General features: G+C 71.4%; 65 protein-coding genes and 1 pseudogene. 30 read left to right on the forward strand and 36 right to left on the reverse strand.

Translation table 11 applies throughout. From position 1 onward, the window contains the following. A partial coding sequence (locus tag VGD70_RS19020; protein WP_331083104.1) for an SDR family NAD(P)-dependent oxidoreductase occupies nucleotides 1-3,929 on the forward strand: 3,929 nt, incomplete at its 5' end. A 132-nt stretch (nucleotides 3,930-4,061) separates the two neighbouring features. Here VGD70_RS19020 and VGD70_RS19025 read toward each other — a convergent pair. Genes VGD70_RS19025 through VGD70_RS19035 form a run of 3 tightly spaced genes read right to left on the reverse strand, consistent with a single transcriptional unit; the run spans nucleotide 4,062 to nucleotide 7,284 of the window. Further along, nucleotides 4,062-5,630, reverse strand: a complete 1,569-nt coding sequence (locus VGD70_RS19025; RefSeq protein WP_331083106.1) for a fatty acid--CoA ligase — start codon at nucleotides 5,628-5,630, stop codon at nucleotides 4,062-4,064. A 32-nt stretch (nucleotides 5,631-5,662) separates the two neighbouring features. Next, a complete protein-coding gene (locus VGD70_RS19030) occupies nucleotides 5,663-6,226 on the reverse strand; it encodes an FcoT family thioesterase (RefSeq protein ID WP_331083108.1) in 564 nt (187 codons plus the stop codon). Nucleotides 6,227-6,279: 53 nt separating this feature from the next. Next, complete coding sequence (locus VGD70_RS19035; RefSeq protein WP_331083110.1) at nucleotides 6,280-7,284, reverse strand: AfsR/SARP family transcriptional regulator; 1,005 nt, start codon at nucleotides 7,282-7,284, stop codon at nucleotides 6,280-6,282. A 307-nt stretch (nucleotides 7,285-7,591) separates the two neighbouring features. Between VGD70_RS19035 and VGD70_RS19040 the strand changes: the two genes are divergently transcribed. The 3 genes from VGD70_RS19040 to VGD70_RS19050 all read left to right on the forward strand — a co-directional run bounded on the left by VGD70_RS19040 (nucleotide 7,592) and on the right by VGD70_RS19050 (nucleotide 12,159). Continuing rightward, nucleotides 7,592-9,946 carry a TOMM precursor leader peptide-binding protein gene (locus tag VGD70_RS19040; protein WP_331083112.1) on the forward strand — a complete coding sequence of 785 codons (2,355 nt, stop codon included), beginning with the start codon at nucleotides 7,592-7,594 and terminating at the stop codon, nucleotides 9,944-9,946. 48 nt (nucleotides 9,947-9,994) lie between these two features. Then, on the forward strand, nucleotides 9,995-11,437 hold the full coding sequence (locus VGD70_RS19045) for a SagB family peptide dehydrogenase (RefSeq protein ID WP_331083113.1): 1,443 nt from the start codon (nucleotides 9,995-9,997) through the stop codon (nucleotides 11,435-11,437). A gap of 116 nt (nucleotides 11,438-11,553) precedes the next feature. Then, the gene (locus VGD70_RS19050) at nucleotides 11,554-12,159 is read left to right on the forward strand and encodes a response regulator transcription factor (RefSeq protein ID WP_331083115.1); all 606 of its coding nucleotides are present in this window, start codon (nucleotides 11,554-11,556) and stop codon (nucleotides 12,157-12,159) included. Here the strand turns inward: VGD70_RS19050 and VGD70_RS19055 are convergent. After that, nucleotides 12,154-13,332, reverse strand: a complete 1,179-nt coding sequence (locus VGD70_RS19055; protein WP_331083117.1) for a sensor histidine kinase — start codon at nucleotides 13,330-13,332, stop codon at nucleotides 12,154-12,156. The two genes, VGD70_RS19050 and VGD70_RS19055, sit on opposite strands and share 6 nt — an antisense overlap. Before the next feature lie 515 nt (nucleotides 13,333-13,847). Beyond that, the gene (locus VGD70_RS19060) at nucleotides 13,848-14,420 is read right to left on the reverse strand and encodes a sigma-70 family RNA polymerase sigma factor (protein WP_331083119.1); all 573 of its coding nucleotides are present in this window, start codon (nucleotides 14,418-14,420) and stop codon (nucleotides 13,848-13,850) included. Nucleotides 14,421-14,525: 105 nt separating this feature from the next. Here VGD70_RS19060 and VGD70_RS19065 point away from each other — a divergent pair, with 105 nt between their 5' ends. Then, nucleotides 14,526-15,227, forward strand: coding sequence for a hypothetical protein (locus VGD70_RS19065; protein WP_331083121.1), 702 nt, complete (start codon nucleotides 14,526-14,528; stop codon nucleotides 15,225-15,227). Between the two features lie 218 nt (nucleotides 15,228-15,445). On the opposite strand, the gene VGD70_RS19070 is transcribed toward VGD70_RS19065, so the two are convergent. The 7 genes from VGD70_RS19070 to scoE form a co-directional block, all read right to left on the reverse strand. Next, complete coding sequence (locus tag VGD70_RS19070; protein WP_331083123.1) at nucleotides 15,446-16,204, reverse strand: ABC transporter ATP-binding protein; 759 nt, start codon at nucleotides 16,202-16,204, stop codon at nucleotides 15,446-15,448. A gap of 17 nt (nucleotides 16,205-16,221) precedes the next feature. Further along, nucleotides 16,222-17,241 carry an iron ABC transporter permease gene (locus VGD70_RS19075; RefSeq protein ID WP_331083125.1) on the reverse strand — a complete coding sequence of 340 codons (1,020 nt, stop codon included), beginning with the start codon at nucleotides 17,239-17,241 and terminating at the stop codon, nucleotides 16,222-16,224. A 104-nt stretch (nucleotides 17,242-17,345) separates the two neighbouring features. Then, complete coding sequence (locus tag VGD70_RS19080) at nucleotides 17,346-18,374, reverse strand: ABC transporter substrate-binding protein (protein WP_331083127.1); 1,029 nt, start codon at nucleotides 18,372-18,374, stop codon at nucleotides 17,346-17,348. Beyond that, nucleotides 18,371-19,861, reverse strand: a complete 1,491-nt coding sequence (locus VGD70_RS19085) for an MFS transporter (RefSeq protein WP_331083129.1) — start codon at nucleotides 19,859-19,861, stop codon at nucleotides 18,371-18,373. The genes VGD70_RS19080 and VGD70_RS19085 overlap by 4 nt, the downstream gene beginning before the upstream one ends. Continuing rightward, the gene (locus VGD70_RS19090) at nucleotides 19,858-23,700 is read right to left on the reverse strand and encodes an amino acid adenylation domain-containing protein (protein ID WP_331083132.1); all 3,843 of its coding nucleotides are present in this window, start codon (nucleotides 23,698-23,700) and stop codon (nucleotides 19,858-19,860) included. Before VGD70_RS19090 ends, VGD70_RS19085 begins: the two co-directional genes overlap by 4 nt. Then, nucleotides 23,693-23,944: a phosphopantetheine-binding protein gene (locus tag VGD70_RS19095; protein WP_331083134.1), complete on the reverse strand. Its 252-nt coding sequence runs from the start codon at nucleotides 23,942-23,944 to the stop codon at nucleotides 23,693-23,695. The genes VGD70_RS19090 and VGD70_RS19095 overlap by 8 nt, the downstream gene beginning before the upstream one ends. Nucleotides 23,945-24,081: 137 nt before the next feature. Then, nucleotides 24,082-24,960, reverse strand: a complete 879-nt coding sequence (scoE, locus tag VGD70_RS19100; RefSeq protein ID WP_331083137.1) for a (3R)-3-[(carboxymethyl)amino]fatty acid oxygenase/decarboxylase — start codon at nucleotides 24,958-24,960, stop codon at nucleotides 24,082-24,084. A 346-nt stretch (nucleotides 24,961-25,306) separates the two neighbouring features. On the opposite strand from scoE, the gene VGD70_RS19105 reads away from it, so the two are divergent. Next, a complete protein-coding gene (locus tag VGD70_RS19105; protein ID WP_331083139.1) occupies nucleotides 25,307-26,422 on the forward strand; it encodes an SDR family oxidoreductase in 1,116 nt (371 codons plus the stop codon). Nucleotides 26,423-26,581: 159 nt separating this feature from the next. Here VGD70_RS19105 and VGD70_RS19110 read toward each other — a convergent pair whose 3' ends face one another. The 3 genes from VGD70_RS19110 to VGD70_RS19120 form a co-directional block, all read right to left on the reverse strand. Next, nucleotides 26,582-29,110: a heavy metal translocating P-type ATPase gene (locus VGD70_RS19110; protein ID WP_331083141.1), complete on the reverse strand. Its 2,529-nt coding sequence runs from the start codon at nucleotides 29,108-29,110 to the stop codon at nucleotides 26,582-26,584. Next, nucleotides 29,094-30,080, reverse strand: a complete 987-nt coding sequence (locus tag VGD70_RS19115; RefSeq protein WP_331083143.1) for a hypothetical protein — start codon at nucleotides 30,078-30,080, stop codon at nucleotides 29,094-29,096. The genes VGD70_RS19110 and VGD70_RS19115 overlap by 17 nt, the downstream gene beginning before the upstream one ends. A 260-nt stretch (nucleotides 30,081-30,340) precedes the next feature. Then, entirely contained in the window at nucleotides 30,341-31,768 is a 1,428-nt protein-coding gene (locus tag VGD70_RS19120; protein WP_331083145.1) for a HAMP domain-containing sensor histidine kinase, read from the reverse strand. A 159-nt stretch (nucleotides 31,769-31,927) separates the two neighbouring features. Between VGD70_RS19120 and VGD70_RS19125 the strand changes: the two genes are divergently transcribed. From VGD70_RS19125 to VGD70_RS19180, 12 genes are all read left to right on the forward strand, one after another. After that, nucleotides 31,928-32,239 carry a hypothetical protein gene (locus VGD70_RS19125; RefSeq protein WP_331083147.1) on the forward strand — a complete coding sequence of 104 codons (312 nt, stop codon included), beginning with the start codon at nucleotides 31,928-31,930 and terminating at the stop codon, nucleotides 32,237-32,239. 135 nt (nucleotides 32,240-32,374) lie between these two features. Continuing rightward, on the forward strand, nucleotides 32,375-33,052 hold the full coding sequence (locus VGD70_RS19130) for a response regulator transcription factor (RefSeq protein WP_331083149.1): 678 nt from the start codon (nucleotides 32,375-32,377) through the stop codon (nucleotides 33,050-33,052). A gap of 212 nt (nucleotides 33,053-33,264) precedes the next feature. After that, nucleotides 33,265-33,549, forward strand: a complete 285-nt coding sequence (locus tag VGD70_RS19135; protein WP_331083150.1) for an MSMEG_0570 family nitrogen starvation response protein — start codon at nucleotides 33,265-33,267, stop codon at nucleotides 33,547-33,549. Beyond that, nucleotides 33,546-34,892 (forward strand): MSMEG_0569 family flavin-dependent oxidoreductase, encoded by a 1,347-nt coding sequence (locus VGD70_RS19140; protein ID WP_331083152.1) that lies wholly within the window; start codon nucleotides 33,546-33,548, stop codon nucleotides 34,890-34,892. The genes VGD70_RS19135 and VGD70_RS19140 overlap by 4 nt, the downstream gene beginning before the upstream one ends. 133 nt (nucleotides 34,893-35,025) lie before the next feature. Further along, nucleotides 35,026-35,808, forward strand: a complete 783-nt coding sequence (locus VGD70_RS19145; RefSeq protein WP_331083154.1) for an amidohydrolase family protein — start codon at nucleotides 35,026-35,028, stop codon at nucleotides 35,806-35,808. A 45-nt stretch (nucleotides 35,809-35,853) separates the two neighbouring features. Then, nucleotides 35,854-36,366, forward strand: coding sequence for an MSMEG_0572/Sll0783 family nitrogen starvation response protein (locus VGD70_RS19150; RefSeq protein WP_331083156.1), 513 nt, complete (start codon nucleotides 35,854-35,856; stop codon nucleotides 36,364-36,366). A 240-nt stretch (nucleotides 36,367-36,606) separates the two neighbouring features. Continuing rightward, a complete protein-coding gene (locus tag VGD70_RS19155) occupies nucleotides 36,607-37,131 on the forward strand; it encodes a hypothetical protein (protein ID WP_331083158.1) in 525 nt (174 codons plus the stop codon). A 166-nt stretch (nucleotides 37,132-37,297) separates the two neighbouring features. Then, a complete protein-coding gene (locus VGD70_RS19160) occupies nucleotides 37,298-38,380 on the forward strand; it encodes an MSMEG_0568 family radical SAM protein (protein ID WP_331083160.1) in 1,083 nt (360 codons plus the stop codon). Nucleotides 38,381-38,382: 2 nt separating this feature from the next. After that, the gene (locus VGD70_RS19165; protein WP_331083161.1) at nucleotides 38,383-39,753 is read left to right on the forward strand and encodes an MSMEG_0567/sll0787 family protein; all 1,371 of its coding nucleotides are present in this window, start codon (nucleotides 38,383-38,385) and stop codon (nucleotides 39,751-39,753) included. After that, a complete protein-coding gene (locus VGD70_RS19170) occupies nucleotides 39,750-40,610 on the forward strand; it encodes a carbon-nitrogen hydrolase family protein (protein ID WP_331083163.1) in 861 nt (286 codons plus the stop codon). Before VGD70_RS19165 ends, VGD70_RS19170 begins: the two co-directional genes overlap by 4 nt. 3 nt (nucleotides 40,611-40,613) lie before the next feature. Then, the gene (locus VGD70_RS19175; protein WP_331083165.1) at nucleotides 40,614-41,438 is read left to right on the forward strand and encodes a carbon-nitrogen hydrolase family protein; all 825 of its coding nucleotides are present in this window, start codon (nucleotides 40,614-40,616) and stop codon (nucleotides 41,436-41,438) included. Nucleotides 41,439-41,446: 8 nt separating this feature from the next. Then, nucleotides 41,447-42,562 carry an MSMEG_0565 family glycosyltransferase gene (locus VGD70_RS19180; RefSeq protein ID WP_331083167.1) on the forward strand — a complete coding sequence of 372 codons (1,116 nt, stop codon included), beginning with the start codon at nucleotides 41,447-41,449 and terminating at the stop codon, nucleotides 42,560-42,562. Here VGD70_RS19180 and VGD70_RS19185 read toward each other — a convergent pair. Both VGD70_RS19185 and VGD70_RS19190 read right to left on the reverse strand, forming a co-directional pair. Continuing rightward, a complete protein-coding gene (locus VGD70_RS19185) occupies nucleotides 42,559-44,232 on the reverse strand; it encodes an endonuclease/exonuclease/phosphatase family protein (RefSeq protein WP_331083170.1) in 1,674 nt (557 codons plus the stop codon). The two genes, VGD70_RS19180 and VGD70_RS19185, sit on opposite strands and share 4 nt — an antisense overlap. A 637-nt stretch (nucleotides 44,233-44,869) precedes the next feature. After that, nucleotides 44,870-45,823, reverse strand: a complete 954-nt coding sequence (locus VGD70_RS19190; RefSeq protein WP_331083172.1) for a trypsin-like serine peptidase — start codon at nucleotides 45,821-45,823, stop codon at nucleotides 44,870-44,872. A gap of 193 nt (nucleotides 45,824-46,016) precedes the next feature. On the opposite strand from VGD70_RS19190, the gene lanL reads away from it, so the two are divergent. The 3 genes from lanL to VGD70_RS19205 all read left to right on the forward strand — a co-directional run bounded on the left by lanL (nucleotide 46,017) and on the right by VGD70_RS19205 (nucleotide 51,325). After that, nucleotides 46,017-48,740: a class IV lanthionine synthetase LanL gene (gene lanL, locus VGD70_RS19195; RefSeq protein WP_331083174.1), complete on the forward strand. Its 2,724-nt coding sequence runs from the start codon at nucleotides 46,017-46,019 to the stop codon at nucleotides 48,738-48,740. 262 nt (nucleotides 48,741-49,002) lie between these two features. After that, nucleotides 49,003-50,511 (forward strand): MFS transporter, encoded by a 1,509-nt coding sequence (locus VGD70_RS19200; RefSeq protein WP_331083176.1) that lies wholly within the window; start codon nucleotides 49,003-49,005, stop codon nucleotides 50,509-50,511. Between the two features lie 124 nt (nucleotides 50,512-50,635). Next, nucleotides 50,636-51,325 (forward strand): hypothetical protein, encoded by a 690-nt coding sequence (locus VGD70_RS19205; RefSeq protein WP_331083178.1) that lies wholly within the window; start codon nucleotides 50,636-50,638, stop codon nucleotides 51,323-51,325. Here VGD70_RS19205 and VGD70_RS19210 read toward each other — a convergent pair. From VGD70_RS19210 to VGD70_RS19240, 7 genes are all read right to left on the reverse strand, one after another. Then, on the reverse strand, nucleotides 51,317-52,330 hold the full coding sequence (locus VGD70_RS19210; RefSeq protein ID WP_331083180.1) for a TIGR03617 family F420-dependent LLM class oxidoreductase: 1,014 nt from the start codon (nucleotides 52,328-52,330) through the stop codon (nucleotides 51,317-51,319). The genes VGD70_RS19205 and VGD70_RS19210 overlap by 9 nt on opposite strands. Then, a complete protein-coding gene (locus tag VGD70_RS19215; RefSeq protein WP_331083181.1) occupies nucleotides 52,327-60,231 on the reverse strand; it encodes an amino acid adenylation domain-containing protein in 7,905 nt (2,634 codons plus the stop codon). The genes VGD70_RS19210 and VGD70_RS19215 overlap by 4 nt, the downstream gene beginning before the upstream one ends. Further along, nucleotides 60,228-66,554 (reverse strand): SDR family NAD(P)-dependent oxidoreductase, encoded by a 6,327-nt coding sequence (locus tag VGD70_RS19220; protein WP_331083183.1) that lies wholly within the window; start codon nucleotides 66,552-66,554, stop codon nucleotides 60,228-60,230. Before VGD70_RS19220 ends, VGD70_RS19215 begins: the two co-directional genes overlap by 4 nt. Before the next feature lie 83 nt (nucleotides 66,555-66,637). Next, complete coding sequence (locus VGD70_RS19225; RefSeq protein ID WP_331083185.1) at nucleotides 66,638-69,544, reverse strand: AfsR/SARP family transcriptional regulator; 2,907 nt, start codon at nucleotides 69,542-69,544, stop codon at nucleotides 66,638-66,640. Between the two features lie 128 nt (nucleotides 69,545-69,672). Continuing rightward, nucleotides 69,673-70,887 (reverse strand): cytochrome P450, encoded by a 1,215-nt coding sequence (locus VGD70_RS19230; RefSeq protein ID WP_331083187.1) that lies wholly within the window; start codon nucleotides 70,885-70,887, stop codon nucleotides 69,673-69,675. Nucleotides 70,888-71,126: 239 nt separating this feature from the next. Then, nucleotides 71,127-72,254 carry a hypothetical protein gene (locus tag VGD70_RS19235; RefSeq protein ID WP_331083189.1) on the reverse strand — a complete coding sequence of 376 codons (1,128 nt, stop codon included), beginning with the start codon at nucleotides 72,252-72,254 and terminating at the stop codon, nucleotides 71,127-71,129. A 1-nt stretch (nucleotide 72,255) separates the two neighbouring features. Further along, nucleotides 72,256-74,085: a hypothetical protein gene (locus VGD70_RS19240; protein ID WP_331083191.1), complete on the reverse strand. Its 1,830-nt coding sequence runs from the start codon at nucleotides 74,083-74,085 to the stop codon at nucleotides 72,256-72,258. Between the two features lie 338 nt (nucleotides 74,086-74,423). Between VGD70_RS19240 and VGD70_RS19245 the strand changes: the two genes are divergently transcribed. The 3 genes from VGD70_RS19245 to VGD70_RS19255 all read left to right on the forward strand — a co-directional run bounded on the left by VGD70_RS19245 (nucleotide 74,424) and on the right by VGD70_RS19255 (nucleotide 77,820). Then, nucleotides 74,424-75,425, forward strand: coding sequence for an alpha/beta hydrolase (locus VGD70_RS19245; protein WP_331083193.1), 1,002 nt, complete (start codon nucleotides 74,424-74,426; stop codon nucleotides 75,423-75,425). A 70-nt stretch (nucleotides 75,426-75,495) separates the two neighbouring features. Further along, the gene (locus VGD70_RS19250) at nucleotides 75,496-76,701 is read left to right on the forward strand and encodes a serine hydrolase domain-containing protein (RefSeq protein WP_331083194.1); all 1,206 of its coding nucleotides are present in this window, start codon (nucleotides 75,496-75,498) and stop codon (nucleotides 76,699-76,701) included. Between the two features lie 54 nt (nucleotides 76,702-76,755). Beyond that, nucleotides 76,756-77,820, forward strand: a complete 1,065-nt coding sequence (locus tag VGD70_RS19255; protein WP_331083196.1) for a PucR family transcriptional regulator — start codon at nucleotides 76,756-76,758, stop codon at nucleotides 77,818-77,820. Between the two features lie 241 nt (nucleotides 77,821-78,061). On the opposite strand, the gene VGD70_RS19260 is transcribed toward VGD70_RS19255, so the two are convergent. The 8 genes from VGD70_RS19260 to VGD70_RS19295 all read right to left on the reverse strand — a co-directional run bounded on the left by VGD70_RS19260 (nucleotide 78,062) and on the right by VGD70_RS19295 (nucleotide 86,194). After that, nucleotides 78,062-79,426 (reverse strand): MFS transporter, encoded by a 1,365-nt coding sequence (locus tag VGD70_RS19260; protein ID WP_331083198.1) that lies wholly within the window; start codon nucleotides 79,424-79,426, stop codon nucleotides 78,062-78,064. Then, nucleotides 79,423-79,983 carry a 3-isopropylmalate dehydratase gene (locus VGD70_RS19265; RefSeq protein ID WP_331083200.1) on the reverse strand — a complete coding sequence of 187 codons (561 nt, stop codon included), beginning with the start codon at nucleotides 79,981-79,983 and terminating at the stop codon, nucleotides 79,423-79,425. The genes VGD70_RS19260 and VGD70_RS19265 overlap by 4 nt, the downstream gene beginning before the upstream one ends. Next, nucleotides 79,980-81,227, reverse strand: a complete 1,248-nt coding sequence (locus VGD70_RS19270; protein ID WP_331083202.1) for an aconitase/3-isopropylmalate dehydratase large subunit family protein — start codon at nucleotides 81,225-81,227, stop codon at nucleotides 79,980-79,982. Before VGD70_RS19270 ends, VGD70_RS19265 begins: the two co-directional genes overlap by 4 nt. Nucleotides 81,228-81,230: 3 nt before the next feature. Then, nucleotides 81,231-82,103, reverse strand: a complete 873-nt coding sequence (locus VGD70_RS19275; protein WP_331083204.1) for an isocitrate lyase/PEP mutase family protein — start codon at nucleotides 82,101-82,103, stop codon at nucleotides 81,231-81,233. Next, nucleotides 82,100-83,506, reverse strand: coding sequence for an MmgE/PrpD family protein (locus VGD70_RS19280; RefSeq protein ID WP_331083206.1), 1,407 nt, complete (start codon nucleotides 83,504-83,506; stop codon nucleotides 82,100-82,102). Before VGD70_RS19280 ends, VGD70_RS19275 begins: the two co-directional genes overlap by 4 nt. A 51-nt stretch (nucleotides 83,507-83,557) precedes the next feature. Further along, complete coding sequence (locus VGD70_RS19285) at nucleotides 83,558-84,634, reverse strand: Lrp/AsnC family transcriptional regulator (protein ID WP_331083208.1); 1,077 nt, start codon at nucleotides 84,632-84,634, stop codon at nucleotides 83,558-83,560. 83 nt (nucleotides 84,635-84,717) lie between these two features. Next, entirely contained in the window at nucleotides 84,718-85,527 is an 810-nt protein-coding gene (locus tag VGD70_RS19290; protein ID WP_331083210.1) for a phytanoyl-CoA dioxygenase family protein, read from the reverse strand. 106 nt (nucleotides 85,528-85,633) lie between these two features. Continuing rightward, nucleotides 85,634-86,194 (reverse strand): DinB family protein, encoded by a 561-nt coding sequence (locus VGD70_RS19295; protein ID WP_331083229.1) that lies wholly within the window; start codon nucleotides 86,192-86,194, stop codon nucleotides 85,634-85,636. 101 nt (nucleotides 86,195-86,295) lie between these two features. Here VGD70_RS19295 and VGD70_RS19300 point away from each other — a divergent pair, with 101 nt between their 5' ends. The 4 genes from VGD70_RS19300 to VGD70_RS19315 all read left to right on the forward strand — a co-directional run bounded on the left by VGD70_RS19300 (nucleotide 86,296) and on the right by VGD70_RS19315 (nucleotide 90,296). Next, nucleotides 86,296-87,258, forward strand: a complete 963-nt coding sequence (locus VGD70_RS19300; protein ID WP_331083212.1) for a helix-turn-helix transcriptional regulator — start codon at nucleotides 86,296-86,298, stop codon at nucleotides 87,256-87,258. Between the two features lie 219 nt (nucleotides 87,259-87,477). After that, nucleotides 87,478-88,311 (forward strand): TetR family transcriptional regulator, encoded by an 834-nt coding sequence (locus VGD70_RS19305; protein WP_331083214.1) that lies wholly within the window; start codon nucleotides 87,478-87,480, stop codon nucleotides 88,309-88,311. A gap of 121 nt (nucleotides 88,312-88,432) precedes the next feature. Further along, nucleotides 88,433-89,602: an acyl-CoA dehydrogenase family protein gene (locus VGD70_RS19310; protein WP_331083231.1), complete on the forward strand. Its 1,170-nt coding sequence runs from the start codon at nucleotides 88,433-88,435 to the stop codon at nucleotides 89,600-89,602. Nucleotides 89,603-89,876: 274 nt separating this feature from the next. Next, entirely contained in the window at nucleotides 89,877-90,296 is a 420-nt protein-coding gene (locus VGD70_RS19315; protein ID WP_331083216.1) for a ribonuclease domain-containing protein, read from the forward strand. A gap of 38 nt (nucleotides 90,297-90,334) precedes the next feature. Here the strand turns inward: VGD70_RS19315 and VGD70_RS19320 are convergent. The 3 genes and pseudogenes from VGD70_RS19320 to VGD70_RS19330 form a co-directional block, all read right to left on the reverse strand. Beyond that, nucleotides 90,335-90,553 (reverse strand): annotated as a pseudogene (locus VGD70_RS19320) (LLM class flavin-dependent oxidoreductase); the annotation flags it as partial. Beyond that, on the reverse strand, nucleotides 90,504-91,877 hold the full coding sequence (locus VGD70_RS19325) for an MFS transporter (protein WP_331083220.1): 1,374 nt from the start codon (nucleotides 91,875-91,877) through the stop codon (nucleotides 90,504-90,506). The pseudogene VGD70_RS19320 and the gene VGD70_RS19325, both read right to left, overlap by 50 nt. 283 nt (nucleotides 91,878-92,160) lie before the next feature. After that, complete coding sequence (locus VGD70_RS19330; RefSeq protein ID WP_331083222.1) at nucleotides 92,161-92,940, reverse strand: SDR family NAD(P)-dependent oxidoreductase; 780 nt, start codon at nucleotides 92,938-92,940, stop codon at nucleotides 92,161-92,163. Nucleotides 92,941-93,080: 140 nt separating this feature from the next. On the opposite strand from VGD70_RS19330, the gene VGD70_RS19335 reads away from it, so the two are divergent. Next, entirely contained in the window at nucleotides 93,081-93,401 is a 321-nt protein-coding gene (locus VGD70_RS19335; protein WP_331083223.1) for a metalloregulator ArsR/SmtB family transcription factor, read from the forward strand. A 53-nt stretch (nucleotides 93,402-93,454) separates the two neighbouring features. Here VGD70_RS19335 and VGD70_RS19340 read toward each other — a convergent pair whose 3' ends face one another. After that, entirely contained in the window at nucleotides 93,455-94,111 is a 657-nt protein-coding gene (locus VGD70_RS19340; protein WP_331083225.1) for a maleylpyruvate isomerase N-terminal domain-containing protein, read from the reverse strand. Nucleotides 94,112-94,473: 362 nt separating this feature from the next. Here VGD70_RS19340 and VGD70_RS19345 point away from each other — a divergent pair. After that, the coding region (locus tag VGD70_RS19345; RefSeq protein ID WP_331083227.1) for a UvrD-helicase domain-containing protein at nucleotides 94,474-95,249 on the forward strand (776 nt) is incomplete at its 3' end.

Consider the following 95,249-nt stretch of genomic DNA (forward strand, 5'->3'; position numbering starts at 1 on the left):
GGCTGCTGGCCTCGCCGGTGCCGTGGGAGGCCAACGGTCATCCACGCCGGGCCGGGGTGTCGTCGTTCGGGATCAGCGGCACGAACGCCCACGTCGTCATCGAGGAGCCGCCGGCGGAGGCCGAGCCGGAGCCCTCGGCCGACCTGCCTGTGGTGCCGTGGGTCCTGTCGGCCAGGACCGCGGCCGCGGTGCTCGCCCAAGCAGAACGGTTGCGGTCCCTTGTGGACCAGAACCCGGTGGACGTCGGCTACTCGCTGGCGACCACCAGGGCGACGTTCGACCACCGCGCTGTGCTGGTCGACGGCGAGGAGGTGGCTTCCGGCTCGGTGGTCGGCGGCAAGCTGGCGGTGTTGTTCACCGGTCAGGGTGCGCAGCGTGCCGGTATGGGGCAGGTGTTGTGCGAGGCGTTTCCGGTGTTCGCGGCGGCGTTCGACGAGGTGTGTGCGCACCTGGATCCGGGTTTGGGTGAGGTGATCGCCTCCGGCGACGGGCTGGACGAGACGGGGAACACCCAGCCCGCGTTGTTCGCGTTCGAGGTGGCGTTGTTCCGGCTGCTGCAGTCCTGGGGTATCCGACCGGACTATGTGGCGGGGCACTCGATCGGTGAGCTGGCGGCGGCGTATGTCGCTGGTGTGTGGTCGTTGGAGGACGCGTGCAGGGTGGTGTCCGCGCGGGGTCGGTTGATGCAGGCCCTGCCCACCGGCGGTGCCATGATCGCCGTCCAGGCCACCGAGGCCGAAGTCGCCCCGCTGCTCACCGACACGGTCGGGATCGCCGCCATCAACAGCCCCGACTCCGTGGTCATCTCCGGCGACGAACACGCCGCCCACACGGTCGCCGGGGTGTTCGCCGAACAAGGCCGCAAGACCAAACAGCTCACCGTGTCCCACGCCTTCCACTCACCACTGATGAACCCGATCCTCGACGAATTCCGGGACATCACCGCGAGCGTGACCTACCACGAGCCCACCATCCCCATCGTCTCCACCGTCACCGGACAGACCGCCGACCTCACCGACCCCGACTACTGGGTCAACCAGGTCCGCGCCACCGTCCGCTTCGCCGACACCATCACCACCCTCGACACCACCGGAGTACGCACCTTCCTCGAAGCCGGCCCCGACGCCACACTGACCGCACTCGGCAACGACAACTTCATCCCAACAGCACGCCGCAACCGCGACGAGGTCCTCACGGTGACCGAGGCGCTCGGCCGGCTGCACACCCGCGGGGTCCGGCTGGACCTGCCGGCGCTGTTCCCCGGCGCCGGCCGGGTGGACCTGCCGACGTACGCCTTCCAGCACCAGCGGTACTGGCTGATCACCCCGGAGTCGGGGGGCAGCGCGACCGGCCTCGGGCTCGGCGCGACCGATCACCCGCTGCTGGGCGCCGCGCTCGGGCTGGCCGACTCCGAGCGGGTCGTGCTCACCGGCCGGCTGTCCTTGCGGGATCACGCCTGGCTCGCCGACCACGCGGTGCTCGGCACGACCCTGCTGCCCGGGGCCGCGTTCGTCGAGCTGGCCCGGCGCGCCGCGGAGCACACCGAGCTGGACCTCGTCGACGAGCTGACCCTGCACGCTCCGCTGGTGCTCACCGAGCAGGACGCGGTGCACGTGCAGGTCGAGGTCGGCGAGCCGGACGACGCCGGCCGCCGCGCGCTGCGCGTCCACTCCCGCCGGGAGGGCGCCGAAAGCGACGAGCCCTGGGCGCACCACGCGAGCGGCCTGCTCAGCGCGGACCCCGACCCGGCGAGCGCCGACCGGCCCGCCGAGTGGCCGCCGGCCGGCGCGGACCCGGTGGCGATCGACGACCTCTACGACCGGATCGCGGACCTCGGCGTCGACTACGGCCCGGCGTTCCAGGGCCTGACCGCCGTGTGGCAACGGGACGGCGAGCTCTTCGCCGAGGTCGCGCTGCCCGAGGACGTGCGGGCGGGCGCCGAGCGGTACGGGATCCACCCGGCGCTGCTCGACGCGGCACTGCACGCGATGTTCGTGCCGGAGCGGGAGGACCGGCAGGTCGTGCTCCCGTTCAGCTGGAGCGGGGTCCGGGTGTTCGCGAACCAGGCGACGGCGCTGCGCGTGCGGATCGCCCCGACCGGCCAGGACGCGTACGCGCTGGAGCTGACCGACGGCACCGGCACGCCGGTCGCGTCGGTCGAGTCGCTGGTCGCGCGGCCGGTGTCCGCCGACGCGCTGAGCACGGGCCCGGAGTCGCTGTACCGGCTGGACTGGGTGCCGGCGACCACGGGTCCCGCCGAGCTGGCGGCCGACGTCGTGGAGCTGCGCATCGAGGCCGGCACCGACGCGGCGGCGGTCCGCGCGGCGGTCCACCAGGCGCTCGCCGCGGTGCAGGAGTCGCTCGCCGGGACCGGCCGGCTGGCAGTGGTCACCCAAGGCGCGACCACCGGCGAGGATCTCGCCGGCGCGGCCGTGTGGGGTCTGGTCCGCTCGGCGCAGACCGAGCACCCGGACCGGTTCACGCTCGTCGACGTCGACGGCGCCGACGAGTCCGAGCAGCTGTTGCCCGCCGCGCTCGCCACGGGTGAGCCGCAGCTCGCCATCCGCACCGGCGCCATCACGGTGCCACGGCTGGCGAAGGCGGTAGCGTCCACATCGGACACCCGGCTGTTCGACCCCGATGGGACCGTGCTGATCACCGGCGGCACCGGCACGCTCAGCGCCGCCCTCGCCCGCCACCTCGTCACCTCGCACGGCGCGCGACACCTGGTGCTCACCTCCCGCCGCGGCCCCGACGCCACCGGCGCCACCGAACTCCAGACGGCGCTGACCGAACTCGGTGCCCAGGTCGAGATCGCCGCCTGCGACGCGGCCGACCGCGAGGCGCTGGCCGCGCTGCTCGCGACGATCCCGGACCTGGCCGGCGTGATCCACGCGGCCGGCGTGGTGGACGACGCGACGGTCGAGTCGCTCACGCCCGAGCGGGTGGACCCGGTGCTGCGGCCCAAGGTCGACGCCGCGCTCAACCTCGACGAGCTGGCCGGCGACGTGGAGCTGTTCGTGCTGTTCTCGTCGGCCACGAGCATCCTCGGCACCGCGGGGCAGGCGAACTACGCCGCGGCCAACGGTTTCCTCGACGCGCTGGCGGCCCACCGGCACGCGGCCGGGCGCCGGGCGACGGCGCTGTCGTGGGGCCTGTGGGCCGAGGGCAGCGCGATGACCAGCCACCTCAGCGAGGCGGACCTGGCCCGCATCAACCGCGGCGGCGTGCACGCGCACACCGTCGAGGAGGGGCTGGCCCTGTTCGACCTCGCCTGCCGGGCGGACGAGCCGCACCTGGTGCCGATCAAGCTGGACCAGGCGGCCCTGCGCACCGCGACCGGGGTGGCCGCGCCGCTGCGGTCGTTCACCAGGAGCCGCCGCGCGGGCCAGCAGCGGGCCACGACGGTCGCGCTGGCGGAGCAGCTGGCCGGCCGCACCGAGGACGAGCAGCGGAAGGTGCTGCTGGAGCTGGTGCGGACCAGCGTGGCCACGGTGCTGGCGCACACCTCGCAGGAGACGATTCCGGCCGAGCAGCAGTTCAAGCAGCTCGGGTTCGACTCGCTGACCGCGGTGGAGCTACGCAACCGGCTCAACACCGCGACCGGCCTGCGCCTGCCGGCCACCCTGACGTTCGACTACCCGACGCCGGGGGCGCTCGTCGAGCACCTGCTCCCGGAGCTGGGCGGCAGCCAGGCGACGCTGCGGGTCCGCACGCTGGTGGACGGCATCGCGAAGCTCGAGGCGACGCTGGACCTGGTCGAGTCGGCCGACACGGGCGAGACCGACATCGCCGCGGCACTGCAACGCCTGCTGACGAAGTGGCGGGACAAGACCACCGCGCCGGCGGCGACGGAGGAGGCCGACCTGACCTCCGCGACGGCAGACGACCTGTTCGACATCCTCGACGACGAGCTCGGCGCCGCCTGACCCACCGCCGCCCCGGGGCACGTGCTCCCGGGGCGGCGCCCTTACCGGCCCGACTGGGTGCGGTGGCAGACACAAGTCGGCGCCCGCCGAGACATGCTCGGCGGGCGCCCTGGTCGACCGTCTCCTTGGGACTCAGCTCACCCGGCGCTCGTGGCCCTGCCAGAAGCGCTCGCGCAGCTCCCGCCGGAGGATCTTGCCGCTCGGGTTGCGCGGCACCTTGTCGATGAGCTCGTAGCGCAGCGGCTGCTTGAACGTGGCGAGCTTTCCCTTGAGGAACAGCGCGAGCTCCCGCTCGGTGAGCTCCTCGCCCTCGACCGGCACCACGAACGCGTGCACGATCTCGCCCCAGCGGTCGTCCGGCACGCCGACGACGGCCGACTCGGCCACCTTCGGGTGCCGGCCGATGACGTGCTCGATCTCGGCCGGGTACACGTTCTCCCCCGCGACGATGATCATGTCCTTGATCCGGTCGCGGATGAACAGGTAGCCGTCCTCGTCGAGCACACCCGCGTCGCCGGTCACGACCCAGCCGTCGACCAGCGTCTTCGCCGTCGCCTCCGGCAGGTTCCAGTACTCCAGCATCGCGGCCGGGGTGCGCAGCCAGACCTCGCCGATCTCCCCCGCCGGCAGCGGGTTGCCCGCGCTGTCGGCGACCTTGACCTGGAAGCCCGGGTACGGCCGGCCGGCCGCCTGCATCTTGCCGCTGTCCGGCGTGTGGTCGGCAGGCGGCAGGCACATCGCGGTGTTCCCGGTCTCGGTCAGCCCGTAGATCTGGGCGAACTCGCAGCCGAAGCCCTCGACGCACCGGGCGAGCAGCGCGGCCGAGATGGGCGCGCCGCCGTAGATGATCTTGCGGAGGGTGGTGAAGTCGTCCTGGGTGACGCCGGGCTCGGCGAGCAACAGCCGCAGCATCGCGGGCACCATGCACGCGGTGGTGACACCCAGCGTGCGGATCAGCTCGACCGCGCCCGCCGTGGTGAACTCGCGCATGACGACGTTGGTGACGCCCGACGCGAAGCCCTGCGTCGCCCACCAGATCCCGCCGATGTGGAAGCCGGCCATGCCGATCAGGCTGCGGTCGCCCTCGCGCCAGTCGATCCAGTCCTCGCCGGCCTTGGCGAGGGCGTTGCGCACCGCGAAGAAGCTGCGGTGGCCGAGCACCACGCCCTTGGGCAGGCCGGTGGTGCCGCTGGTGTACATCTGCACGAGCGGGGTGTCCGGGGTGACCCTGGACAGCAGGTTGACGTCCGGCTGCGCGCCCACCCACGACGCGAACCCCGCGCCCGGCGCGCCGGGCTCGTCCAGGCGCAGCACGGTGGTCAGGTTCGGCAGCTCCGGGGCGAGCCGCTCGGCGGTCGCCTCCGCGTCGGTGTCGACGAACAGCAGCGCGGTGCCGGAGTCACGCAGGATGTGCTCGACCTCGTCGGCGGCCAGCCGCCAGTTGATCGGCACCAGCACCGCACCGCTCTTCGCGGCGCCGAACAGCAGCTCGTAGTAGTGCTCGGACTCCTTGCCGAGGTAGGCGATGCGGTCGCCCGGGCGGACGCCGGCGGCCTGGATGCCGTGCGCGACCTGGTTGCTCACCCGGTGCAGCCCGGCGTAGTCGATCCGCCGGCCCTCGCAGATGATCGCGGTCGTGTCCGGCTGCCGGGCGGCGTGCTGGCGCACCACGTCGACGAGCGTGCGCAACTGAGGTGTCACCGTGTTCTCCTTGTCGACTCAGGTCCGGCGGGTCAGGCGGCGTCGGCGCGCACGCTCATGCCCGGCGGGTCGACCAGTGCCATCCGCACCTCGCCCTCGGCGAAGCCGCCGGCGGCGTCCCGGAACTGCCACGGCATGTCGACCACCTGGACCGGCCGGCTGCGGTTGGTCTGGCTGAACTCGGCGAAGGAGACCTCGCCGGTGAAGGCGGACGAGTCGATCGGGCGCTTGAACTTGCTCTCGAACCTGGCGATGAGGATGTCCGGCAGCTGCTTGGCCCAGTAGTCGTCCATGGTCCAGTCGTCGAACGCCGGCAGCGCCCGCTCCTGCACGCACTTGGCGATCAGGTAGTACATCAGCTGGTTGAAGCAGATGTTGACCTCGACCGAGTTGAGGTGGCCGGTGTCGTCGATGTAGCACGGGAAGGGGATGGAGAACTCCCCCTCCGCGCTCGCGAGCCCGTTGGCCACCGTCACCGTGGCGGACTTGAGGTATTCGGTCTTCGGGCGCGCGTACGGGCGCAGGACGTCCGAAAGCAGTTCCGGGTCGTTGGCGAAGTTCAGCTGTCCGGTATTCAGATTAATCTGCGATGTCATTGTTTCCTCCTCAGCGCGCCCACAGGAATTGATTTCACCGTAATCGGTCGGAGTCATCCACCGGTAACAGTGGACGAATTCTCCCGGCGGCGCGGCTGGCTCGGCCGGACCAGCCGGTCGAGCAGCATGTCCGAGGTGAGCGACCGGTCGGCGAGCACCGGGTCGGTCGAGAGCAGCGCCATGTGCAGGGCCCGGATCCGCTCGGACGGCTCGATGCCCAGCTCGTGGAGCATCCGCTGCCGGAACCGCATGTAGACCTCGAGTGCGGCGGAGGCGCGGCCGGCCCGGTACAGCGCGATCATCAGCATCGCGTGCGCGGACTCGTGCAACGCGTGCTCGACGACCAGGGAGGCGAGCTCGCTGATCATCTCGCGGTGCTGGCCCAGGCACAGGTCGGCGTCGATCCTGGTGGTGTGCGCGTAGAAGCGGCGCTCCTCCAGGCGGGCGACCTGGGCCCGCAGCAGGGTTCCCCACTGTCCGTGGTGGACGACGTTGCCACGCCACAGGGCCAGCGAGCGGCGCAGGTCGGTGGCGGCCTTCGCGTAGTCACCGGCGTGCATCGCGGCGGAGCCGGCGGTGACCAGCTGGTCGAACTCGGTGATGTCGAGCTGCTGGGGGTCCACGCGCAACACGTAGCCGCCCGAGCAGGTCTGCAGCACCTCGCGGGTGATGTGCTCCACCGACAGGCCGAGCACGTCGTGGAAGAGGCGGCGCAGCTTGAACATGTAGGTCTGCAGGGTCGAGTGCGCGGTGCGCGGCGCCCGGTCGCTCCACAGCTCCCTGACCAGCACGGACGCGCCGACCGGCTTGTTCGCGTTGAACAGCAGCGTGGACAGGATCAGCCGCAGCTTCGGCGCGCTCGGCGCCACGTCCAGGTCCTCGTGCCGGATGACCAGGGGGCCGAGCAGCTCGAACCGGAGGTCGGCGAGCGAGTTCTGCTCGGGTTCGCGGGGCCGCACCAGCACGGGCGAGTCCGGGCTCGGTTCGGGGTCCGACTCCGGGGGTGACGTCGTCTCCAGCAACGTGGCGAGGAGAGCAAGCTTCTCCTCCTGCGTCATTAATCCCAGCTCAGCTAATTTCGTGACCATTTCAGGACCTCGCTATCAGCCAGATCCACCGAACTCTGCCGCCGGGGGTAGTCCGGCGGGGTTGTCCCGGGAGGATGCGACGATCTATAAATCACGGGTATCAGGAGACTCCACGTTATTCCGGGCCGGCAGCCGGACGATAGTGACGGTGTCATAAATGGGCGATGAGTATTGAGGTGTGAGCACATGACCCCCGCACTTGTCCAGTACCTACGCGCGCAAGGACCCTTGGACTCGAGCCCCGCTCAAGCGGCGGTCAAGCGGTCGAGGAGGAGTCATGACCACCTCAAGCCAGGACGCAGGTCTACGAATCGGCTTCAAGCGGCACCTCCGAGCCCACGTGGTCCGCGGCGAGGCGGTGTACCTGCTCTCCGAGCGGGACGCCACCTCCGTCGCCGGCGCGCACGTCGAGGCGCTGGCCCCGCTCCTCGACGGCACCCGTGACCTGGCCGGACTGTGCCGGGACATCCCCGACGGCCTGCCGCTGGCCGAGGCCGGCTCGATCGTCATGCGGCTGGTCGACGCCGGGCTGGTGGCCCTGCGCGAGCCGCTGGAGACCGCACTCGACACCCAGGCCGACCAGCCGAGCCTCGCCTACTGGGAGGCGGCCGGGCTGGATCCCGGGAGCGCCGTACGCCGCCTGCGCGGCACCCGGGTCGAGGCCACCGTGCTCGGCGGCGTCGACGCCGGCGCCGCCCTGGGTGCCCTGCAGGCGGCCGGGCTCACCGTCGTCCCGGGCTCGGCCGACCGCATCGGCGACGCCGACCTGTCCGTCGTGTTCTGCGCCGACTACCTCGACGCCTCTCTCGCCCGGGTCGACACGCTGCACCGCGCGGCCGGCCGCCCGTGGCTGCTCGCGAAGCCCGGCGGCACCCAGGTGTGGATCGGCCCGGTCTTCGACCCGGCGCCCGGCCTCCCGGCCGACCCCGCCGGTCTCCCGGCCGACCCCGGCGCGCCGACCGCCTGTTGGCACTGCCTCGCCCACCGGCTGCGCGGCCACCGCCAGGCCGAGACCCACCTGCGGGCCCTGGTGGACCAGCGCTGCGCACTCACCCCGCCGGCGGTGTCGCTGCCCCCGCTCGGCGCGGCCGCCCTGCACCTGATCGCCCTCGAGGCCGTCAAGTGGGTGGCCGGCCTGCGCCAGGACGGGCAGCGTGCGGTGTGGACACTCGACAGCCTCGACCTGGCCGGGCGGCACCACGAGCTGCGCGCGCGCCCGCAGTGCCCGGCGTGCGGCGACGCCGAGCTCATGCGCCGGCAGGCCCGCCGGCCCGTCCACATCGGCCACCGCGCGAAGGCCAGCCGCAGCGGCGGCGGGCACCGGTCCATGCCACCGGAAGACGTGCTGAGCGCCTACGAGCACCTGATCAGCCCCGTCACCGGCGTGCTCAAGGAGATCACCCGCGACGAGCGCGGGCCCGCGTTCTTCAACTCCTTCCGCGCCGGGCCGAACCTCGCGCTCAACCCGCGCCGGCACTTCGACCACATGCGCTCGGCGCGCGCGGAGAACGGCGGCAAGGGCATCACCCCCTTGCACGGCAAGGTGAGCGCGCTGTGCGAGGCGATCGAGCGGCACAGCGGCTACTTCCACGGCGACGAGGAGCGCGTCGTCGCCAGCTACGCCGAGCTGGGCGGGGAAGCCGTGCACCCCAACGAGTGCCTGCGGTTCGATGAGCGCCAGTACGCCGACCGCGCGGCGTGGAACTCGACGCACTCGTCGTTCCAGTACGTGTGCGACCCCTTCGACGAGAACGCGGTGACCAGCTGGACCCCGGTGTGGTCGCTGACCGGGAACCGGCACCGCCTGCTGCCGACGGGCCTGCTGTACTTCGACGTTCCGGCCGAGCACGGCGGCGGCGGGTCGCTCTCGGCCGACTCCAACGGAAACGCCGCTGGAAGCAGCCTTGAAGACGCCTTGTTACAGGGTCTCCTCGAGGTGGTCGAGCGGGACTCGGTCGCGCTGTGGTGGTACAACCGAACACAGGCGCCTGGGGTAGACCTCGACAGCTTCGAGGTGCGCTGGATCGATGGGCTGCGTGACGTCTACGCGGCTCTACACCGGGACGTCTGGGTGCTGGACCTGTCGTCAGACGTAGGGATTCCGACCATGGCAGCGCTGTCGCGTCGCACCGACGGACCGCACGAGGACGTCATGTTCGGGTTCGGGGCACACCTCGATCCCCAGGTGGCGCTCGTCCGGGCGCTCACCGAGATGAACCAGCTGATGCCCGCCGTGGTGGCGGCGGGACAAGGCGGGGAGTACGACTGGTCCGACCCCGACGCCGTGCACTGGTGGCGCACCGCCACCTGGGACGGCATGCCGTACCTGCGGCCCGATCCCGCCGTGCGGCCCCGAACCCCCGCCGACTACCGACACGTCCCGACCAACGACCTCCATCAGGACATCACCTCGGTCCAGCAGCGACTGGAAGGCCTGGGCCTCGACGTCATGGTCCTCGACCAGACCCGCCCGGACGTCGGGCTCCCCGTGGTGAAGGCGATCGTGCCGGGCATGCGTGGCTTCTGGGCGCGGTTCGCGCCCGGGCGGCTGTTCGACGTCCCCGTCGGGCTGGGCCGGCTGACGGAGCCGACCGCCTACGAGAACCTCAACCCGATCCCCCTATTCGTGTGACGTGACGTGTACGCGGGCGGCGCGTGCGCGCACACCGAGGAGCGACAAGTGTCTGCCGACCCCGGCGCTACCCCCGACCTGAGCCTCCCGCTGTGGTCCTTCCGGGATGACGTCGTCATCGAACCGGCTGCCGACGGCAGCCTGGTCATCCTGACCCGGTGGGGCGACATCACGGTGGACTCGCCGGCGCCGGCGACCGAGGACAGCCTCTACCGGATGACCCTCGGGCCGGTCGCCCTCGCCAACGTCGCGGGCCTGGACCGCGACGACCTGGGCAAGGTGTTCCTGCGGCTGCCCGGCTGTGTCGTGCGCTCCCTCGGCCTGCGGGACTCCTCCACCCCGCTCCTGTCGGCCACCCCCGTCTCCCCGCTCGGGGTCCTCGAGCTGCCGAAGCTGGACGCCGCGCTGCCGATCCGGCTGTCCCAGTTCGCCTTCGTCCGGGAGAGCGACGGCGAGCTGCTGCTGGAGTCCCCGCTGTCGCACCACCGCGTCGTGCTGCACCTGCCGCTCGCCACGTGGGTGGTCGGCTCGCTGGGGCGGGCCACGACCAGCGCCGACATCGCGCAGGGCATCAACGTGGCGCAGTCGCTGGTGACCGAGATCGTCTCCTACCTCGCGGCCACGGGCATGGTCGTGAGCGGCGAGCCCGGCGTCGGCGACGCGCCGCCCCAGTTCCCCGAGGACGCCGACCGCGACCTGCTCACCTGGTCGCCGCACGACCTGCTGTTCCACTCGCGCAGCCGGCTCGGCCGCCACGACGACCCGGCCGGCGCGGTGTTCCGCAACGCACCCGACATGCCGCCGCTGCCCGCGGTGAAGCCCGTGCCCCCCGGCCGCCGGTTCCCGCTGTACCGGCCGGACGTGACCGCGTCGGCCGGCACCGAGATGTCGCTGACCGACGCCATCGAGACCCGCCACTCGGTGCGCGAGTTCGCCGACGAGGGGCCGTCCGTGCGCCAGCTCGGCGAGCTGCTGTTCCGGGCGGCCAGGGTCCGCTCGCAGACCGAGACCGTCGGCGCGGGCGGGGTGCGCTACACCGTCTCCGAGCGCCCGTACCCGAGCGTGGGGTCGCTCTACGAGCTCGACCTCTACCTCACCGTGGACCGCTGCGACGGCCTGCCGCGCGGGATCTACCACTACGACCCGCAGAGCCACGCGCTCACGCTCATCAACGAGGACGCGGCGGACGCGGGCGAGCTGCTCGACAGCGCGATGGTGCTCACGGGCTCGTACCGGCGGCCGCCGACGCTCATCACGATGACCGCCCGGATGGGCCGGCTGTCGTGGGTCTACGACGGCATCTGTTACGCCACCACGCTCAAGCACGTCGGTGTGCTGCAGCAGACGCTCTACCTCGTCGCCACGCGGCTTGGCCTCGCGCCGTGCGCCCTCGCGACGGGCGACAGCGAGGTGGCCACCGCCGCGTTCGGGCTCGACTGGCCGGCCGAGGTCAGCGTCGGCGAGTTCATCGTGGGCCTGCCCCTGCCGTAGCCACTGAAAGCGAGCCACTGAAAGCGCTAACAAGAGCCAACCATGGAAGGCTGTGCGGGCGCATGACGGCGTGATAGAACAGGTACGGATCGGGCAGCCCGAAGGGACAGCCGCGGATGATCAAGGTGATGCTGGCCGAGGACATGCACATGGTCCGGGGAGCTCTTGTCGCGCTGCTCAACCTCGAGCCGGACATCGAGGTGGTGGCCGAGGTCTCCAACGGCACCGACATCCTGGCCACGGCCCAGAAGTTCCGGCCCGACGTCGCGGTCGTCGACATCGACCTGCCCGGCAAGGACGGTCTCACGGCCGTCAGCGAGATCCACGAGCACCTGCCGGAGATCCGGACGCTGATCCTCACCGGCCTCGGCCGCCCGGGAAACCTGCGCCGCGCGTTATCGGCGAAGGTCACCGGCTTCCTGCTGAAGGACGCGCCACCCGCGCAGCTCGCCGACGCCATCCGCAGCGTCGCCGCAGGGCACCGGGTCGTCGACAGCCAGCTCGCCATGGCCGCCTGGGACAGCGCGGAGTGCCCGCTGACCGCACGCGAGACCGAGGTGCTGCGGCTCACCGCGGAGGGGATGCAGGCCGTCGACATCGCCTCCCGGCTCTTCCTCTCGGTCGGCACCGTGCGCAACTACCTGACGACGGTCATCGGCAAGCTCGCCGCCCGCAACCGCGTCGACGCCATCCGCATCGCCCGGGAGGCCGGCTGGCTATGACCGGCCGGCCGACCCGCGACGCTCGAACCGCAGCGGGACGTCCACCCGCAGCCGGAACATGTTCGGCTCCTGCTCGACGGTCACCGACCCACCGATCTCCGCGGCCCGCCCCGCCAGGTTGTGCAGCCCGCTGCGGCCGGTGTCCTTCGGCGTCTTCGGCGAGCGCGGCACGTCGTCGTTGACGATCTCGATCGAGGCGTGGTCCTGCGTCTGCCGGATGGTGATCTCGCAGTGCTTGGCCTTGCTGTGCCGCAACAGGTTCGTCACACCCTCCCGCAGCACGGTGGCCAGCACCGTGCTCACCCGGACCGGCAGGTCGGTGTGGTCGCTGTCGAGCTGGACGCTGATGTCGGCGGCCGAGAGCACCGAGACCGCCGAGCGGCACTCCTCCTCCAGCGAGAGCTCCCGGTACCCGGTGGCGACCGTGCGCGCGTCGGACAGCGCCAGCCGGGAGATCTCGAGGATCTCCAGCAGCTGGTCGCTCGCCTCCTGCGGCGACTTCTCCATCAGCCGGTGGGTGAGCTCGATCTTCAGCGTGATCGCCGAGAGGCTGTAGCCGAGGAGGTCGTGCAGGTCGCGGGCGAACCGCAGCCGCTCCCGCAGCACGGCCATGCGGGCGATCTCGGCGCGGGTCGACTGCACCTCCACGACGAGCGCGGTGAGCCGGGACAGGCCGTAGACCACCAGACCGGTCGTGACCGTGGAGATCGACGTGTAGAGGATGTCGATGGGCGCGCCGGTGAACATCAGCTGCGCGACGCCCATGCTGGCGACGATCGCGGCGAACGCGGTCCAGGCCGCGGCCGGGCGCAGCACGAGCAGCACACTGCCCGCGAGGAACCCCGGCATGCCGACCCAGGCCTGCCCGAAGATCATGATGGGCAGGTAGACCAGGCACGCCTGGGCGGCCAGGATGCCGTACCCGAACGGCGAGCGCAGCCGCGCCGCGGCACGGCCGTACCAGAGCAGCTGCATCAGCAGCAGGGCGACGATGCACGTGAACGACAGCGCGATCTCACCCGGGCCGACGTTCAGGAACAGCACGTGCAGGAAGCCGATCAGGCTGATGCTGACGAAGACCGCGGTGACCACCCCGACCGCGAGACGCGGGGCGGGGAACGGAGCGGTCTTGGTGTCGGGCGCTAAGTGCGCGGGTGCGGCGGAAGAGTCCACGACCTGACCCCCGATGCCGCTACGGTAACCGGAGCGCGAACGGGGGACGGACGACGCCACATCTCGGCTCGTCGGCCCTCGGATGGTGCTGATGCGCGGCAAGCGCTGGCGACTGCGGAACGTACACGGCCCTGACTCCTGTACCCCGACGAATCCCCGTACGGCGAGAGTCCCAAGTGGCCTGTAGGCCATGACCCGAAGCCTGACCCGAAGTCATGGTCGGCGACGTTCCCCGGCCGGCGCCATGGACCGGCCGCCGGCCGGCCCGCGCGACAGGTCCCCGGCGCGGTGAGCCGTCGCGTGGCTCACCGGCCGCCGACCCGGCGCCCGTACCGACCGTCATACCGTCCACGTCCGACCCTCGCCGCGCTCGCCCGCCACAAGAAACTCAGAGAAATGACTTGCTGCCAGGAGACATTACACGAACCGCGCTACACCCGGGTAAATTGGTTACGTCGAACAGCTGGAATCCATACGCAGGCCGCAACCACCGAAACGGCACTGCGCCATTCGCACTACCGGCCTCCGGCCGGAGTATGGCGAAGGCTTAGGCCCAATACCTCAACCAGGTCCCGGCGGGCCCGCGCGACCCGGGAGCGGATGGTGCCGACCGGGCAGCCGCACACCTGCGCCGCCTCCGCGTATCCCAGCCCGAGGACCTGGGTCAGCACGAAGGCGGCCCGCCGGTCGTTCGACAATGTCCGAACCGCGAGGTTGATCGATACCGTGTCTTCCACCCCGGGCAGATTGGGCGTTCCGCGCTGCTCGGCGGCGGTTTGCCAGTCCTGGTCGGCGATCTTGGGCCGCGTCGACGCGGCCCGGAAGTGATCGGCCGCCACCCGGCGGGCGATGGCCAGCAGCCACGTGCGCGCGTGGCTGCGCGCCGTGAACCGGTGCGCGCTACCCAGCGCGCGCACGAACGTCTCCTGCGTGAGGTCCTCGGCGTCCGACGGGCCCGCCAAGTAGACGAGAAACCGCCAGACATCACGCTGCGTGTTTCGAATAAGGGCATTCGCCGCATCACGGTCACCGCGTCCGGCAGCAAGGGCTAAATTCGTAATCGTGTCATCCGCAGCTACATCCGACATAATGTGGACTGTAGCTATTCACATCTCCCGGGAGAACGTGAGCGAGTGCGGGTCCAGCGAACTTCGTGCCGATAATTGAAGACCTGCTGGAACCGAGCACCCGGTGTGACCGACTACTACTACGTGGACTGCGAAGAATACCGAGAAGCCCTGTCCGCCCGCCTCGACGACGAGGAGGGACCGGAGGACGCGCGGCAGCCGAGCGACCTCGACCTCCACCTGGAGTGCTGCGTCGACTGCGCGCTCTGGTACAACGACGCCGCGCTGATCACCAGGCGGACCAGGACCACGGCCGCGGTCGCCTGGCCGGACGTGACGGACGCGGTTCTGGCGAGGGTGCCGGCCGGCACGTCGCTCGGGTCGACCGGGCCGCGGATGGCACTGGGCACGGTCGGCGCGGTGCAGGGCGTGTCCGCCTTGTTCGCGCTGGCCTTCCACAGCAGCGTCGAGCCCGTGGTCGGCTACGACACGGCCGCGTGGAACCTGGCGCTGGGCGTCGCCTTCAGCGCGGTGGCCGCCCGCCGCACGCAGCCGGCCGGGCTGGTGCCCCTGCTCGGCGCGTTCGTCGCCGTGCTGTCCTGGGGGCTCGTGTCCGGGCAGTCGAGCGGGGGCGGCCTGGGGTCCTACGTGCTGACCGCGCTCGGTTTCGTGCTCGTCGTGCTGCTCGGCCGCGTGCCGCCGGTGCGGCGCGGGCCGGCCCCGCCGGCCAGCTCCGCCGCCGGCGTCCGGCGCCGACCCGTATCGGACATATGGGACGACGGCGTGGCGATTTCAATTCGCCGAACCGAGCCGACAAAGGCCGCCTGACCCGAGCGAAATTCGGGTTCCGGAACCCTCGAAGATCGGCCGGGGGGCCACGCCACACGAGACGGGGTCCACCGGCCGGCATTCGTTCGGATGATGATCCGAATATCTCTCGTAAAGTGACGGCGCACACAGCGGGGCGCGCAGGGCGCCCGCCTGCCGAATGCCGCACACTCACCGGCGAGTGCGGCCATTCACCGTGACCCGGCGTGCCAGTACAGCTAGCTCGCCTTCGCGAGTGGGCGGGCGCCGTAGGTCACGCGGACGATCCCGTCGTCATGACGCTCGGTCACCGCGGTCACGCCGAACACCTCGGAGAGCACCGCGGGGCTGAGCGCCTCGAGGACCGGGCCCGCCGCGACGATCCGGCCGTGGTTCAGCACCACCAGCCGGTCACAGCTGCGGGCCGCCAGATCCAGGTCGTGCAGCACGGCCAGGGTGGTGACGCCGACCGTGTGCACCAGCTCCAGCAGCTCGAACCGGGCGCGGATGTCGAGGTGGTTGGTGGGCTCGTCGAGCACCAGTAGCTTCGGCTGCTGCGCGAGCGCGCGGGCGAGGAGCACCCGCTGGCGCTCGCCGCCGGACAGCGACCCGTAGATCCGGTCGGCGTGGTCGAGCATCCCGGTTCGCTCGAGCGCGTCGGCGACGATCTCGTGGTCCGCGCGGGTGGCGCGGTCGAACATGCCGTGGTGCGGGGTGCGGCCGAGCTCGGCCACCTCGCGCACGGTCAGCCCCGGCGGGGTCGGGCTGTTCTGCAGCACCGCGGCGGTGTGCTGGGCGGCCGCGCGGGCCGACATCGCCCACACGTCCGTCGCACCGAGCAGCACCACCCCGCCGCAGGGCCGTATCGACCGGTAGATCGTGCGCAGCAGCGTCGACTTTCCGCTGCCGTTGGGCCCGATCAGGCCGACGAACTCGCCGGGCGAGACGTCGAGGCTGACGTCGGTCAGGATCGGCGTGGCGCCGATCGTCACGCTCACCCGCTGCACCTGAAGTCTCATGAGTGGGCCAGGCTCCGATCCCGGCGCATCAGCCAGATGAACAACGGCGCGCCGAACAGGGCGGTCAGGATGTTGAGCGGGAGCTCGTTGGGCGGGTCGACGGTCCGCGACAGCAGGTCGACGACCACCAGGTAGATCGCGCCGACCACGGCGGCCAGCGGCAGCAGCCGGCGGTGGTCGACACCGAAGGCCAGCCGCACCAGGTGCGGCACCATCAGGCCCACGAAGCCGATCCCGCCCGCGACCCCGATGAGCACGCCGGCCACCAGCGAGGTCAGCACGATCAGGACCAGCCGCAGCCGTTTGACGTCGATGCCGAGCGCGGTCGCCGACTCGTCGCCGGTGACCAGCGCGTTGAGCTGGCGGCCGGACAGGCTCAGCAGCACCGTCGACGCGACCACCACGACCCCGGCGACCTGGAGCTGGTCCCAGTGCGCTCCCGCGACACTGCCGAGGAGCCAGAACATGATCTGGCGCATGTTGTTCGGCTCGGTCTGCAGCTGCAGGAAGCTCGTGATCGAGGTGAACACGTAGCTGACCGCGACCCCGGCGAGCACCAGGCGCACCGGGTTGAGCTTGCCGCGCTGCTGCCCGAGCAGGAACACCAGTGCCACCGCGAGCATGGCCCCAGCGAACGCCGCGGCGGACACGCCGAGGCCGCCGAGCGCACCCGCGCCCAGCGCCATCACCGCGACCGCGCCGACCGAGCCGCCCGCCGACACCCCGAGGATGAACGGGTCCGCCAGCGGGTTGCTCACCAGGGCCTGGAGCACCACCCCGGTCACCGCCAGCCCCGCCCCGCACAGTGCGGCCAGCAGCACCCGCGGGATCCGGAAGTTCCACACGATCTGGTCGTAGGCCGGGTCCACCGTGCCGCCGAACACGTGCGCCCGCACGACCTGCCAGCTGTCGCCGAGGGACACCGACACCGAGCCGATCGCGGCCGCCGCGAGGATCACGACCACCAGGACCGCGCCGAGCACGACCAGGCACAGCGGCAGCGGTACCGCGTGCAACGGCGCCGACCGCGCCCCCGACCGGGCCCCCGACCGGTCCGCTCGGGCGAGCGGACGCGGCCGGGACGCGGTTCGCGTGCCGGTCGGTGTTGGTGTGGTCGTCATCAGAACACGTCGGGGTGGAAGGCCTTGGCGATGTCCTCGACGGCGACGTGGTTGCTCGGGCCGAGGTAGATCGAGTCGGACAGCACGACGTAGCGGTTGTTCTTGGCCGCGTCCCACTGCGGGAACTCCTTGAACAACGCCTTCGCGTCGGCGTCGGAGTCCGGCGACTGGTAGTTCACCACGATCAGCGCCTCCACGTCGGCCTTGGCCACCTGCTCCTTGCTCAGGCTGGCGAACATGTCCTTGGTCGCGCCGGCGAACGTGTTGACCACACCGGCCTTCGCCATGATGTCGTTCCAGATCCCGTTGCCACCCACGGAGCTGAACTCCCCGCCCATCGCCATGCCGGGGATGATCAGCATCGCCTTCTGCTCCGGTGCGCCGGCGACCTTCTTCTCCACGGCGGCGATCCGGTCCTTCGAGGTGGCGATGATCTTCTCGGCCTTATCGCCGACCCCGAAGATCTTGCCGAGGTCACGCAGCATCGCGTAGCTGTCCTCGATGGTCGGCTTGTGGCTCACCGTGCCGACCTCGCCGCACGCGCTCTGCGGCGCGTAGGTGTTGGCGCCGATCTGGGCCAGGTCCTCGCGGGTGGCGAAGCCGGCCTCGGCGCGGAACCCGCCGTCGTAGGTGGAGATCACGAAGTCCGGGGCCAGGCCGATCATCGCCTCGCGCGGGATGTCCATCATGTCGTTGAGCTTGATGTCCCCGGTGGGCAGCTTCTTGATCGCGTCGACCCGGCCCGGCACCTCGGAGTCCCCGTAGGACTGCGCGTTGGCGACGATCTTGTCGCCCAGGCCCAGCTCGAGCAGGGCCGAGACCTCGGCGACCGAGCCGCCGTTCATCACGACCACCCGGCTCGGCGCCTTCGTGAACGTGTAGTCCTTGCCGCAGTTGGTGATCGTCACCGGGTAGCCGGTGCCCGCCCTGGCATCGGGCTCGGCGGCGGTGGTCGGCGTGGCGCACGCCGCCGTCGTGGCGAGACACAAGGCGCCTACAGCCACCAGGACAGTCCGCTTGATCTTCATCGGGGGCTCCTCCGGGGGGTCGGGGCGGCAGCCGACATGGACACCGCCATGGGTTTCGGTTCGGTCCTGGGAGCTGGGGCCGGCTCGGCCGGCAGCCGGTGCAGCCGGGCGCCCAGCAGGCTGGTGCCGGTGGCGAGCACGGCCAGCAGCACCGCCGCGGCCGCGAACGCCGTTCTGTGCTCGTCGAACGGCACGCCGGGATCGCCCGGCGTGGCGCCGAGCACCGTGCGGTACCAGCCGCCGGTGACCGCGACGCCGAGCGCGAGGCCGAGCTGGGTGACCGTCGCGGCCATGCCGGACGCGGCGCCCGCGTCGGCCGGCTCGACCCGGCTGAGGATCCCGGCCACCAGCGGCGGGACGACCATCCCCTGCCCGAGGCCGGCGAGGCCGATCATCACCGCGAGCAGGGCAGGCTGCGCGGACTCCGGCGCCCGCGTGATCGCCGCCCCCGCGAGCAGGACACCGGCGACCGTGGCGCAGCCGACGACGGGGATGGGCACGCGGACGCGGCTGGTGAGCCACCGGTTGGCCGCCGACGCGACGGAGAAGCCGAACCCGAGCGGCACGAACATCAGGCCGGCCAGCAGCGGCTCGATGCCGAGGCCCGTCTGCAGGTAGTAGGTGAACACCAGGAACAGCCCGGAGTTCGTGGCGAACAGCGACAGCACGGTCAGCAGGCTCAGCCGCATGCCACGCGCGGTCAGCACCCGCGGCGGGAACAGCGGGGCGCCGCCGCGGGCGAGCAGCCGGTGCTGCTGTGCCGCGAGCCCGGCGAACACCGCGAGCGCGACCGGCAGGCCGAGCCAGAGCCACCAGGCGCCGCCCGGGCCGAAGATGAGCGGGACCAGCAGGGCCGGCAGCCCGACCGTGGTGAGCGCGGCGCCGGCGAGGTCGAGCCGGCTCGCCGGGCTCGCCGCGCCGGCCGGCAGTAACCGGCCGAGCAGCAGGATCGCCAGCCCGATCGGCACGTTCACCAGCAGCACGGGCCGCCAGCCGAGCCCGGCGAGGTCCAGGTCGACGAGGATCCCGCCGCCGGCGATCCCGCTGATCACGCCGAGGCCGATCACCACGCCGTACACCCCGACGGCCTTCGCCCGCTGGTCGGTGTCGGGCACGGCGGCCCGGATGATCGACAGGACCTGCGGGGCCATGAACGCGGCCGTCGCGCCCTGCAGGAACCGGGCCAGGATGAGCAGCTCCGCGCTCGGCGCGAGCCCGCACAGCAGCGAGGTGAGGGTGAAGCCGGCGACGCCGTAGAGGAACACGGTCCGGTGCCCCACCCGGTCGCCGAGCCGGGCGCCGGTGATCAGCAGCGCGCCGAACGCGACCACGTAGGCGGCGCCGACGAACTGGATCTGGTCGAAGCCGGCGCCGAGGTCGAGCTGGATCGACGGGCTCGCCACGTTGACGATGAAGCCGTCGACCTGGGTCATGAAGGTGGCGGCCAGCACGGTGCCGAGGCCGAGCCACTCGCGGCGACCGATCACGACGCCCTCCGCAGGCCGGTGCGCTCGGCCAGCACGGCGCCGACGTGGGCGAGCGCGGCCGCGCCGGTCATGCCGTGGTGGGTCCCGGCGACCCGGTGTACACGCACCTGTCCGTCCACATGCGACGCCCAGGTCGCCGGCCCCGGCCAGTCCGGGGTCTTGCCCGCGGTCGCCTCGAACAGGAGCACGTCGCCGGTGACCGTCCGAGGCGTCCACCCGGCGCCGAGGCTCGAGTTGTGCAGGAACACCTCGTACAGCTCGGCGTGCTCGCCGGACGCACCGAGGACCTCGGTGACGAACTCGTCCTCCGTCGGCGGCGGGCGGTCGCGCCAGGCCGCCGGGAACGGGTAGGAGTCGAGCAGCGCGACGAGCGCCACCGGCTGGCCCTGCTCCTGCAGCTGGGCCGCCAGCTCGTGCGCGACGAGACCGCCGAACGACCAGCCCAGCAGGTGGTACGGGCCCGCGGGCTGGAGCTCCCGGATCCGCCGCAGGTGACCGGCGGCAAGCTCGGCCACGCTCGCCGACCGCGCCACCGTCTGCAGCCCGTACACCGGCTGGTCCGGCAGGTGCGCGAGCAGCCCGGCGTAGGACCACGCGAGCCCGGCGGCGGCGGCGACGCAGAACAGCGGCGGCCGGCTTCCCGTGGTACGCAACGGAAGCAGCGGGTCGGCTGCGCCGGCGACGCCGGTGCCGAGCTTGGCCGCCAGCTTCGCCACCGTCGGCGCCTCGAACACCGTGCGGATGCCGATGCGCACGCCGAGCTCGGCGCGGATCCGCCCGACGAGCCGGCCGACGAGCAGCGAGTGGCCACCGAGGGAGAAGAAGTCGTCGTCGAGGTCGACCCGCTCGAGCCCGAGCAGCTCCGCGAACAGTCCACACAGGAGCGTCTCGCGATGGTCGCGGGGCGCGCGGCCGGCGGCCGTGGCGCCGCGGTCGGGTGCGGGCAGCGCCTCGCGGTCGAGCTTGCCGTTGGTGGTGCGCGGCAGCCGGTCCATCGCCACGAACGCGGGCGGCACCAGGTAGTCCGGCAGCCGCTCGGCGAGGAACTGGCGCAGTGCCGCGGGTTCCGGTGCGGCCCCACCGGCCGGGACGACGTAGCCGACGAGCCGCCGCCGGCCGGCGGTGTCCTCGCGGGCCACCACGGCCGTCTGCGCGACGGCCGGGTGTCCGGAGAGGACACTCTCGATCTCACCCAGCTCGATGCGGTAGCCGCGGATCTTGACCTGGTCGTCCGCGCGGCCGAGGAACTCCAGCGTGCCGTCCGCGCGCCACCGCGCGAGGTCCCCCGTGCGGTACATGCGGGTGCCGGGCGGCCCGAACGGGTCGTCGACGAACCGCTCCGCCGTGAGGTCGGGCCGGTTGTGGTAGCCGCGGGCCAGCGGCGTGCCACTGAGGTACAGCTCGCCGACGACGCCGGGTGGCACCAGCCGGCGCCCGGCGTCGAGCACGTAGGCCCTGGTGTTGGCGAGCGGGCGGCCCACGATCGGGTCCGGGCTCTCGGCCAGCCTGCAGTGCAGCGTGTCCACAGTGCACTCGGTGGGGCCGTACAGGTTGTAGGTCGCGATCTCCGGCACGCCGCGCAGCGTGGTCCACAGCGCGGGGCCGGTGGCCTCGCCGCCGAGCGCGAGCACCGCGGGCCGGTGCCGGCCCTCGGCCAGCAGGCCGGCCGCCACGAGCTCCTCGGCGTAGGTCGGCGTGATGTCGAGGAAGTCGATGCGCTGCTCGACGACGTAGGCCAGCATCGCCTCGGGCTCGCGGCGCCGGTCCTCGTCGATGAAGTGCAGCTCGTGGCCGTCCAGCAGCCAGAGCAGGCCCTCCCACGACGTGTCGAATGACAGCGACGCGGACAGCGCGGCGCGGATGACCCCGCGGCCGGCGGCCGGCCGGACCAGCACGTCGCGGTGGTGGTGGAACAGGTTGACCAGTCCACTGTGCTCGATCACCACGCCCTTGGGCGTCCCGGTGGAGCCGGAGGTGTAGATGAGGCAGCCCGGGTTGTGCGGCGTGAGCGGCGCGGGCCGCTCGCCGTCGGTGAGGTCCCGGTCCGACAGCCCGCCGAGGCGGGTCGCGGTGGCGGGCTCGTCGAGCACGACGACCCGCACCGTGCCGGTCCCGGCGGCGGACTCGGCCGTCGCGCGCAACGCCCGGGTGGTGAGCAGCACGACCGGCGCGCTGTCGGCGACCATCAGCTCGACCCGCCGGGCCGGGTAGTCGGGGTCGATCGGCACGTAGCCCGCGCCGGCCTTGAGCACCGCGAGCAGGGCCACGATCGCGTCGGCGGTGCGCGGCAGCAGCAGCCCGACGTACAGCTCCGGCGCGGCGCCGTCTTCGACGAGGAGCCGGGCCAGCCGGTTCGCCCGCCGGTTGAGCTCGGCGAAGGTGAGGGTGCCACCGGCGGCGACGAGCGCGGTCCGCCCGGGGGTGCTGGCTGCCTGCGCCTCGAACAGGTCCGGCACGGTCACCGGCGGCACGTCGCGGGCGGTGTCGTTCCACTCCTCGAGCAGCAGCCGCCGCTCGCCGGCCAGCAGCAGGTCGAGCTCCGCGACGGGACCGGCCGGCGCGGCGGTGGCGCGGCGGAGGAAGGTCAGGAACCGGCGCAGGTGGGTGGCGACCTCCTCCTGCGTGTAGCAGCCCGGGTTGGCGTCCACGACGACCCGCAGGCCGCTGCCGTCCGCCCGGTCGTACACGTGCAGCACCAGGTCCTCGACCAGCCCGGCGCCGACGTTGCGCACCACGCCGCGATGTCCGGCGAAGCGCAGGCCGTAGTCGAACGGCATGATGTTGACCGACGGGCCGAACAGCTTGCGCTCGCTCGCGACCAGCTTCAGGTCGCGGCGCAGCTGCTCGTACCGGTAGCGCAGGTGCGGCCGGCCGGCCGCCAGCTCGGCCGAGACCTGGATGGTGAGGTCGACGAGGCTCGCGCCGGGGTCGACCCGGACCCACAGCGGCACGACGTTGGTCACCATGCACGGCACCCGCAGCGACACCGAGCCGAGGCGTGCCATCACCGGCAGCGCCAGCACGAGCTCGGCGGCGCCCGTCATCCGGTGCAGGTAGGCGGCGAACGTGGCGGTGAGCACCTCGCTCCACATCGCACCCGCCTGGCTCGCGACATCCTTGAGCGCATCGACGTCCGCTGCGCCGAGGTCGACGCTCTCCCGCACCACGGAGCGCGCCGGGGACCCGGACCTGCTCGCGAGCACCACCGGCGCCGCCCGGCCGTCGGCCTTGGCCAGCCAGTAGTCGCGGTCCGCCGCGAACCGCGCCGAGTCCTGATAGGACAGACTCTCGTCGACGACGTCCCGCAGCGCGCCGAAGCCGCGCTCGGGCGGTTCCCGGCCCGCCACCAGGGCGGTGTAGACCTCGGCCACCCGCCGGGCGACGAGGGACAGGCCGTACCCGTCGAGCGCGATGTGGTGCACCCGCTGGTACCACAGGAAGTGCTCGGGTCCGGCCCGGAACAGCGCCTGCCCGAACACCGGGCCGCGCCGCAGGTCGACGGGCTCGGCCAGGTCCGCGCGCATCCAGGCCACCGCGGCGGCCACCGGGTCCGGCTCGGCGCGCACGTCGGCCAGGTACATCGTCCACTCGGGACAGACGGCGAGCTCCTGCCACGGCCGCTCGTCGGCGTCGGTGCCGAACCGCACGGTGAGCGCGTCGGTCTCGCCGACGGCCGTGCGCACCGCGGTCTCGAACAGCCGCACGTCCACCGGCCCGTGGATCTCCACGTACTCGGCGGTGTTGAAGGCGGGACTGTCCGGGTCGAACTGCTGCCCGGTCCAGGTGCCCTCCTGCGCGGCGGTCAGCGCGAGCCGCGGCAGGCGCTCGCTGTCAGGCATCCAGGGCCGCCGGCTGCCGCGACATCAGCAGGCTCACCCAGCTCGCCAGGGTCGGCCGCTCGGCCAGCTCGACGAAGCTGATCTCCATCCCCGCCTCGCGCCACCGCTCCAGCAGGGTCAGCAGGCGGATCGAGTCCAGCCCGCACTCGAACAGGTTCTCCGGGTCGGAGCCCTCGTCCGGGTTCCGATGGAGCAACTCCGCGACGTCCGCGCGAATGGCCGCCGGAGTCAACCGCTCTGCCATGACTGCCTCACCCCTGGGTCGTGAGCCGAGATATCACGGATCCGGCGGGTGCGGCCGAAGCCGACCCGCCGGGAACCGTTCCCACGACCTGAGGTTTCCGCAGCAGTCTGGAGTTCTGCCTGCGCCTGACTTGACTCCTACGCCACGACGTCGGTGTCGTTGTCGTAGACCGTGACCCGATAGGACACCGCCGGCTCCGGGGTGGCCGTGTGCAGCGCCCGGTGGACGAGCGTGCGGTTGTCCCACACCAGCATGTCGCCCTTCTCGAACGTCTGCAGGTGGATGTTCTCGTGCTCGTAGGTCCGGTCGAGCTGGCCCACCGCCTCGAGCAGCTCCGCCAGCAGGTCCGCCCGGTCGTTGCCGTCGCCGTCCTGGACGGACACGGTGAAACCCTCGCTGACGTAGAGGATGGTCTCGCCCGTGAACGGGTGCGTGACGGCGGTGGCGCCGGTCACCGGCGGGGTCTTCCCGTTGACCTCGTTGATGATCTCCGAGATCGGCCGGTAGACGTCGGTGGGCCGGATCTTGAAGTACCGCAGCACGCTGTGCGTCGCCGTGGTGGCCTTCACCGCCAGCTTCAGGTCCTCCGACAGCTTCTCGTAGGCGTCGGCCATGTTGATGAAGAACGTGCCGCGGTTCTGCGACGGCACCACCTGCGGGTAGATCAGCGTGAGGTCGAAGGGCCGGGGCATGAACTGGTAGTCGGAGTGCCAGAACTTCCCTGTCTTGGGCACACCGACCTGCCGGCCGTCGTCCTCCTTCACGTTGGAGGAGACGAACACCTCCTTGACCTGCGGGTGGTGGTAGACCGGCTCGTAGTACTCGGCCACCTCACCCATCCGCCTGCCCAGCGCGAGGAACTGCGCCGGGTCCAGGCCCTGGTTCTTCAGCACGGCGATCTTGTTGGTGTAGACGGTCTTCTTCAGCTCCGCGATGTCCTCCGCCGAAGCGGTCTCGGCGTCGAAGCCCTCGACGATGACGCCGAACTTCTTGCCGACCTGTGGGGAAATTTTCATGAGAAGTCCTCTAAATGATGGTTGGGAGCGATTAAAGATGGACTGTTCCGTCCTGCTGGGTTCCTACGATCGCCCATTCCCCTTACTCACTTCCGGGTGACGTCCTGCACGGAGACCGCATGAAAAACTCACATCGTCGTCCACACATCTTCACTGCGGTCTCGGGACAGTAGTCGTGATCAGCGCGGCTCCGGTTCCCCCGATTCCACGACTTTCGGCGAAACCCCTGGGAATTACCGGATACCTACCCCGCACTGACCGCGTGATTACCGGGGTACGCGGCCGGAGGGGTTATCCTTGCCGTGGCGAATCCCTGCGTTCCCAACACCTTGCCGAGAGGCTGCACATGACGTTGTTGATGACGGGCGGCGCCGGATTTCTCGGTCTCCACCTCGTCCGGGAGCACCTGCTCGCCGGCCGGCACGTCACCGTGCTGGCCGACCCGGACGACGTCCCCGCCCGGGAACGAGTCGAACGATTTCTCGCCGCGGACGGGGCGATCGGCAGGCTGCCGGCCCGGCTGCGCGACCTGCTGGCGGTGGTCGACGTGAACACCACGCACCACTCGCTCGGGCTGTCCCCCCTCCAGGAACGCGCGCTCGCGGCGCGGGCCACCGAGCTGTGGCACGTCCCCACGTCGGTCGTCCCAAGTGGACACGACACGGATGTGTGGCCCACCACGGTGAGCGGCACCGAGAACGTGCTCCGGTTCGCCGCGCGCCTGCACCCGGCCGCGCCGCTGCGCCATGTCAGCACCGCGTTCGTCGCCGGGCGGACGCGGACGGGCACGTTCCTCGAGCAGCACAGCGCCGAGGTGGCCGAGTTCGAGAGCTCCGCCGAGCGCGCCAAGCACATGACGGAGGGCCTGGTCCGGCGCTGGGCCAACCGGCACGGCCGCGGCGCGCTGATCGTCCGGCCGGGCATCCTGGTCCCCGGCCCACTCCCGGCCGACGCGCTGCCGGAGCACCCGCTGCGCGTGCTGGGCAGGACCATCGCGGGCATCGTCGCGCAGGCTCCGGCCCGGTCCTCCCGGCTGCTGCTGCGGATCTTCGCCGAGCCCCGCGCGTTCCTCAACCTGCTCCAGGCCGGGTGGGCGGCGCGGACCATGCTGCGCCTCGGCGAGCGGGTCACCGGCCCCGGCACGCACACCGTCCACGTGGTACATCCCACCGACACCCCGGTGCGCACGATCTTCCAGGCCATCGAGGACGTCCGGCGGGTGCGGCTGCGGATGACCCCCACGGAGCCGGCCGAGCCGACCCGCGCCGAGCGTGCCTTCTACGAGCGCGCGGCCGGGTTCCTGCCGTACCTGCACCACCGCAGGCGCTTCGACGACGCCGCGCTGCGCCGCCACGGCGTCGAGGTCGCGCCGCCCGCGGCGATCGATCGGGCCTACCTGCGGGACGTCGTCGCCGCGGACCTGTCGACCGGCTGGGGCCGGGGGCTCGCCGCGGCGGCGTGACCGGCTCACCGCCCCCGCGCCGCTGGTGCTCGCGCATCGGCCAGGCGTGGGAGGCGTGGACGATGGCCACGATGGAAATGGCCACGGTGGAATGGCCACGGTGGACCTGCGTGGGCGGTGTGGCCGGCGTCGCGGCCACACCGCCCATGCGGTGGACGATCAGGAGGCGGTCACCATCGCTCTCGGCTCGACGGCGCTCACCTGCCCGGCGCGGCTCGGGAGGTCGCCGCCGGCCCGGGGCGTGAACGCGCGCAGGCGCAGGCTGTTGGACACCACGAACACCGAGCTGCCCGCCATGATCAGGCCGGCGAGCATGGGGTTGAGCAACCCGCTCGCCGCGAGCGGGATCGCGGCGAGGTTGTAGGCGAACGCCCAGAACAGGTTGGACCTGATCGTGCCGAGCGTGCGGCGCGACAGGCGGATCGCGTCCGCGACCACCCGCAGGTCACCACGCACCAGCGTGAGGTCCGCCGCCTCGATCGCGACGTCGGTGCCGGTGCCCATGGCGAGCCCGAGGTCGGCCTGGGCGAGCGCGGCGGCGTCGTTGACCCCGTCGCCGACCATGGCCACCACGCGGCCCTCGGCCTGCAGCCGCTTGACCTGCTCGACCTTGCCGGCCGGCAGCACCTCGGCGATCACCTCGGTGATGCCCACCTCCGCCGCGACCGCCCTGGCCACGGCCTCGTTGTCACCGGTCAGCAGGATCGGCCTGAGGCCGAGCGCCCGCAGCTGCCTGACCGCCGCCACGCTGGTCGGCTTGACCGTGTCGGACACGACGAGCAGGCCGCGCGCCACGCCGTCCCAGCTGACCACGACCGACGTCCGGCCGGCCGCGGCCGCCGCGGCCCGCGCCGCCACCAGCTCGGCCGGCAGCTCCGCCGCGTCGGCCCGGCCGACGACCACCTCGTGACCGGCCACGGTGCCCCGCACGCCGAGCCCGGCCTCGTTGACGAAGTCTGTCGCGACCGGCAGGACGCCGACCCTCTCCTTCGCCCCGGCCGCGATGGCTCGCGCGATCGGGTGCTCCGAGGCGTCCTCGATGCCGCCGGCGAGCCGCAGCAGCTCGTCGCCCGTGACCCCGTCGGCCGGCACGACGTCCACGAGCGACATCTCGCCGGTGGTGACCGTGCCGGTCTTGTCCAGCACCACGGTGTCGACCTTGCGGGTGGACTCCAGCACCTCCGGGCCCTTGATGAGGATGCCCAGCTGCGCGCCCCGGCCGGTGCCGACCAGCAACGCGGTCGGCGTGGCCAGCCCCAGGGCGCACGGGCACGCGACGATCAGCACGGCGACCGCCGCGGTGAACGCCGCCGCGGCCGGGGCGCCGGTGCCGAACCAGTAGCCGAGCGTGGCCAGCGACAGCCCGATGACGCCGGGCACGAACACCGCGGACACCTGGTCGGCCAGCCGCTGGATCTGTGCCTTGCCGGTCTGCGCGTCCTCGACGAGCTTGGCCATCTGGGCGAGCTGGGTGTCCGCGCCGACCCGGGTGGCCCGCACGACCAGCCGGCCGCCGACGTTGACCGTGGCCCCGACGACCTCGTCGCCGGGCCCGGCCTCGACCGGTACCGACTCACCGGTGAGCATGCTCGCGTCGACCGCCGAGGAGCCTTCCTCGACCACCCCGTCGGTCGCCACCTTCTCCCCCGGCCGCACCACGAACCGGTCGCCGACCGCGAGCTCGGCGACCGGGATCGTCGTCTCGACCCCGCCGCGCAGCACGGCGACGTCCTTGGCGCCCAAGGACAACAGGGCCCGCAGCGCCGCCCCGGAGCGGCGCTTGGCCCGCGCCTCGAAGTACCGTCCACAGAGGATGAACAGGGTCACCCCGGCGGCCACCTCGAGGTACAGGTTGGCCTCGCCGGCCGTTCGCTCGATCGTGATGCGGAACGGGTGCTTCATGCCCGGCATGCCGGCCTCGCCGAGGAACAGCGTGTACAGCGACCAGAGGAACGCCGAGCTCGTGCCGACGGAGATCAGCGTGTCCATTGTCGCCGCGCCGTGGCGCAGGTTCGCGAGCGCGGCCTTGTGGAACGGGAACGCGCCCCACACGACCACGGGCCCGGCGAGCGCCAGCGACGCCCACTGCCAGTAGTCGAACTGGAACAGCGGGACCATCGCCATCGCGATCACCGGCACCGTGAGCACGGCGACGATGAGCACCCGGTCGCGGGCCGCGCGCAGCTCGGCGTCGTGCCCGGCCACCGCGTCGTCCACTTCGGACTCCTCGGCCTCCGGCGCGGCCGGCAGCTCCGCCGTGTAGCCCAGCTCCTCGATCGCGGCGACCACCTCGGCCGCCGACACCGCGGGCGGGTGCGACACCCTCGCCTTCTCCGTGGCGTAGTTGACGCTCGCGGTGACCCCGTCGAGCTCGTTGAGATGGTTCTCGATCCGCGCCGCGCACGACGCACACGTCATGCCGCCGACGACGATCTCCAGCTCACCGGTCCTCGCCGGCCGAACCGGCTTCGGCACCGGCTTCGCGGTGTAGCCGAGCTCCTCGATCGCGGCGACCACGTCCGCCTCCGACACCGCTGCCGGGTGGGTGACCCTGGCCTTCTCCGTGGCGTAGTTGACCGTCGCGTGCACGCCGTCGAGCTCGTTGAGGTGGTTCTCGATCCGCGCCGCGCACGACGCGCAGGTCATGCCGCCGATGAGCAGCTCGACCCGGTCAGCCGCCGTGGCCATGCGTCGCCCCTCCCGTGCCGCCGCCGACACCCGCGTCGGCGCTGTTGCCGCCCGCGAGGTTGATCTTCTTGGCCTTCTCGAACTCCGCCGGGGTCAGGCCGTGCGGCGGCGGGTTCGGGCCCCCGACGTCGACCGTGAACTCGGCGGTGCGCACCACACCCTGGTGCTGGAAGTCCAGGTACAGCCGGTACGGGCCGTAGGAGGGCACGGTCGTGAAGAAATCGATCTCCGGGCCCGGCTTGGTCTTCCCGTCGCCGGGCATGCCGTCCGGGTGGACGTGCAGGTAGGCCATGTCCCCGTCGCGCAACGCCACCAGGTGGCCGTAGGCGGCGAGGTAGGGCTCGAGGTCCGTGACCGGCCGGCCGGCCCTCGACACGCGCAGCGCGAGCTTGCTGACCTTGCCGGGCACGAGCTTTCCGCTCAGCGTCACGGTGTAGCCGTCGACGGTCGCGGTGTTCGACGGTGCCGGCAGCGCCTTGGGCTGGTAGTCGCCGGCCACCGAGATGTCCGCGCCGAGCGTGGTGGGGTGGATGCCCCAGGCCGGGAAGAAGTCGGCGAAGATCCGGTACTCGCCGGCGTCGGCGAACGTCAGCGGGATCCGCCAGGTGCCGTCGGCGCCCAGGTTCGGGTGGACGTGCTGGAAGTTGGACAGGTCGTGCCGCGCGACGATCAGGTGCAGCAGCTTGTCGTGCTGCGTCTTGTACTGCAGCAGCGGCTTGCCGTCCCGTTCCTGGACCTGGAACGCGAGGGTCTGCCGCTTGCCCGCCTGGAAGGTGTCGTCGAGCACCTTCAGCGTCATGCTTTCCTGGGAGATCATCAGGCCGCCGGGGCCCTCCTCCTCGGCCGGCGCCGCCGTCGCGGCCGCTGCCGGCGCGGGTGCCGGGCCGACCACCCGACCGACCACATAGGAGCTCGCGAACACCAGTATCAGGGCGAGCACGAAAGCCCCGAGCTTGGTCACCGTCTTCATGAATACCGTCCCCTGTGGACAAACAAAGATGGGAAATCGCCTGAACACGAACTGTCAGAACGATACGCGGGAGGGGTATACGGGTCCATAGCGCGCGGAAGCGGGTATACGCAGAATATGGCGCAGATATAGAAACCGGTAAACCGTCACGTCCCGGCCGGGAATTTATCCCGTACAAAGTGTTCCGGCGACCGCGGCTCGACCGGGGAATGGGTGTGCGGTGACCGGACGATGACCGCGCCGTACTCCGCGCGGCCCGGTCAGCTCCGGTCCGACGGCGGGGCGGCGCTCGGCAGCTGGACGTGCACCCACGCACCGGGGTAGGTGCTCGCCCGGTCGGGTGGTGGGTCGTGGATCCACGCGCGCCCGCCGTTCGCGTGGGTCAGCTCTCGCACGATGGCCAGGCCCAGGCCCGTGCCGCCGGAGTCGCGCACGCGGGCCTCGTCGAGCCGGGTGAAGCGGTCGAACACCTGGTCGCGCTGGTCGGCGGGGACGCCCGGGCCGTCGTCGGCCACCACGAAGTCGACCACGCCGTAGGCGTCGCCGAGGTGGACGGCGACGCGGTGCCCGGCGTGCCGGACGGCGTTGTCGAGCAGGTTGCGCACCACCCGGGTCAGCTCCCTCGGGTCGGCACGGACCCGGGCCGGGCCGACGCCGGCCGCGTCGATCGTGCGGGTCGTGGCCTGCCGGGCGCGGGCTATCTCCGCGTGCACGAGGTCGTCGAGGTCCACGTCGCGCTGGGTGCGGAAGGACTGGTCGGGGTCGTCGAGGCGGGCCAGCGCGAGCAGGTCGTCCATCAACGACTCCAGCCGGCGCAGACCGGACATCAGCACCGGCCCGACCTCGGTCCACGGCGCGGTCTCCGGATGCCGGATGGCGTTGTCCACCTGGGCGGTGATCGCGGTCAGCGGGCTGCGCAGCTCGTGCGCGGCGTCGCCGACGAACCGGCGCTGGGCGTTCGACGCCGCCTCGAGCCGGCTCAGCATCCGGTTCAGGGTGGTGGCCAGGCGGTGGACCTCGTCGGCGGAGGGCGGCAGGGCGAGCCTGCGGTGCAGGTCGGTCGCGCTGATGTCGTCGACCTCGCCGCGGAGCCGGTCGACCGGCCGCAGGGTCCTGGCGGTGAGCACCCAGGTGGTCAGGGCCAGCACGCCGACCAGCGTGGACATGCCGAGCGCGAGCCCCGTGCGCAGGGCCGCCATCGTGCGTTCCTGCTGGGCGAGCGAGGCCGCCACGACGATCGTGGCGGGCCGGCCGCCCATGGTCGTCGGCGCGGTCACCACCCGGTAGGCCGTGCCGTCGCCGATCGGCAGGTCGGAGCGGGTGACGGCGCCACCGGTCAGCAACACGGCCGGCAGCGGGTTGGTCATCATCGGCTCGTTGCCGACCAGGTCGGCCCCGCTGGCCAGCACGTTGCCGGCCGCGTCCAGGATCTGCACGGCGCTGATGTCCTCGCCGGTGTTGGGGATCGGGCCGGTGACCTTGCCGCCCTCCGCGAGGATGGCGACGTCGTGGGCACGCTGCCGGGCCACGTCGTCGACCGAGGCCTGCAGGGAGCCCTGCACACCGAACAGGATCAGCACCGAGAGCGCGGTCACGCTGATGCCGAAGATCAGCGTCGCGGCCAGGGTCAGCCGGGCACGCAGCGAGCGCCGCTGCCACCAGCCGACCGGTCCGTGCCGCATGCCCATGAGCCAACCGTAGGACGCGGCCGCTGTGCGGAGCCTGAGAGTGGCCGGTTTCTCGCCGGTTCTCATCGTCCTCTCATCCGCTCTCACCGTCGTGCCAGTGGGTCGGGGGCAGGCTCGCGGCATCCGGTGAGAGCCACCGGATGACCTCAGGAGGAGATAGTGAACACAAGCAAGAAGATGGTCCTCGCCGCCGCGGCCGCTGTCGCGATCGGTGGCGTGGTCGGCGGTACGGCGTTCGCGTCGGCGTCCACCCCGGCCAGCACCCCGGGGGTGCCGGCGGCCCCCGCCGTGCAGCAGGCGCCCGCCCCGGCGGCCGCTCCGGACAAGGCCGAGCCGGGTGACACCCCGGACAAGGCCGAGAAGGCCGAGGCCCCGGATGCCGGTGAGTCCACCGGTCCGGACAAGGACAACGTCCAGCACGAGGCGACCGGCGACGAAGGCAACCACGCCGACGAGCCGGCGGCCAAGTAGCGAGCCGCACGCTGCCCGGGCGGGCCCGTCGCGAGTTCGCGGCGGGCCCGCTCTCACGACGGTTGCCCTGTGATACCGACTCGCTCGCAAGCTCGCTCTCAGCGTGTCCTCATTTTCGACGGGCACGATGGCCGTATGCGGGTACTGCTGGTCGAGGACGACCCGGACGTCGCCGAGGCGGTGCGACGCGGGCTCGCCGCCGAGCACGTCGGAGTGAGCGTCGAGCGCGACGGAAGGTCCGGGCTGGAGTCCGCCTGTACCGGTCACTACGACGTGGTCGTGCTGGACATCGCGCTGCCGGCGCTGTCCGGCTACCGGGTGCTGGCCGAGCTGCGGCGGCGGGACGTGTGGACCCCGGTGCTGATGCTGACCGCCAAGGACGGCGAGTACGACCAGGCCGACGCGTTCGACCTCGGCGCGGACGACTACCTGGTCAAGCCGTTCTCGTTCGTGGTGCTGCTGGCCCGGCTCCGCGCGCTGGTCCGCCGCGCCGCGCCGCAGCGCCCGGCCGTGCTGACCGCCGGCGACCTCACCCTCGACTCCGCCACCCGCCGGGTGAGCCGCGGGCTCACGGCGATCGAGCTGACCCCGCGCGAGTTCGGGCTGCTGGAGTTCCTGCTCCGGCACGCCGGCCGGGTGCTGACGAGGACCGAGATCCTGCACGGCGTGTGGGACGCCCACTACGAGGGCGACTCCAACGTGGTCGACGTGTACATCCGCTACCTCCGACACAAGATCGACAAGCCCTTCGACCGCACCGCCCTCGAGACCGTGCGCGGCGTCGGCTACCGGCTGGCCAAGGACGGCGGCTGAGCCGGGCGGGAGCGGTCCACACATGCCACCGATCGCACGGTTGGCCGGCGATTCCGTTACACGGGCGGCTGCTCGGTAACGCGTAGCTGTTCCTGATGAAACGAGTTGGAAACAGTCAACCGGTCAACTTGTGGCAGTCGTCGGCACCGCCGTTCCGGGGTGGACCGCCGACGGTCTGGTCTCTGATCGCAGCAGTGCAGGGAGGCAAACCCGTGCCCGAGGTTCTGTTCCGTGTGCGCTGGCCGGACGCGTCCGAACAGCGGTGCTACTCGCCCTCGACCGTGGTCGAGGACTTCTTCTCAGCCGGCACCTCCTATCCGGTGGCGGAATTCGTCGACCGGAGCAGGAAGGCACTGTCGGCGGCGTCGGAGCGGGTGCGCGGGATCTACGGTTACGGCTGCTCGCAGGCCCTCGCCCAGCTCGCCGAGATCGAGCACACGGCCGCACGGTTCACCGGCGAGGGCGCGAGCGTGCGGTTGCTGGAGTTCGAGCGATGAACGCGGAGCTGGCCGGCTCGCACCGCTCGGTCGTCGTCGTCGGGGGTGGTCAGGCCGGCCTGTCGATGAGCTACTGCCTCACGCGGGCCGGCGTCGACCACGTCGTGCTGGAACGGGACCGTCCCGGCGGCGAGTGGCGGAACCGGCGCTGGGACACCTTCTGCCTGGTGACCCCGAACTGGCAGTGCCAGCTGCCCGGTTTTCCTTACCAGGGCGAGGATCCGGACGGTTTCATGGTGCGCGACGACATCGCGCGCTACATCGAGGACTACGTGAAGTCCTTCGATGCCCCGCTCGCCGAGGGGGTGACCGCGACCCGGCTTCGGCAGGACGCCGACCTCGGCTTCAGGATCACCACGACCGCCGGTGAGCTGACCGCCGACCAGGTCGTGCTGGCGACCGGCCCCTACCAGGTGCCGCTGAAGCCACGGATGGCCGAGCGCCTGCCGGCGGGCATCACGCAGCTGCACTCCTCGGAATACCGCAACCCCGGCCAGCTTCCGCCGGGCGAGATCCTCGTGGTGGGCACCGGCCAGTCCGGTTGCCAGATCGCCGAGGATCTCCACCTGGCCGGCCGCCGGGTGCATCTCGCGGTGGGCAGCGCACCTCGCGTCGCCCGGTTCTACCGCGGCCGGGACGTGGTGGCCTGGCTCGAGGACATGGGCTACTACCGGCGCGGCATCGACCAGTTCGCCGACGCCGACGCCGTTCGGTTCCGTGCCAACCATTACGTCACCGGACGCGACGGCGGCCACGACATCGACCTGCGCGCGTTCGCCCGGCAGGGCATGCGGTTGCACGGCAGGCTCACCGGCATCGACGGCGCCAGGCTGCGGTTCGCGGACGACCTCAAGAAGAACCTGGACGGCGCCGACGCGGTCTCCGAGGGGATCAAGGACTCGATCGACGACTACCTGGCCGCGGCGGGCATCGACGCGCCGGCCGAGGAACGGTACGTGCCGGGGTGGGAACCCCGCACCGGACCGTCCGAAGTGGACCTCGAGGCGGCGGGGATCACGTCCGTCGTGTGGAGTACGGGATTCGGCCGCGACCACCGGTGGATCGAGGTGCCCGTCTTCGACGGCCGCGGCTATCCCACCCACGACCGGGGGGTCACCAGCCGCCCCGGCCTGTACTTCATCGGCCTGCCCTGGCAGTACACGTGGGGTTCCGGCCGGTTCTGCGGCGTGGCGGCGGACGCCGAATATCTCGCCTCCTATATCCAGACCGTGCAGTCCGTGGCCAAGCCGGGCGCCGGAAGTGAAGTGCACTGGATCGCCGGAACTCCCGACAGCACCTTCCCCAGCGATGAATACTGGACCGCCCCCCGAACGGTCGCATAGGGGAAGCGTTCACGTATCCGAAACATCGGAAACGTCGATTTGTTCTCGATTACATCATTTCGACATGAGTTATGGACAGGATTCCCTCATGGCTGACCGAGGCATCTCTGATGCGCACCGACATATCGGTGTCATGCCTGCTTACCCGTTCTACGGGGGCCCCGCGGTACGACCCGACGTCAACGCGCGTTCGACCATAGCCGAGCTGATTTCGGATCTCGACGCCGAAGGCACCGAACGGGCGCTCGTCATTCCGAACTACGGCGTGCCCGATCCCGAGGTCGCCTTCTCCTTCAACGAGCTCTGCGTCGAGGCGGCCGCCCACGACGACCGGATCCGCGCGGGGTTGTGGGTCTCGCCGCTCCCCCGCGACGCGGAGCGGACCGCGAGCGCGCTGGCGCTCGCCGGGGAACCGGGGGTCCGGGCACTCAAGCTCAGCTTCCTGCTCGGCGGGCGGGCGGCCGCACCGGAGTGTCGCGCGGGGCTGGACGCCATCTTCGCCGCGGCTCGCGAGCACGACCTGGTGGTACACGTGCACACCTCGCCCGGTGCCGCCTCGGACATCGACGAGGTCGGGCAGCTGGTCGAGTCCTACGGCGACGACGTCGCCCTGCACCTGGTGCATTTCGGCGGCGGCATGAGCGGTCACATCAAGCTCATCGGGACCCGGTTCTTCGACTGGATCGAGGCCGGCAAGCGGGTCTACACGGACCTGTCCTGGTCGATCGGCTTCGCGCCCCGCTGGCTGGCGCAGGAGATCGACCGGCGCGGCGTCGGCCACGACCGCGTCCTGTTCGCCAGTGACGAGCCATGGGGCGACCACGCCGGGGAGTACGCCCGGCTGCACGCCGCGGCCGGCGCCGGGGAACTGGCGGAGCTCGCCTTCCGCGGCACCTTCGAAAAGCTCTACGGATGACACCGTAGTGGAAACAACATCCTGTCAAACAAAAGAGGAGCATGCGTGTCCGAGTTGACCGAGACCGAGCAGACGAGCCTGAACGAAATCCCGCACCCGTCTCTCCCGGAGGGCTCCAGCCTGTACGGCGGGACCAAGGTTTTCCCGGATTACCAGGCGGACCCGGGCCAGTCCTATTTCACGCTGGTGCACGGTATCGCGCACGAGTCGTCGGTGAGTTTCGTCGCGATTCTGCAGGCGACCCGCGCGCTGCGGAAGGGATTCGAGACGGCGATCTACTTCTATGGGCCGGGTGCGATGAACGCCATGGCGACCCGGGGCTTCCCGACCACCGGGAACTCGGCGTTCCCCGGCGAGCACAACATCAACGACCAGCTGAAGACCTTCATCAAGGAGGGCGGCAAGGTGTTCTGCTGCCGGTTCGGTCTTTCGCTGCACGGGCTGCGGGAGGAGGACCTGATCGAGGGCGTCATCCCGACCCACCCGCTGGACGTGCAGGACGCGCTGATCCACTACGCCCGCAAGGGAGCGATCATCAACTCCACCTACATGTGGTAGCCCTGTCGACTTCGCCTCTCCCTGGAACGTGGGCTTCCGGACACCCCGGACCTGGTACGTCCGGTGTGCCCGGAAGCCCGCGCCAATTGCCGCAGTAAACCCTCCACCAGAAGGCCCGGCGGACCTGAGTTGCCTCTCCCCCGCCGGGCGCGGGCGTTGGCCGCGACAACTCCGATTCTACCACGACGGTGGCACCGGGCGGCCGCGCTGAATCTCTCTCACCCTATGAAGGGAAACACAGTGCCGCCAATCACCGTAATCTTCGTCGTCTCCGGACTGGCTGTATGGCTAAATGGTCTCGCGTTTCTGGGTATTGGTACGAAAGGGGCGGACTACGGTCCGAACCCGCTGAAGACCGTCGGCTGGGTAACCCTGCTCGCCGGCATCGTCGACGGCGTGCAGGCGGCCGTGATCATCGCCAGGGCGCCGGACGAGGTGGGCATTCCGCTCGCGGGCATCGTGACGTTCTACGCGACCTTCTTCACCGCGCTCGGCGTGACCCTGATCAAGGGGCTCGACCTGCAACCGGTCGGCAACCTGGCCGTTCCGGTGGCGATCGTGCCGCTGCTCTGGTGGAAGTTCTTCGACGGCAGCTGGATGCTGCAGTCGATTCTGGTCGTGTGGTTCATCGCATTCCTCTCGGTGGCCGCGACGACGTACGGCAAGCTGCCCGGAAAGGTGCTCGGCGCGATCCTCACCATCACTTCTCTTTACACGTTCCTCGCGCCGGCCGCCCTGCTCGCGCTCGGCAAGCCGATTCCCTGATAACGGAGGTTCACCGGCCGGGGCGGGCGTTACGATGCGTCCGCCCCGGCGCACGTCTCGTCGTGAAATGTCTCCGTAACACCACTAACCCAGCCGTATTCCGGATGTCACGAAGCAGAAATACCCCTTGTGTTCACTGAAATTCAAACCGTCTCGAGGAGTGGTCGTGCGCGCTGACACAGATGAGCAGGCAGAGGCGACACTTGCCGCCCGGGTGGATCTCGCCGTGCAGGGAGTTCGCTGGGACGCCCCGGTGCGACGCAGCAAGGGCGCCGGCCCGAGCGATGACGGACATGTGGTGATCGACGGCGCCAACGCGGCGCTGCCCCTGAACCCCGAGAGCCCCTACACCATCCGGGACGGACGGGTGTTCAACGACCGGCTCGACCTGGGGCTGTCCGTCGAACCGGTGGCCCGGCCCAGGTTCTACGACCTGACGACCGCCGATGGCGTGCCGTACCAGCAGATCGCGCTGCTGCACGGCCGGGACGTCCTGGCCACCACGGTGGTGCAGACCTGCATCCGGTACGCCGAGGACCAGCGGTGCCGGTTCTGCGCGATCGAGGAGTCACTGCGGGCGGGTTCGACCGTGGCCGCGAAGACGCCCGCGCAGCTGGCCGAGGTCGCCGAGGCCGCCGTGCGGCTGGACGGCATCAGGCAGATGGTGATGACCACCGGCACCACCGCCGGACCGGACCGTGGCGCGCGGCATCTCGTGCGTTGTGTGCGGGCGGTGCTGGCCGCGGTGCCGGGCCTGCCGATCCAGGTGCAGATCGAACCGCCGGGCGAGCTGTCCGTGCTCGCCGACCTGCACGAGGCGGGCGCGACCTCGGTCGGGATCCACATCGAGTCGCTCGACGACGAGATCCGGCGGCAATGGCTGCCGGGCAAGTCGACGGTCCCGCTGGCGGAGTACGAGGCCGCCTGGGACGAGGCGGTGCGGGTGTTCGGCCGCAACCGCGTGTCGACCTACCTGCTGATCGGTCTCGGCGAGGACCCCGACGACCTGGTGGCGGGTGCGGCCCGGCTGATCGACCGCGGCGTGTACCCGTTCGTGGTGCCGATGCGTCCGATGCTCGGCACGCTGGCCAGGCGCGACGGTGCCGAGACCCCGCCGCCCGCGCTGGTCGCGGACGTCACCGGCCGGGTCGCCCGGTTGCTGCGGACGGCCGGGATGACCGGGGCCGACCAGGGCGCCGGGTGCGCGGCCTGTGGTGCGTGCAGTGCGTTGAGCGCGGCGGGAGGCTGACCGTGATTCCCGATGTGCTCACCTTGCTGGGTGATCCGGCGAGCGTCGCGCGGCAGCCGGCGTTCCGGATCGAGCAGGCCACCGACACCGCGACGCTCGCGGCCTACCACGCGGTGCGCCGCGAGGTGTTCGTGCACGAGCAGGGCCTGTTCGCCGACCACGACCGGGACGCCCGCGACGACGACGCGCGCACCGTCGTCCTGGTGGCCCGCGACCGGGAGGGCACCGTCCTCGGCGGCGTGCGGCTCGGACCGGTCGACGACGGCCCGGATCTCGGGTGGTGGAACGGCGGCCGGCTGGTGGTGCGGGCGGCGAGCCGCGGCCGGATCGGCCCGGCGCTGGTGCGGGCGGCCTGCGCGTACGCGGAGAACGCCGGCGTGCTGCGGTTCGAAGCCACCGTGCAGGCCCGCAACGAAGCCTTGTTCACCACGCTGGGCTGGGCGCCGATCCGGCCGGTGACCGTGGCCGGGACACCCCACGTGCTGATGCGCTGGCCGATCGGGCGGATCGCCGCGCTGGCGAAGGCCACCAAGAGCGACCTCGGCGGGCTGCTGGGCGGGCTGACCGGGGTGCCGGGGTTCGTCGGCGACGACGGCGTTCCGGTGCCGGGCAGCGATCTCGTGGCCGCGTGCGACGCGATCCTGCCGTCCATGGTGGAGCGTGACCCCGAGTGGGCCGGCTGGTGCTCGGTCCTGGTCAACGTCAACGACCTCGCCGCGATGGGCGCCGAACCGGTCGGGCTGCTCGACGCTCTCGGCGCGCGGGACCGTTCCTTCGCCACCCGGGTGCTGGCGGGTCTGCGGCGGGCGAGCGAGGCGTACGCCGTGCCGGTCCTCGGCGGGCACACGCAGCTCGGGGTGCCGGCGAGCCTGTCGGTCACCGCGCTCGGCCGCGCCGCGGACCCGGTGCCGGGCGGGGGCGGCAAGCCAGGGGACCGGGTCTGGCTCACCGCGGATCTCGGCGGCCGATGGCGGCCGGGATACGCCGGGCGGCAGTGGGACTCCACGACGTCGAGGCGGACTCCCGAACTGCGTGCGATGCTCGGCGCCGTCGCGCGGGCCCGCCCGGCGGCCGCCAAGGACGTGTCCATGGCCGGCACCGCCGGGACCCTGGGCATGCTCGCCGAAGCCAGCGGGTGCGGCGCGGTGCTGGAGGTGGCGGAGGTGCCACGCCCGGCCGGGGCGACGGTGGGCGACTGGCTCACCTGCTTTCCCGGGTTCGCGATGCTCACCACGGACCCGCTCGACGCCGGGCCCGCCGTGAGCGCCGAATGCGGGGAGCTGGTCGCGGGCAGCGGCGTGACGCTGCGCTGGCCGGATGGAGAACAGACCCGGGTGATCGACGCCGGGGTGACGGGATTGGGCCGTTCATGACCACATTGAGAATGGCCGCGGTGGCGGCGCCGTTCGACCGCGACCTCGAAGCGGACATCGCGCGGATCTCGCGCCTGATCGACCAGGCGCGGGCCGACGGGGTCACGCTGCTGGCGCTGCCGGAGGCCTGCCTGGGCGGCTACCTGGCGAACCTCGACGGCGGCGCGGAAGGGCCGCCGGCCCTGGCCGTCGACGGACCCGAGATCCGCGGGCTCGCCGCGCTGGCCGGCGACCTGGTGGTGACCGCCGGGTACTGCGAAGAGGCGGACGGCCTGCTGTACAACAGCGTGGTCTGCGTGAGCGGCGACGGCGTGCTCGGCAACCACCGCAAGGTCCACCAGCCGCTGTCCGAGGACGCCACCTACCGGGCGGGCAAGGGGTTCGCCGCGTTCGACACGCCGGTCGGCCGGCTCGGCATGATGATCTGCTACGACAAGGCGTTCCCCGAGTCGGCGCGGTCCCTGGCGCTCGACGGCGCGGAGATCGTGGTCTGCGTGTCGGCGTGGCCCGGTAGCCGCACCCATCCGGCGGCGGACCTGGCGCAGGACCGGTGGACGCGCAGGTTCGACCTGTTCGACCGGGCCCGGGCGTTGGAGAACCAGATCGTCTGGCTCTCGGCGAACCAGTCGGGCGTCTTCGGCGACCTGCGGTTCGTGGCCAGCGCCAAGGTGGTCGACCCCGGCGGCGAGATCATCGCCGGCACCGGGGTCGCCGAGGGGATGGCCGTCGCGGAGCTCGACGTGCCGCGGGCGCTGGAGGCCGCGCGGCGGTCCATGGGACACCTGGGTGACCGGCGGCCCGACGCGTATCCAGGCCTGGGTGGCGGCGAGCCGGAACTAGCCGTGACGAGATACTGAGACATGGGTTTGACGCGTATCGGTGCGGTGGCCGCGCATTTCGGCCGGGACCTCGATTTCGACCTGCAGCGCATCGCCACGCTGATCGACCACGCCCGCGGTTCGGGCGTCTCGCTGCTGGTGCTGCCGGACGCGGCGCTGGGCGGCTACCTGGCCGACCTGCGGCATCCGGACACGGAGGCGCTGCCACCGGCGTTGGCCGCGGACGATCCGTATCTCAAGGAGGTCTCCTCGCTCGCCGCCGAGATGGTGGTGTGCGTGGGCTACTGCGAGGCCGACGGGGAGGAACGGTACAACGCGGCGGTCTGCCTGAGCGGGGACGGCGTGCTCGGCCGGCACCGCAAGGTGCACCAGCCGCCGGGTGAGGTGGCCGCGTACTCGGCGGGAGAGTCGTTCGCCGCGTTCGACACCCCGGCCGGCCGGGTCGGCATGCTCATCGACTACGACAAGACCTTTCCCGAGTCGGCGCGCAGCCTGGCCCTGGACGGGGCCGAGATCGTGGCCTGCCTGTCCGCGTGGCCGACGAGCATCACCAACCGCGCGCCGCGGATGACCCAGGACCGCCAGTCCCGGCTGTTCGACCTCTACGACCAGGCCAGGGCCGCGGAGAACCAGTTCGTGCTGGTCTCGTCGAACCAGACCGGGGCGATGGGCGGGATGCGCTTCCTCGGCCAGGCCAAGGTGGTCGGTCCCGGTGGCGACATCCTGGCCCGCACGTGGAGCAAGGCCGGGATCGCGGTGGCCGAGCTGGACGTGGCCGCCGAGATCGCCAACGCCCGACGGGTTCTGCGGCATCTCGATGAGCGGAAACCGGAGACGTATCGTTGAGAATCGCCTTGCTGAGCTATTCCACCAGGCCGCGGGGCGGGGTCGTGCACACCCTGGCGCTCGCCGAGGCGCTGGCCGAGGCCGGTCAGGACGTGACGGTGTGGACCCTGGGCCGCGGCGGGGACAGCGGCTTCTTCCGCGCGGTGGACCCGCGGGTCCGGCAGCGGATCGTGCGGTTCCCCGACGTCGACGGCGAGGGCGTCGGCCCGCGGATCCTGCGGTCCATCGAGACGCTGCGCGCGGCCTTCGACCCGGCCGGGTTCGACGTCGTGCACGCGCAGGACTGCATCAGCGCCAACGCCGTGTCCCGCTGTGTGCGGACCGTGCACCACCTCGACCACTTCACCACGCCCGAGCTGGTGGCCTGCCACGAGCGGGCGATCACGCGACCGTTCGCACACGTCTGCGTCTCCGCCGCCGTGGCCGGGGAGCTCGCCGAAGGGTGGGGCCTCACCGCGACGGTGATCCCCAACGGGGTCGACGCCGCGCGGTTCGCCGCCGCGGCCGGTCCCGCCGCCGCCCCGGACCGCCGGCGCTGGCGCGACCGGCTCGGCCGCTACGTGCTCGCCGTCGGCGGGATCGAACCGCGCAAGGGCACCGTGGACCTGCTCGAGGCCTACGCCCTGATGCACGGGACCTCCCGGCGGCTCGTGATCGCGGGCGGGGAGACCCTGTTCGACTACCGGGACTACCGCACCCGCTTCGACAAGCGCGCCGCCGAGCTGGGCGTCCACCCGATCGTGCTGGGCCCGGTGGACCACGACGAGCTGCCGTCCCTGGTGGCGGCGGCCGACGTGTTCGCCTTTCCGTCCACAAAGGAGGGTTTCGGGCTCGCCGCCATGGAGGCGCTCGCCGCCGGGGTGCCGCTCGTCACCCGCGACCTTCCCGTGCTGCGCGAGGTGTTCGACGGCGTGGCCCGGTTCGCGGCCGACCCGGCCGGGTTCGCCGGCCAGCTGCGCGCCGCGGCCGAGGACCCGGAGTCGCTGCGGGAGGCCGGCCAGAACCTGGCCGCGGGCTACAGCTGGCAGACCGCGGCCGCCGCCCACCTGGAGCTCTACCGCTCGCTGGTCCCAGGCCGACCGGCGGTGGCGGGGCCGGTGGCCCCACCACCGCCTGGTAGCTAGGGCTTGAGCCGGACGACCTGCGGGTCGTGGTCGCTGGCCCGGTCGGCGAACTCGGCGTTCACGTGCACCACGTCATAGCCGGTGCCCACGAACGACGAGCTGGTGACGATGTGGTCGAGAACCTGGGAGTTGCCCTCGTAGACGTAGCTGTAGCGCTCGCCCGCCGGCAAGGTCGTGATCAGGTCCACCATGCCGGTGCCGGACACCAGGTTCGACATCGTCGTCGAGAACTCGTAGTCGTTGATGTCCCCGAGCACCACCACGCGCGCGTCCGCCTGCACCGCGAAGATCTGCTTCACGAACGTGTTCACGACGCCGGCCTGCGCGCCCCGCTTGGTCTCCGAGCCGCGGGTCGGCGGCTGGGTGCGGGCGTGCAGCGGCTGGTCGCCACCCTTGGAGCTGAAGTGGTTGGCGATCACGATGACCGTTCTGCCCTGGAACACGAACTCGCCGGCGAGCGGCTTGCGGGTGGCCGACCAGTTCGTGTTCGCCGGGCTGACCCGCCCCGGCGAGTACGACAGCTGCGCCTTGCCGCCGTTGTTCACCACCGACACCGCGGCCGTCGAGGTGCCGCCGGCCCGGTCGGTGAAGGTGACCCTGGCCGGGTTGACGAGGAACCCGACCCGGATGTTGCCGCCGGGCTCGCCGCCGTCCTGGTCGTCGACCGGGTTGATCTGCCGGTAGGTGTAGGTCGGCCCGCCCTTGGCGGTGATGGCGTTGACGAGCTTGCCGTAGGTCTGGTCGGCGGCGACGACCGAGTCGTTGACCGGGCCGTTGTTGTCCTGGATCTCCTCCACGGCAACGATGTCGGGCGAGCGGAGGTTGGTCACGATGCCCGCGGCCAGCCGGTCGAACTTCGTCTGCGGGTCGCCGGGGTCGAGGTTCTCCACGTTGTAGGTCGCGACGGCGAGCTCGGCCGCCGCCTGCGCGGTGGTCTGCTCGGCGGGCAGGCCGTTGTTCTGCACCGGGCCGAGCTGGGTGGCGGCGATGAGGTAGCCGCCGAAGTTGTCGTAGTCCAGCGGTCCGACCGTGCCGCCGGTGACCACGTCACCCACGTTCGCCTGTGGGAACGTGCCCCCGGCCAGCGACTCGACCTTGAGCCGGCCGGAGTTCTGCGCCGCGTACGAGCCGTAGACCGTGCCGCCGCGCGGCGTGGGGTTCTGCGCGGGCTTGGCGGTGACGAACAGCTCGCCGTAGGGGGTCGTCGCGCCCACCACCCGCGCGTTGTTCACCTGAACCCGCATGCCTTCCAGCGACTCGAACAGGTCCAGCGCGTACGTCGAGGGAGCCAGGGTCTGGCTCTCCAGGTTCCCGGACGCGGTGTAGGCACTGGGGATCGACGCGTCGGTGAGCACCACCGGGGCGGGGAGCGGGTTGCCGGTGGAGACGGTCGTCCAGGTCGGCTGGGTGAGCTCGGTCAGCGACTGGCCGCCTGCCGACGTGCCGCCCGGGTAGAACTCGGAGACCCGGCCGGTGACCTGGAGCTTGTTGCCCACCACCGTGTTCGGCGTGGCGGCGGTGTAGACGTAGACGCCTTCGCTGGTGCGGGCGTCGGTGTCCGGGCTGGTCTCCTGGAGCCAGAACCCGCCCGCGGTGCCGGTGCGGATCCCGGTGACCACACCGGTCACGGTGACGTCGGTGTAGGTCGACTTGCGTTGTGTGCCTTGCAATGTGTGGATGCTGACCACGGTCGCGGCGGATGCAGGCGCCACGACGGATGCGGTCACGCACAGGCACAGGAGCAGGGTGCCCGCGGCTAACCGGTATCTGGAGATACCCATTGTTTCCCTTCCCTCGCGAACGCTCCACGCTGGGACGCGGGGAGCTACCAAGGGATAACGGGTCGCGACGGTCCCGCCGCGACGTCGCGGCGGCTGCTTGGTCACCCTCGTCGGGAAACCCGCCGGCACGTGCGGAAACGCCGGTGCCAGCCGGGAAATCCCTCACGCGGGGTAGGCCGGGCAGCGGCAGCACCTGCCCCGTCCGGCCCACCCGAGGTTGCGCCGGTCTCCGCCTTCAGGTGTCGCGGCCGGTGGGTCGGCGTCGCTCCAGCAGCCGGGTCCGGATCGCGCCGCTGGGGCAGTTGAACTCGCACTCCATCGCCTGCTCCGCGGCCTCGCCGGGAGACCTCGCGGTGGAGCACCACCACGCTCCCCGACCTGCTGGGCCACGACAGCCTCGACTGGCCCCAGCCGGCTGAGGTGCTAGCCCGGCAGTCAGCCTTCGTACGGACAGGACGTCGCACCGGCACTGCCTGGTCGCACCCGGGCCGGGCACGGGAGGGTTTCCCGTACCCGGCCCGAAGCCCTACGGCTGCGAGATCCAGTAGTTGATGAACGACATGACCTCCGGCCGGAACCGGGTGCCGCTGTTCGCCGGGTTCGCGCCGGCCACCCCGTTGGTGTGGATGCCGGTCACGCACCAGCCGCCGCACAGCCCGGGACTCACGGAGTCGTAGTGGTAGACCGGTGACCCGCTCTGCCCGCCCGCGGAGTCGACCCAGTACCAGAGCTTGTTGGCGGTCTGCGAGTAGGTGTAGTCGCCGTCCCACCACATCGTCCCGTACGGCTTGTCGCCCGGGTAGCCCTCGACGTAGAAGTACTGGTTCGCCAGGTTCTCACCGGTGTTGTACCACCAGCCGAACCAGCCGGTGGAGTAGCCGACGTCGCAGGTCAGCTTGACCAGCCCGAAGTCGTAGTCCGACGGGTAGCCGTTGATCCAGTTCCCGGTCGTCCAGACGTCGTTGATGCCACCGCTGCAGGTGCCGAACGGCTTGCTGTTGCCCGTCCGCCCCGGCGTGACGGTGTAGGAGGTGACCCAGCTGCCGTTCCAGTGCACGCAGTGCCCGGCGGTGACCAGGACGTCGCGGCTGAGCATGAAGCCGGTGCAGCCGCCCTGGTTGGTCTCCAGGTGGGCGATGGCCCCCCACGGGAAGCTGGCCGGCGCGTACTCCTGCACCCGCCCGTCGGGCCCGATGACCGAGTTCGGCGCGCCCGCGCCCGGCTTCGCCTTCGCGGCGTCGGTCTTGCCGGCGTTGCCGGTGTGACCAGCCGCGGACTTCAGCGCGTTCGCGGCGGCCGCGGGTAACGTGACGGTCTTGCCGGCGCCGTTGACCATGGTGAGGCCGGCGGGCTGGGGCGTCGCCGCCGGCGACGCGGCGGCGGGACCCGTGGCCAGCGACGTGAGGACCGCGGCCGCGGCACCGGCCGCCGCGAGCGTCAACGCCACGGTCCTGCGGCGTCTTCCGTTGTGGTTTCTCAACTGTGTCTCCCTCGGTGTGCTCTGCGGACAAAGCCATCAGACAAGGGAGCGACCACACCTCCGAAATACACGATCCGGGCAATGTGGCCCCGATGGGTCCCATCGGGGTGCCCCTATGGGCGGGAATCGGAATCCCGGGTATCAGGGCGCGTTCTCGGGACTCTGCTTACCGAGTGGTAGGGGGCAGACAACGATGATGCACGAGGACGCCGACCTGCTCGCGGACTGTTCCGACGCGGCACTCGGGCGGCACGATCCGTGGGCATGGCGGCACACCATCGACGAGTTCTGGCACTACGTGCGGCCGGCCGGTCGCCGAACTCCCAAGCAGGGCTGGAAACTTCATGTGCCGGCGACACCGCTGTCGGCGTGCGTCGTGCTGTCGCGGTGTGTCGAGGTGTTCGCCGAACACCGGTGCGCGTTCAAGTTCGCGAAGACCATGCGGCAGCTGCAGCTGCTGCTCGAGCCGAACGCGGACCGCACCTCGGCGGGCAAGTTCGTGACCGCGTATCCGGTTGACGACGAGCACGCGGTGCGGGTCGCGGCGGCGCTGCACGAGGCCACCCTCGGCCTGCCGGGTCAGCTCATCCTGACCGACCGCAGGTTCCGGTCGAGCTCCCAGGTCTTCTACCGGTACGGACCGTTCGTGCGGGAGACCACGCTGACCGACGACGGCGAGTACGCCCCGATCCTGCGTGACGGCAACGGAGACGTGGTCGTCGACCGGCGCGGCATCGGCCGCCCGGTGCCGGACTGGCTGAGCGATCCGTTCCAGGACAAGCACATCGAACCGGCGAAGGTGCCGCGGTCGGTGCGGATCGGCGGGCGTTTCCAGGTGCGCGAGGCGATCCGCCAGTCCAACCGCGGCGGGGTCTACCTGGCCACCGACACCGAGACCGGCACCGAGGTGATCCTCAAGCGGTTCCGCCGGTTCACCGCGGCCGCCGTGGACGGCACCGACTCGCTCAACCGGGCGCGGGCCGAGGCCAGGACGCTCGACGCGCTGGGGCCGATCGGCGCCACCCCGCGACTTCTCGGGCTGCTCAACGAGAACGGCGACATGTTCGTCGCCGTGGAGAAGGTCTCCGGCGTGCCGCTGCGGCGCTTCGTGGCGCGCAACCTCCGGCCGACCGCGTCGGGCGCACTGGCCATGGACAGCTCCGTGGTGCTGGACCTGGCCACCCAGCTGGTCGACCTGATCGCCGAGGTGCACGCGGCCGGGTACGTGCTCGGGGACCTCACCCCGAACAACGTCATGGTCACCGACGAGGGCCGGCTGGTGCTGATCGACCTGGAGTCGGCGCTGCGGTCGTGGGAGGTCACCGTCCGGCTGACCACCAAGGCGTACACGGCCCCGGAGGAGATCGCCAGAACGCGGTTGGTCGCCCCGGCGCCGGCTGTCACCGCCGATCTCTACGGCCTCGGCGCCACGCTGATGTATCTGGCGTCCGGGTCGCATCCGCCGACGGCCGAAGGCGCCCGGGTGGTCGACCTGGTCGAGCGGATGGCGGTGCGCAACCCCGTCGTCGCGGCGCTGCGCCCGGTGATCACGGAGCTGCTCGCCGACGACCCGGCCGCGCGGCCGTCGCTGGCCGACGTGCGCGCCCGCTTGCGGGAACCCGTTGACCTGCCGCCTGGTTCGCCGCAGCCTGTTGACCCGCCGCCTGGTTCGCCGCCGCCTGGTTCACCGCTCCCTATTTCACCGCTGTCGGTGGACGGGCTGATCGAGGACATGCTCGCGGCGATCGGCGAGACGATGACACCGGACGCACGATGGCTGTGGCGGCCGACCGTCGCGGGGCGCCGGTACGACCCGTGCTCGGTCCAGCTCGGCGCGGCGGGCGTGCTGGCGGTGCTGAACCAGGCGGTGCGAGCCGGGGAACCGGTCCCGCTGTCCACTGTGGACAGCACCGCGCGGTGGATCGTCGGCCGGCTCGGCGCCGAGGCCAAGGTGCTGCCCGGCCTGCTGTTCGGCCGGGCCGGCACCGCGGTCACCCTGTTCGAGTCGGGCGAACTGCTCGGCGACGCCTCGATCAGCGACGCCGGACTCGGGCTGGCGCACCGGCTGCCGACGCGGTGGCCGGTCCCGGACGTGTTCCACGGGCTGGCCGGTGCCGGCCTCGCGTTGCTGCGGCTGTGGCGCGCCACGGGTTCCCCCGAGCTGCTGGACCGGGCGCGGGGGTGCGCGGAGGAGGTGCTCGGCGCGATGCGGGCCGACGGTGCTCGGGTCAGCTGGACGGCGACCGGGGAGTCGACGCTCGCCGGGGAGGTGCACTGGGGCTTCGCGCACGGGGTCGCCGGCATCGGCAGCTTCCTGCTGGACGCGGCCGGCGGCACCGGTGACGAGCGGTATGCCGACGTCGCCCGGCGCTGCGCGGAGACCCTTGCCGGCGTGGTGGATCGCGATGGCGCGGCGGCGTTCTGGGCGGGTGGGGAACCGGACGAGAACGCCGACGCCGTCCGGTTGACCGGGCTGTGCAACGGGTCCACCGGGGTCGGCACGTTCCTGCTCCGCTACTTCGTGGCCACCGGCTCCGCGACGGCCCGCGAGCTGGCCGAGGCCGCCGCGGTCGCCGTCCGGTGCGCGAACTGGACCGCACACCCGGTGTGGTGCCACGGCCTGGCTTCGGATGGGGACTTCCTGCTCGACTGCGCCCAGGTACTCGGCGAGCCGCGCTACCGCGACTGGGCCGAGGAGACCGCCGAGGTCATCGCCGCCCGCACGGTGGTGCGCGGCGGCCGCCGGCTCACCCCCGACGAGAGCGGCAACGTGGGCGCCTCGTTCGGCAACGGCTACGCGGGCGCGCTCTCCTTCCTGCTGCGGCTGCGCCACGGTGGGGAGCGCCCGCTCATCGGCTCGCCGGCGACATCCGCGCCGGCGGTCACCGCACAGATGGAGGGAGGGATGACACGGTGAATTTGGACGCGCCTGAGCTCGACCTGATGCCGGCCGTGGAAACGACGGGCCAGGAGCCCGCGCTGAGCACGGGCTGCTGCACCGGCTGCTGGTCGTCGATGTTGCTCGTGACCAACGGTTGTGAGTGGTAACCGACGGTGACGACAAGGGCCGTGCGCCGTCGCGGCGGCGGACGGCCCTTGGTCGCGGGCCGGCGAGTGAGTTTGAGTGCTCGGGCTCGGGGTAAGGCGGAAAGGCTCGTCCTGCTTCCGAGGAGGTCGTCATGGCGGCAACGCCCGATGCGGCACCGTCCCCGGTGCTCACCCTCATCCCGGCCCGGATCGACCGGCTGCCCTGGTCGAAGTTCCACACCCGGATGGTGGTCGCCCTGGGGGTGGCCTGGGTCCTCGACGGCCTCGAGATCACGGTCGCGAGCGCGGTCGCCGACACGCTGACCAAGCCCGAGACCCTCAACCTGTCCTCGACCGCGGTCGGGCTGCTGGCGACGGTCTACCTGGCCGGCGAGGTGGTCGGCGCGCTGTTCTTCGGCAACCTGTCCGACAAGCTGGGCCGCCGGAACCTGTTCATGCTGACGCTGGCGGTGTACCTGATCGGCAGCGGTCTCACCGCGCTGACCCTCGGCAACGGGGCGGGCTGGGTGATCTTCCTCTACGCCACCCGGGTAATCGCCGGCATGGGCATCGGCGGCGAGTACGCCGCGATCAACTCCGCGATCGACGAGCTGATCCCGGCGCGCTACCGGGGCCGGGTCGACATCGCCGTCAACGGCACCTACTGGGCCGGCGCCGTGCTCGGCACCATCGGCACGTTCATCCTGCTGAACAGGATCGAGCTGTCGCTCGGGTGGCGGCTCGGCTTCCTGATCGGTCCCGTGCTGGGTCTGGTGATCCTGCTGGTGCGCCGGCACCTGCCGGAGAGCCCGCGGTGGCAGATCATGCACGGCAAGGCGCACGAGGCCGAGGAGTCGATCACCCGGATCGAGCGCGAGGTCGAGCAGGCCGGCTACACCCTGCCTCCGGTCGACGAGAGCAAAGCCATCGAGGTGACGCCGGCCGAGGACATCGGCTACGCCGCGTTGACCAGGGTGCTGTTCCGGGAGTACCCGACCAGGGCGATCCTGGGCGCCTCGCTGATGATCAGCCAGTCGTTCCTGTACAACGCGATCTTCTTCACCTACACGCTGGTGCTCGGCAAGTTCTACGGGGTGTCCTCGGAAGCCACGCCGATCTACCTGATCGCGTTCGCGTTGGGCAACCTGGTCGGTCCCCTCACGATCGGGCACCTGTTCGACACCATCGGCCGCCGGACCATGCTCGCGAGCACCTACATCATCTCCGGTGTCCTGCTCGCGATCACGGCGACGCTGTTCTACGCCGGGGCGCTCAACGCGATCACCCAGACCATCGCGTGGTGTGTGATCTTCTTCTTCGCCTCCGCCGGCGCCAGCGCCGCCTACCTCACGGTGAGCGAGATCTTCCCGCTGGAGGTGCGCGCGAAGGCGATCGCGGTGTTCTTCGCCATCGCGCAGTGCTTCGGCGCGCTCGGCCCGGTCATCTACGGCGCCCTGATCGGCAACGGCGACCACCCGATCCGGCTGTTCATCGGCTACCTGCTCGGCGCGGCCATCATGATCGCCGGCGGCCTGGTCGCCCGCTTCCTCGCCGTGGACGCGGAGGGCAAGTCGCTCGAGGAGATCGCCCTCCCCCTCTCGGCGACCGGCCGCCGCGGCCGCACCCGCGCGGAAGGAGCGTCCTCCCCCTTCTCCACCTGACCGATCGCCCGCGCTCCGGGGCTAGGAAAAGCACGTCGCACCTCGGCCGCGAGTACCGCCGGCGGTTCGGTGGCCCACCGTGGCGCGTGTGGCACGGTCGTCGCGGGCGGGCGAGACTCGGCGGATGCAGATGAAGGACGAGGGCACCACGCACCGGCCCGCGTGGTTGCGCCGCACCCGCGGCGAGCACCGCTGGCCGGCCGCGCTGGCCGTGGTGGTCGTGGTCGTGCTCCAGTTGATGTTGCCCGACTCGATGGTGCCGCAGGCCCGGTACGTGCTGCCCGTCCTCGAGATCGTGCTGCTGGCCGCGCTGATGGTGGCGAACCCGTTCCGCGTGGACCGCGAGTCGACGGTGCTGCGCGGTGTGAGTCTGGCGTTGACCGTGGTGGTGGGGTTGTCCAACGGCTGGTCGGCGGTGCTGCTGGTGCTTCAGCTCGTCGGCGGCCGGTCGGTCGGCGCGGCGGAGTTGCTCGAGGTCGGAGCCGCCATCTGGGGCACCAACGTGCTGGCCTTCGCCATGGTCTACTGGGAGCTCGACCGCGGCGGCCCGGCCGCCCGCGCCGCGGCGTCGCGCACGTACCCGGACTTCCTGTTCGCGCAGATGCAGACCCCCGAGCTGGCGCACCCGGACTGGGAGCCGTACTTCGCCGACTACCTGTACCTGTCCTTCACCAACACGACAGCGTTCAGCCCGACGGACGTGCTGCCGTTGTCCCGCTGGGCCAAAATGATCATGATGATCCAGGCCGCGATCGCCCTGGCGGTGGTCGTTCTGGTCGTGGCCCGCGCCGTCAACGTACTGGGGTCAGCGTGACCGGATGGCGGCGAGGGTCCGCGTCCACCGGGCCGGGTCGGTCGCCTCTGTGCCGGTGAGGCCGACCCGGTGGGCGATGTCGCCGTAGCGTCTGGTCACCTCCGTCGCGACCTCCGTGGGCGTGCCGACCACGGCGAAGGTGTGCAGTACCTCGTCGTCGATCAACGCCGTCATCTCGTCCCACTGGCCGAGCACGGACAGTCCGTACAGCTCTTCGTGCAGCTCCGCCCACCCGTGCAGGCCGAAGACCGCGCGATACGTGGGCGTCGAGCCGAAGAAGGCGACCCGCGCACGGGCCGAGGTCATCGCCGCGTCGATCTCCGCGGGTGTCGAGCCGCTCGCCGTGACCGCCGCGCAGCAGATCTCGAAACCGGCCGCCGACTTGCCAGCCTTCAACCGGCCGCGCTCGACCGCCGGCATGGTCACCTCGCGCAGGTAGCGCTCGGTGGTGGCGGGGCTGCACACCATGCCGTCGGCCACCTCGGCCGCCATCTCGGTCATGGTCGGGCCGACCGCGGCGAGGTAGATCCTGGGATTTCCGTGCGGGTTGGGGCCGGGGGCGAACATCGGTGTCATCAGGTTGTGCGTGTAGAACTCGCCGGCGAAGCTGAGCCGCTCGCCGGTCTCCCAGGAGCGCCAGATCGCCCGGACGGCGAGCACGAACTCCCGCAACCGGGCAGCCGGACTGGCCCACGGCATGCTGAACCGCCGGGTGATGTGCGTTTCGACCTGCGACCCGAGGCCGAGCACGAGCCGGCCTCCGGACAGCTCGTGCAGATCGTTCGCCTGCATGGCGACGGTCATGGGATTTCGCGCGAAGGCGATGGCGACGGCCGTGATCAGCTCGATCCGCGACGTCCGGGCCGCCGCCGCGGTCAGCAGCAGGAAAGGGTCGAACCGTGTCTCGGCGACCATCCCCCCGTCGAAGTCGGCTTTCTCCGCCTCGACGATCACCTCTATCGCCCGTGTGACTGTCTTCGCATCCTCGCCGGAGTCGATCTTCATGCTGAGGCGTATCCCATCGATGCCGCTTGAACGGTGCTCTTGACAGATCGCACCGACTGGACCGGCGCCGCGGCGATCGTGCTCGCGAGGCCGATCGCCTCCTCCACCGGATTGCCGACCACGGAGGAAACCAGCCCGAGGCGCACGGCTTCGTCCTCATGGACGATGCGTCCTGTCGCGAGCAGCTCCACGGCCCGGGCGTACCCGATCGTTCGCGGGAGAGTGTGGGACAGTCCCGAGTCCGGGCCGGCTCCCACCCGCGCGAGCGGGGCGCCGAACCGGACGGTCGGGCCGGCGACCCTGATGTCACAGGCCATCGCCAGCCCCCACCCTGCTCCCATCGCGGGACCGTTGACCGCCGCGATCGTCAACTGCGGCAGCCGGTTCAGCGCGACCACCGCCAGGTTGACTCGCCGAGTCAGTTCGACCGGTGAGGATTCCCGGCCGGCGGGCAGGCCGGCGCCGACGCTGAAGCCTTGGCCGGCACCGGTCACGACGACCACCGAGACCACCTCGTCGGCGGCGAGCCCGGCGAAGACCTCGACCAGCTCGTCGGCCATCGCGCCGTCGATTCCGTTCAGGGACTCGGCGCGGTCCAACGTCACCAGCGCAACGCCGTCGACCGGATGCTCGACCCGCACGGCGCGACGCCTCGCCGATTCGGTGGCCTTGGTTGCCGCGAGATGGGTGCGGTTCGCCATCGACTTGGCGATCTCCCCGGCCACGTGCTGCACGTTCGGCTCTTCCATTATGGTGAAATGGTCACCCGGTATGTCGACCAGGTCGACGTGACCCGTGGTCAGTTCGCGCCACTTCTCCGCAGCGCTCTGGTTCAGGTTTCCCGCCGAGGCAAGGGTTCGAGCCAGGATGTCGGGCAGTGGACGCACGGCGTTCAGCACGGTGAGATCGGTCGACACCGGCCGTGGCCGGTAGCCGGCGCTGGCGGGGATCACCGCCTTGAACACGCCGAACAGCCTGCGCACCAGATTGATCGACGCACCACCGGGTAGCACACCGTTCGCTATCGCCTGCTCGAGGACGAACCGCAGTTTCGCCTCTTCGGTATCGGCCCGTGCCGGAAACGACACTGGTGGCGCGGCGGCGCCCCGGTCCGGCCACAGCAGTTCCCACATGAACCAGTCGTGGAGCAGATCGCCGTCGACTGCCGCCAGGTCCGAGGTTCGCACGCCCATGGGATCGATCAGGATGACGTTGTCGACCTCGTCGCCACCGGCGACCAACTGGTGCACCATCTCGAACGCGATCGTCCCGCCGAGTGACCAGCCGCCGATGTTGTACGGGCCTTGCGGCTGCACTCGCCTGATCGCATCCACATAACTCCGGGCCATGTCCGCGAACGACGTGAGAGGCCGCGTCCCCGGCTCGATCCCGGCTGCCTGCAGCCCATACAGCGGTTGGTCGTCCGGCAGGTGCCGCGCTATCGCGACGTACGGCAACACACTTCCGCCGATCGGGTGCACGAGAAATATCGGTGGGCGCGTACCACCCGGCCGAATCGCCACCAGTGGGTCATAGGCGTCCTCGGCGCGTTCACCGCGCAGCTGGGTCGCCAACTCGGCCACCGTTGGCGCTGCCGCGAACTTCGAGATGGACATCTCCACGCCGAAGCGGTTCTCTATCGTCACCACCAGCCGCATCACGCTCAACGAGGTTCCACCGAGCGCGAAGAAGTCGTCGTGCACGCCGACCCGCGCAACGCCGACTATCTCCGACATCATGTCGGCGATCGCCCGTTCCCGCGGATCGCGCGGCGCCACGTAGTCAGGTCGCCTGGTCACCCCAGGTCGACGGCGGACCAACTCGGCGTCCGCCCTCTTGCCGCTCGGGGTAAGCGGCATCGTGGCCAGCCACTCGAGATACTTCGGAACGAGGTAGTCGGGCAGCCTCGTGCGCAACGTGCGGCGCAGCGCCTCCAGGTCGACGGCCTCCTCTTCGCCGACCAGAAACGCGGTGAGGAAGGAGTCACCGTCGGCCGCACCGCTGCCGCGTCCTGTTTGGACGACCACCGCCGCCTCGCGCACTCCGGGGTCGCTCTCGAGGATCGCCAGCTCCACCTCGGCAGGCTCGACCCGGAACCCGCGTACCTTCGCCTGCCGGTCGGTTCGGCCATCGCACACGATCGCGCCGCCGGGCAGTCGCCGGCCCAGATCGCCCGAGCGGATCAGCCGGGAACCGGCCGGGCCGCACGGGTCCTGGACGAATCGCTCGTCGGTGAGGTCGGGGCGCCCCTCGTAGCCCTCGGCGAGGCTGTTGCCGCCGAGATAGATCTCGCCACGCACACCGTCCGGCACCGGCCGCAGTCGCTCGTCGAGCAGGCGAACGACGGCGCCGTCGACCGGCGGTCCGATCGGCGGCAGTTCCGGGAAGGTGTCCGGGTCACCGTCCATTGTGTACGCGGTGACCAGATGGGTCTCGGTCAGGCCGTACTGGTTCTCGAGGATCGCGTCCGGCATCGCCTTGCACAGTGCGCGGATCTCGTCGGTCACGCGCAACTGCTCGCCGGCGGGTGCGATTATCCGCAGCCTGCTCGGTACGAAGGACAACCGCTGCGCGGTCACCGCGAGCTGCTGGAGCGCGACATAGGGCAGGAACACCCGTTCGACGCCGGATCGGTCGAGTAGGCGCAGCAAGGCGACCGGATCACGCCGATCCTGCTCGGCGACGAGATGCACGGTGCCGCCTCCGCAGAGCGTGGCGTAGATCTCCTGGAACGACACGTCGAACGACGGCGGCGCGAACTGCAGGGTGTGCGGTGCCCGGCCGTCGATCAGGCCGCTGGACGCGGTCAGCTGCCACGTCACCATGTTCGCCAGGGCACGATGTGGCATGGCGACACCCTTGGGCCGGCCGGTGGAGCCCGAGGTGAACAACACGTACGCGATGTCGGCCAACCCGACACCGGTGGCCGGGCTCTCGTCCGCAGGCCGCGGCTCGGTGTCCAGGACGTCGGAGATCAACAGAGCCGTTTGCGGGTCGGCCACGAGGCCGGCGTACTCCGGCGAGACGACGACCCGGAACGGTCGCGCCTGTTCCTGCATGTCGGCGAGCCGCTGCGCCGGGTAGGTGACGTCCAGCGGAACGCACGCCGCCCCTGCCTTGGCGATGCCCAGGACCGTGGCGATCGACTCCGGCGAGCGGTCGAGCGCGATACCGATCCGGCTGCCCTTCGGCGCGCCGCACGAACGCAGTCGCTGCGCCACACGGTCGGCCGAGTCGTTCAGCTGCCGGTAGGCCCACCTGCGTTCGCCGTCGACGACGGCGATCGCGTCCGGTGTGCTGCGGGCCTGCCGCTCGAACTGGGTGACCACGTCCACCAGTTCGGGCGCGCTCTCGACAACGCTCTCGACAACGCTCTCGAAAACGGGCGACCGGTCCGGGAGAAAGCCGTAGTCGATCCGCTCGTCCGGCACCTGGGTGAGCCTGCCGAGAATGTCCAGATAGGTACGTGCGTAGAGGTCTGCCTGGTCGACGGTGATCGACTCGGGGTTGCCGTCGACACGCACCGACATGCTGCCGGAGCGCGGGTCGACGCCCGCCGTGACCGCGAGCAGGAAATTGGTGTCCTCGCGGACCTCGACGTCGAGCAGCTCAACGCCGGCGAAATCATGCAGGACCGGGTTCAGCTGATGGAAGTCGACATAGTTGAACGACGTCTCCAGCACCGGTTCACCACCGAGATCGTCCTGAATCGCGCTCAGCGGATACCGGTTGTGTCTCGCCGAGGCGCGCTCCTGTGCGAACACCAACTCGACCACGTCGCGCCAACTCGCGGCCGCGGTACCGACCCTGACCGGCATCGTGTTCAGGTACAGGCCGACGGTCCGTTCGGCGCCGATGCGTACCTGACGGCCGTGGCTCACCAGCCCGGTCGTGACGACGGACGCTCCGGAGAACAGGCGGAGCGTCAGGCAGTGCACGGCGAACAGCACCGATTTCACCGGCAGGCCCCGTGCCAGTGCGAAAGCACGCAGCTCGTCGTGGACCTCGGCCGGCAGGTCGTGCCAGACGGAGGTGCGATCAGCGGGTTCGCGCGGTTCGTGCCGCCGGAACCCACTGAGGGTCGTGGCGCGCGATCCGGCCAGCAGGTCGCGCCAGTAGACCCGGCTCTCCGCCGATTCCAGCGCCTCCCGTTCGGCGGCGACGAAGTCGGCATAGCCGGGTACGTCGCCGTCGGCCACGGCGGGAACGTCGCGGCCGCAGCGGTGCAGATAGTCCTGGAGCAGTTCCGAGATCAGGGTGGCCGCGCTCCACCCGTCGAAAAGGGCATGGTGGAAGGCGAGCACCACGTCGACGGTGTCCGCCGCGGGAAAGACGTGCACGTGGTACAGCGGCGCCCGGTCCAGCCGGTAGCTCATTCGCCGCCACCGTTCGAGCTGCGCCCGCACTCGCGCGTCCACCGCGTCGGCGTCCTCGGTTCGGACGTCGGTGACATCGAGCGGGAGCGCGACGTCGTGGTGCACGAGTTGCATGGGCTCGGTGAGGCCGCCCAGCTGGAACGACGTCCGCAACGCCGGGTGCCGCGCGGCCAGCCCCGCCAATGCCGCCCGAAAGGCCTTCTCGTGCCAGTCCATCCGCAACCTGTACCGGAACACGTCGTGGTACAGCGTCGAGCCCTCGTGTTCCCGGCTGTGGAACAGCATGCCCAGTTGCAGTCGCGTCACCGGATACGCGTCCGCGGCGTGCGCGACCTTCGGCCGGTCGGCACCGGACACCAGCGCGAACGGAGCCACCCCGTGGCTCGTGCGGACCACCGCGGCTCGGCCCGACAGTTCCGCGGCGAGCTCGGCGATCGTCGGCCGCTCGGCGATGTCGTGCGGTCGTAGGTCGAGGCCTTGCTGCTCCGCCAGCGCGCAGATGCGCAGCACCAGGATCGAGTCGCCGCCGAGGTTGTAGTAGTTGTCGTCGATGCCGACCGACTCGGTGTCGAGCACCTCGGACCAGATCTCGGCCAGCGTTTCTTGCAGTGCCGTGCGCGGTTCGACCCGCTTCGCGGTGGTGCCGGCCGTGGTCGACGACAGGTTCTTCCGGTCGGCCTTTCCGTTGGGCAGCAAGGGTATTGTGTCGAGCCGAGCGAACTGCGCCGGGATCATGAACTGCGGAAGCCGTTGCGCCAGGTGCCTTCTCAGCTCGTCGACCGGGATGGCGTGGTCCGCGACGTAGTAGCCGGTCAGGTAGGTACCGCGGTCGGGTGGCCGGACGTCGACGACCACCACATCGTGTACTCCGGGCATCGAGGACAGCGCGTGCTCCACCTCACCGAGCTCGACCCGGTTGCCGCGGATCTTGACCTGGTGGTCGGTTCGCCCCAGGTAGTCCAGCTCCCCGGAGGCCAGCCAGCGCGCCAGGTCTCCCGTCCGGTACATGCGCCGGCCCGGCTGGAAGGGATCCTTGACGAACTTCTCCGCGGTCAGCTCGGGCCGGCCGAGATACCCGCGCGCCACACCGACTCCCGCGATGCACAGTTCACCCGCGACGCCGACCGGCTGAGGTTGACCGTCGGTGCCCAGCACATAGAGCCGGGTGTTGTCGATCGGGCGGCCGATGGGTACCCGGGTAACCGGAACCGCCGGATCGCCGGGGCACTCGTGGTACGAGACGTCGACGGTGGCCTCGGTCGGCCCGTACAGGTTCACGAGCCGGGGGTGATCGTTCGCGGAGGTATGGAAGATCCGGTTGAACTGCTCGACCAACCGCGCCGGCAGGGCTTCCCCACTGCAGAAGACGGTCCGCAGGGAGCGCGCACTCGACACGAGCTCGGGCCGGCGGTCCAGCAGATCGAGGAACGGCGCCAGCATGGCGGGCACGAAGTGAACGACCGTCACGTTGTGGGCTTCCACGCAGTGCAGGATCTCGCGTGGGTCGTTCTCGCCGCCGGCGCGGAGCAGGGCCACCCGCGCGCCTTCGACGGCCCACCAGAAGAACTCCCAGACAGAGACGTCGAACGAGCTCGGCGTCTTCTGCAGGACGACGTCGTCCGGACCGAGCGGGGCGAACTTCTGCATCCACGCCAGCCGGTTGACCACCGAGTGGTGCTCGACCATCACCCCCTTCGGCTGGCCGGTGGAGCCGGACGTGTAGATGACGTAGGCGAGGTCGTGTGCGGTGGCGGCGGGCTCCAGCGCCGTGGTCGGCATCGAGCGCGACTCGTCGACCTGCATGATCGTCGTACCCGGCGGCGCGTCGATCGGTGTCTGCCCGCGGGCCAGCACGACGCTCGCCCGGCTGTCGGTCAGCAGGAGCTCGATGCGCTCGGCCGGGTATCCGGGATCGACGGGCACATACGCCCCGCCCGACTTCATCGTGGCGAGCAGCGCGACGATCAGCTCGGGGCTGCGTTCGATCGCCACCGCGACCCGGTCCCCCGGCCGGACCCCCTGCTCGCGCAGGGCCCGGGCCAGCTGGTTGGCCCTTGCATCGAGCTCGGCGTAGCTCACGGTGCCGTCGGCCCAGGCCACGGCGACTCGTTCCGGCGTCGAGCCGGCCTGCCGTTCGAACAGGCCGTGCACCGTTTCCGTTGCCGGATAAGGAACCGCCGTCGAGTTCCGGCCCTCGACGAGCTCGTCGCGCTCGCGTGGTGACAGCATCGGAAGCTGATCGAGTGGTTCGTCGGGCTGGTCGAGGCCGCCCCGCAGGAGGGCCATGATGTGCTGTCCGACCGACTCGATCGGGAGGTCGTCATCGAACACGTTGACGTCGTAGTCGATCTCAACGGCGACGTCGCTCGTCCGTCCGTACTCGCGGACGGCGAACGCGAGCGGGTAGGGGGTGTGGCCGTGCGGCCAGCCCCGCCACTCGTCGACGAAGTCGACAAGGCTGGCGACGTCGGGCATCCGGGTGTAGGTGACGGTCGCGTCGAACAGCTGCCGCGCTCGCACGCCGCTTTTCGACAGTTCCCGCATCAGGTCACCGAGGGCGATGCTCTCGTGTTGCTTGACCGAGAGGACCTCGTCCTGCGCCTGCGCCACCAACTCGGCCATCGAGCCACAGTCCGCCACCCGAATTCTCGCGGGAACGGTGTTCGCGAGGTTTCCGACGACCTGTGCGTCGCGCGGGTCTCCCCGGTTGTCGAACGGAATTCCCACGACAACCTCGTCGGCCGAGTGTATGCGCCCCAGATAGGTGGCCACGGCCGCGACCAGCTGGGCGTAGAACGTGTGCGCGCCACCGTTGAGCCGATCGAACGTGGACCGGTCGATGGTGAAGCTGTGCCGAGCGAACCGTTCGGGCCGGGCGGCCGGGTTGTTCGCCGGGCGCGCGAACAGCGCGGGAGCCACCCCGGCCAACCTCGCACGTAGCGCGTCGACGGAGTCCGACCACTCCCGAGAGGACCGAAACCGCTGCTCGCGATCCACGTACTCGAGATACGACGAGTTCGGCAGATCCGGTGTCGTTCCGGCGTGCGAGACGGCTTCGTAGTCCAGCAACATCTGTGTCAGGGCCACGAACCCGGCCGTGCCGTCGAACTGAAGGTGGTGGGCGCGGAAGAAGAAGTACGTCACGGAGACGCTTTCCACCACGATCGCCACGCGGCACGGTTGACCGCGCGTCAGGTCGATCGGCTCGAGCGCGATCTCGTCCATCCAGGCTTCGCAGGTGCCCCGAGGGTCCGGCCCGGCCGAGAAGTCGACGATCTCCACCGGCTGGGGATCGGGGTCGGCCCACTGGTACGGCACACCGTCCTCGACGCCGAACCGGAGGCGCAGCCCGTCGTGTCGCGCCAACATTCTGCGCGCGCAGTCGGCCATCAGCTCGATATCTATCTTCCGGGAGAAACGGAGCCGTCCCGCGACGTTGTAGCTCGCCTGTCCCGGAAAGCCGGCCGCGGCGGTCCAGATGTCTCGCTGGTAGGCGGTGAGAGGAGTACGCCTCGAACCGTTCACTTACTACCCCCGTCGGGCGATGCGAGCTGCTCACCCAGGCCGGACGCCAGCTCGGTCACGGACTTGCCGCTGAGCATCCGGGTGATCGGCAGCTGTACACCCGTCGCGTCCTTGACCTTGGCCCGTACCTGACCCGCCATCAGCGAGTCGAAGCCCAGGTGGTTGAGCGGAGCCGACAGGTCCAGTTCCTGGGTCGGCATGCCCAGCACCGAGGAGACGGCGTCGGCGAGAAGCCGGGAAAGGTCCTCCACCGGGGCGGGCGCCGAGCCGTTCTGGGCTCGCGCGGGCGTCGGTTCGGCCGCCGGTTCGGCCGCCGGCTCCGTGACAGGCGCCGTGGTCGGCGCGGTGACAGGCCCTGTGGTCGGCGCCGTGACAGGCGCAGTGGTCGGTGCTGTGGCGCTCGCACGCGCCCAGGTTTTGCCCAGCATGGCGCGTAGTAGCGGGTTCCGCGCCATACCCGGCTCGGCGGCGGCCCAGCGCTGCCAGTCCGCGGCGACCACCGTGGCCTGCACGGCGTCCCGGTCGAGCAGCTCGCGCAGGGCCGGCATGGCGTCCTCCGGGCCCATACCGACGATGCCGTCCGGCTGGATCCTCCTGCCGTGTTCGGCCTCGAGCCGCACGACCATGCCGGCGCCCGCCCAGTACCCCCAGTTCACGCTCGTCGCCGGGAGGCCGGCGAGGCGGCGGTGCTGGGCAAGCCCGTCGAGATAGGCGTTGGCCGCGGCGTAGGCGCTGGTATGTGCCGAGCCGAAGACCGAGGTGCCCGACGAGTAGAGCACGAAGAAGTCCAGCGGCAACCCGAGCGTCGCCTGGTGCAACGCCCAGCCACCGGCCACCTTCGGGTTCAGGATGTCGTCGAGGTGCCGCGGGGTGTACTCGTCGAAGGCGGCGAACTCGAGCACGCCCGCCGTGTGGAGGACCCCGCGCAACGGCGGCAGCCCCGCCTCCTCGCGCTGCCGCAGGACCGACCGCAGAGCGGCCTCGTCGGCCACATCGACCTGCTGGTAGCCGATCCGAGCGTCCAACGGCCGCGCCGACGGTGACCGGCCGAGCGCCAGCACGTGCCGTGCCCCGTTGTCCAGCAGCCACTGGCAGGCGTAGGTACCCAGGCCACCGAGGCCGCCGGTGACGAGGTAGGTGGCATCGGGCCGGATCTCGACCCGGTGGTCGACTCGCGTCCCGGCGGAATCCGGCACAGGCTCGCCGACCTGCCGGGTATCCCCCGGCACCTGGTCGAGCTGCCCGGAGCCGAGCAGGGCGAGTACGTGCCGCATCGCCCCGGCCGTGTCGTCCTGCCGCGCACCGACGAGGTACGGAAGATCGAGTGCGGAGTACGTGCGGCCCCCGCCGAACGACGCCAGGCTCACCTGACCGCCTGCCGCGGGGTCGGTCCTGGCGGCGTCGACGAACCGGCCGCCGGGCGCCAACGTGGCGAGGCTCGGCTCGATCGGCTCGGCCTGGGTGTTGAACACGATCTCGACTCCCCGCCCGCGGGTCTCGGCGAGGATCTCGTCGGCGAAGCCGGCAGCGCCGGAGTCACCGACGTACCGGACGCCGAGCATGCGCAGCATCGCCCGCTCCTGCGCGCTGCCCGCCGTCGCGTAGACCTCGGCGCCCTTGGTCCGCGCGTACTGGACCGCGGCCAGCCCGACCCCTCCGGCGGCCGAATGGATCAACACCCGCTGACCTTCCTTCAGCCGCCCGAGCTCGTGCAGGCCGAGGTAGGCGGTGAGGTGGCCGCCGAGTGCCGCGGCCGACTCCGCCCCGGTGAGCCGGGCGGGAGCGGGGAACACGAGGCGCGCGTCGGCGATCACCCGCGCACGCATCGCTCCCGACGCCAGCGCCACCACGGTGTCGCCCACGGACAGCCCCGCGACGCCCGCGCCGAGTGCGGCGATCGTGCCGGCGCACGCCCGGCCCAGTTTCCTACCGTCATCGCACTGACCAGGCGAGACAGCGGCATGACCGACGTCGATCACCACTTCGCCCGGACCCGGCTCGAGCGTGGCCGACCGGGCCGGGGTGCGGTCGTCGTGCGGTTCCGCGGCCCGGTGCCGGAGGCGGTCCGGCGGCGTCACACCGCGCGCCAACCTGGCCACATGTCTGCCGGTGGCACGCACCGCGATCTGGTTCTCCCCCACATCCCGGGCGCTCACCTCGCGCACCAGCTCGGCCGCGGTGCGGGTATCGCTGGGCAGGTCGACGAGCACGCTGCGCAGGTCGGGCCGCTCCGCCGCCAGTGATCGGCCGAGCCCCCACACCAACGACTGCGCCGGTGCCACGGCCCGGTCACCGCCCAGCTGCTGCGCGCCCCGGGTGACCAGCCACAGGTCGGCCGGCTCGGTGAGCGCCGTGACCAGGTGCGGAACGCTGCGGCCCGCAGACGTGTCGAGCGGCCCGGCCGTGTCGAGGCTCCACAGGTGCACGATGCGGCACCAGAGATCACCGAACTCCGCGTTCACTGCCGCCAGTACCGCGCGATAGTCGGCCGGGTTGGCCGGGTCTATCTCGTACCGGCCCTCGCCGAGCGCCCGGAACCCGGTGCCCTTGGCGACGGTGGCGACCGCCGGGCCCAGCCGCGACGCGAGATCCCGGCCGACACCCCCGGCGTCGGTGAACAGGAGCCAGTAGCCGCGTCCCAGCTCGGCCGCGGACGGCAGCGGCGCCGGCTCCCACCGGACCTCGTACAGCAGGTCCTCGACCCGCGACCCACCCGCCGCCGCGCGCACGGCGGGCACCGGCACGGCCGCACGCACGGCGGGCACCGGCACGGCGGCGGTCACCGGCGGCGCCGCCGGGGCCCCCGCCACGGCCGACTCCAGATACCTCGACCACAGGCCGCGAATCTCGGCAAGCACCGTCCCGTCTTCGTCCAGCACCGTGATGTCGCCGGCGAAGGAGTCCGGCCGTCCGCTGGAGGTCCGAACCACGCGGCACCGCAGGCCTGAGTCCCGTGGGCTGTCATACACCCGTAGCGAGTCGAACCCACCCAGTACGACCGACGACCCGTGGTGGCCCAGCTCGTCGGGGTCGATCGCGCCCAGCAGCGCCTGGAAGCAGGCGTCGAGCAGCGCCGGGTGGAAGGCGTGCCCCGGCACCGTGCTCGCGATCGAGGCCGGGGCCTTGATGTGGGCCGTCGCCTCGTCCGTGCCGCACCACAGTCGCGCGATGCCGCGGAACGCCCCGAGCCACTGGTTGCCCTCGGTGGCGAACCGCTCGTAGAACTCGTCACCACTCACGTGCGCTCGTGCGACGCCGCGCAGATACGCCGAAGCGGTGACCGGTCCCTGCTCCTCGTGGAACCGGACGGTTCCGGTCGCATTCGTCACCCAGTCCGTCGCGCCGGTGGGCCGGGAGCCGACCGTGACGCGATCCCCGGTGATGTCGAGCCGGATGGAGGGAGCCGTGTCGAGGTAGATCGCGCTGTGGTACTGGAAGTCCCGCAGCTCGGCCGTTCCCCGCCCGCTGTCGAGCGCGGCGAGCACGAGCTCCACGTACGCCGCACCGGGCAGCACCGGCACGCCCTGCACCTGATGGTCCCGCAGATACGCGTTGGCCGTCGGGTCGATCTTGCCGACCCACCGATCCTCGGTGTCCTTGCTGAACCCCCTCAGCAACGGGTGCGAGCTGACGGGCGTCTCGACCGCGGTGTCCACTGTGGACTCGGACGTCGGGAGGTCGGCGAACCAGTGGCGTGCCCGTTGCCACGGGTAAGCGGGGAGGGCGACGTGGTTGCCGGGGTTCACCCCGGACCAGTCGAGCCGGACACCCGCCAGGTGGACCTGGCCCGCGGAGTGCAGCAGGGTGGCGAGCTCCGGTTCGTCGCGCCGAGTGGAGGCGACCACACTGCCCGCACCGACGTCGTCGAGCGTCTCCTGGATGGCCGGCACGAGTACCGGATGTGGGCTGATCTCCACGAAGACCGAGGGCGCCTCCTCGGCGAGCTGCCTGGTCACCGCGCCGAACCTGACCGGCTCCCGCAGGTTGCGCGCCCAGTAGCCGGCCGTGAGCTCGGTTCCGGCCACGTCGGCACGGTCCACTGTGGACACCATGCGCACGGCGCCCGCCTTCGGCCGCACGGAGTCGAGCTCGGCGAGCAGGTCGTCCCGTAGCACGTCCATCTGCGGGCTGTGACTCGCGATGTCCACCTTCACCCGGCGACCGAAGATCTCCCGCGCGGCGAGCCCGTCGAGGATCTCGTCCACCGCCTCCGGGTCGCCGGCCAGCACCGTCGACCCCGCGCTGTTGCTGACGGCGACGGAGACACGGTCGGCGAACGGGGCGATCTCGGCCTCGGCCTGCTCGATGGTGAGCTCCACCGAGGCCATCGCACCCGCACCCGAGACCTTGGCCAGCAGCGCACTGCGCCGGCAGATCACCGCGGCGCCATCGGGCAGGGAGAGCGCACCGGCGACGCAGGCCGCGGCCACCTCGCCCATGCTGTGCCCCACCACGACGTCCGGGCGCACCCCCCACGCCGTCCACTGCGCCGCGAGCGCGACCTCGATCGCCCACAGGACCGGTTGCACGACGTCCACCGAGGCGAGCTCCCCGTCCGTGGTCAGTCGCTCGATCAGCGACCAGCCCGCCTCCGCCCGCACGGCCGCGTCGCACTCGGCCAGGGTCGCGGCGAACATCGGCGCGGTACGGATCAGCTCGCGCGCCATGCCGACCCACTGCGAGCCCTGGCCGGGGAACACGAACACCACCCGTGGCGCCGTGCCCCGCACCTTCGCGGCGCCGGCGAGGCCCCGGACCTGGGTATCGGCGAGGAACCCACGCAGTCTGTCGACCAGTTCGGCGGAGGTGGCGCCGACGGCGGTCAGCCGGTGCTCGTGGTGGTCCCGGCGAGCGCCGGCGGTGTGGCAGATGTCGGGCACCGACGCCGTACCAGCCTCGATGAACTCCACATAGGACTGCGCGAGCTCCTGGAGTGCCTTGCCGCTGCGGGCCGAGAGGGTCAGCAACCTGGCCTGGTCCGTCCCCGCGTCGGCAGGCGGCATCGACCGCACCTGCCCGGCCGGGACCTCGCCGACCACGACGTGTGCGTTGGTGCCCGACATGCCGGTCGAGCTGACCCCCACGACAGCTCGTCCAGTTGTCGGCCACGGCCGTGCCGAACGGGCCACCTCGACCGGCAGCGTCGACCAGTCGAGCGCCGGAGTGAGTTGGTCAGCGTGCAGGCTGGCCGGAATGTACCTGTTGCGGACGCAGAGAACGGCTTTGATCAACCCCGCCATCCCCGCTGCCGCTTCCAGGTGCCCGATGTTGGTCTTGATCGAGCCCACGGCAACCGGGCGGTCAGCCGAGTGCCGCGCACCGATCACTTCCGCGATGGCCCGCAGCTCGACCGGATCGCCGACCGGCGTTCCCGTCCCGTGCGCCTCGACATAGCCGATCTCGGCAGGGTCGACGTCCGCGTCCGCGTAGGCGGCGCGCAGCGTTGCCACCTGCCCCTTCTCGGACGGGGTCATCATCGACACGCCCGCGTCACTGCCTCCGTCGTTGCCCGCGGCGGACCCGAGGATCAGCGCGTGCACCCGGTCGCCGTCGGCCACGGCACGTGCGTACGGCTTGAGCACGACCGCGGCGACGCCCTCGCTGCGGACGAACCCGTCGGCCGAGGCCGCGCCGAACTTGCACCTGCCGTCCGGCGCCAACATGCTGCCCTGCGAGTAGGCGATCGAGTCCGCCGCACTGAGGATCAGCTGGACGCCTGCCGCGATCGCGACCTCGCATTCTCCGCCGCGCAGACTCCGGCACGCCTGGTGGACCGCGACGAGCGAGGACGAACACGCCGTGTCGATCGACAGGCTCGGCCCGCGCAGGTCGAAGGCGTGCGAGAGCCGTCCGGACGAACCACTGCCCATGGTGCCGAGAGTCGAGTAGACATCGAGAATTCCGCGGCCGCTCAGGTGTTCCCAATAGCTGCGGGAGCTCTGTCCGACGAACGCACCGGCGCGGCTGCCCGCCAGCAGCTCGCGCGTCAACCCCGCGTCGTGCAACGCCTCGGCGGAGGTCTCCAGCAACAATCTGTGCTGAGGGTCCAGCTGAGCGGCCTCTCTCGGCGAGATCCGGAAGTAGGCCGCATCGAACTGGTCGATGTCGTCGAGAAAGCCGCCGTACCGCGTGGCCACCCGTCCCGGGGTCTGCGGGCGGCTGTCGTGGAACTCGTCGATGTCGAACCTGTCCGGGGGCACCTCCCGAATGTGTTCGGCGCCGTCGAGGAGCAGTTGCCACAACTCATCGGTGCCGCGTGCGCCGGGAAAGCGGCAGCCGATCCCGATCACCGCGATCGGCTCTGTTGACGTTCTCAATCGCACAGCCCTCTTCCCCAGGAGCGAACGCGAACTACGACCGGGGCCATGCAAACACAGCGCACTCTCAGTCCGCTGTCACCGCACACTCACTTCAGCAACGCGCTGATCCGGGCGGCGTCCGGCACCTCGAGCTCGAGGTAGATCTCCAACGCCCGCCGCCAGTGCTGGCGCGCGCCGTCCGGGTCGGGACTCAGGTGTGCGATGCCCTCGCAGGCACGGGCCTCTTGCAGGAGGGCGTTGGTTCGGCGCGCGATCACCAAGCCCGCGCGGTACTGGTCCATCGCCTGGTCGCGTTCGTCGAGAAAGCGGTGGATGTCACCACGGTCGTTGCGCAGCTCGGCGCTGTGCTCGGCGTTGAGACCGTAGAAGAGCGCCAGCGCGTGCCGCTGCCACCGCTCGGCCTCGCCGAGCAGCCCCAGCGCACGGGAGGCGAGGCCGACGCGGTTGGCCGCATACGCCTCGCCGAGCGGGTCCTCGTTCTCCCGGAACAGGTTCATCGCTCGAGTCGCCTGCGTGACGCTGTCGGCGAAGCGACCGTCGTGATAGAGCGCGACGGCCATCTTGCGGCGGGTGTCGGCCTCGTCCCAGCCGTTGCCGAGCTCGACGTGGATGGCCAGGGACTCCGCGAAGAGCGGCAGGGCCTCCTCGAGCCGGCCGAGCCGCCGCAGGTGGTCCGCGATGTCGCACGTGCTGTTCGCGATGCCCCGCCGATGACCGATCGACCGCATGATCGACGACGTCCGCTCGTAGTTCTCGAGTGCGGACTCGTTGTGCCCCAGGCAGCTCAGCACGTAGCCGAGGTTGGCCAGTGCCGCGCCTTCACCGTACTGGTCACCCACGCCGCGGAACTGTTCGGCCGCGGCTTGCAGGTAGTCGACGGCCGGTATGAGCTCGCCGGACAGTTCCGCGGCGCTGCCGAGGTTGATCAGGACCATGGCCTCGCCACGCTGGTCGCCCGCGGAACGGGCGGCGTCCAGGGCGACCCTGTTCAACGCGACCGTCGCGTCGATGTCGGTGTAGCGCAGGCTCGCATCCCAGACGCTGAACGACAGTCGCCACGCGTGGCCGGGCTTGCCGTGTTCGGCGGCGTGCGCGATCAGTGCCGCGATGTTGTCGTACTCGGTGTCGAACCAGTCCAGTGCTTCCGTGGGCCGGCCGAGCGGTGGCGTCCAGCCGGTCACGACGCCGTCCTGGACCCTCCGCCGCTCGGGGTACTGCAGTTCGTTGGCCAGGAGAGCGGTGTTCAGGTAGTGGTCCAGCAACCGGGTGAGCGCCGAGTCCTGGTCGTCGCCGGCCAAGCGGTGCGCGTGCCAGCGGATCAGGTCGTGGAACCTGTACCGGAACGCGCGGTCCTGGATCAACAGGTGCACGTCCACCAGGTCCTCGAGCAGGCGCTCGGTGTCCCGAACCGCCCTGTCGGCCAGGGCCGCCGCGGCGTGGCGGTCGATGTCCGGCCCCGGATGCAGCCCCAGCAGCCGGAACAGCCGCTGCTGCTCGGGATTGAGCTGACGGTAGGAGACCTGGAACGCGCTCGCGACGCTGCTCTCGCCCACGGCCAGCTCGGCCAGCCGGTACCGCTCGTCGCTCAGCCTGCGGACCAGGTCCTCGACGCTCCAGGCCGGCCGGTGGCGCAGCCGGCCGGCGACCATCCGGATGGCCAGCGGGAGATAGCCACACAGCGCGGTCACCGCGGCGACGTCCTCGGACCTGGCCGCTGTCCGGGTGAACAGCTCCGCGGCGTCGTCCGGCGGCAGCACGTCGAGCGTGAGCGACTCGACCGCGTCCAACTCGGCCAGCCTGCGGCGGCTGGTGATCAGCACGAGGCACCCTTGGCCCGCCGGCAGCAATGGCGTGACCTGCCTGACGTGGACCACGTTGTCCAGCACCAGCAGGACCTTCCGGTCGGCCAGCTCCGCCCGCCACAGGGCCGCGCGCTCCTCGAGGTGCCGGGGGATCCGCTCGCCGGACACGCCGAGCAGGCGCAGCAACGCGTCCAGCGCGGCAGCGGGTTCGGCCGGTGGCCGATCACTGGAATATCCGTGCAGATCAAGGAAGAGCTGGCCATCCGGATAGCCGGCGGCCAGCTGGTGGGCGGCATGCACCGCCAGCGCCGTCTTTCCCACGCCGGCCATCCCGTCGATCGCCGTGATGGAGACCGCGCCGCCCGCGGGCATCGACGTCAGCACGTCGAGCTCGCGTCTGCGCCCGGTGAAGTCCGGTAGGTCGCGCGGCAGGTAGTTACGTGCCGGCGGCTCGGTCGACGGGGACAGCCGTGGGTCGGCGCTGAGCAGCTGCTGGTGGAGCTGCTTCAGGTCATCGCTGGGATCCATCCCGAGCTCGTCGGCGAGCGTGCGGGCGAGCGTGCGATACGCGTGCAGCGCGTCGGCCACCCGCCCGCTCCGGTACAACGCGACCATCAACAGCGCCCAGAACGACTCCCGCAGCGGATATTCCTTGGTCAACGTCGTCAGCTGGGCGACCACCTGGCCTTGCCGCCCCAGCTTGAGCTGGGCGTTGATCAGCTGCTCCAGCGCGTACAGGCGCTCCTCGACCAGCGACACCTGGTCGCGCTTGAGCAGTCCCTCCACATCACCGAGCGGCTGCCCTTGCCACAGTTCCAGCGCCCTGGTCAGCAAACCGACCTGCGCGTCGGGGTCGGCCGTGTCGGACGCCTGCCGCACCCACCGCCGGAACCGACCCAGATCCAGCTCCATGGGATCCAGGTCGAGAACGTACCCACCCGGCACGGTCCGGATGCTGGCCTGACCGTCCCCCAGCACCCGCCGCAGCCGCCCGAGATAGGTCTGGATCGCCGCGCGCGGCCGTTCCGGCGGAGCCTCGTCCCAGAGGTAGTCGGTCAGCTCCTGGATGGTCACGACCTGGTTGGCACGTAACAACAGTACGGTCAGCAATGTCCCCAGCTGGCCTGTGGGCACCGGCACCGGCCGGTCCCCGTTCAGTACCCGCACCGGCCCCAGGATCCGGGAATCCATGATCAGCAAGCCCCCTTCGCGCCCCTACCCGCAGGAGAATGCTTGCACAACGGGGGATAACCGATACGTGTTTCGCCGATGGCCGATCGCGTGGGCGGTGCTGGGTGCGCGGATCCAGCGCGAGGGGTTTACCAGCGGACCGGCACTTCCTCCAAGCCACCGAGGAGAAGTCCTTCGCGGGCGCGTAGTTGCTCGACCGGGATCGCCAGCTCGAGCGTCGGCAGCCGGTCCAGCAACAGCTCGAGCGCGATCTGGAGCTCGGCACGCGCCAGCGACGCCCCGATGCACGAGTACTGTCCGCCGCCGAAGCTGACGTGTGGGTTCGGCGCGCGGTTGAGGTTCATCGCGTCGGCGTCGGCGAACACCGTGCCGTCGCGGTTGGCCGCGCCCATGCTGCAGATCACCGAGGTGCCCGCGGGCAGGGTTCCGCCGGACAGCTCGAGGTCGGTGGTGATGTAGCGGGGGATGCCGATGCCGGGGTTCACGTCGAAGCGCAGTGCCTCCTCGACGGCGTAGCGGACCAGCGAGCGGTCGGCGAGCAGGCGCTCCCAACGCGCGCGGTCGGCGAGCAGCATCGCGACCATCTTGCCGATCATGTGGGAGGTCGTCTCGTGCCCGGCGATCAGCAGCCCCTGCGCGGTGAGCACCAACTCGAACGCGGAGATGCGGTCGTCCTCCGCGGAGTCGGCCACGTCGAGCAGCGAGCTGATCAGGTCATCGCCGGGGTTCTCGCGCAGCGCCGCGACGTGGTTCGTGAAGTACTCCATGAACTCGGCCTGCGAGGAGTCGATCTCGTCCTGGCTGAACCGGGACACGTTGAGCATGATTTCCGACCAGCGCCGGAAGATGTTCCGGTCGGCCTCGGGGATGCCGAGCAGCATGCCGATCACCCAGACGGGCAACGGGAAGCCGAACTCGGCACTGAGATCGGCCGGCGACCCCTTCTTGATCATGCCGTCGAGGAAGCCCTCGGCCGTGGCCTTGATCTGGGGCCGCATGTCGATCATCCGCCGGGCGGTGAAGTAGCGGCCGACGAGCTTGCGCCACCGCTCGTGCCCCTCGCCGGAGGCGATGGAGACCTCGCCGCCGAGGAAGCCACCCTCGTCCTCGTTACTGATGCGCGCCGCGTCGGAGGTGCCGAGCTGGCGCTGGAAGCGCCGGTCGGACAGCACCGCGCGGACGTCCTCGTGCCGGGTCAGCAGGACCGCCTCGTCACCGCTGGGGAGCCGGATGCGCGCGACGGGGCACTCGGTGCGCAGCCGCTCCCACTCCGGGGCGGCCTCGAGCGCCGAGGGGTTGCTGAACGGGTAGTCCAGGATGGTGTCGTTGCTCTCGACGGTCACAGAAAACCTCCCGGGGACGCGACTGCGCCGAGCCTGTCCGACCCCCGCCCCGACCACAACGCTCCTGGGCGACCGCGGTGATCATCCTTGAGGGACCCTCCACTGGAACTCTGGAGTGCCGTCCACGACGGAGTTCTCCGCGAAATTGTGCGCGTCGGGACGCGGCCGGTGTTCTTGGCGGTGATCTCGACTGCGGATCAGACGGTTCAGACGGTCCGGACGGTCCGGCGCCCGGGGTGTCAGGTGGCGAGGGGGCCGGTGACCGGGACGATGGTGCCGCCGGAAAGCCAGCCGTTCGCCTGTCCGTGGTGGTGGCCGGCGGCGAGCTCGTCCGGCATGAACGTCACTCGGGCGGCCGCGTAGAGGCGGGTGCCGGCCGGCTCCGCGCCGGAGGACCCGCCGGAGAGCCAGGCCTGGTAGCCGGACGCGGTCGGGTACTGGCCGTGGAACCGGGTGGCGACGGCGAGTTGGTAGCGGACCGGTTCCTCGTCGCGCGGGTCGAACCGCAGGGGTAGGACCGCGCCGGCGGTGGTGGCCAGCACCGGCGTGCTGAGCAGCCATGGGGCGAGATAGGTGCCGGCCGAGAAGGTGACCGTCCCGCGCTGGTGCTCGGCCACGGCGGCGAGGGTGGTGCTGGCGGTGGCCCAGCCGGACACGACGACGAGCGCGTTGTCCCGGCCGGCCTCGGTGGTGACGGCCACCCGCGACCGGGCCGCGGCATCCCGCACCACGGCGGCCGCGGCGGCGGACCGCGTCGAGCTGTCCGCGTCGAGGGTCAGCGCCCGGATCCCGCGCCCGGCAAGGAAAGCGACGAGGGCCCGCAGGCTGGTCCGGTCCGCCGCGGTGAGCGAGTCGGCGGGACAGGCGGCGAACGTCGCGGCATGGCCGGCCAGCGCCGCGCCCAGCGCCGCCGTCGCGCACTCCGGGCCGTCCGGACCGGCGACGCCCGGCGCCGCGGGCTCACCGTGTCCGGTGTCCACGGCCACCGGCACCCGTTCGCCGCCGAACTCGAGCCACACGGCACCGGGGCCGGGTGGCAGGTCGACGGCGGCCCACTGCCCGGCGGCACCCGGCCGAGCCGCGGCGGCCGTGAGCGTGTCCGGGGCCGCGCCGACCCGGACGCCGCCGGACTCGCCGGACTCGCCGCCGACGAGCACCAGGTTGGCGCCGGGTCGCTGTGGCGTGACGAGCACCGACAGATGCTGCCCGGCGAGGTGCACCTCGCGGAGCAGGGGCACCCCCGGCGCCGGCGCCGCTGTCGCCGCCGGTCGTGGCGGCGTGCCGAGCGTGCCGACGAGGTAGGCGTTCACCGCGAGCACGGCGACCACCGCGACGATGCCCGCCGTCCACCTGCCGGTGCGGGTCATCTCAGCGCAGGTCCGCGTCGGCCACCACGAACAGCTGGGAGTGCGGCTTGGCGTTGCCGAAAGCGCCGTGCGGCCACGACGCCCGGTTGAAGTTCACCCCCGGGGTGCCGTCGTTCTCGTCCACGAAGGCCGGATCGAAGGACAGGTGACCGCCGGCGTCGACGTCGATCATGTGCACCCGGTGGTTGCCGTCGATGCCGGAGCGCGCCACGAAGTAGTTCGCGACCGAGATCCTCCGCACGTCGGCGGTCTCGTGGTAGTAGCCGTCCGCGCCGAGGGCGAAGTTGTCCAGCGTGCCCCAGTGCGGGCCGCCGCTCGACGTGTCCTGGATCGGCAGCACGTCGACCAGCGCCGGGCAGTCCGGCTCGCTGCCGCCGTGGTGCACCTCCTGCAACGTGCTGATGCTGCACCGGGTCGACGTGCCGGCGGCGAGCAGGCGCTGGATGTCCAGTACGTAGACCATCTTCGTGGAGCCGGGGTCGGCGCCGTTCTGCGCGCCGGGACTGCGGCCGATCACCGCGTGGTAGAGGTACTTGTCGTCCAGGCTGGTCTGCACCCAGCCACCACCGTCGCAGCCACCGTCGTTCGGGAGCGCCGGGTTGCCCACCTCGGCGGCGTAGGTGTCGTCGAAGACCTCACGCCACACCGGGTTCGCGACGGTGATGTCCGGCGTGTAGTAGATGACGCCGCCGCACATTGACTCGGTGAACGCGCCCTTGTGCTGCGGGAGGTTGGTCACCGTGGTCTCCATCTGCGCGATGGGTTCCTCGTGGCCCGGGTTCTGTTCCACCCGCGGGCCGTCCGGCAGCGTCGAGACGGACAGCAGCCGCGGCCGGTTGCGGTTCGCGATGTCGAAGATCCGTACGGTCGGCCGGGCGATGAACGGGGTCGGCGGGCGGACCGGGTCGAGGATGATGTCCCTCGGCTCGGCGAAGTCGCTGGCCACCAACCGGTTCAGGTCCTCGCGCACCTGGATGCCGTGCGGGTTCGCACAGGTCGGCAGGGACAGCGCGGGAAGGTTGGCGCAGTGCACCGGATCCTCGGACTGCAACACAGGCAGCGCGGCCGGCATCTCCGACAGCGTGCGCCCGTCCGGTCCGATGTGGACGATCTCGCCCGGTGAGCCGCCGAACCCGTTGCCGGTGCGGACGGACAGGTCGCTGTAGACACACGGGCCGGGCAGGTCCGGGCCGCCCATGTAGGTGCCGTAGGCGGTGCCGTCCCGCAGCACCCAGTACGCGTCCGGCACCGAGCCGCACAACGTGTCGGTCGGCAGGTTGATGCCGGACAGGCTCACCTGCGGCAGCTTCGCCACGTCGAACACGAACGTGACGTCGGTGAACAGGCCGCCGGCGAAGATCCGCTGCCCCTTGTGCCAGATGTACTGCATGTGGTGCGGCTCGTTCTCCAGCAGCGGAACGGTGACCGTGTTCACCACGTGCCCGTAGGTGGGTGAGCCCTTGGTGGCGTCGATGACCGCCAGGAAGTCCGGGCCCGGCAACGGGTCCAGGCCCGGGAACTTGATCGTCGGGTTGCCGAGAATGTCGCCGGTGTCGCGCACGACCGTGTCGGCGATGTTCTCGTCGCCGGCCCACACCAGCAGCCATTCCCGCCGGCCCTCGAACGCGGCGGACGCGGCGGCGGCCGGGCGCACGAGGTGGTTGGTGACCGAGTAGCTCTTGCCGTCGGACCCCTGGATCGTCGACGGGACCACCTGAACGTCGGCCTGGGCCGTGGGCTGCGCGCCGGGTACGACCGCTACGCCGGCCCCGACCACAACGGCCAGCAGACCGTACACAACCCGCCGCGATGTCGAGAGTCTCCAGGACACGTGCCCTCCCCGCAGTACATGAAAACAGCACAACTGGACGCACGCGAATGCGGCGCGTGCGGAGAAAAGGGATCGCCAGAATTGTTCGAAGACAACGGCTCGGAATGGAAGATCGCCGACCTGCCAACGCGAATCAGCATCCAGTCGGTCTGGCTGAAATGCCGACTCACCGTTTTTCCATCATCGCGCGGCCGAACACACGGTGTCAACGACCGCCTACAATGCGGGACGGCTCGGTGCACCGGCCCCGGGCCCCGCCAAATGGCTGGGGTCCGACCGGGGATTTGCGATTGAACGGCGGTTCACACGCGAGCAGGCGACTAGTCACACTGTGACGCATGCCACCGGAACGGTCACAGGAGCCCGTCGGCCTGCCCCAGGTCATCGCAGCGCGCCCGGAGTTCGATCCGGAGCTGAAGGCCGGGCTGGCGATCGTCGGCGGGGTGTTCCCGCCGACGATCACCCCGGACCTGATCCCGTTCATGCGCCGCTCCTACGCCTCGCCGCCGGTGCACGAGACCCTCGCCGGCCGGGACGTGGAACACCGCGAGTACGAGGTCGAGGGGCACGACGCCGACCCGGTCACGGTGTCGGTGTTCCGTCCGGCGCGAGCCGCGGGACCGCGTCCGGTCGTCGTGTACGCGCACTCCGGCGGCCTGATGTTCGGCGACCGGTTCAACGCGCTGGACCTCAACATCCAGTGGGTGGAACAGATCGGCGCGGTCCTGGTCACCCCGGAGTACCGGCTCGCGCCGGAGTTCCGGGACCCGTACGCCCGCGAGGACATGTACGCGGTTCTGGAGTGGACCGCGCGCAACGCCGAGGAGCTCGGCATCGACCGGCGCCGGATCATGGTCGCCGGCGCCAGCGCCGGCGCGGGGCTCGCCGGGGGCCTGGCGCTGGCCTCGCGCGACCGGGAGGGGCCGGCCATCGTCGGCCAGCTGCTGATCTACCCGATGCTGGACGACCGGGGGACCACGGTGTCCACGAACCAGTTCGACGGCGTGGGGGTCTGGGACCGGGTCAGCAACGAGACGGGCTGGTCGGCCGCGCTGGGTGAGGCCTACCGCACCGACGCCGTCTCGCCCTATCTCGCCCCGGCCAGGGCCACGGACTTCAGCCGCCTGCCACCGGCCTACCTGGACGTCGGCTCCGCGGAGATCTTCCGGGACGAGGCGATCGCCTACGCCACGAACCTCTGGCACGCGGGCGGCGACGCCGAGCTGCACGTCTGGACCGGCGGCTTCCACGCCTTCGACATCTTCGCACCGCACACCGCGCTCGCCCAAGGCATGTTGCGCACCCGCTTCGCCTGGGTGGAGAAGTTGCTCGCGGACTGACCGACCCCACCACCGAGCAAGGACACCACGCCGGACAACGAATCCGGCAACACCGAGAAGGGACATCGTCATGAGTGCACCGAGCACCGACGCTCCGCACAGGATCACCGAGGCCGCGGACGCCGTCGTCAAGGCCGTCACCGCCGGGGAGCCCCGGGTACCCGGGGTCGTCGCCGGCGTCACCGACGCCAACGGCGTCGTCTACCTCGGCGCGTCCGGGGAGCGCGACCTGCGCACCGGCACCGAGATGACCACCGACACGGTGTTCGCGATCTTCTCCACGACGAAGGCGATCACCGGTGTCGCGGCGCTGCAGCTCATGGAGGAAGGCAGCCTCGACCTGGACGCGCCCGCGAAGGAGTACGCGCCCGGCCTGGCCGACACCCAGGTGCTCGACGGCTTCGACAACTCCGGCAACCCGATCCTGCGCCCGCCGGTGCGCGACATCACCGCCAAGCACCTGCTGCTGCACACCGCCGGGTTCGGCTACGACTTCTTCAACGAGCAGTACAACCAGCTGGCGACCGACCACGACCAGCCCAGCGTCATCACCTCGAGCCGGCGCGCCCTGCAGACCCCGCTGCTGTTCGACCCGGGTGACCAGTGGGAGTACGGCAGCAACATCGACTGGCTCGGCCAGGTCGTCGAGGGGATCACCGGCAAGCTGCTCGGCGAGGTCATGGCCGAGCGTATCTTCCGGCCGCTCGGCATGGTCGACTCCGGCTTCACCCTCAGCGAGGCGATGGCGCCCCGGGTCGCGACCATGCACGAGCGGGCGGCCGACGGCTCACTCGTCGGCACGGACTTCCGGCTGCCGGCCGAGCCCGAGGTCCACATGGGCGGACACGGGCTGTACTCGACGGTGAGCGACTACCTCGCGTTCATCCGGATGTGGCTGAACAACGGCGCGGCCGACAGCGGCGAGCAGGTGCTGCGGCCGGAGACCGTCGACCTGGCGCTGCGGAACCACCTCGGCGAGCTGAAGGTCAAGGGCCTTCCCGGGGTGATCCCCTCGCTGTCGAACTACGCCGAGTTCTTCCCCGGCATGTCCAAGTCGTGGGCCTACACGTTCATGGTCAACGACACGGACGCCCCGACCGGCCGCCCCGCCGGCAGCGTGGCCTGGGCCGGCCTGCCCAACCTCTACTACTGGATCGACCGCGCCACCGGCATCGGCGGATACTGGGCGACCGAGTTCTTCCCGTTCGCGGATCCGACCTCGGTCGGTGGCTACCTCGACTTCGAAAAGGCCACGTACAACGCCCTGCGCGGCTGACAAACGCGGGGAAACCCGCGACACTGGACGCGTCGGCAGCTGGAGGTGGCAACGGTGCAGGAGCTGCTCGGCCGGATCTCTGCCCTGGATCCGGAGGCCAGCCTGGGTATCCGGGTGATCGCGTGCTTCGACGAGCTGATCATCGGCAACGTCAACACCCGGGCACTGCTCAGCACGGCGGCCTCCCTGGCGGGGTGTCCGGCCGGGTACACCCAGGACCACCCGGAGCGCACGGTCCGGATGGACCCGCGCGGCCGGCCGCTCGACGGTCCCCCGCCGGACGAGGTGCACGTACTGGACCTTCCCCAGTCGGCGCGCGTCTGGCTGGAACGGGTCGGCGAGCGGCAGCCGAACGACACGATCATCGTGGAGCGGCTCGCACTGGCGGTCGGCATCCGGCTCGGCCTCGAGCGCCGCGACATCGAGCCACGTCGCGACGTCGGCATCCTGCTCGACGACCGGGAACTGCCCGAACAGCGCCGCAAGGCGGCCGGCCGGCTCAACCTGCCGCCGGTCGGCCGCTTCCGGGTGCTCGCCGCGCCGCTCTTCGCGGTGTGGAACACCCATCCCCAGGGGCCGGGGGACGTCGTGTCCAGCGACTTCGGGCCGATCCACGCCATCGTGGTCGCGGCGGACGGGGACAAGGTCGACGTGCACCCGGCCGGCGTGGGTGTCGCCGCCGAAGCCGACGACCTGCCCCGTTCCTACCGCAGTGCCCTGGTCGCGTTGCGCCTGTGCTCGGGCCCGGACGAGCCGTACGTGTACGCGGACGACTACGGGGGCCTGGTCGAGCTGCTGGCCGACATGCCGCTCGACAGCCCCAACCCCGACGCCGACCGGCTGGCCGAGGTCATGACCGTCCCCTGGGCCCGGCCGACCGTGGATGCGGTGCTGCGCGCCACCACCACCCGCCACGCCGCCCGGCTGGAGGGCGTCCACCACAGCACCATGCAGACCCGGATCGAGACGCTGACCCAGAAACTCGGCTTCGACCCGATGGACGGCTACGGGCGCACCCGCCTCGGCATGGCCTATCTGCTGTGGCGGCTGCGCACGTCGCGGGTGATGGACCTGCCCACCCCGGCCGGTCAGCTGCAGGACATCCACGCCGTGCGATGACGGGCAGCACCTGATGACGGGCAGCGCCTGATGCGTGCAGCGGCTACGGCGCGCGGGTCCAGTCCGCCGAGCGGCTCCGGCCGTTGCCGAGTCAGGCTGGTCACCGAGTCGTTCGAGTCGTCGGCGGTCACTGGGGCGCACTGTCCTCATTGGACGCTGCCAACCCCGGTTCCAGGGAAGCGTTCCCCGATCGGCTGGGTGATCGACGCGGTGCCGGGCGGCCAGACCCCGGTCAGGCGGCTCAGATCGCCTCCAGGCGGGTCGCGTTCGTGGTCGGGCCGAGCACAGCGACGCTCAGGCTCATGGCCATCACGAGTGCGGCGCAGAGCAGGTAGAGCATTGTCGCGCCGAGAGCGGCGAGGACGCTGAGGGCGGCGAACGGCAGGACGGCGGCGACCAGCCGGGACAGGGCGTAGGAGCGGCCGATGATCGTGCTGCGGACCGCCGTGGGGAACAGTTCCGCACTGTAGGTGCGGGACACCGTGGCCTGCACGACGCTGAGCACGGTCGTCGTGGCGCCCGCGGCGACGATGAGCCACGCGGACTCGGCCATCCCGAACACGATGCCGACCAGCGCGACACCGGACGAGGAGACGATGGTGAGCGTGCGGCGCTGGAAGCGGTCGGCCAGTGGCATGAGCAGCAGCGCGCCGAGGGGGTAGCCGAGGGCGGTGAGGGCCGAGTAACCCAGCGACTCCACGACGCCGAAGCCCTTGTCCAGCAGCACCAGCGGCGCGATCGAGGCGAAGCCGTAGAAGCCGACGGGGCCGAGGAGCTCGATGAGGCAGGCCAGCACGGTGCGACCGAGTAGCGGGGGTCGCAGCAACCGCGGGTGCGGTTGGCTGTGGTGCGGCCGCGGCGGCGGGTCGTCGTCCGTCTCGCCGGGACTGTGCCGGCCCGCCTGGGACTCGATCGCGGCGAGAGCGTTCTCGGCGTCGCCGGGGCGTCCGCGGGCCACCAGCCAGCGGGGTGATTCGGGCAGCCGTCGGCGCAACAGCCAGATGACGACGGCTCCGGTGGCGCTGAGGACCAGCAGCCACCGCCAGCTCGACGCGCCCCAGAAGCTGTGTGGCAGCAGCGCGGCGAGCGCACCGGCGACCGGGACGGCCAGCATTCCCGTGGCGTAGGCGCGGGCCATCAGGCGGCCGCGGTGGGTTGGTGGCAGCAACTCGGTGAGGTACGCGTCGACCAGCGCGAGCTCGGCGCCCAGCCCGATGCCGATGAGGAACCTCAGCACGATCAGCGCCGTGGCGTCGGCGGCGAACGCGCACGCCAAGGCCAGCGCGGCGTAGCCGACGAGGTTGAGCTGGAACATCCGGCGGCGGCCGAACCGGTCGGCCAGCGGGGTCAGCGCAACGGCCCCGAGCAGTTCGCCGACGAACGTCGACCCGATCACCAGGGACTTGTCCAGGGTGGTCGCCACCCAGTCGGCGGGCAGCAGCGGGATCATCAGCACCCCGACGGCGACCTCGAAGAAGTTGAAGAAGCAGCCGAGGCCCACGACGGTGACGAGGCCACGGTGCCAGCGCCCGACCGGCAGGTGGTCCAGGCGCGCGGCGATTGCCCCGGCCGACGGTGCTTGCGCGCCGGGTGACGTCTTGGTCATGCGTCACCCGAGCCGGAGTCGACGGGGACGACGCCGGAGCGCAGCACCTCGAGCAGCTCGATGGGCAGGTAACCCTGCTCGGCGAGCCGGGCCAGCACTCCCCCGCTGGCGAGGATCTCGAGCACCAGCGGCGGCAGTGGCTGGGTCCGGCCGGACGCGTCGGTGGTGTCGTTGCGATAGGCACCGGTGGCGATGTCGAAGCTGCCCCGGTCGCCGTCGGCGAACAGCGCCGTGACGCCGGGGACGGTGAGTGCGGGCAGGCCGGTGTTGATGGCGTTGCGCAGGAACAGCGAGTTGAACTCCTCGGCGACCAGGGCCGCGACGCCGAGGTGGCGGAACAGGGCGGCGACCGGCCGGGAGGAGCCGACCCCGAAGTTGCGGCCCGCGAGCACGATGTCACCCGGTTCGACCTGGCCGGTCCAGCCGGGCCGGACCTCGTGGAACACGTGCTGGGCCGCGTCGGGAAGGTCCAGCTTCATGGCGTGCGCCGGGTACATGGCGTCGGTGTTGATCGAGTCGCCGAAGACCCAGACGCGGCCGGTGATCGTGGTGTTCACGCCGACACCTCCCGTGGGTCGGTGATGACCCCGGTGACGGCCGAGGCGGCGACGGTGGCCGGGGAGGCCATGTAGATCTCCGCCTCGGTGCTGCCCATCCGGCCCGTGAAGTTCCGGGTCGAGGAGGTCAGGCAGACCTCGCCGGGGCCGACGACGCCCATGTGGTAGCCGAAGCAGGCGCCGCAGGTGGAGTTGGTGACCACGCCCCCGGCATCGGCGATGTCCTGCAGGTAGCCCAGTCGCATCGCGTCCCGGTAGACCTGCTGCGAGGCGGGGGTGACCAGCAACCGGACGCCGGGCGCGACGGTGCGGCCGCGCAGCACCCCGGCGGCGATGCGCAGATCCTCGAGCTGGCCGTTGGCGCAGGACCCGATGAACGCCTGGTCGATCTTGCGCCGCTCGACCTGCGAGACCGGCAGCCCGTTGCGGCTGACCGTGCCGGGCCGGGCGACGTAGGGCTCGAGCGTGGCCAGGTCGACCGTGCGTATGTCCACATAGGACGCATCGGGATCGGGATCGGCGGCGTGGTAGTCGGTGACGCCGCGCTCGGCGAGGAACTCCCGCAGGAGGTCGTCGACGCCGAAGGTGGCGAAGTCGGCGGAGATCTCGGCGGCCTGGGTGGCGATCGTGCGCCGGTCGTTGAGTGGGATGCCGGCCAGCCCCGGCCCGCCGAACTCCAGGTTCTGGTTGGTCGCGTCGCCGTACACCTGCGCGATGTGCAGGAAGACGTCCTTGCCGCTGACCACGCCGGGCTTGGTGCCGGTGAACTCGTACCGGACGGTCGGCGCGACCTGGAACCAGGTCGACCCGGTGCACAGGATCGAGTACACCTCCGCCGGGCCGAGCCCGCGGGCCGCGGTGTTGTAGGCACCGGCGGCGCAGGTGTGCGAGTCGGTGCAGGCCAGCACGTCGCCGGGGCGGGCCAGCCCGTTCTCGGCGATCACCTGGTGGCAGATGCCGTGCCGCCCGACGTCGAAGAACCTCTCGATGCCGAAGTCGGCGACGAACTTGCGCGCCTTCGGTCCACCCGCGGCGTCCTTCAGCGACGGCGCGGGCACGGCGTGGTCCATGATCACCGCGACCTTGTCCGGGTCGTGGATCCGCGACGGCTGCATCCACATCGTGGCGAACTGCAGGTCGATGAGCACGCACAGGTCGACCTCGACCGTGACGGTGTCGCCGGGCCGCACCGTCGGCACACCGGCCTTGCGGGCCAGCAGGTTCTCGATCATCGTCATACCCATGGCTCAGGCTCCTTCGCTGCGTTCCCGGTAGCGCTCGCCCAGCGCGGACCATTCGGCCAGGCCGACGAGGGTGAAGAACTCCGCGGGCGAGCCGGGCAGCCACTGCGCCGGGTCCTTCCCGGCGAGCTCGGCCAAACCGGACAGCATCGCCCAGGCGGCGGCGCCCAGCGGCAGGCTCGGATGGATGGCGATGGCGTAGCCCAGCTCGGCCAGCCGCTCGGTCGACTCCAGCGGGGTCAGCCCACCGATCACCAGGTTGATCAGCAGCGGCGCGTCGACCTCCGCGGCGATCCGCTCGACCTCCCCGACGCTCTGCGGCGCCTCGACGAAGATCACGTCGGCCCCGGCGGCGGCGTAGGTGTTGGCCCGGTCGATGGCCGCGTCGAGCCCGAGCGGGCCGCGGGCGTCGGTCCGCGCGATCACCACGAGGTCCTCGTCGGTGCGGGCGTCCAGGGCCGCGCGGAGCTTGGCCACGAACTGCTCGGGGTCGATGAGCTCCTTGTCGGGCAGGTGGCCGCACTTCTTCGGGAACGCCTGGTCCTCGAGCTGAATCGCGGCCACCCCGGCGGCCTCGTACTCCCGCACGGTGCGGATGACGTTCAGCGGCGCCCCGTAGCCGGTGTCGGCGTCGGCGATCAGCGGGACGTCGCCCAGCGCGCGGGCCAGCACCCGGGCCCGTTCGGTCATCTCGGTCTGGGTGACCAGACCGATGTCCGGCAGGCCGAACCCGGACGCCGCGACGCCCGCGCCGGTGAGATAGCCGGCGGCGAAGCCGATGCGGCCGACCAGCGACGCGGACAGCCCGTCGAAGACACCGGGCGCGACGACGAGCTCGCCGCTGGCGATCCGTTGGCGCAGCACGGTTCGAGTGGTCATGGCAGGTCCGTTCCGTCCAGGGCGCCCTTGACGGGCGAGGCGAGGAGATCGACGAGCCCGGTGAGGTCGGTCAGCTCGTCGAGGGCGAGCACGGCGCGCTGGATCGCGTCCAGGCGGGCGGTGTCCAGCAGGGGGCCGACCAGCGTCCGGTACTTGGCGACCAGCTCGTCGTTGGTGACCGGGTCGGCCGGGCCGCCGTGCGGCTGTACGACGCGCCGGCGCTGCTTCGTGCCGTCCCGCAGCGTGACGGTGAGCTCGGTGGCGAAGCGCTCGTGCACCGGCCCGGCCTCGATGGCCTCGTCGAGCCGCACGCCGACCTTGCCGATCAGCGCCCAGACATCGTCGGCGTCGAGTCGTCGTGGCGTGAACTGCGGCGGCATCACCTCGCCGTCCAGCAGGGCGACGGCGACGGCGTAGCCGAGGTTCATCTGCGCGCCGACGGCGGTCAGCGGCCGCTCCGGTGGCCACCATCCGTGGTGGTAGACGGTGTGGCCGACGGCGATCTCGACGCGGTCGACCTGTGCCGCGTCGATGGCGTGCTCGGCGCGCAGCTCGAGCGCGGCCTGGATGGTGCCGTGCAGTCCACCCTGGGCCGCGTAGGACTTCACCATGATCAGCTCGGTGTGCCACACCTCGCCGAGCCCGGCGACGACCTGCTGGGGGTCCGGGTCATGGCCCTCACCGAACACCGCCAGGTAGCCGCCGTACTCCCGGTCGAACACCCGCTTGATGCCGGTGTAGCCGCCGGCGGCCAGGGCCACCGCGTAGAAGCCGTTGCGGGCGGCGAACCCGTGCTGCATCCGTTTGGACATCGCCTCGTACTGCGCGGCCATCAGCCCGGCCGACTGCGTCCCGGCCAGACCCAGCGCGTCCTCCAGCAGACCGGCGTCCAACCCCCGTAGCTTGCCGGCCGCCATCGCGGCCGCGTGCGTGCCGAACACCGGGCCGCTGTGCCACCCACGCGAGAGCATCTGCGACCCGTGCAGCGCCAGCCCCACCCGGGGACCGACCTCGAAGCCGGCGATCGCCGCCGTCAGCGCGGCAGCTCCCGACACCGGCGCGGCGGCCAGCAGCACGGGCAGCACCAACGAGCAGCTGTGCAGCGGGGCCAGCGGGTGGAAGTCGTCGAGCTCGAAGCCCTGGACGAACGTGCTGTTGAGCAACACGGCCGCGGGCGCGCTGGTCGTCACACCGGTGCCGATCACCGCCGCGTCGCCGGCGCCCTCGACGCCCAGCACCGCATCGGTCGCGACCCGCGACCACGGCAGCTGCGCGCCGACCAGGCCAGCCGCCACGCCGTCGAGCAGGAGGTGCTTCGCGCGGGTTCGCACCCGGTCCGGGATGGCGTCCAGCCGCAGGCCGTCGACCCAGCGGGCCAGGGGGACCGTCACCTCTGACGTCATGCGACGCAGTGAACGCCACAAGCCACGGAAGCCCGGCAAAGCGACGGAAAACTACTCAGAGACCAGCTCGACGACGGAACTCGACGCATCCGGCAGCGTCGGCGCCCACGGATCGACGGGGAGCATGCCCGTCGAGTGACCCGTGTGGTCCAGCAGCCGTCCCCAGGACTTGAGCGGCCGCAACACCACCCGCTGGTCCGCCACCACGACGTCCGGGAACTCCTGCCCGAGCCGGTCGAGCAGGCCACCGAGCTCAGCCAGCTGGTGCACCTGTGCCATCACCAGAAGGTTCTCGGCACCCACGGCGGACAGGCAGATGCGGGTCTCCGGCCACTCGCCCACCGTCATGCCCACCCGCGCCAGCCCGTCGTGCGGCACGCGCAGCCACAGCACCAGCTCCGCGGGCCAGCCGCCCTCGCCGCGGGCGAAATCGGTGCGGAAGCTCAACATCCCCTTGCGCACGAGCGAAGCCATTCGGCGGCGAACCACGTGCTCGGCACTGCCCAGGTCGCGCGCCAGATCGCGGTAGCGGGCCCGGCCGTCGCGCTGCAGCGCCAGGTACAGCGCCCGGTCGGCGTCGGCGAAGGTCATCGTCCGCCGGTGCACGACGCTGTCCACACTGGCCTCGTCGCTGCCGATCTCTTCGCTGCACACCGACTGCTCCTGGCCCGAGCTGATCGCACCCAGTCGCCACCGCACACCGCTGAACCACTCCAGCCCGACCCGCGCGCGCCCACGCGCCATCCCCGCGACCCGCGGCAGCCGGTCGAACACCAGCGCGCTGAGTGCGGTCATGTCGCCGGCGAACACCAACACGTGGAGGTCGAACCCGCCATCGGTGAGATAGACGCTCGCCACCTGCGGGATCTCCGCGAGCGCCCGGCCGACCTCCGCCGTGCGGCCAGGCTTCGCCTCCGCCTCGTACACCGCGCCGACCAGCGCCAGCCGCGGCCCGGGCACTGAGGACACCCACGCCCGACCCGAACCGGCCAGCCGCTCCCAACGCCGCGCCGCCGTCACCGCCGAGATCCCCAACGCCGACCCCAGCCGCTCAAAACTCGCCCGCGGGTTGACGTGCAGCGCATCCAGCAGCGCGACATCGACCTCATCGACACCCCGCACGAGCATGCCTCCGCCTCCTGGCCCCGACCCTAGGCCGCGCCCGGCCCTCAAGCCATGTCCGACGCCGACGCACCGCCCGCCTTCGCCGCTCACAGCCCGTCGTCGGCGTGCCAGTCGTTGCGCCATCGCCGGTCGGCCGGCTGGTCGAGCCGCTGGTAGCGGATGTCCGTCGAGAGGCGGACCTCGGTGTCGACGTTGTCGAGTGCCGCGTGCACGGTGTACGCGGTGTGCACCACCATGTCGCCGGCGGCGTAGTCGGCGACGAGCCAGCGCGCGTCGAGCTCGTCGGCCAGCGCCGGCAGGTCGGCCGTGATCGACGCGGCCGGGTGCCGGCTCGTGCCGGCGCGCTCGCGCGCGAGGTAGTGGTGGTGGCTGCCCTCGAGGTAGACGAGACCGCCGCGGCGCAGCGGGCAGTCGCCGAGCGGGATCCAGGAGCTGAGCACCTGGTCGGTGCCGTCGCGGAGGTACACGAGGTCGTAGTGGGCCTGCGTCGCGAGCCCCACGCCGCGCTCGCCGGGCTTGACGTGTCGGATGATCTTGCGGCGGTGCAGGTGCGGCTCGCCGCCGAGGAACCAGCGGTACCACTCGCGAACCGCCGGCTGCGCGCAGAACGCCTGGTACTCCGGGCTCGGCACGACCTCGCCGAACAGCACCTGCCGCAGCCGCGCGCGGTCGCCGGGGCCGTCCCACACCCCGGTCGGGGCGAGCCGTTCCAGGTAGAACCGGCGGAACCGGTGGACCAGGTCGGGGTCGAGCGCGCCGCGCAGCCACAGGTAGCCGTCGCGGGCGAGCCGGCGGCCCAGCGCGGCACGGTCGCCGCGCTCGGTGCGGGGCACCGGCGCCAGCTCACCGAGCCGCGCCGGCGACTCGTCCAACACGTACCCGTTCGATGTCGGCACCGTGCTCCCCTGACCTGAAACGACGTTCCGCGCCGCCGGCACGGCTCACCAGAGGGTCGGCAAAGACGCGTTCCATGTCAACCGGACGCGGGGGCGCATCGTCCGGTCAGGTCGACTTCTGCCCGTCGAGCGTCTCGCGCAGGATGTCGGCGTGCCCGGCGTGCTGGGCGGTCTCCGCGATGAGGTGCGTCAGCACCCCGCGCACGCTGCGCACCGCGCCCGGCTCGTGCCACGGCGCCTCGGGCAACGGGTGCGTCGCCGACAGGTCGGGGACGGCGGCGATGGTCTCCGCGCTGCGGGCGGCGACCTGCTCGTACCGCGCGAGGATGCCGGCCAGCGTGTCACCGGGCAGCATCCGGAAGTCGCTCTCGTGGTCGATCGCCCACTGCGGGATCTCGCGCGCGGTCCCGGCCGCGAGGTCGGCCCAGGTGACGCCCTCGGGCAGGTCGAAACGCATCGCCGACGGGCCCTCGGCCACGAACCGCAGCCACCCCTCCTCCAGGGACGCGACGTGCTTGATCAACCCGCCCAGGCACAGCGCGCTGACCGTCGGCCGCTCGCCGAGTTGCTCGTCGCTGAGCCCGCGGACGGTGTTGGTCAGGGCGGCTCGCGCGGTCGCGAGCGCGGCGAGCAGCTCGTCCCGCTCGGCATCGACAGTGGCGGTGATGGTCACGGTGATCGGGTCCTTCCGGTCGTTGGCTGGTACGAGGCGACAGTCGCAGGGAAAGCGGCCAGGGAGTGGCCGCTTCTCCGGGCACTATGGGGATCGTGCCGAAGACCTCAGCGCGGCTGCTGTCGCTGCTCTCACTGCTCCAGGCGCGCCGGGACTGGCCGGGCGCGCTGCTGGCCGAGCGGCTGGACATCAGCCCGCGCACCGTGCGCCGCGACGTCGACCGCCTGCGCGAGCTCGGCTATCCCATCGTGGCCACCAAAGGCCCCGACGGCGGGTACCGGCTCGACGCCGGCACGGAACTGCCGCCGCTGCTGTTCGACGACGAGCAGGCCGTCGCGCTGGCCGTCGCACTCCAGATCGCCACCACCACCGGCGCCGGCATCGAGGAAGCCGCGGCACGCGCGCTGACCACCGTCCGGCAGGTCATGCCCGCACGGCTGCGCCGCAGGATCGACACCCTCCAGGTCACCGCCGTCGAGCGACCCGCGGCCCACCCGCAGGCCGACAGCGTCGTGCTCATGGCACTCAGCGCCGCCGTCCACGCCCGCGAGGTGCTGCGCTTCGACTACCCACCAGGGGTGGCCGACGACGGCGTGCGGACCCCGCCGCGCCGGGTGCAGCCCCACCACCTCGTCACCTGGGGCGGGCGCTGGTACCTCGTCGCCTGGGACCTCGACCGCGACGACTGGCGCACCTTCCGCGCCGACCGGATCACCCCGCGCGCCCCCACGGGCCCCCGCTTCACCCCGCGCGAGCTGCCCGGAGGAACCGTGGCCGCGTTCGTGACCAGCAGGTTCCAGGGCGGCGCCGGCGACTGGCCCTGCCGCGGCGAGGTGATCCTCGACCTGCCCGCCGCCGCCGTGTCCGGCTACGTCCACGACGGAGTCGTCGAGGAGCTCGACCCGAACCGCTGCCGACTCGTCCTGGGCTCGTGGTCATGGCCCGGCCTGGCCGCCACCATCGGCAGGTTCGACGCCGACATCGAGGTCGTCGGCCCGGCCGAGCTCAAGGCCGCCTTCGCACGCCTGGCCCGCCGCTACACCAACGCCGCACGGTGAACCGAGCCTCGCGAACAGCCGCGCGCCGTGCGGAAGCCGGGCCCGTCGGGCACCGACACCCCGGGCAGCTCCGTCTCCGTGGCCGTCGGCTCTTCCTGAACCGACCGATCGAACGGTCTGTCTGAACACGATTCTGCTACTGTTTCCCGGTCCGCCCACGGTTGTCTAGTGAGCGGCTGTCAACTGAACGGCGCGGCCGGGAGGGGCGAGGAGGACGTCGTGCGGACACGGGAGAAGGCCGCCGCGGCACGGGAGGCCGTCGGCCAACGGCTGCGGGAGGCGCGCCACGCCGCCGGCCTCACGGTGCGCGACGTCGCCCGGTCCCTGGAGCTCAGCATCGGCACGTGGAGCGCGATCGAGAACGGGCGAACCGGGGTCAGCGACGAACGGCTGCGCGCCGCGGCCCGCCTGTTCACCACCGACCCGGACGGCCTCCGCGGCGCTCCACCACCGGCTCCCCGCGGGACGTGGCGGGACTTCCCGCCCCTGCGCCTCGACCCGCCGCTCGCCGGTGCGCTCGAGGCGTTCGCCGAGCTCGGCTACCACGGCGCCAGCATCCGCACCATCGCCCAGCGCGCCGGGCTCTCCGTGCCCGGCGTCTACCACCACTGGCCGACCAAGCAGCATCTGCTCGTCGCGTTGCTCGACCTGACCATGGCCGACCTCGCCGAACGGGCCCGCGCCGCGCGCGCGGAGGGCGACGGACCGGTCGACCGCCTCACCCTCCTCGTCGAGTGCCTCGCGCTCTACCACACCCACCACCGCGACCTGGGCTTCATCGGCGCCAGCGAGATGCGCAGCCTCGACGAACCGGACCGCACCCGGATCGCGACCGCCCGGCAGAACGTCCAGCGGATGGTCGACGACGAGGTGGTCGAGGGCTGCCGGCGCGGGCTGATGACCACGGCGCTGCCCCGGGAAGCCGCACGCGCCGTCGTCACCATGTGCACCGCGCTGCCGCAGTGGTGGTCCCCCACCGGGCCGTCCTCCCCGGAGAAGGTCGCGCGGCAGTACGTCGACTTCGCCCTCGGCGTCGTCGGCGCGACGGGTTGACGGCGGACCGCTCGCCATCTAGCGTTCAGGCCGACCAATCGATCGGTTTGTTCAGGAGCCCACCGTGTCGGCTTACGACCTTCCCGCTCCCTCGGCCAAGGCCGGCGAGCTGTACGACCGCATGGTCGCCTTCATGCGCGAGCGGGTCCTGCCAGCGGAGTCCGGGTACCTCGCCCACCGCAAGGCGGCCGGCCCAGACGGGCATGCCGTCCCGCCCGTCGTCGAGGAGCTGAAGAAGCAGGCGAAGGCCGACGGGTTGTGGAACCTCTTCCTCCCCTCGGAGTCCGGGCTGACCCAGCTCGAGTACGCGCCGATCGCCGAGCTGTCCGGCTGGAGCCTCGACCTCGCGCCCGAGGCGATCAACTGCCAGGCGCCTGACACCGGCAACATGGAGCTGCTGCACCTGCTCGGCAGCGACCAGCAGAAGAAGGATTGGCTCCAGCCCCTGCTGGCCGGCGAGATTCGCTCCGCCTTCGCCATGACCGAGCCGGAGGTCGCGAGCAGCGACGCCACCAACATCGCCACCCGGATCGAGCGGCAGGGCGACCAGTACGTGATCAACGGGCGGAAGTGGTGGACCAGCGGCGCGCTCGACCCGCGGTGCGCGGTCTTCATCGTGATGGGCAAGACCGACCCGACCGCGGAACCGCACCGCCAGCAGACGATGGTGCTGGTGCCGCGCGACACGCCGGGCATCACGATCGTCCGCGACCTGCCGGTGTTCGGCCAGCACGACCAGCACGGCCACGCCGAGGTCGTGTTCGACGACGTCCGCGTGCCCGTGGCCAACGTGATCGGCGAGGAGGGCGGCGGGTTCGCCGCCGCGCAGGCCCGCCTCGGCCCCGGCCGCATCCACCACTGCATGCGGGCGCTCGGCGCCGCGGAACGGGCCCTCGCCATGCTCGTCGCCCGCGCGCGGGACCGGGTGGCGTTCGGCGGTCCGCTGGCCGACCAGGGCGTCGTGCGGCAGCAGATCGCCGAGTCGCGGCTGGAGATCGAGCAGGCACGGCTGCTGTGCCACCGCGCCAGCCACGTCATCGACACCCACGGCAACAAGGCCGCCCGCGACCTGGTCGCCATGGCCAAGGTGGCCGTGCCCCGCGCCGCCACCCAGGTGATCGACCGTGCCATCCAGGTGCACGGTGGCGCCGGCATCACCGACGTCACCCCGCTGGCCGCCATGTACGGCTGGCACCGCGCGATGCGCGTGTTCGACGGCCCCGACGAGGTGCACCTGCGGTCGATCGCGAAGGCGGAGCTGCGCCGCACCCCGATCCTGCCGGTCGGGTAAGCCGGTCGACCGTGACCCTCCCCGCCGACCTCCTCGCGCTCACCCGAGAGACGCCGTGACCGCGCGGGCGGACCGGGCCACGACAGGCTGCGCCGAGAGGCCGTAGCTCGGACCGTGGCCGGTAGGACAGGTGCCGGAGACGACGAACTCGGTGGCCGGATACCCGGTTGATTCCGAGAATTCACCAACTCTTGACGGTCTTCGCCATGTCTCCACAGCGATGGGCGAGTCACGATGATCGGTGGTCGTCCCGCAGCTCCCGCAAGGAGGTTTCGTGCATACCCAGCACCGCCCCCAGCTCACCTGGACGAAGCGGCTCGTCGTCACGATGACCGCGATCGCATCCCTGTTCAGCGTGTCCGTCGTCGTCACCCCGGCGGCGGACGCGGTCGTCTACGGCTCCTGCACCATGTCCCGGTGCGCCGACGCGCGTTCGGCGAACACGACGTGGCAGTCGAAGGGCTATCCGAGCTCCCGCGGCTGGTACAGCTGGCCGAACGGCAAGTGCAACTTCGCCGGCGGCACGTACCAGAACCGCGAGGCCCAGCTGCCCAACGGGCACAGCTACCTGGAGTACGACGTGTACTCGCGCATCTGCAACGCCGCGCGTGACGCGTACCGGATCATCGTGGACAGGACAACCGGCGTGGTGTGGTTCTCCCCCAACCACTACAGCGACTTCTACCAGCTGTAGCGCCACTTCCCCGGACCCGCGCCGCCGTGGACGTGGCGCGGGCCGGGCAAGCGGAAGGTGGAGGTGACGAGGGTGCCGAGCCTGATGCGTTCGGTCTGGACGGTGGGTGCCGTCAACGTCGTCCAGGCATCGGTGGGACCGGGCTCCCCGGAGCCACCCATGGCGCGACGGTGGTCGGCGCGAAAGAACCCGTCGTACCCGGCGGCCTCACCGACCTGCGCCACGCGCGGCAGATCCGCGTACGAGGCGCCCTGCATCCAGAGGCTGCGGTTCCGCCGCCACGGGCGCCGCGGCGCGTGACGCGTCGAGTCGTAGCCGGGCGATGCGCACGGCGACCGCGACGAGCACGCCGAGCGCGATGGTGAGGACGGCGGAGGCCAGCAGCGTCGAGCGGCCGCCGATGGCGCTCACCACCGGGCCGCCGAGCAGCATGCCGACCGCGGTGGACGGCGTGGTCAGCGCGGTGCGGGTGGCGAGCACCCGGCTGAGCACCTGCGGTGCGCAGGCCCGCTGGAACAGCGCCGTGCAGATCGCGGTGAACGGGCCGTAGACCAACCCGCCGACGGCGAACCCGATCAGCCCGGGCAGCACCGCGTCGGAGAGCCCGAGCGGCAGCAGGGCGGCTCCCCAGCCGACGATGATGATCACTACGACCGCCCACAGTGGACGGTTCCGGAGCAGTCCGGCGCCGAGGCCGCCGGCCACCGCGCCGACGCCGAACACCGTCCAGTACGCGCCGAGCAGGCCGGGCGAGCCGTGCAGCTCCGTGGCGACGTGGATCGGCAGGGCGACCTCGACCGGACCGTAGAGGAAGAAGAAGACGCAGGTGACCGCGAGCAGCCCGAGCAGGCGCGGCTGCCCGACGATCGTGCGCCAGCCACCCGCCGCGGGCCCGTCCGCCGCGGCGGATGCCGCTGGTGAAGCCGCCGCCGCAGCCGCCGCCGAAGCCGCAGGTGCGGGCGCGGTCACGCTCGCGTGGCGCGCCGCAACCGGCCAGCAGCTCGCCGCGAGCGCCGCGAAGCTCAGCGCGTCGGCCCCGATCACCCAGCCGGGGCCGGCGAGCGCCACCACCCCGCCGGCCAGTGCCGGGCCGACCACGACCGCCGCCTGGGTGAACGTCGACACCAGCGCGTTGCCGGCGACCCGGTCGTCGTCCGGCAGCAGCTCGGCGATCAGCGTGTACGTCCCGGCGCTGCCCCAGGCGTGCAGCAGCGAGGACGCCCCGAGCAGGGCGACGTAGCCGGCCGGGGCGAGCGCGCCCGCCACGGCGAGCACCGCGATCGTGCCAAGTGCCACGGCCCGCAACGTCGCGTCGATCGCGACCAGGCGGGCGCCGGTCAACCCGCGCACCAGCCGGCCGAACACCGCCGCGCCGACCGTGGCGGGCAGCGAGTAGGCCGCCACGGCGAGCCCGGTCCACACACCCTCGCGGCCCGGCGGCGCGATCTGCACGGCGAGCCAGGCCACCGCGACCAGGCTCATCCCGTCGCCCAGCGCCGACACCAGCATTCCCGGCAGCAACCGGCGCAGCACCGGCTGGCTCATCACCCGCCCGTACGCCCCGAACCGCGCCCCGCTCATCGGTTTCGTCCCTTCCCGGTTCATCACCAACGTGCACCCGTACCAGGCGCAGCTGCTGGCCGGGCAGAGCCTGTTCGTCATGGAGGTCGCGCCGGCCGCGTACATCTCGACCGTGCGACCTCCACCTCCGTGGACGTCCAGCCCCGCCCGTGCGGATCATCCCTCGCTCGGTTGACCCGTGGGGACCGCCGGATGTGACACGGCCGGCTTGACCGGTGCTCGCTGGGCCATGGCGACACAGCTGATCGAGACGCCGTTGGGCAGCCCCGGCTCTCTCGTGGGGTCAGACCTCGTTGCGCAGGCCGCCGTCGATGACGAGGTCGGAGCCGTTGATGTTGGGTGCGCTCCCGGAGACCAGGAACACCACCAGGGCGGCGATTTCCGCGGGTTCGGTCATGTGTCCGGTGGACATTCCGAAGTTGGCGGGCAGGGCGTGGAGGAACTCTTCGCGTGCGATGCCGGCCTTCTTTGCGAGTAGGTCGCCGGTGCCGCCTGGTTCGGTCCACACCGCGGTCCGTACCGGTCCCGGTGAGATGGTGTTGACCCGGACGCCGTGCGGGCCGAACTCTTCGGCGAGGGCCTTGCCGAGGTTGGCCAGCGCCGCTTTGGCGGCGGAGTAGTCCACCAGGTGGGGTGCCGGGCGTCGGGAGTTGACCGAGCCGATGTTGATGATGTGGCCGCGGCGCTCGCGGATGCTCGGGAGCGCGGCCCTGCTGGCTCGTACCGCACTGAGCAAGGTCAGGCCGAGAGTGTGCTGCCAGTCGTCGTCGGTGACGGACAGGAACCCGCGCGGGTGCGGGCCGGTGGTGCCGGCGACGTTGTTGACCAGCAGGTCGATGCCGCCGAGCTCGGCGATCGCGGTGTCGACGAGGTAGCCGGGCCCGTCGGGAGTGCCGAGGTCCACGGGGACGGCGAGCGGGGTGATCTCCTTGAGCTCGGCGCTGATCGTTCGCGCTCCGGCCACGACGTGGAATCCCTCGTCGCGCAGTGCGGTGGCCACGGCCAGCCCGATGCCTTTGCTCGCGCCGGTGACGACGGCGTTCCTTGCCTTGGCATCAGCCATGACGTTCCTCCCCAAGGGCGGCGATCGACGAGGAGCGGATCCGACGGCCATGACGCCGATGGTTCCGCCGACTGGCGCGATGGATGCCCGAATGCATCATCCGTTGCTGATATGTCGGGGAAAGGTATCATCGGACACTGATGGATAGAAACAGCGGCGGCAGGCCCGACGACCGACTCTTCGCGATCGGTCGCGCCCTCAGCTGCGGCGTCCGCCTTGCCGTGTTGCAAGCACTCACCGAGGGAGACGCGTCCGTGGGCGAGCTGGTCAGCCGCACCGGAGCCACCCAGCCGAACATGTCGAACCATCTGGCAGTGCTGCGTGCCGCCGGACTGGTCACCTACCGCCGCGAAGGGCGAGTCGTCCGCTACCAGCTCGCCTCACCCGAGGCCGACAGCCTCGTACACAATCTCACCGCGCTCGCGAACACGGAGCCCGGCTTTCCCGGTCGGCACCAGTAGTTCCCGCGCCGTCGTCGTCCTGCCCGCGCCGAAGGTCCCGTTCGGCCCGACGATCATCCGATGACGAGCGGGAGTTTCGCGGCCAGCTCGCCCAGTTCGGTGTTCTCCGCGTCGGTCGGGGCACGCCGGCCGGTGCCGACCAGCAGCGCGTCCTTGCCGGAGAACGACGCGGGGAACGTGGCCCCGGCGATCTTCTCCAGCATCTCGCGTGACCGGGCGAGCCCCTCGGCGGGCGGTTCCGCCGCGTCGGGGAGGTGCGCGATCAGGTCGAGGTGGTGCAACGTCCATTCGAGGACGTACGCGGAGAGGTAGTCGCCCGCGGTGAGGACCACGTCGCGCGTGCTGACGCGGACCGCGGGGTCGGCGAGCTCGGCGGCGCGACCGGCGGCGGAGCCGACGTCGTCGAGGTGGAACTTCAGCAGCCGCGGCTCCTCGTACGCGGCGGCCAGCCGGACGGTCAGCGCGTCGAGGGGGTCGTCGCCGCTCGGCGGCGTTTCGGCGACCTCCCAGTAGGTGACCGCGTCCCGGGTCGGTTCGGTCTCGGCCGGGGTGACGAGGGTGATCAGGACGTCCTGGGCGTCGATGATCAGGTGGCACACCAGGTCCCGCACGAGCCAGCCGGTACAGCCGGACAGCCGTGCGAAGTCCTCGTCCGCGAGCTCGGCGACGGCCGTGCGCAACGCCGTCCACGAGCGTGAGAAGAGATCCACTGCCGCAAGCTAGCAGCGCCCCAGCCCCCGCTGCGACCGATTTCGCCCGCCTGGCGAGCCCACGTTCGGGTGGCCGAAAAGAGAGGACCCATTCCGTCCCGCCCTCAACCTATAGCGCACCGGGGGGCTTGCGGCAAGACCCGGGTGGTGCCGCAGAATCACCGGCCGAAGCCCGAACCTGCCGAGATGGGAGCCGCGAAAGTGCGTGTGTCCGTGACCCAGGGCGGCGCGCCGAGGCCCCGCTTCCTCGTGGTTCTGCGAGGGGCTTGACAAAGGGTGGACAATAAAAAATCGGCGTGTCCTCCAATAACCAAATGGAGAACCGCCGAACTTAATACCAGATTAGCCGCTGTGAGGGGCATGTGTCAACTCAGGGGTACGAAGACGAATTGCGGTCCGAGCGGAGCTACGTCGCCGGGCTCTACACGCGGCTCGACGCCGAGCGCGCGCGAGTGAAGGGCGAGTACACCGGGGCGTTGCGGGGAACCGGCGGGACACCCATGGAACGGGACGTCCAGGTGCGCGCGTCGGCCAAAGAGGCGAAGCGGCTGGCCGTCGCGGACAACGGGTTGTGTTTCGGCCGGTTGGACACCCTTTCGGGGGAACATTCCTACATCGGCCGGATCGGCCTTTTCGACGAGGAGAACGACTACGAGCCGGTGTTGCTGGATTGGCGGGCACCGGCGTCGCGCGCGTTCTACGTCGCCACCGCCGCGACCCCGGAGAACATGCGCCGGCGCCGCCAGTTCCACACGCGCGGGCGCCAGGTGGTCGATTTCACCGACGAGGTGCTCGGCCGCCCGGACGGCGACGAGCGGGGGGACGCGGCGCTGCTCGCGGCGGTCAACGCGCCGCGCGGTGACGGGATGCGCGACATCGTGGCGACGATCCAGGCCGAGCAGGACGAGATCATCCGGCTCGATCACCCGGGGGTGCTGGTGATCGAGGGCGGCCCGGGCACCGGGAAGACCGTGGTGGCGCTGCACCGCGTCGCGTACCTGCTCTACACCCACCGGGAGCGGATGGAACGCCATGGCGTGCTCGTGGTCGGGCCCAACCCGGCGTTCCTGAACCACATCAGCCGCGTTCTGCCGTCGCTGGGCGAGTCCGGCGTGGTGTTCATGACCCCCGGCGACCT

The organism is Actinophytocola sp. (assembly GCF_036402745.1).
In the GTDB taxonomy this organism is placed as follows: Bacteria; Actinomycetota; Actinomycetes; order Mycobacteriales; family Pseudonocardiaceae; genus Actinophytocola.

What these genes read in the sequence shown, in the direction of transcription:
- VGD70_RS19225 (WP_331083185.1), bottom strand. Translation starts at nt 69,544, where the DNA reads ATGGATTCCCGGATCCTGGGGCCGGTGCGGGTACTGAACGGGGACCGG.
- VGD70_RS19325 (WP_331083220.1), bottom strand. Translation starts at nt 91,877, where the DNA reads ATGAGCGGGGCGCGGTTCGGGGCGTACGGGCGGGTGATGAGCCAGCCG.
- VGD70_RS19250 (WP_331083194.1), top strand. Translation starts at nt 75,496, where the DNA reads ATGAGTGCACCGAGCACCGACGCTCCGCACAGGATCACCGAGGCCGCG.
- VGD70_RS19030 (WP_331083108.1), bottom strand. Translation starts at nt 6,226, where the DNA reads ATGACATCGCAGATTAATCTGAATACCGGACAGCTGAACTTCGCCAAC.
- VGD70_RS19060 (WP_331083119.1), bottom strand. Translation starts at nt 14,420, where the DNA reads ATGTCGGATGTAGCTGCGGATGACACGATTACGAATTTAGCCCTTGCT.
- scoE (WP_331083137.1), bottom strand. Translation starts at nt 24,960, where the DNA reads ATGAAAATTTCCCCACAGGTCGGCAAGAAGTTCGGCGTCATCGTCGAG.
- VGD70_RS19140 (WP_331083152.1), top strand. Translation starts at nt 33,546, where the DNA reads ATGAACGCGGAGCTGGCCGGCTCGCACCGCTCGGTCGTCGTCGTCGGG.
- VGD70_RS19210 (WP_331083180.1), bottom strand. Translation starts at nt 52,330, where the DNA reads ATGAAGATCGACTCCGGCGAGGATGCGAAGACAGTCACACGGGCGATA.
- VGD70_RS19235 (WP_331083189.1), bottom strand. Translation starts at nt 72,254, where the DNA reads ATGACCCGCACCGGCAGGTGGACGGCGGGCATCGTCGCGGTGGTCGCC.
- VGD70_RS19260 (WP_331083198.1), bottom strand. Translation starts at nt 79,426, where the DNA reads ATGACCAAGACGTCACCCGGCGCGCAAGCACCGTCGGCCGGGGCAATC.
- VGD70_RS19120 (WP_331083145.1), bottom strand. Translation starts at nt 31,768, where the DNA reads ATGGGCATGCGGCACGGACCGGTCGGCTGGTGGCAGCGGCGCTCGCTG.
- VGD70_RS19285 (WP_331083208.1), bottom strand. Translation starts at nt 84,634, where the DNA reads ATGCTCGTGCGGGGTGTCGATGAGGTCGATGTCGCGCTGCTGGATGCG.
- lanL (WP_331083174.1), top strand. Translation starts at nt 46,017, where the DNA reads ATGATGCACGAGGACGCCGACCTGCTCGCGGACTGTTCCGACGCGGCA.
- VGD70_RS19175 (WP_331083165.1), top strand. Translation starts at nt 40,614, where the DNA reads ATGGGTTTGACGCGTATCGGTGCGGTGGCCGCGCATTTCGGCCGGGAC.
- VGD70_RS19200 (WP_331083176.1), top strand. Translation starts at nt 49,003, where the DNA reads ATGGCGGCAACGCCCGATGCGGCACCGTCCCCGGTGCTCACCCTCATC.
- VGD70_RS19090 (WP_331083132.1), bottom strand. Translation starts at nt 23,700, where the DNA reads ATGCCTGACAGCGAGCGCCTGCCGCGGCTCGCGCTGACCGCCGCGCAG.
- VGD70_RS19110 (WP_331083141.1), bottom strand. Translation starts at nt 29,110, where the DNA reads ATGGCCACGGCGGCTGACCGGGTCGAGCTGCTCATCGGCGGCATGACC.
- VGD70_RS19170 (WP_331083163.1), top strand. Translation starts at nt 39,750, where the DNA reads ATGACCACATTGAGAATGGCCGCGGTGGCGGCGCCGTTCGACCGCGAC.
- VGD70_RS19270 (WP_331083202.1), bottom strand. Translation starts at nt 81,227, where the DNA reads ATGGGTATGACGATGATCGAGAACCTGCTGGCCCGCAAGGCCGGTGTG.
- VGD70_RS19115 (WP_331083143.1), bottom strand. Translation starts at nt 30,080, where the DNA reads ATGAAGACGGTGACCAAGCTCGGGGCTTTCGTGCTCGCCCTGATACTG.
- VGD70_RS19105 (WP_331083139.1), top strand. Translation starts at nt 25,307, where the DNA reads ATGACGTTGTTGATGACGGGCGGCGCCGGATTTCTCGGTCTCCACCTC.
- VGD70_RS19205 (WP_331083178.1), top strand. Translation starts at nt 50,636, where the DNA reads ATGCAGATGAAGGACGAGGGCACCACGCACCGGCCCGCGTGGTTGCGC.
- VGD70_RS19145 (WP_331083154.1), top strand. Translation starts at nt 35,026, where the DNA reads ATGCCTGCTTACCCGTTCTACGGGGGCCCCGCGGTACGACCCGACGTC.
- VGD70_RS19335 (WP_331083223.1), top strand. Translation starts at nt 93,081, where the DNA reads ATGGATAGAAACAGCGGCGGCAGGCCCGACGACCGACTCTTCGCGATC.
- VGD70_RS19330 (WP_331083222.1), bottom strand. Translation starts at nt 92,940, where the DNA reads ATGGCTGATGCCAAGGCAAGGAACGCCGTCGTCACCGGCGCGAGCAAA.
- VGD70_RS19310 (WP_331083231.1), top strand. Translation starts at nt 88,433, where the DNA reads ATGGTCGCCTTCATGCGCGAGCGGGTCCTGCCAGCGGAGTCCGGGTAC.
- VGD70_RS19280 (WP_331083206.1), bottom strand. Translation starts at nt 83,506, where the DNA reads ATGACGTCAGAGGTGACGGTCCCCCTGGCCCGCTGGGTCGACGGCCTG.
- VGD70_RS19095 (WP_331083134.1), bottom strand. Translation starts at nt 23,944, where the DNA reads ATGGCAGAGCGGTTGACTCCGGCGGCCATTCGCGCGGACGTCGCGGAG.
- VGD70_RS19275 (WP_331083204.1), bottom strand. Translation starts at nt 82,103, where the DNA reads ATGACCACTCGAACCGTGCTGCGCCAACGGATCGCCAGCGGCGAGCTC.
- VGD70_RS19245 (WP_331083193.1), top strand. Translation starts at nt 74,424, where the DNA reads ATGCCACCGGAACGGTCACAGGAGCCCGTCGGCCTGCCCCAGGTCATC.
- VGD70_RS19050 (WP_331083115.1), top strand. Translation starts at nt 11,554, where the DNA reads ATGATCAAGGTGATGCTGGCCGAGGACATGCACATGGTCCGGGGAGCT.
- VGD70_RS19035 (WP_331083110.1), bottom strand. Translation starts at nt 7,284, where the DNA reads ATGACGCAGGAGGAGAAGCTTGCTCTCCTCGCCACGTTGCTGGAGACG.
- VGD70_RS19040 (WP_331083112.1), top strand. Translation starts at nt 7,592, where the DNA reads ATGACCACCTCAAGCCAGGACGCAGGTCTACGAATCGGCTTCAAGCGG.
- VGD70_RS19130 (WP_331083149.1), top strand. Translation starts at nt 32,375, where the DNA reads ATGCGGGTACTGCTGGTCGAGGACGACCCGGACGTCGCCGAGGCGGTG.
- VGD70_RS19080 (WP_331083127.1), bottom strand. Translation starts at nt 18,374, where the DNA reads ATGAAGATCAAGCGGACTGTCCTGGTGGCTGTAGGCGCCTTGTGTCTC.